The organism is Streptomyces sp. NPDC047841 (assembly GCF_040704085.1).
Classification (GTDB): Bacteria; Actinomycetota; Actinomycetes; order Streptomycetales; family Streptomycetaceae; genus Streptomyces; species Streptomyces argyrophylli.
In genome coordinates, this window is the sequence record NZ_JBEYRP010000014.1 from 106,420 (window position 1) to 219,383 (window position 112,964).

Annotated in this window: 99 protein-coding genes, 1 tRNA gene and 5 pseudogenes (2 of these 105 only partly in view); 42 read left to right on the forward strand and 63 right to left on the reverse strand. The window is 72.4% G+C overall.

Annotated elements, in window-relative coordinates; genetic code table 11:
* Positions 1-411: the 3' portion of an HD domain-containing protein gene (locus AB0947_RS24255; protein WP_366752442.1), read on the forward strand. It extends 192 nt beyond the left edge of the window; 411 of the gene's 603 nt are visible here — the last part of the coding sequence; its start codon lies beyond the left edge, outside the window; the stop codon is at positions 409-411.
* Positions 412-543: 132 nt separating this feature from the next.
* Here AB0947_RS24255 and AB0947_RS24260 read toward each other — a convergent pair whose 3' ends face one another.
* The 6 genes and pseudogenes from AB0947_RS24260 to AB0947_RS24285 form a co-directional block, all read right to left on the reverse strand.
* Positions 544-960: a hypothetical protein gene (locus AB0947_RS24260; protein ID WP_366752443.1), complete on the reverse strand. Its 417-nt coding sequence runs from the start codon at positions 958-960 to the stop codon at positions 544-546.
* Positions 961-1,287: 327 nt separating this feature from the next.
* Positions 1,288-2,277 (reverse strand): hypothetical protein, encoded by a 990-nt coding sequence (locus AB0947_RS24265; protein WP_366752444.1) that lies wholly within the window; start codon positions 2,275-2,277, stop codon positions 1,288-1,290.
* Positions 2,278-2,299: 22 nt separating this feature from the next.
* Positions 2,300-3,592, reverse strand: coding sequence for a hypothetical protein (locus tag AB0947_RS24270; protein WP_366752445.1), 1,293 nt, complete (start codon positions 3,590-3,592; stop codon positions 2,300-2,302).
* Positions 3,589-3,951 carry a hypothetical protein gene (locus AB0947_RS24275; RefSeq protein ID WP_366752446.1) on the reverse strand — a complete coding sequence of 121 codons (363 nt, stop codon included), beginning with the start codon at positions 3,949-3,951 and terminating at the stop codon, positions 3,589-3,591. The genes AB0947_RS24270 and AB0947_RS24275 overlap by 4 nt, the downstream gene beginning before the upstream one ends.
* Before the next feature lie 123 nt (positions 3,952-4,074).
* Positions 4,075-4,304 (reverse strand): annotated as a pseudogene (locus tag AB0947_RS24280) (class I SAM-dependent methyltransferase); the annotation flags it as partial.
* A 27-nt stretch (positions 4,305-4,331) separates the two neighbouring features.
* Positions 4,332-5,208, reverse strand: a pseudogene (locus AB0947_RS24285) (hypothetical protein).
* A 205-nt stretch (positions 5,209-5,413) separates the two neighbouring features.
* Between AB0947_RS24285 and AB0947_RS24290 the strand changes: the two are divergent.
* The 3 genes from AB0947_RS24290 to AB0947_RS24300 are packed head-to-tail and all read left to right on the forward strand — an operon-like array spanning position 5,414 to position 7,829.
* Positions 5,414-5,824, forward strand: coding sequence for a hypothetical protein (locus tag AB0947_RS24290; RefSeq protein ID WP_366752447.1), 411 nt, complete (start codon positions 5,414-5,416; stop codon positions 5,822-5,824).
* A gap of 41 nt (positions 5,825-5,865) precedes the next feature.
* A complete protein-coding gene (locus tag AB0947_RS24295) occupies positions 5,866-7,323 on the forward strand; it encodes a hypothetical protein (protein ID WP_366752448.1) in 1,458 nt (485 codons plus the stop codon).
* Positions 7,320-7,829, forward strand: a complete 510-nt coding sequence (locus AB0947_RS24300) for a hypothetical protein (RefSeq protein WP_366752449.1) — start codon at positions 7,320-7,322, stop codon at positions 7,827-7,829. Before AB0947_RS24295 ends, AB0947_RS24300 begins: the two co-directional genes overlap by 4 nt.
* Positions 7,830-8,007: 178 nt before the next feature.
* On the opposite strand, the pseudogene AB0947_RS24305 reads toward AB0947_RS24300, so the two are convergent.
* From AB0947_RS24305 to AB0947_RS24335, 7 genes and pseudogenes are all read right to left on the reverse strand, one after another.
* A pseudogene (locus AB0947_RS24305) lies at positions 8,008-8,121 on the reverse strand (DUF397 domain-containing protein); the annotation flags it as partial.
* Between the two features lie 7 nt (positions 8,122-8,128).
* A pseudogene (locus AB0947_RS24310) lies at positions 8,129-9,720 on the reverse strand (DNA/RNA helicase domain-containing protein); the annotation flags it as partial.
* A gap of 345 nt (positions 9,721-10,065) precedes the next feature.
* A complete protein-coding gene (locus AB0947_RS24315; protein ID WP_366752450.1) occupies positions 10,066-11,940 on the reverse strand; it encodes a discoidin domain-containing protein in 1,875 nt (624 codons plus the stop codon).
* Positions 11,941-12,066: 126 nt separating this feature from the next.
* The gene (locus AB0947_RS24320; RefSeq protein WP_366752451.1) at positions 12,067-13,431 is read right to left on the reverse strand and encodes a GH1 family beta-glucosidase; all 1,365 of its coding nucleotides are present in this window, start codon (positions 13,429-13,431) and stop codon (positions 12,067-12,069) included.
* A 29-nt stretch (positions 13,432-13,460) separates the two neighbouring features.
* A complete protein-coding gene (locus AB0947_RS24325; RefSeq protein ID WP_366752608.1) occupies positions 13,461-14,300 on the reverse strand; it encodes a carbohydrate ABC transporter permease in 840 nt (279 codons plus the stop codon).
* 31 nt (positions 14,301-14,331) lie between these two features.
* The gene (locus AB0947_RS24330; RefSeq protein WP_366752609.1) at positions 14,332-15,318 is read right to left on the reverse strand and encodes a sugar ABC transporter permease; all 987 of its coding nucleotides are present in this window, start codon (positions 15,316-15,318) and stop codon (positions 14,332-14,334) included.
* Positions 15,319-15,323: 5 nt separating this feature from the next.
* Positions 15,324-16,640, reverse strand: a complete 1,317-nt coding sequence (locus AB0947_RS24335) for a sugar ABC transporter substrate-binding protein (RefSeq protein WP_366752452.1) — start codon at positions 16,638-16,640, stop codon at positions 15,324-15,326.
* Between the two features lie 345 nt (positions 16,641-16,985).
* On the opposite strand from AB0947_RS24335, the gene AB0947_RS24340 reads away from it, so the two are divergent.
* Complete coding sequence (locus AB0947_RS24340; RefSeq protein WP_366752453.1) at positions 16,986-18,197, forward strand: phospholipase D-like domain-containing protein; 1,212 nt, start codon at positions 16,986-16,988, stop codon at positions 18,195-18,197.
* A gap of 127 nt (positions 18,198-18,324) precedes the next feature.
* Here the strand turns inward: AB0947_RS24340 and AB0947_RS24345 are convergent.
* From AB0947_RS24345 to sucC, 4 genes are all read right to left on the reverse strand, one after another.
* Positions 18,325-18,409, reverse strand: a tRNA-Leu gene (locus AB0947_RS24345).
* A 166-nt stretch (positions 18,410-18,575) separates the two neighbouring features.
* A complete protein-coding gene (locus AB0947_RS24350) occupies positions 18,576-20,162 on the reverse strand; it encodes an aldehyde dehydrogenase family protein (protein WP_366752454.1) in 1,587 nt (528 codons plus the stop codon).
* Between the two features lie 179 nt (positions 20,163-20,341).
* Positions 20,342-21,223, reverse strand: coding sequence for a succinate--CoA ligase subunit alpha (sucD, locus tag AB0947_RS24355; RefSeq protein ID WP_366752455.1), 882 nt, complete (start codon positions 21,221-21,223; stop codon positions 20,342-20,344).
* A gap of 11 nt (positions 21,224-21,234) precedes the next feature.
* Complete coding sequence (gene sucC / locus AB0947_RS24360) at positions 21,235-22,365, reverse strand: ADP-forming succinate--CoA ligase subunit beta (RefSeq protein ID WP_366752456.1); 1,131 nt, start codon at positions 22,363-22,365, stop codon at positions 21,235-21,237.
* A 276-nt stretch (positions 22,366-22,641) separates the two neighbouring features.
* On the opposite strand from sucC, the gene AB0947_RS24365 reads away from it, so the two are divergent.
* The 4 genes from AB0947_RS24365 (at position 22,642) to AB0947_RS24380 (ending at position 29,455) form a co-directional block, all read left to right on the forward strand.
* Positions 22,642-24,324, forward strand: coding sequence for a thiamine pyrophosphate-binding protein (locus tag AB0947_RS24365; protein WP_366752457.1), 1,683 nt, complete (start codon positions 22,642-22,644; stop codon positions 24,322-24,324).
* 10 nt (positions 24,325-24,334) lie between these two features.
* Positions 24,335-25,576, forward strand: coding sequence for a formyl-CoA transferase (gene frc, locus AB0947_RS24370; protein ID WP_366752458.1), 1,242 nt, complete (start codon positions 24,335-24,337; stop codon positions 25,574-25,576).
* A gap of 4 nt (positions 25,577-25,580) precedes the next feature.
* Positions 25,581-27,725, forward strand: coding sequence for an acetate--CoA ligase family protein (locus AB0947_RS24375; protein ID WP_366752459.1), 2,145 nt, complete (start codon positions 25,581-25,583; stop codon positions 27,723-27,725).
* A gap of 332 nt (positions 27,726-28,057) precedes the next feature.
* Complete coding sequence (locus AB0947_RS24380; protein WP_366752460.1) at positions 28,058-29,455, forward strand: OFA family MFS transporter; 1,398 nt, start codon at positions 28,058-28,060, stop codon at positions 29,453-29,455.
* Positions 29,456-30,127: 672 nt separating this feature from the next.
* Here the strand turns inward: AB0947_RS24380 and AB0947_RS24385 are convergent.
* The 4 genes from AB0947_RS24385 to AB0947_RS24400 all read right to left on the reverse strand — a co-directional run bounded on the left by AB0947_RS24385 (position 30,128) and on the right by AB0947_RS24400 (position 33,453).
* Complete coding sequence (locus AB0947_RS24385; protein ID WP_366752461.1) at positions 30,128-30,805, reverse strand: GntR family transcriptional regulator; 678 nt, start codon at positions 30,803-30,805, stop codon at positions 30,128-30,130.
* A 132-nt stretch (positions 30,806-30,937) separates the two neighbouring features.
* Positions 30,938-31,885: a beta-ketoacyl-ACP synthase III gene (locus AB0947_RS24390; RefSeq protein ID WP_366752462.1), complete on the reverse strand. Its 948-nt coding sequence runs from the start codon at positions 31,883-31,885 to the stop codon at positions 30,938-30,940.
* Between the two features lie 136 nt (positions 31,886-32,021).
* Positions 32,022-32,150 carry a hypothetical protein gene (locus AB0947_RS24395; protein ID WP_268744341.1) on the reverse strand — a complete coding sequence of 43 codons (129 nt, stop codon included), beginning with the start codon at positions 32,148-32,150 and terminating at the stop codon, positions 32,022-32,024.
* Entirely contained in the window at positions 32,125-33,453 is a 1,329-nt protein-coding gene (locus AB0947_RS24400; RefSeq protein WP_366752463.1) for an OFA family MFS transporter, read from the reverse strand. Before AB0947_RS24400 ends, AB0947_RS24395 begins: the two co-directional genes overlap by 26 nt.
* A gap of 247 nt (positions 33,454-33,700) precedes the next feature.
* On the opposite strand from AB0947_RS24400, the gene AB0947_RS24405 reads away from it, so the two are divergent.
* The 5 genes from AB0947_RS24405 to fdhD are packed head-to-tail and all read left to right on the forward strand — an operon-like array spanning position 33,701 to position 40,142.
* The gene (locus AB0947_RS24405) at positions 33,701-34,672 is read left to right on the forward strand and encodes a 2-dehydropantoate 2-reductase (protein ID WP_366752464.1); all 972 of its coding nucleotides are present in this window, start codon (positions 33,701-33,703) and stop codon (positions 34,670-34,672) included.
* Entirely contained in the window at positions 34,669-36,588 is a 1,920-nt protein-coding gene (locus AB0947_RS24410) for a molybdopterin-dependent oxidoreductase (RefSeq protein WP_366752465.1), read from the forward strand. Before AB0947_RS24405 ends, AB0947_RS24410 begins: the two co-directional genes overlap by 4 nt.
* Before the next feature lie 5 nt (positions 36,589-36,593).
* A complete protein-coding gene (locus AB0947_RS24415) occupies positions 36,594-38,417 on the forward strand; it encodes an NADH-ubiquinone oxidoreductase-F iron-sulfur binding region domain-containing protein (protein ID WP_366752610.1) in 1,824 nt (607 codons plus the stop codon).
* Positions 38,414-39,274, forward strand: a complete 861-nt coding sequence (locus AB0947_RS24420) for a 2Fe-2S iron-sulfur cluster-binding protein (RefSeq protein WP_366752466.1) — start codon at positions 38,414-38,416, stop codon at positions 39,272-39,274. The genes AB0947_RS24415 and AB0947_RS24420 overlap by 4 nt, the downstream gene beginning before the upstream one ends.
* A 7-nt stretch (positions 39,275-39,281) precedes the next feature.
* Entirely contained in the window at positions 39,282-40,142 is an 861-nt protein-coding gene (gene fdhD, locus AB0947_RS24425; protein WP_366752467.1) for a formate dehydrogenase accessory sulfurtransferase FdhD, read from the forward strand.
* Between the two features lie 129 nt (positions 40,143-40,271).
* Here the strand turns inward: fdhD and AB0947_RS24430 are convergent, their stop codons facing one another.
* Together AB0947_RS24430 and AB0947_RS24435 are read right to left on the reverse strand one after the other, a co-directional pair.
* Positions 40,272-40,793, reverse strand: coding sequence for an isochorismatase family protein (locus AB0947_RS24430; protein ID WP_366752468.1), 522 nt, complete (start codon positions 40,791-40,793; stop codon positions 40,272-40,274).
* Between the two features lie 19 nt (positions 40,794-40,812).
* Positions 40,813-41,250 (reverse strand): MarR family winged helix-turn-helix transcriptional regulator, encoded by a 438-nt coding sequence (locus AB0947_RS24435; RefSeq protein ID WP_366752469.1) that lies wholly within the window; start codon positions 41,248-41,250, stop codon positions 40,813-40,815.
* A gap of 128 nt (positions 41,251-41,378) precedes the next feature.
* Between AB0947_RS24435 and AB0947_RS24440 the strand changes: the two genes are divergently transcribed.
* Both AB0947_RS24440 and AB0947_RS24445 read left to right on the forward strand, forming a co-directional pair.
* Positions 41,379-42,323, forward strand: coding sequence for a zinc-binding dehydrogenase (locus tag AB0947_RS24440; RefSeq protein ID WP_366752470.1), 945 nt, complete (start codon positions 41,379-41,381; stop codon positions 42,321-42,323).
* A 113-nt stretch (positions 42,324-42,436) separates the two neighbouring features.
* Positions 42,437-44,302, forward strand: a complete 1,866-nt coding sequence (locus AB0947_RS24445) for a sialidase family protein (protein WP_366752471.1) — start codon at positions 42,437-42,439, stop codon at positions 44,300-44,302.
* Here AB0947_RS24445 and AB0947_RS24450 read toward each other — a convergent pair.
* Positions 44,252-45,292, reverse strand: a complete 1,041-nt coding sequence (locus tag AB0947_RS24450; protein ID WP_366752472.1) for a bile acid:sodium symporter family protein — start codon at positions 45,290-45,292, stop codon at positions 44,252-44,254. The genes AB0947_RS24445 and AB0947_RS24450 overlap by 51 nt on opposite strands.
* Positions 45,293-45,435: 143 nt before the next feature.
* Between AB0947_RS24450 and AB0947_RS24455 the strand changes: the two genes are divergently transcribed.
* The 3 genes from AB0947_RS24455 to AB0947_RS24465 all read left to right on the forward strand — a co-directional run bounded on the left by AB0947_RS24455 (position 45,436) and on the right by AB0947_RS24465 (position 49,384).
* The gene (locus tag AB0947_RS24455) at positions 45,436-46,305 is read left to right on the forward strand and encodes a LysR substrate-binding domain-containing protein (RefSeq protein WP_366752473.1); all 870 of its coding nucleotides are present in this window, start codon (positions 45,436-45,438) and stop codon (positions 46,303-46,305) included.
* A gap of 284 nt (positions 46,306-46,589) precedes the next feature.
* Positions 46,590-48,416, forward strand: coding sequence for an AMP-dependent synthetase/ligase (locus AB0947_RS24460; RefSeq protein WP_366752474.1), 1,827 nt, complete (start codon positions 46,590-46,592; stop codon positions 48,414-48,416).
* 131 nt (positions 48,417-48,547) lie between these two features.
* Complete coding sequence (locus AB0947_RS24465) at positions 48,548-49,384, forward strand: aldo/keto reductase (RefSeq protein WP_366752475.1); 837 nt, start codon at positions 48,548-48,550, stop codon at positions 49,382-49,384.
* 121 nt (positions 49,385-49,505) lie between these two features.
* On the opposite strand, the gene AB0947_RS24470 is transcribed toward AB0947_RS24465, so the two are convergent.
* Positions 49,506-50,117 (reverse strand): hypothetical protein, encoded by a 612-nt coding sequence (locus tag AB0947_RS24470; RefSeq protein WP_366752476.1) that lies wholly within the window; start codon positions 50,115-50,117, stop codon positions 49,506-49,508.
* Positions 50,118-50,324: 207 nt separating this feature from the next.
* On the opposite strand from AB0947_RS24470, the gene AB0947_RS24475 reads away from it, so the two are divergent.
* Positions 50,325-51,020, forward strand: coding sequence for a glycoside hydrolase family 75 protein (locus tag AB0947_RS24475; protein WP_366752477.1), 696 nt, complete (start codon positions 50,325-50,327; stop codon positions 51,018-51,020).
* Between the two features lie 13 nt (positions 51,021-51,033).
* Here the strand turns inward: AB0947_RS24475 and AB0947_RS24480 are convergent, their stop codons facing one another.
* Both AB0947_RS24480 and AB0947_RS24485 read right to left on the reverse strand, forming a co-directional pair.
* Entirely contained in the window at positions 51,034-51,735 is a 702-nt protein-coding gene (locus AB0947_RS24480) for an SDR family oxidoreductase (RefSeq protein ID WP_366752478.1), read from the reverse strand.
* Positions 51,736-51,830: 95 nt separating this feature from the next.
* A complete protein-coding gene (locus AB0947_RS24485) occupies positions 51,831-52,736 on the reverse strand; it encodes a class I SAM-dependent methyltransferase (RefSeq protein ID WP_366752479.1) in 906 nt (301 codons plus the stop codon).
* Between the two features lie 123 nt (positions 52,737-52,859).
* Here AB0947_RS24485 and AB0947_RS24490 point away from each other — a divergent pair, with 123 nt between their 5' ends.
* On the forward strand, positions 52,860-53,630 hold the full coding sequence (locus AB0947_RS24490) for a phytanoyl-CoA dioxygenase family protein (RefSeq protein WP_366752480.1): 771 nt from the start codon (positions 52,860-52,862) through the stop codon (positions 53,628-53,630).
* Positions 53,631-53,666: 36 nt separating this feature from the next.
* Here the strand turns inward: AB0947_RS24490 and AB0947_RS24495 are convergent, their stop codons facing one another.
* Positions 53,667-55,475, reverse strand: coding sequence for a glycoside hydrolase family 6 protein (locus tag AB0947_RS24495; RefSeq protein ID WP_366752481.1), 1,809 nt, complete (start codon positions 55,473-55,475; stop codon positions 53,667-53,669).
* A gap of 44 nt (positions 55,476-55,519) precedes the next feature.
* Positions 55,520-56,995: a cellulose binding domain-containing protein gene (locus AB0947_RS24500; protein WP_366752482.1), complete on the reverse strand. Its 1,476-nt coding sequence runs from the start codon at positions 56,993-56,995 to the stop codon at positions 55,520-55,522.
* 260 nt (positions 56,996-57,255) lie between these two features.
* On the opposite strand from AB0947_RS24500, the gene AB0947_RS24505 reads away from it, so the two are divergent.
* The 3 genes and pseudogenes from AB0947_RS24505 to AB0947_RS24515 all read left to right on the forward strand — a co-directional run bounded on the left by AB0947_RS24505 (position 57,256) and on the right by AB0947_RS24515 (position 63,524).
* Positions 57,256-60,168 (forward strand): glycoside hydrolase family 48 protein, encoded by a 2,913-nt coding sequence (locus AB0947_RS24505; protein WP_366752483.1) that lies wholly within the window; start codon positions 57,256-57,258, stop codon positions 60,166-60,168.
* Between the two features lie 68 nt (positions 60,169-60,236).
* Positions 60,237-62,876 (forward strand): cellulose binding domain-containing protein, encoded by a 2,640-nt coding sequence (locus tag AB0947_RS24510; protein ID WP_366752484.1) that lies wholly within the window; start codon positions 60,237-60,239, stop codon positions 62,874-62,876.
* A gap of 263 nt (positions 62,877-63,139) precedes the next feature.
* Positions 63,140-63,524, forward strand: a pseudogene (locus AB0947_RS24515) (regulator).
* 53 nt (positions 63,525-63,577) lie between these two features.
* Here the strand turns inward: AB0947_RS24515 and AB0947_RS24520 are convergent.
* Together AB0947_RS24520 and AB0947_RS24525 are read right to left on the reverse strand one after the other, a co-directional pair.
* Complete coding sequence (locus AB0947_RS24520) at positions 63,578-64,342, reverse strand: class I SAM-dependent methyltransferase (protein ID WP_366752485.1); 765 nt, start codon at positions 64,340-64,342, stop codon at positions 63,578-63,580.
* A gap of 5 nt (positions 64,343-64,347) precedes the next feature.
* Positions 64,348-64,653 (reverse strand): 4a-hydroxytetrahydrobiopterin dehydratase, encoded by a 306-nt coding sequence (locus tag AB0947_RS24525; protein WP_366752486.1) that lies wholly within the window; start codon positions 64,651-64,653, stop codon positions 64,348-64,350.
* Positions 64,654-64,801: 148 nt separating this feature from the next.
* Between AB0947_RS24525 and AB0947_RS24530 the strand changes: the two genes are divergently transcribed.
* The 3 genes from AB0947_RS24530 (at position 64,802) to narJ (ending at position 67,266) form a co-directional block, all read left to right on the forward strand.
* Entirely contained in the window at positions 64,802-65,647 is an 846-nt protein-coding gene (locus tag AB0947_RS24530) for a helix-turn-helix transcriptional regulator (RefSeq protein ID WP_366752487.1), read from the forward strand.
* Between the two features lie 88 nt (positions 65,648-65,735).
* Positions 65,736-66,599 carry a helix-turn-helix transcriptional regulator gene (locus AB0947_RS24535; protein WP_366752488.1) on the forward strand — a complete coding sequence of 288 codons (864 nt, stop codon included), beginning with the start codon at positions 65,736-65,738 and terminating at the stop codon, positions 66,597-66,599.
* Between the two features lie 172 nt (positions 66,600-66,771).
* Positions 66,772-67,266, forward strand: a complete 495-nt coding sequence (gene narJ, locus AB0947_RS24540; RefSeq protein WP_366752489.1) for a nitrate reductase molybdenum cofactor assembly chaperone — start codon at positions 66,772-66,774, stop codon at positions 67,264-67,266.
* Between the two features lie 50 nt (positions 67,267-67,316).
* On the opposite strand, the gene AB0947_RS24545 is transcribed toward narJ, so the two are convergent.
* From AB0947_RS24545 to AB0947_RS24555, 3 genes are all read right to left on the reverse strand, one after another.
* Positions 67,317-67,742 (reverse strand): OsmC family protein, encoded by a 426-nt coding sequence (locus AB0947_RS24545; RefSeq protein WP_014676038.1) that lies wholly within the window; start codon positions 67,740-67,742, stop codon positions 67,317-67,319.
* A gap of 137 nt (positions 67,743-67,879) precedes the next feature.
* Positions 67,880-70,027 (reverse strand): phage holin family protein, encoded by a 2,148-nt coding sequence (locus AB0947_RS24550; protein ID WP_366752490.1) that lies wholly within the window; start codon positions 70,025-70,027, stop codon positions 67,880-67,882.
* Between the two features lie 148 nt (positions 70,028-70,175).
* Positions 70,176-70,607 carry a hypothetical protein gene (locus tag AB0947_RS24555; protein ID WP_171151089.1) on the reverse strand — a complete coding sequence of 144 codons (432 nt, stop codon included), beginning with the start codon at positions 70,605-70,607 and terminating at the stop codon, positions 70,176-70,178.
* Between the two features lie 84 nt (positions 70,608-70,691).
* Between AB0947_RS24555 and AB0947_RS24560 the strand changes: the two genes are divergently transcribed.
* Together AB0947_RS24560 and AB0947_RS24565 are read left to right on the forward strand one after the other, a co-directional pair.
* Positions 70,692-71,465: an MBL fold metallo-hydrolase gene (locus AB0947_RS24560; protein ID WP_366752611.1), complete on the forward strand. Its 774-nt coding sequence runs from the start codon at positions 70,692-70,694 to the stop codon at positions 71,463-71,465.
* A gap of 53 nt (positions 71,466-71,518) precedes the next feature.
* On the forward strand, positions 71,519-72,082 hold the full coding sequence (locus AB0947_RS24565; protein ID WP_366752612.1) for a VTT domain-containing protein: 564 nt from the start codon (positions 71,519-71,521) through the stop codon (positions 72,080-72,082).
* A 20-nt stretch (positions 72,083-72,102) separates the two neighbouring features.
* Here AB0947_RS24565 and AB0947_RS24570 read toward each other — a convergent pair whose 3' ends face one another.
* From AB0947_RS24570 to AB0947_RS24580, 3 genes are all read right to left on the reverse strand, one after another.
* The gene (locus AB0947_RS24570) at positions 72,103-73,173 is read right to left on the reverse strand and encodes an MBL fold metallo-hydrolase (protein WP_366752491.1); all 1,071 of its coding nucleotides are present in this window, start codon (positions 73,171-73,173) and stop codon (positions 72,103-72,105) included.
* Entirely contained in the window at positions 73,170-74,429 is a 1,260-nt protein-coding gene (locus tag AB0947_RS24575) for an aminotransferase class I/II-fold pyridoxal phosphate-dependent enzyme (protein WP_366752492.1), read from the reverse strand. The genes AB0947_RS24570 and AB0947_RS24575 overlap by 4 nt, the downstream gene beginning before the upstream one ends.
* Positions 74,430-74,697: 268 nt before the next feature.
* Positions 74,698-75,690, reverse strand: a complete 993-nt coding sequence (locus tag AB0947_RS24580) for a hypothetical protein (protein ID WP_366752493.1) — start codon at positions 75,688-75,690, stop codon at positions 74,698-74,700.
* A 401-nt stretch (positions 75,691-76,091) separates the two neighbouring features.
* Here AB0947_RS24580 and AB0947_RS24585 point away from each other — a divergent pair, with 401 nt between their 5' ends.
* The 4 genes from AB0947_RS24585 (at position 76,092) to AB0947_RS24600 (ending at position 79,579) form a co-directional block, all read left to right on the forward strand.
* On the forward strand, positions 76,092-77,888 hold the full coding sequence (locus AB0947_RS24585; RefSeq protein ID WP_366752494.1) for a thiamine pyrophosphate-requiring protein: 1,797 nt from the start codon (positions 76,092-76,094) through the stop codon (positions 77,886-77,888).
* 115 nt (positions 77,889-78,003) lie between these two features.
* On the forward strand, positions 78,004-78,381 hold the full coding sequence (locus AB0947_RS24590) for a DUF2795 domain-containing protein (RefSeq protein WP_366752495.1): 378 nt from the start codon (positions 78,004-78,006) through the stop codon (positions 78,379-78,381).
* Positions 78,378-79,031 carry a diguanylate cyclase gene (locus tag AB0947_RS24595; protein WP_366752496.1) on the forward strand — a complete coding sequence of 218 codons (654 nt, stop codon included), beginning with the start codon at positions 78,378-78,380 and terminating at the stop codon, positions 79,029-79,031. Before AB0947_RS24590 ends, AB0947_RS24595 begins: the two co-directional genes overlap by 4 nt.
* A gap of 5 nt (positions 79,032-79,036) precedes the next feature.
* Positions 79,037-79,579, forward strand: a complete 543-nt coding sequence (locus tag AB0947_RS24600; protein WP_366752497.1) for a type 1 glutamine amidotransferase domain-containing protein — start codon at positions 79,037-79,039, stop codon at positions 79,577-79,579.
* Positions 79,580-79,653: 74 nt separating this feature from the next.
* Here AB0947_RS24600 and AB0947_RS24605 read toward each other — a convergent pair whose 3' ends face one another.
* Positions 79,654-79,941: a DUF6158 family protein gene (locus AB0947_RS24605; RefSeq protein ID WP_366752498.1), complete on the reverse strand. Its 288-nt coding sequence runs from the start codon at positions 79,939-79,941 to the stop codon at positions 79,654-79,656.
* Positions 79,942-79,998: 57 nt separating this feature from the next.
* On the opposite strand from AB0947_RS24605, the gene AB0947_RS24610 reads away from it, so the two are divergent.
* Complete coding sequence (locus AB0947_RS24610) at positions 79,999-81,117, forward strand: Vms1/Ankzf1 family peptidyl-tRNA hydrolase (RefSeq protein ID WP_366752499.1); 1,119 nt, start codon at positions 79,999-80,001, stop codon at positions 81,115-81,117.
* Between the two features lie 49 nt (positions 81,118-81,166).
* On the opposite strand, the gene AB0947_RS24615 is transcribed toward AB0947_RS24610, so the two are convergent.
* Positions 81,167-82,786, reverse strand: coding sequence for an ATP-binding cassette domain-containing protein (locus AB0947_RS24615; protein WP_366752500.1), 1,620 nt, complete (start codon positions 82,784-82,786; stop codon positions 81,167-81,169).
* 597 nt (positions 82,787-83,383) lie between these two features.
* On the opposite strand from AB0947_RS24615, the gene AB0947_RS24620 reads away from it, so the two are divergent.
* The 3 genes from AB0947_RS24620 (at position 83,384) to AB0947_RS24630 (ending at position 86,063) form a co-directional block, all read left to right on the forward strand.
* The gene (locus AB0947_RS24620) at positions 83,384-84,880 is read left to right on the forward strand and encodes a phosphatase PAP2 family protein (protein WP_366752501.1); all 1,497 of its coding nucleotides are present in this window, start codon (positions 83,384-83,386) and stop codon (positions 84,878-84,880) included.
* Positions 84,881-85,028: 148 nt separating this feature from the next.
* Positions 85,029-85,850 carry a class I SAM-dependent methyltransferase gene (locus tag AB0947_RS24625; protein WP_366752502.1) on the forward strand — a complete coding sequence of 274 codons (822 nt, stop codon included), beginning with the start codon at positions 85,029-85,031 and terminating at the stop codon, positions 85,848-85,850.
* Between the two features lie 42 nt (positions 85,851-85,892).
* Positions 85,893-86,063 carry a hydrophobic protein gene (locus AB0947_RS24630; RefSeq protein WP_366752503.1) on the forward strand — a complete coding sequence of 57 codons (171 nt, stop codon included), beginning with the start codon at positions 85,893-85,895 and terminating at the stop codon, positions 86,061-86,063.
* 38 nt (positions 86,064-86,101) lie between these two features.
* Here AB0947_RS24630 and AB0947_RS24635 read toward each other — a convergent pair whose 3' ends face one another.
* The 13 genes from AB0947_RS24635 to AB0947_RS24695 form a co-directional block, all read right to left on the reverse strand.
* On the reverse strand, positions 86,102-86,398 hold the full coding sequence (locus AB0947_RS24635) for a gas vesicle protein K (RefSeq protein WP_366752504.1): 297 nt from the start codon (positions 86,396-86,398) through the stop codon (positions 86,102-86,104).
* Complete coding sequence (locus AB0947_RS24640; RefSeq protein WP_030643599.1) at positions 86,395-86,583, reverse strand: gas vesicle protein; 189 nt, start codon at positions 86,581-86,583, stop codon at positions 86,395-86,397. Before AB0947_RS24640 ends, AB0947_RS24635 begins: the two co-directional genes overlap by 4 nt.
* Positions 86,580-87,377 carry a GvpL/GvpF family gas vesicle protein gene (locus AB0947_RS24645; RefSeq protein ID WP_366752505.1) on the reverse strand — a complete coding sequence of 266 codons (798 nt, stop codon included), beginning with the start codon at positions 87,375-87,377 and terminating at the stop codon, positions 86,580-86,582. The genes AB0947_RS24640 and AB0947_RS24645 overlap by 4 nt, the downstream gene beginning before the upstream one ends.
* Positions 87,374-87,709 carry a gas vesicle protein gene (locus tag AB0947_RS24650; RefSeq protein ID WP_366752506.1) on the reverse strand — a complete coding sequence of 112 codons (336 nt, stop codon included), beginning with the start codon at positions 87,707-87,709 and terminating at the stop codon, positions 87,374-87,376. The genes AB0947_RS24645 and AB0947_RS24650 overlap by 4 nt, the downstream gene beginning before the upstream one ends.
* Positions 87,706-88,920: an SRPBCC family protein gene (locus AB0947_RS24655; protein ID WP_366752507.1), complete on the reverse strand. Its 1,215-nt coding sequence runs from the start codon at positions 88,918-88,920 to the stop codon at positions 87,706-87,708. Before AB0947_RS24655 ends, AB0947_RS24650 begins: the two co-directional genes overlap by 4 nt.
* Positions 88,917-89,609, reverse strand: a complete 693-nt coding sequence (locus AB0947_RS24660) for a DNA primase (protein WP_366752508.1) — start codon at positions 89,607-89,609, stop codon at positions 88,917-88,919. The genes AB0947_RS24655 and AB0947_RS24660 overlap by 4 nt, the downstream gene beginning before the upstream one ends.
* A 2-nt stretch (positions 89,610-89,611) precedes the next feature.
* Entirely contained in the window at positions 89,612-89,869 is a 258-nt protein-coding gene (locus AB0947_RS24665) for a gas vesicle protein GvpG (RefSeq protein ID WP_366752509.1), read from the reverse strand.
* A gap of 30 nt (positions 89,870-89,899) precedes the next feature.
* Entirely contained in the window at positions 89,900-90,670 is a 771-nt protein-coding gene (locus tag AB0947_RS24670) for a GvpL/GvpF family gas vesicle protein (protein ID WP_366752510.1), read from the reverse strand.
* Complete coding sequence (locus AB0947_RS24675; protein ID WP_366752511.1) at positions 90,667-91,086, reverse strand: gas vesicle structural protein GvpA; 420 nt, start codon at positions 91,084-91,086, stop codon at positions 90,667-90,669. Before AB0947_RS24675 ends, AB0947_RS24670 begins: the two co-directional genes overlap by 4 nt.
* Before the next feature lie 79 nt (positions 91,087-91,165).
* Positions 91,166-91,549 (reverse strand): gas vesicle protein, encoded by a 384-nt coding sequence (locus AB0947_RS24680; RefSeq protein ID WP_366752512.1) that lies wholly within the window; start codon positions 91,547-91,549, stop codon positions 91,166-91,168.
* 44 nt (positions 91,550-91,593) lie between these two features.
* Positions 91,594-92,529, reverse strand: a complete 936-nt coding sequence (gene ligD / locus AB0947_RS24685; protein ID WP_366752513.1) for a non-homologous end-joining DNA ligase — start codon at positions 92,527-92,529, stop codon at positions 91,594-91,596.
* On the reverse strand, positions 92,526-94,373 hold the full coding sequence (locus tag AB0947_RS24690) for a transketolase (protein ID WP_366752514.1): 1,848 nt from the start codon (positions 94,371-94,373) through the stop codon (positions 92,526-92,528). The genes ligD and AB0947_RS24690 overlap by 4 nt, the downstream gene beginning before the upstream one ends.
* Before the next feature lie 62 nt (positions 94,374-94,435).
* The gene (locus AB0947_RS24695) at positions 94,436-96,007 is read right to left on the reverse strand and encodes an NAD(P)/FAD-dependent oxidoreductase (protein WP_366752515.1); all 1,572 of its coding nucleotides are present in this window, start codon (positions 96,005-96,007) and stop codon (positions 94,436-94,438) included.
* 220 nt (positions 96,008-96,227) lie between these two features.
* Between AB0947_RS24695 and AB0947_RS24700 the strand changes: the two genes are divergently transcribed.
* The gene (locus AB0947_RS24700; RefSeq protein ID WP_366752516.1) at positions 96,228-97,181 is read left to right on the forward strand and encodes an LLM class F420-dependent oxidoreductase; all 954 of its coding nucleotides are present in this window, start codon (positions 96,228-96,230) and stop codon (positions 97,179-97,181) included.
* Between the two features lie 49 nt (positions 97,182-97,230).
* Here AB0947_RS24700 and AB0947_RS24705 read toward each other — a convergent pair whose 3' ends face one another.
* On the reverse strand, positions 97,231-97,665 hold the full coding sequence (locus AB0947_RS24705) for a phage holin family protein (RefSeq protein ID WP_366752517.1): 435 nt from the start codon (positions 97,663-97,665) through the stop codon (positions 97,231-97,233).
* Between the two features lie 80 nt (positions 97,666-97,745).
* Here AB0947_RS24705 and AB0947_RS24710 point away from each other — a divergent pair, with 80 nt between their 5' ends.
* Positions 97,746-98,093, forward strand: coding sequence for a VOC family protein (locus AB0947_RS24710; RefSeq protein WP_366752518.1), 348 nt, complete (start codon positions 97,746-97,748; stop codon positions 98,091-98,093).
* A gap of 6 nt (positions 98,094-98,099) precedes the next feature.
* Here AB0947_RS24710 and AB0947_RS24715 read toward each other — a convergent pair whose 3' ends face one another.
* The 9 genes from AB0947_RS24715 to AB0947_RS24755 all read right to left on the reverse strand — a co-directional run bounded on the left by AB0947_RS24715 (position 98,100) and on the right by AB0947_RS24755 (position 110,318).
* Positions 98,100-98,645 carry a GNAT family protein gene (locus AB0947_RS24715; RefSeq protein ID WP_366752519.1) on the reverse strand — a complete coding sequence of 182 codons (546 nt, stop codon included), beginning with the start codon at positions 98,643-98,645 and terminating at the stop codon, positions 98,100-98,102.
* Positions 98,646-98,765: 120 nt separating this feature from the next.
* Complete coding sequence (locus tag AB0947_RS24720; RefSeq protein WP_366752520.1) at positions 98,766-99,689, reverse strand: LD-carboxypeptidase; 924 nt, start codon at positions 99,687-99,689, stop codon at positions 98,766-98,768.
* Complete coding sequence (locus AB0947_RS24725; RefSeq protein WP_366752521.1) at positions 99,686-101,644, reverse strand: LpqB family beta-propeller domain-containing protein; 1,959 nt, start codon at positions 101,642-101,644, stop codon at positions 99,686-99,688. Before AB0947_RS24725 ends, AB0947_RS24720 begins: the two co-directional genes overlap by 4 nt.
* 3 nt (positions 101,645-101,647) lie before the next feature.
* Entirely contained in the window at positions 101,648-102,964 is a 1,317-nt protein-coding gene (locus AB0947_RS24730) for a M20/M25/M40 family metallo-hydrolase (RefSeq protein ID WP_366752522.1), read from the reverse strand.
* The gene (locus AB0947_RS24735; protein WP_366752523.1) at positions 102,957-103,790 is read right to left on the reverse strand and encodes a M55 family metallopeptidase; all 834 of its coding nucleotides are present in this window, start codon (positions 103,788-103,790) and stop codon (positions 102,957-102,959) included. The genes AB0947_RS24730 and AB0947_RS24735 overlap by 8 nt, the downstream gene beginning before the upstream one ends.
* Before the next feature lie 70 nt (positions 103,791-103,860).
* Complete coding sequence (locus AB0947_RS24740; protein ID WP_366752524.1) at positions 103,861-104,580, reverse strand: class I SAM-dependent methyltransferase; 720 nt, start codon at positions 104,578-104,580, stop codon at positions 103,861-103,863.
* A gap of 132 nt (positions 104,581-104,712) precedes the next feature.
* Positions 104,713-107,169, reverse strand: coding sequence for a SpoIIE family protein phosphatase (locus AB0947_RS24745; protein ID WP_366752525.1), 2,457 nt, complete (start codon positions 107,167-107,169; stop codon positions 104,713-104,715).
* Between the two features lie 143 nt (positions 107,170-107,312).
* Positions 107,313-109,712: an MFS transporter gene (locus tag AB0947_RS24750; RefSeq protein ID WP_366752526.1), complete on the reverse strand. Its 2,400-nt coding sequence runs from the start codon at positions 109,710-109,712 to the stop codon at positions 107,313-107,315.
* Between the two features lie 162 nt (positions 109,713-109,874).
* Positions 109,875-110,318: an SRPBCC family protein gene (locus AB0947_RS24755; protein WP_171151158.1), complete on the reverse strand. Its 444-nt coding sequence runs from the start codon at positions 110,316-110,318 to the stop codon at positions 109,875-109,877.
* A gap of 134 nt (positions 110,319-110,452) precedes the next feature.
* On the opposite strand from AB0947_RS24755, the gene AB0947_RS24760 reads away from it, so the two are divergent.
* The 3 genes from AB0947_RS24760 (at position 110,453) to AB0947_RS24770 (ending at position 112,442) form a co-directional block, all read left to right on the forward strand.
* Positions 110,453-111,496: an Rv2578c family radical SAM protein gene (locus tag AB0947_RS24760; RefSeq protein ID WP_366752527.1), complete on the forward strand. Its 1,044-nt coding sequence runs from the start codon at positions 110,453-110,455 to the stop codon at positions 111,494-111,496.
* Positions 111,497-111,771: 275 nt separating this feature from the next.
* Positions 111,772-111,927 carry a hypothetical protein gene (locus tag AB0947_RS24765; protein ID WP_366752528.1) on the forward strand — a complete coding sequence of 52 codons (156 nt, stop codon included), beginning with the start codon at positions 111,772-111,774 and terminating at the stop codon, positions 111,925-111,927.
* 20 nt (positions 111,928-111,947) lie between these two features.
* Positions 111,948-112,442: a GNAT family N-acetyltransferase gene (locus AB0947_RS24770; RefSeq protein WP_366752613.1), complete on the forward strand. Its 495-nt coding sequence runs from the start codon at positions 111,948-111,950 to the stop codon at positions 112,440-112,442.
* Between the two features lie 7 nt (positions 112,443-112,449).
* Here the strand turns inward: AB0947_RS24770 and AB0947_RS24775 are convergent, their stop codons facing one another.
* On the reverse strand, positions 112,450-112,964 hold the 3' portion of the coding sequence (locus tag AB0947_RS24775) for an adenylosuccinate lyase (RefSeq protein ID WP_366752529.1). 67 nt of this gene lie beyond the right edge of the window; only the last 515 of its 582 coding nucleotides appear in the window; its start codon lies beyond the right edge, outside the window; its stop codon occupies positions 112,450-112,452.

Consider the following 112,964-nt stretch of genomic DNA (forward strand, 5'->3'; position numbering starts at 1 on the left):
GTCTACCGTCTCTACGACGCCGACGGACGGCTGGACCACACGCGGTACATCCGGCACGGACTGCTCGGCCACGAGATCCTGGAGCAGGAGGGCTTCCCCGAGCCGCTGCGCCGGTTCTGCTCCCACCACACCGGAGTCGGCCTCACCCGCCACGACATCCTCAGCCAGGGCCTCCCGCTGCCTCCCGCCGACTACCTGGCGGTGACGGAGGAGGAGCGGCTGGTGATGTACGCGGACAAGTTCCACACCAAGTCCCGCCCGTCGGCGTTCCTCACCGCCGACGAGTACGCCACCCACGTCCGCCGCTTCGGCGAGGACAAGGTCACCGCGTTCCAAGCCCTGCGGGCGGAGTTCGGCGACCCGGACCTCTCGGGACCGGTGCCGTGCGGGGGCACGTCCGTCGGCAGGTGACCAGGGGCCGCCCGAACCGCGCCGGTCAGCTCGTCCAGGTGCCGCTGGAGTAACCGGCTGGAAGTCACCACGGATCGCCGGCCGCCTGGGCGTCCCCTTCCCATGACGGCGACAGGCAACTGCTGGGCAGCATCACGTGCCGCGCATCAGCTCCGCGTTGACGGCGTCGACACGCGCGTACAGGGGACCTCCGGTGACGATGCCCTCCCCGATGCCCCGGCGATGCGGATCGACGTCGATCACGGTGACGAGCGCGTTGCCCAGTCCGATCACCACCCACCAGGTCCGCTCGTCCGCCCGCACCCGCCAGGTCGACTTCACCCACTTTCCGGTGTCCGTGCGCACCTCTGCCGAGACCAACTCCCAGCTTGCCGGATCGAAGCGGGTCAACGTCTCCGGGGGCGCATTCCGTTGCTGGAGCCGTTCGGTCACGTGCGTGCCATGTGCTCGCAGCTGTACCGGTTCGCTCAGGATGTGCCGGACTCGCGTGAAGAGGGAGTCGGGGCCTGAGTCGACGTGGAAGCGGGCGGTCTGAAAGCGGGGCGGCACCTGAACTCCTTGAGTGGGAAAGCCTGACGGCATGAACGGGACGGGCACGGATGCGGGAGTAGAGGCCATGCAGTGAGAAGTCGGCACCGGCGAGCAGCGTGGACAGCGGTGGCTCGTTCTCACTGTCTGCCCTGGTCACCGCCTCCAGCGACGACAGGCCGACTTCCCTGCCCGGGGCGGCCTGCAACCGGACGGGCGCCCGCTGTCCCTTGCGCTGTATACCTCCTCGGTAATGATCGATCTACCGACAGCGTCCACACCCTGAACGGACGGACCCCCGATCAGGACCGTCGGACCAGTCCTGGGACCTGTAGGGCAGTCGAAGGTTCACACGCGGTGGAAGACGTCGAGAGGGCCGTAGGCAGTCGGCTTGCTGTTGGCCAGCTCAGGGTGGTTGCCCACGCGGTCCCGGAGGATGCCGACGGTGTCGGGCCACACGGTGAAGTGCCCTCCGTTGCCGACGAGGATGCGGTCCCAGTCCTGGGAAGCCGAAACGCCGGCTCGGTCGATGACGAACCCGCGGCAGTCGGCCGCATCCTGATCGAGCGTGCGCACCAGTGCCGCGACCGCCTCCTCGCGGTCGGACGCGGGGACGTCGGTGAGGCGCAGCGTGATGCTCTGCGTCGTCTCGTCCGTGCGTCGCACAATGCCGGTCAGGGACTGGTCGTAGCCCTTCCAGCAGGTGAACTCAGCCTTCGCGTATCGATCGTCGGCCAAGGCGGCGGCCAGGGCTGCGCCACCCCCCATCAGCGGCTCACGGTTTCCGACCGGCGTCTCACGGAACCCGAAGAGAGCATTGGTCAGCGGGTGCACGGCGGAGAGCCCGGCGTCCTCCATATGCGTGAGGAGCTGCTGGGCACGCGCGCTGTCCAGTTTCGGCACGTACCAGGTGAAGAAGCCCGCAGCCTTGGACGGGGCCGCGGCGGGAGCATGGTCCGGGAACTCCTCCTGGAAAATGTGCCTGGCCCGTTCGTCGGGCACCACAGGGACCGTGTAGTTGTTGGCCCGGATGTGGTCCAGGAATTCCTGCGGCAGAGCAGCGTGGTGGCGACGTACGTAGTGCGTGAGATCGACGGGCCAGAGCCAGGTGCCATCCGTCATCAAAGATCCGGAGCCGACGATCCACTCTTCGCCGGTGAGGACGTCGCGCACGGCGCCCATCGTGGAGTAGATCTCCAGGCCCGATTCCAGGTAGGCGACGATACGGTCCTCGTCCCAGGGCCCACTGTCCTGTACGGCATCTCGCAGCGACGGCGCATCGTCTGCCGCGGTGGCCTGGCCGCCGATCTCCCGGTAGAAGCCCGCTCGCTTGATCATTTCCACTCCTGTGAGCCTGCCGCTAGTGGGCCATGGGCAGGTATGTGCGCCAGTAGCCATTGTTGCCGATGGTGGGGGTCTGGTTGAGGCCGAGCTGGGGGGACGTTCCCACCTTGCTCGTGGGCGCCGTGACGGGCACGCCGAGCTCGTTGGCGACGGACTGCGCGAGGGGCAGCTCGGGCGGTCTCGCGTCCGCGCCCGAGTAGCAGGAGATGAGGCGGACCGGTTCACCGTGGTAGTTGGGATTGCTGCGGATGGCGTCCGCGATGTGGTTGGGGTGCACTTCGAAGTCTGTGAGGGTCTTTCCCGCGCCGTTGACGCGGCCGGGTACGAACACCCCCTCGTCCGTGCCGTGGACGACCACGTCGTGTACGCCGGGGACACGGGCGACCCGTTGCAGGTTGTTCAGGGTGCGTTCGTCGTAACCCACCGTGGTGGTGTTCTTGCCGAAGTAGACCGGGTCGCCCGAAACCAACTCGTAATCGCCGGCCCTCGCCGGTGCGGCGGGGATCTTCGAGTCGGGGGACTGGATCAGCTTCCACGTACGGGACTTGCCCATCTCGTCGAGGGCCGCGCTGTTCAGCCGGAAGCCGTTGAACAGGCCCTCCATTCCGCCGTTCTCGGCGACGATTCGGGCTGTACTCCCACCTGCCCCGAAGGCGCCGCCGAACTCCATGCCATAGAGGGCGGAGTCGCTCACCTCGTCGAGGCTGAGGCCCTTGCTCTCGCCGGTGGCCATGGCGACGGGCTGAGTCACGGCGAGGTCGACCGTAATCGATTCGAGTCCCCCGATGGCGGCCGTGGCGAGGGTGGTGCCGGCGATGGTGGCGATCTCGGTGGACACCGTCACGCCGAGCGTGGCGGACAGCTCCAGGATCGAGGCGGTGGCGGCTGCCGCGGCGCCTTCGGAGATGCCCAGCGTGAAGACCGCGAGGGCGGTGCCGGCGACGATAGTGGCGCCGACGATCTCCAGCTCGTGTTCCAGGTGCTTGACAGCCTTGTGGACGACGTCGGCGTACTGGTCGAGGGCCTTGGCCATGTCCCGGGCGCCATCGATCATGTCCTGGAGCCAGTCGTGCCCGTCGTAGTAATAACGGCGCCAGAACGGGTCATCGAAGGCGGATATCGCCTCGCCCTTGTTCTGCTCGATGATGGCGCGCGCCGACTTGTTCGCCGCGACCGTCACGTCTTCCAGGTCGTTGGCGAAGTCCCGCCAGGCTTTGGCCGCGTCGCACAGACCCCCTTCGTCGGCATCCGGCCACCACATGCCGGTCAAGTCCTGGACGATCTTTTTGGCCTTGTCGGTTGCGCTCACCGCGCGCTTCCGTTGCCGTCGTGCGGGGCGGGCCGGATTCTGCTGAACATCGAGCGGACAAGCAGTTCGTTGTCGATGTGACCGTCGGCCATGTCGGTCATGGCCGCTTCGATACTGGCCAGGCCGAGCGCGAGAATCCCGGCAGCGGCCTCCATCCTCTTGACGTGCGGGCCGTAGTGCTCGTGGAACTTCTTCCCCTGCTCGTCGTCACCCCACGGCGAACCGGCCGCCGCCAGACTGGCCTTGAGCTTGGTCAGCGCCTTGGCGAGGTCGGAGCTGTGCGTATGGAAATGCGGGGCCGTCGCCTTCAGGTCGGCGATCTTGATGTCGAGGACCTTGCCGTCACTGTGGTCACCCATGGCGTCTTCTGCTCCCCCTGAGTCGGCTGACCGGCCCGAAGACGGTAGATCACCGAGCCGGTTTGCTCTCGCGATCCGAGCCAAGGGGCAGCAAAGTTCCGATCAAGGTGGGCAAAGGATGAGGGCAGTGATACCTCGCCGAGCAAGGTGGACGAGAGCACGGGCCGGTGCCGCAGCCGATCTCCAGCACGGAGCGCGGGGTCACCCGGCAACTCCGGGCCGGGCCCGTGACCGGTGTACTGGGTCCAGCAGAAGCCCGGCTCCGCGTCTTCCTTGAACGCGGAAGCGGCGAAGGTGTCCCACAGCTGAGAACTCGGGCCCGCGCCTGCGTCGAAGACGGAAGGCCGGAACACTGCGCAGTCGGGAGGGCTCTCGCGCCGTCAGGACCTGGGTTCCTCCAGCTTGACGGCAGCGGAGTCCGCGCCGTGCGGTTCAGCCTGTGCCGGGACGAAGGATTCGTGCTCTTCTACGACTTCGACGTCCACGACTTCCCCCTCCATCACTCGGTGCGACGGGTCCGCCAGCGGCAGGCCGGCGAGGTGCTTCTTTAGCCTCTTGGCCATCGGAAGGTAGGTCGCGAAGGTGAGCCCGCCGGACACAGCAGCCCCTACGAGAGGGATGGCCTTCGAGACGGCCTTCGCGAACGACTCCTTCGTCATCTTGACGCCGATGTAGGCCGCGACCTTCTTCACTATGGGATAGACGACGCCCTTGGTGAGCGCCTTCTGAGGCAGCTTCTTGGCGACCTGTTCCGACATCATCCCCGCGACCCTCCCCACAGCGGCGTTCGCCGACTGGGTGCCGAACATCACGCCGAAGAACAGCGTGAGCATCCCCACGGTCGCGTCATCGACGTCATCGCCCTCGTCGGAGAACAGCTCGGGCCAGCTGTAGAGATAGGCAAGCTTCTGCCGCGATGCGCAGCATGTGGCCGACGTACTGGGCCACGTCGGCGGGTACCGTGGCGGGAAGGGCGAGGATGCCGGGTATCCCGGCCGCGGCAGAGAGGGCGCTGACCTTGGCGGTTTCGTAGCGGATGGAGTCGTTGGCGACCTTGTCGAGAAATTCGACGGTGATGCCCGCCGCGGCGGGAGTCCCTTCTGTCGCTCGTCGGATCTCCTCCTCGGAGCAGTGGCGAGCCAGCGCGCTTCGGAGATACGCCTCCCTGTGGATACGCACACCCGGAAGCTTCGCTGCCGCCAGCAGCACCGCGAAGAAACGCGACTCGGGGTTCTCAACCTCTTTACCCTGCTTCATGGCAGGAATTTACAGTTGCTCCGCGCTCCAAGGGGCCAGCATGCACAACCCTCAGGATTCCCGTGCCGTCCAGGGTCAGGTACGCCTTCGCCGACGCGGTCCGTACCGCGTCAACGAGGCCGGTTTTCGGCTCACCAGCACTTTGCAGCCCTAACTGTGCCTCACGTAAAGTTGCGGGCATCTGATCACACTCGGGGGAGAGATCATGACTGAAGACTCACCAGTCGGTGCGGCGCCGGCCCGGATGCGTCTGAACCAGGTGGCCCCGCTGGATGGCGGTGGAGGCTCGCCGTCCGGCGGCAAGGATCTCGCTTCGAGTCCCGCGGAGAAGAAGAAGGCAGCCGAGGCGATCGAGAGGCACCTGGAGCCTGACACCCACAGGGACGGCACCCAGGCGCGTGAGAGCACGGGGGCAGCCGCACGGGAGTTTGAGGGGTGGCTCACCGGAACTGCTCTGAAGACCGCGCGTAAGACGTGGAGCGAACAGCTCACGACGCTGATGAACCGCCTCGGCTCAGAAAAGGCCGCGTTGCGCGCCACCAACACGCTGCTGCAGAACACGGACACCGGCGTGGGGCTGGGCATCCGCAAGTCCTCCGCGCTCGACTCGTTCTGATCGCACAGGTCCGAACCGCAGGCGCACACAGGAGTTCAGTCGTGGTGACGTACTACGAGATCATGGGCACCGACCTGTCGAAGCTCACCACGGCTGCCGACGACTGGGCCGCCATGGCCAAGGACTTCGACAAGCTCGCGCGGACCTACGAACAGGAAGTACGTGGCATTTCCCTCGGTGACACATGGGTGGGCCTGAGTGCCATCGTCGGCTCCGCACGCTTCGACGTGACGTGGAAGGAGTACCAGGGAGCGCAGAGCGAGGCGAAGGCCGTCGCCGGACTGCTCCGAGACGCACACGCTGAATTCAGCCGTCTCCGCAAGAAGATCGAGTACGTCCGAGAGGACGCGGTGAAGGCCGGCATGAAGGTGTCCGAGCAAGGCGCCGTCGCCTTCGACACGTCCAAGCTGGATCACAACGAGTACATGGCCTACGTGCACGATCCCGACTACCAGGAGAGCGCCCGTAAGGCTGCTGCCGGATGGGCCGCGCAACTGGACTCGGCGGTGGCGGCCCTGAATGACGCGGACGAGGGGTTCAAACTCGCTCTCGCCTCCGTGATGCAGGACAGAGACCCCTTGGACGGCACGATCGGCGGTTTCAACCAGGAAGCGGGACTCGACCCGTACCCGTCGCTTGCGGAGAGGGCGAAGGCGCAGCACGTCCCCAAGGGCAAGAAGGCGGTCGCCGAGTGGTGGCGCGGCCTCGATCCGGTCACGCGCGGCATCCTGCTTCAGGAAAAGGGCGACGAGTTGCGGAAGGCGGGGATCATGAGCCCGCTGTACCACTGGCATGCTGCTGACGCGGGGTCCGGAGCGTTCAACACCGAGAAGCCCACGGCCAAGGATCTGTGGTACCTGGCCCGCGCGCAGGGCATCGCGGCCGGCGGCGACTTCAGCGGCGAGAACGCCGCGTCGCGCAACATGGAGCATTACCTGAGTGCAACGGGTGAACCGCTGGACCTGGACATCGACCGCATCCTCAAGGATGATCCCGGATTTCGCGATGATGTCTCGGTCCACATCGCCCAGAACCAGGACGCGTGGCGACAGCAGGGGCTCGACGCCTTCGAGAAGGCCGGTGGTGACAAGACGGTCGTCGTGCCGGTGGAGAGCAAGGCGGTCGGTCGCACCTTCCGAAGCGACGAGTGGTTCCACGCGGTCGGCTCCCACCAGCAGAACGTGTCGGGGATGGTCACCGTCACCCCCGCGGCGGACGGCAAGCCCAAGGTTTCGCTCGAATACCAGGCCAACGTGTGGGACCGCTACAACTGGGACGCCGGCAAGTCGACCACCTTCCCCGGAGGCGTAGTGATCCCGGACTCCGAGATGGGACGGTTGCACAAGACCGGACTTGCTCAGGAGTTCGACATGCGAGGCAGTAGCTCCACGTACACCTACGACCTGAACAGCGATGCGAAACCGACAGTGAACCCGCCGGACCAAGGACGAGAAGGAACCCGCGGCGACGTCTCGCGCGGCGACGAGGAGAACCGGTGACGACCAAACAAGGTGCCCTCCTCATCGCGGCAGTGGCAGCCACTCTTCTGCTTTCCGCCTGCTCCAGCCCGGACACGGACGATCGCCGTGTGACCGACGGGCGCACCTCGCGGTGGGACGAGAACGCCGGCGCGCCCGAGGCGTCGGCGTTCATGCACGTGACGGCGCCCAAGGGTGCGACCGAGGTCAAGGGAGCTGTGCAGATCAACCCTCAGGAGGACATCTACCTCCTCTCGTTCGTCACCAGCGAGAAGAACGCCGAGGGCATCGCGGCGGACCTTCGGCCCGAAGAACCGCTGAAGCTGAAGAAGGCCGACTTCGCCCCGGATGGCGAGCTGTTCCGGCACATTGGGCTAGCCGAGCCGCAGACGCTGAAGGGAGCCCGTTCGGCCGGTGTCTGCCCTCCGTGCGTGAAGGACGATCGCCGCAAGAAGGTGCAGTGGATCGACATCTACGTCCAGGCGCTCAAGGACGATCAGGCAAGGGTCTATCTGAAGGCGTTCTGACCTCAGTCTCAGCCGAGCCCGGCACCGGGCCCGAGGCGGACGTCGACGGCCGCACCGGTCTGCGCCGGCGCGGGCATCCGGCGAGCAGGGCGCCTGGGCTACTGAAGGTGTTGCGCGAGCGGGCGTGCGCGGGGCCCTCGGCGAGCGGAGCGTTTGCCGAGCGCCCCGCGTCTGTTCGAAGTGCCGCGAAGCCGACGAACTCGGCCCAGGCCGTGGGGTCCACGGCCAACGAGGCGCGAGTCGTGTCCTTCGAGTCGCGGACGTGGATCCTGGTGGGGGTGGCGGCTACTTCCGCAATCGACCTGGCCGAAGCCGGCCGGGTCGGTGGCCCACAGGGCGGCCGGGAGCGCGCCGGAGACCGAGCGGTCACCCCGCAGTTTCCAGGGGCGGGCCCAGTCACCGATGACGACGTCGGGCGGGAGCGGCTCGCCTGGCTTGGGCTCGGGGGACCAGCGCCAGCAGTAGCCGGCGGACATGCGTGCGGGTAGCCCTGCGCGCGGCGAGCTTGGAGGAACGCCTCCATCTCCTGGGGACTGTCGGCGACCAGCAACTGCATGCGGTCGTCGGGTTCCCAGACCACAGGCCCGCCGGGTTCCAGGCCGAGGGGCCGGACGACCCAGCGCAGGTAGGAGTCACTGCCACCACAGCGGGACTGGCTGTCCAGCGGAACGACGTGACAGGGGATGTCACGTTTCGCCGCCGCCTTGATGTCTGCCGCGGTGCCCATCTCGCCCGGCCGCACGACCTGGTGCTCGTCGAGGAAGAAGACGGGCACGTGAGCGACGTCGATGAGTTCATCGACCTGGGCTGTGCCGGTACGGTGCTCGGCACGGGTGTAGCGGTTGGCGGAGGTCTCCCGGATGCGGTGCGCCTCGTCGCAGATGAGGGCGCCCAAGCTGTTCTTCTCGGCGGTCATGAAGCTGTTGAAGTACTTGAACAGGTCCTGGACCTCCCGCTTCCGGGATCCCGCGACCTTCCTCATCGTCTTGGTGAACGACTGCGAGCCGGTGGCGTGCAGAGCCGGAACCCCACGCCGGTACAGCTCCCCGAGCAACTGCAGGGCGATGACGCTCTTGCCGGTGCCCGGACCGCCGGTGACGATCACGACCTCCTTGCGATCGGCGTGCTTCGCCTTCTCCACCGCGTTGAGCACCATGCGGTAGGCGACCTGTTGCTCGTCCAGCAGCACGAACTGCTGACGTTCCCGCACTTCTTCGGCGGCCACCGACATCAGTTGCCTCGACGGCACGGTGGCACCCGCGAGCAACTCGTCCGCGGCCGAGGCACCGGGATGCTTGTCGCTCAGCCTGGACCGGAGGTGGTCGAGGAAGGCGCCACGGCGTTCTCCGGTGAAGAGCAGCCCGTGACCGTCGTTCTCGATCTCGCGAAGGCCGGTCACGCCGAACTCCGTGGCGTTGTGCAGGAACGCCACACCGCTTATCCGGTGACCGTGTTCAGCCACTGCCCCGTTGAAATTGACCAGGTAGTCACAGTAGCGGCGTACCTGCCTGATGGGGTTGAGGACCGGCTGTGCGTAGGCGTCGACGTGGCACAGGGTGGGGTCGTCCTCGTATGGCAGCGCCTGGCTCCACTGCTTCAGCTCCACCACTACGTATGACGGCTCCCCGGTGACGGGGTGCACGCCGGCGAGCACGGCGTCGGCGCGCTTGCTGTTCAGAGGTAGCGCGTACTCCAGCATGATCTCCACATCGCCCAGGCCCACGTCGTTGAGCGCGGCGGCCAGGACCGGGATGCTGCGCTCCCAGGAGCGCACCTCCGAGGTGCCGGGACGGTAACCGTGCATGTGGACGAACTGGTCGGTGAGGTGCAGGAACAGCGAACCGTCGAGCGCCATGACGGCGACCGTTGTCGCGGACGCGCGGAACAGCAAGGACTCCCCCCAGGCAGCACGAAGCAACTCGTGCGGGTGGGGGCGTGTCCTTCAAGACTCCACCGGGGCGGAGCGGAAGCCCGTCGGGCCGCGATGACGATGAAACAGAGATTACCTGTCGGGACTGACACCGACGCGGGTGGCTACCCGGGGGGCGCAGGGCCGCCGCTGTCCCGCCTCTCTCGGTCGACGGCTCCACCTGCAGGCGCGTGCCGTCGCGACACCGGCACGACGGTGGAAGCTCCATACGGTGGACGGGGCGAGGAGCAGGCCCCGGGGCCCCACCGTGTCTTGTGTGACTGAGGGACCGTGGATTACGAGACAACGGCGGCACGCGTGGCCGACTCACCCCTTCTGCTCCACCCGCACCCAGTCCACCTCCGCCTGCACTCCCCCGCCCGCGATCCGGTCCACGCTGGACTGGGGCAGGCCCCAGTAGGGGGTGGTGGCCTTGTTCCAGCCGGCCGGGTAGGCGCCGCCGAGGGCGAGGTTCAGGATGACGTACTGGTTGTGGTCGTAGACCCACTGGCCCCGGGTGGACTCCACCTTGTTGCGGGTCGTCTCCTGGACCAGGCGGTCGTCGACGGTGAACCGCATCGCCGTCGGGGTCCACTCCACCGCGTAGGTGTGCCACTGGTCGGCCGTGCCGCCGCCCGGGTAGGTCTGGCGGGCGCCGATGTTGCCGTCGGCCGAGTAGCCGGGGCCGTGCAGGGCGGTGCTGGTCCAGTCGGGGTAGCCGATGTTCTCCATGATGTCGGTCTCGCCGGAGGCCGGCCAGGAGACGGACGGGTCGTCCACGTTGCTGCCGAGCAGCCAGAACGCCGGCCAGAACCCGTCGCCGACGGGCAGTTTCATCCGGGCGCTGACCCTGCCGTAGGTGAAGTCGACGTGGGTGTGGGTGTCGATGCGGCCGGAGGTGAAGTCGTAGGTGCCGCCGCCCGCCCGGGTGCAGCCCTTGCAGTACTTCGCCCGGAGGATCAGCTCGCCGTTCTCGGTGCGGATGGTGTCCGGGGAGTCGACGTACGCCTGGGACTCGCCGTTGACCGGGCCCATCTCGGTGCCGGTGCGCACCACGCGCCACTTCGAGCGGTCGAGCGAGGCGCCCGTGAAGTCGTCGAAGAAGGTGGTGCGGTAGGTGCCCGGCTGGTCGGCGGGCAGGGCCGGGTACGCGGCTGAGGCGCTGCCGCCGGTGCCCCAGACCTGGAACTCGTACAGCGAGTAGCCGAACTGGGCCGTGGCGGGGGCCGGGTTGTAGAAGGAGCGGCGCTCCTTGCCGAGCATGCGCACGTAGCGGCCGGTGACCGGTGCGGGCAGGGTGACGGTGTCGTGCAGGCCCACGGCCTCGGCCGGGGACTTCACGTTGGCGCGGCGGGCGGCCACGTCGGCGGCCGACGGCTGGTACACCGTGCGCCAGGTGCGGTTGTCGTCGGAGATCTGGAGCTGGTAGTCGACGGCGTAGGCCGCCTCCCAGTAGAGGTCGACGGAGGAGATGACCGAGGGGGCGCCCAGGTCGACCGAGACCCAGCGGTCCGCGTTCCAGTCGCTGGACCAGCGGGTCGCGTCGTCCTTGAGGTTGGCGGGCCAGCCGCCGTCGGTGACGAACGCGGGCGAGTTGCCGGCGTGCTGGTAGAAATTGGAGTACGCCGGGTGGTTCAGGGCGAGGTTGGTGCGGGTGGCCGACGCGGGTGCGGGTTCGCCGCCGTAGACCTTGAAGTCCCACAGCGAGTAGCCGTACGGCGTGGCGCGTTCGAGGCCGCGCAGGCGGATGTAGCGGCCGGTGACCTCCTGGGGGTAGGTGTGCGCGGTGACCGAGCCGCCGGTGCCCGCGGTCTCGGTGTAGAAGGGCGTCCAGGTGGTGCCGTCGCGGGACGCCTCCAGCACGTAGCGCTTGCCGTAGGCGGCTTCCCAGTCGAGGACGACGCGGTCGACCCGGATCACCGAGCCGAGGTCGACGCGGATCCAGGCGTCGTCGGCGAAGTCGCTGGACCAGCGGGTGGCGCCGTTGCCGTCGAAGGCGAGGCCGGGCGTGGTGCCGGCGTTCTCGCTGCCGGAGGCGGTGACGGCCGCGGGGTTCACCGCGTAGGCGGCGGCCGCGCGGTCGGTGTCCCAGCCGGCGGCGGCGGGGGCCGCGGCGGCGGGCTCGGCCAGGAGCGGGCCGGAGCAGAGCAGGGCCGTGGTGGCCAGGGCGGCGAGCAGGGTGCGGGGGATGCGGCTGGGCATGCGGCTCTCCTTGTGGGGTGGAGGTGCGCTTCCTGATCTATGTCACGTACATGACAGCCCTTGGGGGGAGGTGGGCCGGTGGACACGAACTCCCCAGTCGTGTCCACCGGCCGTCCGGGCCGTGGCTCAGGCGGCCCGGCGTGTCTGGCCGCGGTGGACGCGGACGATGTCCGCGTACCGGCGGCCGCTGCCCTTGATCGTGCGGACCTGGGTGCGGTAGTCGACGTGGACCAGGCCGAACCGCTTGTCGTAGCCGTACGCCCACTCGAAGTTGTCCAGCAGCGACCAGGCGAAGTAGCCGGCCAGCGGGGCGCCCTTGCGGGCGGCGGAGGCGCAGGCGGCGAGGTGGCGCTCCAGGTAGTCCTGGCGCTCCGGGTCGTCGACGCTGCCGTCGGGGCGGACCACGTCCGGGAAGGCGGAGCCGTTCTCGGTGACGTAGATCTTCCGGGCGCCGTACTCCTCGGTGAGCCTCAGCAGCAGCGTCTCGATGCCGGAGGCGTCGATCTCCCAGTCCATACCGGTGCGCGGGACGCCCTCGCGGCGGACGGAACGGACGTACGGAGCGGGCCCCTCGGGGTCGTCGGTGACGTACGCGGGGAAGTAGTAGTTCAGGCCGAGCCAGTCGAGCGGGGCCGCGATGGTGGCCAGGTCGGCTTCATTGACGGGGAGTTCGACGCCGTAGGTCTCCACCATGTCGGCGGGGAAGCCTCGGCCGTGCACGGGGTCGAGCCACCAGCGGTTGACATGGCCGTCGTGCCGGCGGGCCGCCGCCAGGTCCTCGGGGCGGTCGCTGACCGGGTGCACGGTGGAGAGGTTGTTGACGATGCCGACCTGCGCGCCGGGGGCGGCGGCCCGGATCGCCTGGGTGGCGAGGCCATGGCCGAGGAGCAGGTGGCAGGAGGCGCGGACGGCGGCGGTGAGGTCGGTCCAGCCCGGCGCCATCGTGCCTTCGAGATGGCCGATCCAGGCCGAGCAGGACGGCTCGTTGAGGGTGGCCCAGAGCTTGACGCGGTCGCCGAGGCGTTCGGCGACCACCGAGGCGTACTCCGCGAACGCCAGGGCGGTGTCCCGCTCCGGCCAGCCGCCGCGGTCCTGGAGCGCCTGCGGCAGGTCCCAGTGGTAGAGCGTGACGGACGGGGTGATGCCCGCCTCCAGCAGCGCGTCCACCAGTTCGTCGTAGAACGCGAGTCCCTTGGGGTTCACCGCACCGGTGCCGCCGGGGACCACCCGGGGCCAGGCCACGGACAACCGGTAGGCGTTGACGCCGAGTTGCCGCATCAGGCCGATGTCCCCGCGCCAGCGGTGGTAGTGGTCGCAGGCGACGTCGCCGTTGTCACCGTTCGCGATCTTCCCCGGGGTGTGCGAGAAGGTGTCCCAGATCGAGGGCGAACGGCCGTCCTCGGCGACGGCCCCCTCGATCTGGTACGCCGCTGTGGCCGTTCCCCACAGGAAGTCGGGCGGGAGGGCAGCGAGGTCGATGGCTTCGGACACGGAAGTCCCTTCGGGATCAGGGGTGGGGGTCACTTGACGGCGCCCGCCGTCAGACCCGCGACGAGATAGCGCTGGAGCAGCAGGAAGCCGGCCACCACGGGCACGCTGACGACCAGCGAGGCGGCCATGATCTGGTTCCAGTAGACGTCGTACAGGGTGGAGTAGCCCTGGAGGCCGACGGCGAGGGTGCGGGTGGTGTCGTTGGTCATGACCGAGGCGAAGAGCACCTCGCCCCAGGCGGTCATGAAGGCGTAGACGGCGACCGCGACGATGCCCGGGATCGCCGCCGGTACGACGATCCGGAACAGCGCGCCGAACGGGCCGCAGCCGTCCACGAGCGCCGCCTCGTCCAGGTCGCGCGGCACCGAGTCGAAGTAGCCGATCAGCATCCAGATGGAGAACGGCAGCGAGAAGGTGAGGTAGGTCAGGATCAGCCCGCCGCGGGAGCCGAACAGGGCGATGCCGGTGGCGTTGCCGATGTTGACGTAGATCAGGAAGAGCGGCAGCAGGAAGAGGATGCCCGGGAGCATCTGCGTGGACAGCACGGTGACCGTGAACACGCGCTTGCCGCGGAATTCGTAGCGGCTGACGGCGTAGGCCGCGAACACGGCGATGACCACCGAGCAGACCGTGGCCGCGCCGGCCACGATCAGCGAGTTCATGAAGTACCTCGCGAGCGGCACGGTCGACCAGATGTCGATGTACGGCCGGATGGTCAGCTCGCTGGGCAGCCAGCGGAACTTGCCGGTGACGTCGGCGAGCGGCTTCAGCGAGCTGGAGATCATCACGTACACCGGGAGCAGTACGAACCCGGCGAGCAGCGTGAGGAACACCCGGCGCGACCACACGAAGGAACGCGGGGGCGCCATCGGCGAGGTGCGCGGGGGCGACAGCGACAGGTCAGGCATGGGAGGCCCTCCGTCCACGCGAGGTCAGCAGCAGGTATCCGCCCGTCACGACGAGCAGGAACAGCAGCAGCAGGACGGACATGGCCGAGCCGGTGCCGAAGTTCCAGGCAACGAAGGAGGACTGGTAGATGTGCACCGAGATCAGGTCGGCCGCCTCGGGAGCGGCCTTGCCGAACAGCACGTAGGGCGTGTTGAAGTCGTTGAACGTCCACAGGAACAGCACCAGGACCAGCACCTGGTTGACCGGGCGCAGCGACGGCAGGGTGATGCGGCGGATCTGCTGCCACATCCCCGCGCCGTCCAGCGCGGCGGCCTCGTACAGCTCCCGGGGGATGTTCTGCAGCCCGGCCGTCACGATCAGGAACGCGAACGGCCAGCCCTTCCACACGGACACGGTGAGCAGCGCGTAGAAGCTGTTGTCGCCGATCAGCCAGAACGACGGCTTGTCGGTGAGGTGCAGCTGGTCGTGCAGCACGTGGTTCACCAGGCCGTTGTCGTGCTGGAACATGAACACCCAGGTGATGACGGCCGCGTAGACGGGCAGTGCGTACGGCACCAGGAACAGGGCGCGCAGCAGGCCGCGGCCCCGGAAGGTGCCCTGCATGTAGACGGCGGCGGCCGTGCCGATCAGCCAGCACAGGCCGACCGACAGCAGGGTGAAGCCGACGGTGATGCCGAAGGACTGGAGCAGCGCCTTGCCGACGGGGGCGTCGAAGTCGACCGACACCTTGTAGTTGTCGAAGCCGCTCCAGGGGGCGGTGCCCCAGTCGCGGATGTAGAACTGGGTGAGCTGCTTGAAGCTCATCACGATGCCGATCGCCATCGGCACCAGGTGGACGAGGAGTTCGAGGAGCAGGGCGGGCAGCAGGAGCAGGTACGGCAGGGAGACGCGTCTGATCCGCCCGGCGCGGCGGCGGGGTTCGCGCGCCGCACCGGGGGAGGTCTCGCGCACCGGTTCCTTCAGTGCGGTGGTCGTCATCGTGGTCACGCCGCCGGCATCTGCTGCTGGGCCTTCTCCAGCTTCGCCTTGACCGAGTCGGTGGTCACGGCGCGTCCGGCGGCGGCGTCGGCGAACAGCTCCTTGACGGCCGTGCCGACGGCCGTCTCGAACTGCGACTCGGACGGCACCTGCGGCAGCGCGGCGGCGCTCTTGGCGAGGGTGTCCTTCAGCACGGCGGTGCCCGGCGCGTTGAACGCCGCGTCGCCCTGGGCGGCCTTGACCGGCGGGATGGAGCTGTACGCGGTGTTCAGGATCTTCTGCTCGGCGTCGGAGGTCATGAACTTCACGAACTTCGTGGCGCCGTCGAGGTTGTGCGTGTTCTTGAAGACGGCGATGTTGATGCCCATGACCGCCGAGTTGACCTGGGTGCCGGCGCCGGGCGCCCCGGAGACCACCGGTACCGGCGCGACGCCGTAGGTGTCCTCGCTCATGCCCTGGGACTTGAGGTTGGCGGTGGCGGACTGCCACAGCAGCATCGCCTGCTTGCCCTTGGCGAAGTCGCTGACGGACTGGTTCTGCGCGTACTCGGCGTCGCCGGCCGGGATGACCTTGTCCTTGGCCATCAGGTCGACGTAGCTCTTCACCGCCTCGACGATCTTGGGGTTGGTGAAGTCGGGCTTGCCGTCGGCGGTGAAGAAGTCGGCGCCGTGCTGCTTGGCGAAGACGAAGACGTGGTGGATGTTCTCCGACAGGTTGGCGCCCTCGGCGCCGAGCACGGACTTGCCCTTGGCGTTGATCTTCTTGCCGTCGGCGATCAGCTCGTCCCAGGTGGCCGGGGGCTTGCTGATCCCGGCGTCGGCGAAGATCTTCTTGTTGTAGTAGAGGGCGTACGCCATCGAGTACAGGGGGACGGCGGCCGGGTCCTTGCCCTGGGCGCCGGTCGAGCCGAGAGCCGTGTCGGAGAAGCGTTCCTTGCCGCCTATCTTGGCGAAGTTCTTCTGGTCCCACGACAGCAGTCCGCCGGTCGCCTGGAGGGAGGCGCTCCAGGTGTTGCCGATGTTCAGCACGTCCGGGCCCTGGCCGGAGGTGGTCGCGGTCAGGATCCGGTTGAGCAGATCCGACCAGGGCACGACCTCCAGCTTCACCTTGACGCCGGTCTGCTTCTCGAACTTGTCGAGTTCCGGCTGGAGGACCTTCTTGTCCACGGCGACGCTGGCGCCCTGGTTGGAGGCCCAGTACGTCAGCGTCTTGGGTGAGTCGTTCGACCCGCCGTTGGTGGACGATCCGCCTCCGCAGGCCGTGGCCGCGAGGGCGAGAGACAGGGTGACGGCGCCTACGGCCGCGGCTCGGATGCTGCGCATGGCTCCCGGGTCCCTTCGGGGATTGCACTCATGACTTAATTTAGGACGTGAGTTAACCGGGCCGGAGGGGCGATCGTCAAGGGATTCGACAGAACAGCCGGGCCGTGCGGAAGGCGACAGCGGGGCCGTGCGGAAGGCCGTGTGCGGAGTCCTCCACCGTGGCGGACGCGCCCGGCGCGCGGTGGCGGACGCACCAGGCGCGCGGCGGCGCACGCACCGGGCGTGCGGCAGGCGCGCAGGGCCGAGTTCACGTGCGCACTGTTGCCACGGGCGGGAGTGAACGGGCAACCTGTCGCAGGCTCCTGACATACGCTCAGTTCCGGCTCGTCACCCGAAGGGATCGTTGTGCGTCGACTGACGAAGATGTGGAGGGCGGTCCTGACAGCCGTCCTGCTCCCCGCGACCGTCCTGATCTGCTCCAGCCCGGCCCACGCCGCCGTCACGGTCACCACCTCGGCCGTCTTCAACGACCCGTCAGGCACCACCGCCGACCAGAACCGGATCCGCGACTACATCGTCAGCCTGATCAACGCCACCCCCGCCGGGGAGTCGATCACGGCCGCGGCCTACACGTTCACCGACGGCACGGCCGCCCAGGCGCTGGTCAACGCGAAGGCGCGAGGCGTCAAGGTCCGCATCATCGTGGACAACACCACCACCACCATGAGCGGGGGCGAGTACACCACCCTGAAAGACGGCCTGGGCACCGACCGCACCCAGTCGTCGTGGGTGATGGCCTGCCCCAGCGCGCGCGGCTGCATCGGGACCCGGGAGCTCACCTCCGGCGATCCGGCGATCAACCACAACAAGTTCTGGCTGTTCTCCAACGTGGGCGGCGCCAGCAACGTGGTGGTGCAGACCTCGCACAACATGACCACCTCGCAGCGCACCACCTACTTCAACAACGCCGTGACGATCCCGGACTCCGGCCTGTACGGCATCTACCAGTCGTACTTCTCGGACCTGCTGTCCTACGGCTCGTCCTCGTCGGGCAACACCGACTACTACCAGACGCCGACCAGCTCCACCGGCCCGTACAAGGCGTACTTCTTCCCCCGCCACGAGGCGTCCGGCACGTCGTGGAACAACGACGCGAGCACCGACACCGTCAAGCTGATCCTGGACAACGTCAGCTGCTCCGGAGGCACCCAGATCCGCGTCGGCATGAACCTCTTCAGCCGTGACGAGGTCGCCAAGAAGCTGGTCAGCCTGGTGAACTCGGGGTGCTCGGTCTACCTGGCTGCCGACGGCGCGCCGGGTTCCATGAGCCAGGCCGTGACGGACACCCTCTACGGCAAGCTGACCAAGCGGGTGGAGTGCTACGAGAACAGCCCCGACGGCACCTACAAGATCGGGGTGCACTCCAAGTACCTGCTGATCCAGGGAACGTACGACGGGGTCGCCAACCGCAAGCTGGTGTGGACCGGCAGCCACAACTACACCTACTCCGCGCTGCGGGCCAACGACGAGACGCTGCTGAAGATCGACAACGCGGCGATCTACGACCAGTTCAAGGCCAACCACGACACGCTGATGGCCTACTGCGCGGGGAGCTGAACCCGTCCCGCCGGCCGGCCCCCACCGGGATCCGGCCGGCGGCGCCGGACCCCGGGTGCCGGGTACGGAAAAAGCGAGGACCGCGACCGTCAGGTCGGGGCCCTCGCCACCATGTCGTTACTGCGAGTGTCCGAGGGGGGACTTGAACCCCCACGCCCGATAAAGGGCACTAGCACCTCAAGCTAGCGCGTCTGCCATTCCGCCACCCGGACCAGGTGTCTGCCGCCTTGCGGGGTGTGTTCCGCGCGGCGACATGGACAACAATACCAAGGTTTCGGAGTGCGTTTCACCTGCGTATCCGTCCGCGGGGGGGGCGAGGCAGGACGCCGGATCGCGACGGTGCACGGTCCGCGAGGCCGTGTGCGCCGAGCGTGAGAGTCAGGGCATGAGCTGGTACTCCGGGAAGTTCCCGGGCAGCCGCTCCCCCGCCGGGCCCCGCGTCACCGCCCGGACCAGGAGCTCACCGCCGACGAAGGCGCCGCGCCAGGACGCGCCGAAGCCGCCGAACAGCTCGTCCCGGTCGCCGCGGGAGCGCGGGACGCCGTGCCCGGTCTTGAAGGCGCGGACCTGCGGGGCGAGCCGGTCGTAGGCGGCGCGGTCGTCCGTGGCGAGCGTGGCCACCAGCGCGCCGTTGGACGCGTTCATCGCGGCCAGCAGCTCGGCCTCGGTGTCGACGAGGACGATCGTGTCGACCGGCCCGAAGGGCTCGGTGTGGTGCAGCGGGGAGGACGGCGGCGGGCCGAGCAGGGTGACCGGGTGGACGTAGGCGGAGGTGTCCTGGCCCGGCAGGAAGCGCCCCTCCTCCGGCCGGCCCCGGTACAGCGGTACGGCGCCCCGGTCGACGGCCTCGGCCACCTGGGCGGTCAGCTCCTCGGCCTTGGCCGCGTTGATCAGCGGTCCGAAGTCCAGCTCGGGGAGCGGATCGGCCGGGTCCGCCACCGCCAGCGGGTGGCCCACGCGGACGGCCCGTACCGCCGGCAGGTAGGCGGCGAGGAACGCGTCGAAGAGGGAGCGCTGGACGACGAAGCGCGGGTAGGCGGTGCAGCGCTGTTTGCCGTAGTCGAAGAGACGGGGGACGACGGCGGTGAGCGCCGCCCAGTCGGAGAACTCCCAGATGCCCCAGGTGTTCAGACCCTCCTGCTCCAGGATGTGCCGCTTGCCCAGGCCGGCGACGGCGGTGGCGACGGCCGCGCCGGTGTCGCGGCCCCCGACGAAGGACACGCAGCCGATCTCCGGCGCCCGCACCAGCGCCTGGTTCAGCTCGCGCCCGCCGCCGCCGACCAGGGTCAGGGGCACCCCCTCCCGGGCGGCCAGCGCGGCGGCCAGGGTGAGGCACGCCACGCCGCCGTCGGTCGGGGTCTTGGCGATGACCGCGTTGCCGGCGAGCGCCTGCACGAGGGCGGCGTGCACGAGCACGCTCATCGGGTAGTTCCAGCCGGCGATGTTCGACACGGGCCCGTCCAGCGGGGCCCGGCCCGCGAGCATCGGTTCGATCCGGTCGGCGTACCAGCGCACGCCGTCGATCGCCCGGTCCACGTCCGCGAGGGCGAGTCGCCAGGGCTTGCCGATCTCCCAGACGAGCAGCAGGGCGAGCAGTTCACGGTGCCCGGCGAGCGCGTCCAGGGTGGCGGCGACGCGGGCCCGCCGTTCGGGCAGCGGGAGGTGCCGCCAGGCGCGGTGCTGGTCGAGGGCGGCCCGTACAGCCTGGTGGGCGGTGTCGCCGTCCAGGCGGGGAGCACCGGCGACGGGGGTGCCGTCGACCGGGGTGGTCGCGGGCAGGGTCCGGCCGTCGGGGCGCCAGGCACCGGCCCACAGGTTGCCGGTGCCCTGCTCCCGGAAGGCCTCGGGGGCGACCGCGAGACAGCGCTGCCAGGCGTCGGCGTAGGAGGTGCCGTGTTTGAGGAGTGCGACGGGAGGAGGGGGCGGTGGCTGCGGGGCGGGGGTGGGGGCGGGGGCTGGTGTCATACGTGGTCTCCGCTCTCGATCGGCGGGGATGGAAGGTGCGGGGGGTACAGGGCGTGCGGCCTCCGCTCTCGCTGAGGGGATGGAGGGTGCGGGGCGTGCGGGGAGGTGCCTGCCTTCCCCCGCGGGTCGGCGGTACGGGTGGCGCGTCCCGGCTCGGAATCTGCCGCCAGGTCTCCGGTTCAGCCCCGCCGCAAGGTCTCCAGCACGGCCCGGGCCGTCTCCGTCGGGGTGCGGCCCACCCGTACCCCGGCGGCCTCCAGGGCCTCCTGCTTGGCGCGGGCGGTGCCGGTGGATCCGGAGACGATGGCGCCGGCGTGGCCCATGGTGCGTCCCTCGGGCGCGGTGAACCCGGCGACGTAGCCGACGACGGGCTTGGTGACGTGGTCGCGGATGTAGGCGGCGGCCCGCTCCTCCGCGTCGCCCCCGATCTCCCCGATCAGGACGATCAGTTCGGTGTCGGGGTCGTCCTGGAACGCGGCCAGGCAGTCGATGTGGCTGGTGCCGACGACGGGGTCGCCGCCGATGCCGACACAGGTGGAGAAGCCGGTGTCGCGCAGTTCGTGCATGAGCTGGTAGGTGAGGGTGCCCGATTTGGAGACCAGGCCGATGGGGCCGGGCTTGGCGATGTCGGCGGGGATGATGCCCGCGTTCGACTGGCCCGGGGAGATCAGGCCGGGGCAGTTGGGTCCGATGATCCGCGTGCCCCGCTGCCGTGCGTACGCGGTGAAGGCGACGGTGTCGTGGACCGGGACGCCCTCGGTGATGACGACGGCCAGCGGGATCCGGGCGTCGGCGGCCTCGGTGACGGCCGCCTTGGCGAAGGCGGGCGGCACGAAGACGACGCTGACGTCGGCGCCGGTCGCGCGCATGCCGTCGGCGACCGAGCCGAAGACCGGCAGCGGGTGCCCGTCGACGTCGACGGTACGGCCGGCCTTGCGCGGGTTGACCCCGCCGACGACGTCCGTGCCGGCCGCGAGCATCCGCCGGGTGTGCTTCATGCCCTCGGCGCCGGTCATGCCCTGGACGAGGATCTTGCTCTGCGTGGTCAGGTGGATGGCCATGTCCCGGCTCCTCAGACGATGTGGGCGAGTTCGGCGGCACGGCGCGCGGCGCCGTCCATGGTGGTGACCTGCTCGACCAGCGGATGCGCACGCGCGTCGAGAACCGCCCGGCCCCGGGCCGCGTTGTTGCCGTCGAGACGCACGACGACCGGCCTGGACAGCCGGATCCGGTCGACCGCCGCCAGGATGCCCTCGGCGACGGTGTCGCACGCGGTGATCCCGCCGAAGACGTTGACGAGGACGCTGCGCACGGCGGGGTCGGCGAGCACCACCGAGAGCGCGTCGGCCATGACCTCCGCCGAGGCGCCGCCGCCGATGTCGAGGAAGTCGGCGGGGCGGGCGCCGCAGCCGGCGACCACGTCCAGGGTCGACATGACGAGGCCGGCGCCGTTGCCGATGATGCCGACCTCGCCGTCGAGCTTGACGTAGTTGAGCCCGCGGTCGGCGGCCCCGGCCTCCAGCGGATCTCGGTGCTCGGTGTCCTCCGCGCCCCAACGCGTTTGCCGGAAGCGGGCGTTGTCGTCCAAGGTGACCTTGCCGTCGAGGGCGAGGACGTGTCCCTGTGCGGTGCGCACCAGCGGGTTGACCTCGACCAGCAGGGCGTCCTCGGCGACCAGCACCTGCCACAGCCGGATCAGGACGTCGGCGGTCCGCGGCGGCAGTCCGGCGGCGCTCGCGATCTCGCCGGCCTTGGCGGAGGTGACGCCCTCGGCCCGGTCGACCGGGACGCGCGCCACGGCCTCCGGATGGTGGGCGGCCACCTCCTCGATGTCGACGCCGCCCCGGGCGGAGGCGATGGCGAGGAAGCCGCCGGCCGCGCGGTCCAGGACGTAGGAGACGTAGAACTCCTCGGCGATGTCGACCGGTTCGGCCAGCATCAGGGTGCGGACCCGGTGGCCGTTGACGTCCGAGCCGAGCATCTGCCGGGCCGTCAGTTCGGCGGCGGCCGGGTCGGTGACGAGCCGGACTCCGCCCGCCTTGCCGCGCCCTCCCGTCCGCACCTGTGCCTTGACCACGGCCCGGCCGCCGAGCCGCCGGGCGATCTCCCGCGCCTCCTCGGGCGACCGGGTGACCTCGGCCCGTGGCACCGGGATTCCGTGGTCCTGGAAGAGCTGTCGTGCCTGGTGTTCGTACAGGTCCATGCCGGCTCCTGTCTGCGGGGATCATCGCGCGTGCTCCGGTGACTCGAATCGACCGGACACCGATGACCGAAAACTGAGTACGCCCCCTGGACACCGCCCACTGGATGCGGGATAACAAGCTTCATACAGTATTCGTCGACTGTATGCAATCTACTGCATACAGTCGCCTACCTGTACGTTCCGCCGCAAGCATCTCCGCACGCATCTCCGTACGCACCCCCCGCGCACACCCCTCGCGAGCCGCCCGAACTCCTACGAAAGGGACGGTACTTCGCCATGCCCGACGACACCCAGGACGTGATCTCCGGTGGCCATCTCGTGGCCAAGGCACTGAAGGCCGAAGGCGTCGACCGCATCTACACCCTGTGCGGCGGCCACATCATCGACATCTACGACGGCTGCGTGGACGAGGGAATAGAAGTCGTCGACGTCCGCCACGAGCAGGTCGCCGCGCACGCCGCCGACGGCTACGCCCGGATCACCGGCAAACCGGGCTGCGCGGTGGTCACCGCGGGGCCCGGGACGACCGACGCCGTCACCGGGGTCGCCAACGCCTTCCGCGCCGAGTCCCCGATGCTGCTGATCGGCGGCCAGGGCGCCCTCACCCAGCACAAGATGGGGTCCCTCCAGGACCTGCCGCACGTCGACATGATGACGCCGATCACCAAGTTCGCGGCGACCGTCCCGGACACGGCCCGCGCGGCGGACATGGTGTCGATGGCCTTCCGCGAGTGCTACCACGGCGCACCCGGCCCCTCCTTCCTGGAGATCCCCCGGGACGTCCTCGACGCGAAGGTGCCGGTCGCCGGGGCCCGTGTCCCGCGGCCCGGTGCCTACCGGGCCTCGACCCGCTCGGCCGGCGACCCGGAGGCCGTCGAGAAGCTCGCCGACCTGCTCGTCCACGCCGAGAGGCCGGCGATCCTGCTGGGCAGCCAGGTGTGGACGACCCGGGGCACCGAGGCCGCCGTCGAGCTGGTGCGCACCCTGAACGTCCCGGCGTACATGAACGGCGCCGGACGCGGCACGCTCCCGCCGGGCGACCCCCACCACTTCCAGCTCTCCCGCCGGTACGCCTTCTCCCATGCCGACGTCATCGTCATCGTCGGCACCCCGTTCGACTTCCGCATGGGGTACGGCAGGCGCCTCTCCCCCGGCGCCACGGTCGTGCAGATCGACCTCGACTACCGCACCGTCGGCAAGAACCGCGACATCGGGCTCGGCATCGTCGGTGACGCGGGCCTGGTCCTGAAGTCGGTGACGGAGGCCGCCGCGGGCCGGCTCAACGGTGGTGCGGCCAGGCGCAAGGAGTGGCTGGACGAACTGCGCGCGGCCGAGCAGACGGCGATCGGCAAGCGGCTGCCGCAGCTGCGGTCCGACGCCTCCCCGATCCACCCGTACCGGCTGGTCAGCGAGATCAACGACTTCCTGACCGAGGACTCAGTCTACATCGGCGACGGCGGCGACATCGTCACCTTCTCCGGACAGGTCGTCCAGCCCAAGTCGCCCGGCCACTGGATGGACCCGGGCCCGCTCGGCACCCTCGGTGTCGGCATCCCCTTCGTGCTCGCCGCCAAGCAGGCCCGCCCCGACAAGGAGGTGGTCGCCCTCTTCGGGGACGGCGCCTTCTCCCTCACCGGCTGGGACTTCGAGACCCTGGTCCGCTACGACCTGCCGTTCGTCGGGATCGTCGGCAACAACTCCTCGATGAACCAGATCCGTTACGGCCAGGCCGCCAAGTACGGCAAGGACCGCGAGCGGGTCGGCAACACCCTCGGCGACGTCCCGTACGACAAGTTCGCGCGGATGCTCGGCGGTTACGGCGAGGAAGTCCGCGACCCCACCGACATCGCCCCCGCGCTGCGCCGGGCGCGTGAGTCCGGCAAGCCGTCGCTGATCAACGTCTGGGTCGACCCGGACGCGTACGCCCCCGGAACCATGAACCAGACCATGTACAAGTGAGGTGGCCCGCATGACTGGAACGCCCACCAAGGCCCTGGCCGGCATCCGCGTCCTGGACATGACCCACGTCCAGTCCGGGCCGTCCGCCACCCAGCTGCTCGCCTGGCTCGGCGCCGACGTCGTCAAGCTGGAGGCGCCGGCCGGCGACATCACCCGCAAGCAGCTGCGGGACCTGCCGGACGTCGACTCCCTGTACTTCACGATGCTCAACTGCAACAAGCGGAGCATCACGCTGAACACCAAGACCGAGCGCGGCAAGGAGATCCTCACCGAGCTGATCCGGCGCTCCGACGTCATGGTGGAGAACTTCGGGCCGGGCGCGGTCGACCGGATGGGGTTCACCTGGGACCGCATCAAGGAGATCAACCCCCGGATCGTCTACGCCTCCATCAAGGGGTTCGGGGACGGCCCGTACACCAACTTCAAGGCGTACGAGGTCGTGGCGCAGGCCATGGGCGGATCGATGTCGACCACCGGCTTCGAGGACGGGCCGCCGCTGGCGACGGGGGCCCAGATCGGGGACTCCGGGACGGGGGTGCACGCCGTGGCGGGCATTCTCGCGGCGCTCTTCCAGCGCGAGCGGACCGGGCGCGGGCAGCGGGTCAACGTGGCCATGCAGCACGCGGTGCTCAACCTGTGCCGGGTGAAGCTGCGCGACCAGCAGCGCCTGGCCCACGGACCGCTCGCCGAGTACCCCAACGAGGACTTCGGCGAGGAGGTCCCCCGCTCGGGCAACGCGTCCGGCGGCGGCCAGCCGGGCTGGGCGGTCCGGTGCGCGCCGGGCGGCCCGAACGACTACGTGTACGTCATCGTCCAGCCCGTCGGCTGGAAGCCGATCACCGAACTCATCGGCCGGCCCGAACTCGCCGGGGACCCCGAGTGGGCGACCCCGGAGGCCCGGCTGCCGAAGCTGGACAAGATGTTCCAGCTGATCGAGGAGTGGTCGGCGACGCTCCCCAAGTGGGAGGTGCTGGAACGGCTGAACGCGCACAACATCCCGTGCGGCCCGATCCTGTCCACCAAGGAGATCATCGAGGACGCCTCGCTCGCCGCCAACGAGATGGTGGTCCGCGTCCCGCACCCCGAGCGCGGCGAGTTCGTGACCGTCGGCAGCCCGCTCAAGCTCTCCGACTCCCCCGTGGAGGTGACCGGCTCGCCCCTGCTGGGCGAGCACAACGAAGAGGTCTACGTCGGCGAACTGGGCCTCGGTGACGAGGAACTGCGCCTGCTGAAGTCGAACGGGGTGATCTGAGGTGATGGCCGAGGACCGGGTACTGCGGGTGCGGTCCCTGCTGGAGTCGGTGCGGGCCGAGGGCCGTACAGCGCTCACCGCGCCCGAGGGCCGCGTGGTCGCCGACGCGTACGGGATCGCCGTACCGGGCGAGGAGCTGGCGACCGACGTGGACGAGGCGGTGGCCGCGGCGGCACGCCTCGGCGGGCCGGTGGTGATGAAGATCGTCTCGCCGGACATCCTGCACAAGACCGAGGCCGGCGGGGTCGTCGTCGGGGTGGAGGGCGCGGCCGGCGTCCGTGCCGCGTTCCACCGGATCGTGGAGAACGCGCGCGCCTACGACGCCGGCGCCCGTATCGAGGGCGTGCTGGTGCAGGAGCTGCTGCCGGCGGGCGAGGAGGTCATCGTCGGCGCGGTCACCGATCCGGCCTTCGGGAAGGTGGTGGCGTTCGGGCTCGGCGGGGTGCTGGTCGAGGTGCTGAAGGACGTCACGTTCCGCCTCGCGCCGGTCTCCGCCGACGAGGCGCTGTCGATGCTGGACTCCATCCGGTCGGCGGAGATCCTGCGCGGGGTCCGCGGCCGGGCCGGTGTGGACCGGTGGGCGGTGGCCGAGCAGATCCGGCGGGTGTCCCAACTCGTCGCGGACTTCCCGGAGATCGCCGAGGTGGACCTCAATCCGGTGATCGCGACGGCGACGGGAGCGGTCGCCGCCGACATCCGGATCCTCCTCGCCGAGCGGCAGCCGGCAGCGCGCAGGACGTACTCGCGCGAGGAGATCCTCGCCTCCATGCGGCGGCTGATGCGGCCCTCCTCCGTCGCCGTGATCGGCGCCTCCAACGAGCCCGGGAAGATCGGGAACTCGGTGATGCGCAACCTGGTCGACGGCGGTTTCGCCGGGGACATCCACCCGGTGAACCCGAAGGCCGACGACATCCTGGGCCGCAAGGCCTACAAGAGCGTCACGGACGTGCCCGGCGAGGTGGACGTGGCCGTCTTCGCCATCCCCGCCCGGTTCGTCGCCGCGGCACTGGAGGAGGTGGGGCGCAAGGGCGTCCCCAACGCCGTCCTGATCCCCTCCGGTTTCGCGGAGACCGGCGAACACGCGCTCCAGGCGGAGATCGTGGAGATCGCCGAGCGGCACGGCGTCCGCCTGCTCGGGCCGAACATCTACGGCTACTACTCCACCTGGCAGGACCTGTGCGCCACGTTCTGCACGCCGTACGACGTCAAGGGCAAGGTGGCGCTGACCTCGCAGTCCGGTGGCATCGGCATGGCCATCCTCGGTTTCGCCCGCACCACCAAGACGGGTGTGTCGGCGATCGTCGGCCTCGGCAACAAGTCGGACCTGGACGAGGACGACCTGCTGACCTGGTTCGGCGAGGACCCGCACACCGAGTGCATCGCGATGCACCTCGAAGACCTCAAGGACGGGCGGGCGTTCGTGGAGGCGGCCCGCGCGACCGTGCCGAAGAAGCCGGTCGTCGTGCTGAAGGCGGGCCGTACGGCGGCGGGCGCGAGGGCGGCCGGTTCGCACACCGGCGCGCTCGCGGGCGACGACGCGGTGTACGACGACATCCTCCGGCAGGCCGGGGTCATCCGGGCGCCGGGCCTGAACGACATGCTGGAGTACGCGCGCGCGTTGCCGGTGCTGCCCGCCCCGCGGGGCGACAACATCGTGATCATCACCGGCGCGGGCGGCAGCGGTGTGCTGCTGTCGGACGCGGTGACGGACAACGGACTGTCCCTGATGGAGATCCCGCCCGACCTGGACGAGGCGTTCCGCCGGTTCATCCCGCCGTTCGGCTCGGCCGGCAACCCGGTCGACATCACCGGGGGCGAGCCGCCGTCGACGTACGAGGCGACGATCCGGCTAGGCCTTGCGGACCCGCGCGTCCACGCCCTGGTGCTCGGCTACTGGCACACGATCGTCACCCCGCCGATGGTGTTCGCCGAACTCACCGCACGCGTGGTCGCCGAGTTCCGCGAGCGGGGCGTCGAGAAGCCGGTCGTGGCGTCGCTGGCCGGTGACGTCGAGGTCGAGGAGGCCTGCCGGTACCTGTTCGAGCGGGGGGTCGTGGCATACCCGTACACGACCGAGAAGCCGGTGGCGGTGCTCGGCGCGAAGTACCGGTGGGCGCGGGCGGCCGGACTCCTGGGGGGCGGTTCATGAGCTGAGCGGAGCGGGCCCGGCCGGCGGTGCGCGCCGGCCGGCCCCGGGACCCGTCCGCGCACTTGAGGAAGGGCAGTCGGCGGCGAGGCGGTCCTCCCGCTCCTCGCGGGCCTGCCGGCGGACTGCTCCGGCGTGAACGACGACGCCTTCGACCACCGGATGGCCCCCAGCTCGAAGCCCGTCTGCGGGCTCGTCGGTTCGGCCCGGGCTCGGTCGCCGTCGACGCGTGGGACCGCCACGGCGCCGGCGCTCTTCCTGAAGGCCCCGGGCAGGGCGGAGGCCCGGCGCATCGTCCCCAACCCGCACCCCCTCGGTGAGGAGATGGCACAAGCATGACGGCAGATCCACTCTCGGCCGACCTGCACGCCGCACCACGTCCCTATCGCGAGGTGACAGACTCGCACGGCCGCGTCTACCGCGTGGGCGAGACCGACCGGGACATCCTCGGCCATTCCCGCAAGCTCATGGTCTACCTGCCGTGGATCGCCATGATGGCGATCAGCGTCTTCGAGTACGCGTACGGCTCCGCGGAGGACACCCTCTCGCACGCGCACGGCTGGAGTCGGTCCGACACCTTCTGGATCCTCAGCGTCTGGGTGTTCTTCCAGGCCGGCATCGCCTTCCCGGCGGGCTGGCTGCGCGAGCGGGGCGCCCTGACCGCCCGCCGCGCGATGTACGCGGGGTCCGGACTGTGCCTGGCCGGGTTCCTGGCCCTGTCGCACCTGGACGACGTGTGGCTGGCGATCCTCGGCTTCGGCGTGGTCGGCGGCATCGGCGCCGGACTGGTGTACGCGACGTGCATCAACATGGTCGGCAAATGGTTCCCCGAACGGCGCGGGGCCCGCACGGGCTTCGTCAACGGCGGCTTCGCGTACGGTTCGCTGCCGTTCATCTTCATCTTCAACTACGCCTTCGACACCGGGAACTACCACCGGGTCCTGGACCTCATCGGCGTCTACGTGATGATCGTCGTGTTCGCCTCGGCGTTCTTCTTCAAGGACCCGCCGAAGAACTGGTGGCCGGCGGACATCGACCCGCTCACCTTCTCCGGCGACAGCAAGAACGCCCGGTCGCTGGCGAAGAACCCGCCCGCGGTACGGCAGTTCACGCCCAAGGAGGCCGTCCGCACCGGGATGCTGCCCCTGATGTGGATCTCCATCGTGATGACCGCCGGCGTGTCGATCTTCGGGATCTCCTTCCAGGTCGACTTCGCCAAGGAGGTGGGCTTCGGCCCGCTGGTGGCGGCGTCCTCGATGGGTGTGATGGCGGTCATCAACGGCATCGGCCGCGGTGTCGTGGGCTGGCTGTCGGACCGCTGGGGGCGCAAGACGACGCTCGTCTTCGTCATCGTCGTCCTCGGACTCGCCCAGTTCGGGGTCATCTGGGCCGGTGACGTCCGCAGCGAGTGGCTGTTCCTGTTCTTCGCCTTCCTCTCCGGCTTCGGCGGCGGGGCCTTCTACCCGATGTTCGCCGCGCTGACCCCGGACTACTTCGGCGAGAACTACAACGCCACCAACTACGGCCTGGTGTACAGCGGCAAGCTGGTCAGCGGCCTGTTCGGCGGCGGCCTCGGCTCGATGGTGGTCGGCGCCTGGGGCTACAACGGCGCCTACGCGCTGGCCGGGGGTGTGTCGATGGTGGCGGCGGCCCTCACGCTCCTGCTGCGCCAGCCGGGCCGCACCGGCGGCGGCGAACCGGTACCGACCGCGAAGCCGCACCCGGCCACCTGACCGCGCGGCCCCCTCTCCGTACGGCGCAACCGGTGTTCCCCCTCCCCCCGGCCCGCTCGTCGGCCGCCGGAGGGGGAACTGCGCGTGCGGCTGCCCGCCGTGCCGACGGACCCTGGGCGTCCACCCGTCACCCGGCTCGGGTTCCGGCCCGACTCGCGCCCTGCTCGTGCTCCAAGCGCGGCCACCCCTCGGCGAGGACGTCACCCGACTCGCGTTCCGCCACCACCGCGGGCGGCTCGCCGCGGAAACGCACGGTCAGTCGCATGACCCTCGCGCCACAAGCGCGCCCACCCCCGGCGAGGACACCGCCCAAGTCGCGACCCGCCCCCGTACCACCACGGCCGGCCTACCACGGAGACGCTCAGTCAGGTCGCATGACCCTCGCGCCACAAGCACGCCCACCCCCGGCGAGGACACCACCCAGCTCGCGACCCACCCTCGTACCACCACGGCCGGCCCACCGCGGAGACGCTCAGTCAGGTCGCATGACCCTCGCACTACAAGCACGCCCCCCACCCAGCTCGCGACCCGCCCCAGTACCGCCGCGGGCGCCCTTCACGGAAACGCACGGTCAGCGCGCATGCCGCTCGTAATACCAAGCGCGCCCACCTCCCCGGCGAGGACACCACCCAGCTCGCGACCCGCCGGGCGGCCCGCCGCGGAGGCGCACGGTCAGGTCGCGTTCCGCTCGTGGTACGAGCGTCGGGTGTGCTCGGTGTGCGCGCGCATCAGCTGGGTGGCGCGCTGCTCGTCACGGGCGGCGATCGCGGTGATCAGTTCGCGGTGCTCGCGCCAGGACTGCCGGCCGCGCTGCCGGGCCACCGGCGTGTAGTACCAGCGGACCCGCCGGTCCACCTGGGCGGCGAGCCCGGCGAGGACGGTGTTGCCGGCCAGTTCCATCACCTTGGCGTGGAAGGCCGCGTTGAGGGCGACCGCGCGGTCCACGTCCTCGGCCGCCACCGCCGTCTCGCCCTCCGCGCACAGCTCCTCCAGCACGCTGATGCCGGCGCTGTCCGCGTGCGCGGCGGCCAGCCGGGCGGCCTCCGCCTCCAGCAGGGTGCGGACCGTGAGGAGCTGATCGGCCTCCTCCTCGGTCGGCTCGTGCACAAACGCGCCCTGGGCGGGCCGCAGATCGACCCACCCCTCGGTGTTGAGCCGCTGCAGGGCCTCGCGCACGGGCTGCCGCGAGACGCCGAGGTGTCCGGCGAGTTCGCTCTCCACGAGGTGCTGGCCGGGCTGGAGAGCGCGGGTGGTGATGAGTTCCAGCAGCGCCTCGTACACGCGCTCACGCAGCGGGCCGGGCCGCTCCAGCCTGGGTACCGCCCCCTGCGGCAGTCCGGTCGACAACATCGCGGTCCCCTCCTGGGCAGGTATGACGCGTGGGCCCTGAACGCTCGCTTCGGCTCAGTATCGATTGTCTTTCGTCTACAGTCTACGGCGCACAGTATTCAGCACGGCGTGCGGAAGCACGGGGCGCCGCCGTCAGGGGCACCGCACGACCTGGCCGGCGTACGACAGGTTGCCGCCGAAGCCGAACAGCAGCACCGGATCGCCCGTGCTGAGCGCTCCCCGTTCAACCAGCTTGGAGAAGGCGAGCGGGATGCTGGCGGCCGAGGTGTTGCCGGACTCGGTGACGTCGCGGGCGACCACCGCGCCCACGGCGCCGAGCTTCTCGGCCAGCGGCTCGATGATCCGCAGGTTGGCCTGGTGCAGCACGACCCCGGCGAGGTCCTCGGGGGCCAGCCCGGCCTTCTCGCAGGCCTGGCGGGCGATGGCCGGCAGCTGGGTGGTGGCCCAGCGGTAGACGCTCTGCCCCTCCTGCGCGAACCGGGGCGGCGTGCCCTCGATCCGCACGGCGTGCCCCATCTCGGGCACCGACCCCCACAGCACCGGCCCGATCCCGGGCTCGCGGTCCGGCCCGCACGCCTCCACCACGGCCGCCCCGGCGCCGTCGCCGACGAGGACGCAGGTGCTGCGGTCGGTCCAGTCGGTGACGTCGGACATCTTGTCGGCGCCGATGACGAGCGCCCGGGTCGCGGCGCCCGCGCGGACGGTGTGGTCGGCGGTGGCGAGGGCGTGGGTGAAGCCGGCGCAGACGACGTTGACGTCCATCGCGGCCGGCCGCGGGATGCCGAGGCGGGCGGCCACCCGGGCGGCGGTGTTCGGGGAGCGGTCGACCGCGGTGGACGTGGCCACCAGCACCAGGTCGATGTCGGCGGGCGCGAGTCCGGCCGCGGCGAGGGCCTTGGCGGCGGCGTGCGCGGCCAGTTCGTCGACCGGTTCGTCGGGTCCGGCGATGTGCCGGGTCCGGATGCCGACCCGGCTGCGGATCCACGCGTCGCTGGTGTCGACCATGCCCGCCAGGTCGTCGTTGGTGAGCACCTTGGCGGGCTGGTAGTGACCGATGGCGGCGATGCGCGAGCCGTTCATGCCGGGTATCCCCTCGTGCCGTGGGTAGCGGGATCCACAGTCTGATCAGTGACTCGCGAGTACGACGGCAGGTGAAGCCACAGGAATCGGGCGCCCGGGTTGTCGGCTTCACCCAGGCACCCGGACGCCCGGCACCTCACCCGGTGAACAGCTGTGTCGCCTTTCGCACCAGCTCGTACAGGCCGTAGGCGAGGGGTGTGCCCACCCACAGCCAGGCGAGGGCGATCAGGCCGCCGCGGCTAGGCGGGCTGCTGTCGCTGGGCATCTGCGGCCTCCCTCGGGGCGGGGACGTGGTGGCGGGGGTGGACGGGGCGGACGAGTTCGCCGGCGACGAAGCCGACGACGAGCAGGCCGATCATGATGCCGAACGACAGCCCGTACAGCGACGGCCCGTGCTTGCCGGCCGCCTCCTGCCGGTCGGCGATCCAGTTGACGATCAGCGGCCCGAACACGCCGGCCGTGGACCAGGCGGTCAGCAGCCGGCCGTGGATGGCGCCGACCTGGTAGGTGCCGAAGAGGTCCTTCAGATAGGCGGGGATCGTCGCGAAGCCGCCGCCGTAGAAGGAGAGGATCACCAGCGCGCACAGCACGAACAGCGGTTTCGAGGTGTCCCCGAACAACGCGATCAGCAGGTACATCAGGGCGCCGGCGCCGAGGTAGACGCGGTAGACGTTCTTGCGGCCGACCCTGTCGGAGGTGGAGGACCAGCCGATGCGGCCGGCCATGTTCGCGGCCGACAGCAGCGCGACGAAGCCGGCCGCCGCCGAGGCCGACACGGGGGTGGAGCTGTCCGCGAAGAAGTCCGTGATCATCGGCGCGGCCTTCTCCAGGATGCCGATGCCGGCGGTCACGTTCGTGCACAGCACGACCCACAGGCACCAGAACTGCGGGGTGCGCACGGCCTCACGGGCGGAGACCCGCACGCCCTCGACGGCGCTCGGCCCGCTCTCGACCGGCTTCTCGGCGCGCGGCACACGGACCAGCAGGACGCCGAGGCTCATGAAGGCGGCGTACGCCAGGCCGTGCACCAGGAAGGCGAGGGCGATGCCGTCGTTGTCGGAGCCGAAGGACTCGAGCATCTGGGCCGACCACGGCGAGGCGATCAGGGCGCCGCCGCCGAAGCCCATGATGGCGATGCCGGTGGCCATGCCCGGCCGGTCCGGGAACCACTTGATCAGGGTGGAGACGGGCGAGATGTAGCCGATGCCGAGGCCGATCCCGCCGACGAAGCCGTAGCCGAGGACGATCAGCCAGTACTGCTTCGTCCCCGCGCCGAGGGCGGAGATCAGGAAGCCGGAGGAGAAGCAGACGAGGGCCACGGTCATCGCCCAGCGCGGGCCGTTGCGCTCGACGAGGGTGCCGCCGAACGCGGCCGACAGGCCGAGCATCACGATCGCCACCTGGAAGGGCAGCGCGCTCTGGGTGCCGTCGAGACCGAGCGCGGATTCGAGCGGCGGTTTGAAGACGCTCCAGGCGTAGGCCTGGCCGATGGAGAGGTGGACGGAGAGGGCGGCGGGCGGGACGAGCCAGCGGCTCCAGCCCGGGGGTGCGACAGGGGGGCTGCTCATGACGCCGGACGGTAGGGCGGGGCGCGGGAGCTGAGAAGGCGGCCGTCGACCGTATGCGGTGAACGGTATGCAGGCTGCGCTCAACGGTCGGCCGACCGCGCGGTCCCCCTCGACGGCCGTTGCGGGAACCCTTGCTGACACCGACTCCATACTGTAGACAATATTTCGTCGACAGCATTCAGTGGACGTGTCCGCCGGGTCCCGTCGTCACCTCCGCGGTATCCCTCGAACCGAACGGAGCGTTGCTGTGAAAGTCGCAGTCCTCGGCGCCGGGGCCATCGGCGCCTACGTCGGTGCCGCGCTCCACCGCGCCGGCGCCGACGTGCACCTCATCGCCCGTGGACCGCACCTCGCGGCCATGAGGCGGTCCGGCGTCCAGGTGATCAGCCCGCGCGGCGATTTCACCGCGCGCCCCCACGCCACCGACGACCCGGCCGAGGTCGGCCCGGTCGACCACGTCTTCCTGGGCCTCAAGGCCACCGCGTACGCGGCGTGCGGGCCGCTGATCGCACCCCTGCTGCACGAGCGCACCACGGTGGTGGCCGCGCAGAACGGCATCCCCTGGTGGTACTTCCACCGGCACGGCGGCCCCTACGACGGCCGCCGCCTGGAGAGCGTCGACCCGGGCGGCGCCGTCAGCGCGGTCCTCGCCCCCGAACGGGCCGTCGGCTGTGTCGTCTACGCGGCGACGGAACTGCAGGCCCCCGGCGTGGTGCGGCACGTGGAGGGCACCCGGTTCTCCCTCGGCGAGCCCGGCCGCGGTGTCTCGGCGCGCTGCCTGGAGCTGAGCGGGGCGATGCGGGCCGGCGGACTGAAGTGCCCCGTGGAGCCGGACCTGCGCAACGACATCTGGCTGAAGCTGCTCGGGAACATCTCCTTCAACCCGATCAGCGCCCTGGCCCGGGCCACCATGCGGCAGATGTGCCGGCACGGCGGCACCCGCCGGGTCATCGAGACGATGATGCGCGAGACGCTCCGTGTCGCCGAGGCCCTCGGCTGCGAGGTGGGCGTCTCCATCGAACGCCGGCTCGCCGGCGCCGAACGCGTCGGCGACCACCGCACCTCCACCCTCCAGGACCTGGAGCGCGGCAAACCGCTGGAACTGGACGTGCTGCTCGCCGCCGTGGTCGAACTCGCGGAGATCACCGGCGTGGAGGTGCCCACCCTGCGCACCGTGCACGCCCTCTCGGACCTGCTCGCCCTGAGGAGCGCCGCATGAGGAACCGGCAACCGAAGACCTACACCCGGCTGACGCGTCCCCTGGTGCGCGACTCCCGTGACGAACCGTTCCGGGAGGCGACCTGGCAGGAGGCGCTGGACCGCGCCGCCCGGGGCCTCCAGCGCAACCGGGGCGCGTTCGGGATGTTCTCCTGCGCCCGCGCCACCAACGAGATGAACTACGTGGCGCAGAAGTTCGCGCGGGTGGTGATGGGCACCCACAACGTCGACTCCTGCAACCGCACGTGCCACGCGCCCAGTGTCGCGGGGCTGTCGGCCGCGTTCGGCTCCGGCGGCGGCACGTCGTCGTACGAGGAGATCGAGCACACCGACGTCATCGTGATGTGGGGCTCCAACGCCCGCTTCGCGCACCCCGTCTTCTTCCAGCACGTGCTCAAGGGCATCCGGGGCGGTGCCCGGATGTACGCCGTCGACCCGCGCCGGACCTCCACCGCCGAGTGGGCGGAGAGCTGGCTCGGGCTGAACGTCGGCACCGACATCCCGATGGCGCACGCGATCGGCCGGGAGATCATCCACGCCGGGCTGGTGAACGAGGCGTTCGTCGCGCGGGCGACCACCGGCTTCGAGGAGTACCGCAAGCTGGTCGAGCCGTGGACCCCGTCCCTGGCGGAGAAGGTGACCGGTGTACCGGCCCGCGCGATCCGGGAGCTGGCCCACGCCTACGCCCGCGCCGAACGCGCCCAGCTGTGCTGGACCCTCGGCATCACCGAGCACCACAACGGCACCGACAACGTCCGCGCGCTGATCAACCTCTCCCTGCTCACCGGACACGTCGGCCGCTACGGCTCCGGGCTCCAGCCGCTGCGCGGGCAGAACAACGTGCAGGGCGGCGGCGACATGGGCGCCATCCCCAACCGGCTGCCCGGCTTCCAGGACATCCTCGACCCGGACGTCCGGCTGAAGTTCGAGTCGGCCTGGGACACCGTCATCCAGCCGCACTACGGGCTGAACCTGACGGAGATGTTCGAGGCGATGGAGGACGGCAGGCTGCGCGCGGTGTACTGCGTCGGGGAGAACCCGGCCCAGTCGGAGGCCGACGGCGAACAGGCCGTACGCCGTCTGAAGGCCCTGGACTTCCTCGTCGTCCAGGACATCTTCCTCACGAAGACCGCCGAACTGGCGGACGTGGTCCTGCCCGCGACCGCCGGCTGGGCGGAGACCGAGGGCACCACCACCAACAGCGAACGGCGCGTGCAGCGGGTGCGGCGGGCCGTCACCCCGCCCGGTGAGGCCCGCGAGGACATCGACATCATCTGCGCACTGGCCGCGCGGCTGGGTCACGACTGGAAGTACGCCGACGCGGAGGCCGTGTGGAACGAGCTGCGGTCGGTGTCCCCGGACCACTACGGGATGACGTACCGCCGGCTGGAGGAGCACCAGGGCATCCAGTGGCCCTGCCCGAGCACCGGGGAACTCGAACCCCCCTTCCTGCACGGCCGGTTGTGGGAGCAGGACCCCGGCCGGCGGGGCAGGCCGGCGCCGTTCGGGCTGGTCCGGCACGATCCGCCGGTGGACCTCACCGACGAGGAGTACCCGCTCCGGCTCACCACCGGCCGGCGGCTGGACTCCTACAACACCGGTGTGCAGAGCGGCGGTTTCGCCTCCCCGCTGCGGCGCGGCGAGTACGTCGAGCTGTGCCCGGAGGACGCCGAGCGGTACGGGGTCGTCGTCGGCGAGGAGGTGCGGGTGTCCTCACGGCGGGGCTCGGTCGTGGCCCCCGTGTGGATCGACACGGCCCTGCGTCCCGGCCTCGCCTTCATGACCATGCACTTCCCCGACGAGGTCGACACCAACCGGCTGACCATCGAGGTGAACTGCCCGATCGCGGGGACGGCGGAGTTCAAGGCGTCGGCGATCCGGATCGAGAAGCTGCCCGCAGTGACCTATGTGAGGTGACCTTCGTGGACCTGCACTTCGGCGACGGCGAACCGACGGACGAGGAACGTGCCGCCGTGGACGCGCTGCTGGGCCCCCCGCGGTCCGCCTGGGAGGGCGCCGCACGCACCGACGCCGACCTGCGGTGGGCGCGCGGCGGCCGGGCGGCCCGCGACCGGCGCGACCTGCTGCTGCCGGGGCTGCACGCCCTCAACGACCGCGTCGGCTGGATCAGCGAGGGCGGCCTCGGCTACCTGTGCCGCAGGCTGACCGTGCCACCGGCCGAGGCGTACGGGGTGGCCACCTTCTACGCCCTGTTCTCCGTCCGGCCGCGCCCCGCGACGGTCCTGCGCGTCTGCACCGACCTGGCCTGCCTGGCCGCCGGCGCCGAGGAGGTGTGCGCCGGGATCGAGACGAGGCTCGGCCCCGGCAGCGGGGTGGGCGTCGAGCGCGGCCCGTGCCTGGGCCTGTGCGAACGCGCCCCGGCCGCGCTGGCGGTCCGGGCGGGCGACCCGGTGCGTACGGCGGTGTCGGCGCCCGCGTCCGCGGCGGAGGCCGTCGAGGCGGCGGGCGCACCGGACGCGGCGCCCGGGGAGCCGCCGGCCGTGGCGGCGGTGCCGCAGGCGGGCGATCCCGCGCTGACGCTGCTGCGCCGGATCGGCGTGGTGGACCCGTCCTCGCTGGACGACTACCGGGCGCACGGCGGCTACACGGCCCTGCGCCGCGCCTTCGCGCTCGGCCCGGCCGGGGTGATCCGGGAGGTGACGGACGCGGGCCTGGCCGGGCGCGGCGGCGCGGCCTTCCCCACCGGCCGCAAGTGGCAGGCCACGGCGTCCCAACCGGACCACCCGCACTATCTGGTGTGCAACGCCGACGAGTCCGAGCCCGGCACCTTCAAGGACCGGGTGCTGATGGAGGGCGATCCGTTCGCGCTCGTGGAGGCGATCACCATCGCCTCCTACGCGGTCTCGGCGCACCGGGCCTTCGTCTACATCCGCGGTGAGTACTCCCGCGCGGTCCACCGGGTGCAGCACGCGATCGACCAGGCCCGGGCCCGCGGGCTGCTCGGCGACGACATCCTCGGCCAGGGCTACCACCTGGACATCGAGATCCGGCGCGGCGCCGGCGCCTACATCTGCGGCGAGGAGACGGCCCTGTTCAACTCCATCGAGGGCCACCGCGGCGAGCCCCGCAGCAAACCGCCCTTCCCCGTGGAGAAGGGCCTGTTCGGCAAGCCGACCGCCGAGAACAACGTGGAGACGCTGGTCAACGTCCTGCCGATCCTGACCATGGGCGCCCCGGCGTACGCGGCGACGGGCACGGCGCGCTCCACCGGACCGAAGCTGTTCTGCGTCTCCGGCAGCGTGGACCGGCCCGGGGTGTACGAGCTGCCGTTCGGTGCCACGCTCGGCGAACTGCTGGGTCTGGCCGGGGTGCGCCCGGGGCTGCGGGCGGTGCTGCTCGGCGGGGCGGCCGGCGGGTTCGTACGGCCCGACGGGCTGGGCCTCCCGCTCACCTTCGAAGGCACCCGGGAGGCGGGCACCACGCTGGGCTCCGGGGTGGTGATGGCCTTCGACGACACCGTGCCGCTGCCCCGGCTGCTGCTGCGCATCGCCGCGTTCTTCCGGGAGGAGTCCTGCGGGCAGTGCGTGCCCTGCCGGGTCGGCACCGTGCGCCAGGAGGAGGCGCTGCGCCGGATCGCGGACCGCGGCGGCGCCGGCGCCGCGGACGACATCGCCCTGCTGCGGGAGGTCGGCCGGGCGATGCGGGACGCCTCGATCTGCGGTCTGGGACAGACCGCGTGGAACGCCGTGGAATCCGCCATCGACCGTCTGGGGGCCTGCACATGACCGCGATACCGATCGGGGTGCCGCGCCGGCTGGTCGAGTTCACGCTCGACGGGCACGAGGCCCGGGTCCCCGAGGGCGCCACCGTCCTCGACGCCTGCCGGGCCGCGGGCAAGGACATCCCGACGCTGTGCCAGGGCGACACCCTGCGCCCCAGGAACGCCTGCCGGGTGTGCGTGGTGGAGGTCGAGGGGTCGCGGACCCTGGTGCCGGCCTGCTCGCGCCGGGCCGAGCCCGGCATGGAGGTGCGCACGGACACCGAGCGCGTCCGGCACAGCCGCAAGATCGTCCTGGAGCTGCTGGCCTCCTCGGCCGACCTGTCGACCACACCACGGGCCGCCGAGTGGATCAAGGAGTACGAGGCGAAGCCGGACCGTTTCGGCCCCGCAGCGGCCCGCCTGAACGACGAACCGAAGATCGACAACGAGCTGTACGTGCGCGAATACGCCAAGTGCATCCTCTGCTACAAGTGCGTCGACGCCTGCGGCGACCAGTGGCAGAACTCCTTCGCCATCTCGGTCGCCGGGCGCGGTTTCGACGCGCGGATCGCCGTGGAGCACGACGCGCCGCTGACCGGCTCGGCCTGCGTGTTCTGCGGCAACTGCGTCGAGGTGTGCCCGACCGGGGCGCTGTCCGCCAGACGCGAGTTCGACCTGCGGGCGGCCGGCGACTGGGACGAGTCCCGGCAGACGGAGACGACCACCGTCTGCGCGTACTGCGGGGTCGGCTGCGCACTCACCCTCCATGTGCAGGACAATGAGATCGTGAAGGTCACCTCGCCGCACGACAACCCGGTGACCCACGGCAACCTCTGCATCAAGGGCCGATTCGGCTACCAGCACGTACAGAACCGGGGCTGATCACACCATGGGACGAGTCACGGAACGACGCAAGGTCCTCCGCATCCGCGACGGGGCGGTCTCCACCCGGCCGGACACACTCGTCGCCGAGGAACCCCTGGAAATCCGGCTCAACGGCAAGCCGCTCGCGATCACCATGCGCACCCCGGGCGACGACTTCCCGCTGGCGGCGGGCTTCCTGGTGAGCGAAGGAGTCCTCGCCACGGCGTCCGACCTGCAGAACATCGTCTACTGCGCCGGGGCGACCGCGGACGGTTCGAACACGTACAACGTGGTCGACGTGAAGACCGCGCCGGGCGTGACGCTTCCCGACTTCACGCTGGAACGCAACGTCTACACCTCCTCCTCGTGCGGACTGTGCGGCAAGGCCAGCCTGGACGCCGTCCGCACGACCGCTCGCTGGCCCATCGCCGACACTCCCCCGCTCCGGGTCACCCCCGAACTGCTGGCGAGCCTGCCCGACCGGCTGCGGGCGGCCCAGCGGGTGTTCGACCGGACCGGGGGTCTGCACGCGGCGGCCCTGTTCAGCGAGGACGGGGAACTGCTGGACACCCGGGAGGACGTGGGCCGGCACAACGCGGTCGACAAGCTGGTCGGCCGGGCCCTGCAGAACGACGCCCTGCCGCTGTCCCGGACGATCCTCATGGTCTCCGGCCGGGCCTCCTTCGAACTGGCGCAGAAGGCCGTGATGGCGGGCATCCCGGTGCTCGCGGCCGTGTCGGCGCCGTCGTCGCTGGCGGTGGACCTGGCCGCGGAGACGGGGCTGACCCTGGTGGGCTTCCTCCGGGGCAGCTCGATGAACGTGTACGCGGGCCAGGACCGGATCGCCCTGCGGGAGACGGCCGCCCAGGGCCGACCTGGCGCGTGACATCTGCTGCGTTCGCCTCCGGGGCGCCTCAGCCGGTGTCGAGACCGGCGCACCCCCTGCGGCTCTCTTCGCGGCCGGCGTGTGGGGACAGCCGGACTTGGTGGGCCCTTGCCCCTTGTGGGGGCTGTTTCAGGCGAAGCCGATGTCCGTCGACCTCGTCACCGTGCCCAGTCTCGGGAAGTCGAGGCGTACCGATGCCTCGTGTTCGGCCGCGGTGAACGCTGCCATGGTGTCCTCGGCGAAGACCAGGTCGTAGCCGAGGTCGGCGGCGGCGCGGGCGGTGGACTCGACACCCAGGTTGGTGGCGATGCCGCCGAGCACCAGGGTGGTGACGCCGCGTTCGCGCAGCCGCTCGTCCAGGCCGGTGCCCTGGAAGGCGCCGAGGGTCCGCTTGACGACCTCCAGGTCGCCGTCCCGGCGCAGGCCGGCCACCAGCCCGCTGCCGGGCGGCTGTTCGGCGACCGCGGGCCGCTCGACCCGCACGAGGACGACGAGGGCACCGGCGCGGCGGAAGGCGGTCGCCAACTCCTGCGCGGCGGCGAGCGCCTCGGTGCCGTCGCGGGGTTCCAGGGGCAGCGCGACGACGCGGTCCATCAGGTCGACGAGGAGGAGGGCGGTGCGCTGCGGATCCAGTACGGGAGCTGCGGTCATGACGGAACGTTAACCGTCGTCAGCCGTCCGTGCCGGAAATCCGGATCAACAGGCCCATGAACTGATCGCGTTCGGCGGCCGACAGCGGGGCGAGCAGTTCGTCGTTGGCCTCGCGGGCGGCCTTCTCGCAGCGCACGAGGAGACGGGCGCCCTCCTCGGTGAGGGACACGGCGTTCTTGCGCCGGTCGCGGGGGTCCGGGGCGCGCTCGACCAGACCGGCGGACTGGAGGTCGTTCAGGATCACGACCACGTCCTTCGGGTCGAGGCGCACCCCGCGGCCGAGGTCCGCCTGGGCGACCGGCGCGAGGTCGCGGACGGCGGAGAGGACGACGTGGTGCCACATCTTCAGCCCTTCCGCCGCGAGCGCCTCGGCGACCAGGGCACGGCCCCGCGCGGCGGCCCGGCCGAGGAGCCAGCTGGGCAGGGAGCGGATCGCGGGCAGGGGTGCTTCGGCCATGACGGCAGCCTAGCCGAAGAATCGTTGGACTTCCCAATGAACTGTGCCCTACCGTTGGAGCTCCCAACGATTTCATGGGCGTTCCCAACGATCGCTGCGCCGGGTGCTCCCGGCCTCTGGAGGTTGCGATGCGTCGCGTCCGGTACGAGTCCGCCGGTGGCCCCCTGTTCGTCGAGGAGGTACCCGTCCCCGTACCCGGCCCCGGTGAGCTGCTGGTGCGCTGCGCGGCCGTCGGCGTCACGCTGCCGGTGGTCCGCAAGGTGACCGGGGCCGCCGAGCCGGTGCCGCTGGGCGGTGAGATCGCGGGCGAGGTCGTGGCGGCCGGCGCGGGCGTGACCCGCTTCCGCCCCGGCGACCCGGTGACCGGGCTGTGCTTCGGGCACGGGTACGCCGAATACGCCCTGCTGCACGAGGGCATGGCCTCACCGGTGCCGGACGGCGCCGACGCCGTGACCGCGGTGGCGCTGGTGCGCAGCGGTCTGGTGGCACGGGGGGCGCTGGAGGCGGCCCGCCTCACGCCGGGAGAGTCGGTCCTCGTCACGGCGGCGGCGAGCGGCGTGGGGCATCTCGCGGTGCAGCTGGCACGGGCGCTGGGCGCGGGGCGGGTGCTGGGGGCCGTGTCCGGCCCGGGGAACCCCGAGGCCGCGGCCGGCCGGACCAAGGCGGACTTCGTGCGCTCGCTCGGCGCGGACGGCTGTGTGCGGTACGGCGACGGGAGCTGGGGCGATCCCGTGGACTGCGTCCTGGACGCCGTCGGCGGCGACCTGCTCACCCCGGCCCTCGCCGCGCTCGCCCCGCACGGCCGCCTGGTCGCCTACAGCTCCGGCGGCGGCACCGTCCAGGCGTACGACCTGCTGGTGGGGGCCAAGTCGGTGATCGGCTTCCAGATGGCGCTGATCGCCCGTGGCCGGCCGGAGCTGTACGAGCGGTGGCGGCAGGAGCTGTGGCGGCTGCTCGCCGAGGGCGCCCTCAAGCCCGCCGTGCACGGGGAGTTCGCCCTGGAGGACGCGACGGCCGCGCACGAGGTGGTCACGGGCCGGGCCAACCTCGGCAAGGTGGTCCTGCGTCCCTGACCGTCGCACGCTTCTTGTGACCCGCGCCACCGCCCACTACCGTTCAGGGGACGCACGTTGGACGTGGGATGTCCGGATGTCCAGATGTCCGGCTGAGGAAGGGCAGGTCGTCCGTGCTGTCAGGTCTTCGCGCCCGTCTCGGCCCCGCACTCGTCACCGCCGCCGGCCTGGTCCTGCCGTTCCTCCCGGCTCATCCGGCGCACGCCCAGCCGGCGGGCGGTTCCCCGGCGTTCGAGCAGCAGGTGCTGTTCAAGGCCGCCCAGGACCCCGGGTACGCGTGCTTCCGCATCCCGGCGGTCGTCCGGACGGCCGACGGCACCCTGCTGGCGTTCGCCGAGGGCCGGGTCCTCAACTGCGGGGACGCGGCCGACATCGACATCGTGCTGAAGCGTTCCACCGACGACGGGCGCACCTGGGGTCCGTTGCAGGTGGTCGACGAGGGCGCCGGCGACACCCACGGCAACCCGGCCCCGGTCGTGGACCGCGCCACCGGCCGGGTCTGGCTGGCGGAGACGTACAACACGGGCCGTACGGACAGCGCCAGTTGCACGGTCCCCTGCGACCGCACCCCGCACCTGCAGTACAGCGACGACGACGGCCGGACCTGGTCGCCGCCGCGCGACCTGAGCCCCGAGATCCTGCCCGCCGACTGGAACTCCTGGTACGCCACCGGTCCCGTGCACGGCATCCAGCTCACCCGCGGCCGGTACGCCGGACGCCTTCTGTTCGGGGTGAACACCGAGACCTGGGACGGCAGCCGGGTCACCGCCAACCACGCGGCCCTGATCGTCAGCGACGACCACGGCGGTCACTGGCGGATCGGCGCCACCGACACCTGGCCCATCGCCGCCGACGGCACCTTCCGGCAGAAGCCCTCCGAGCTCACGCTCGCCGAGCGCGGCGACGGTTCGGTCCTGGTCAGCGGCCGGGAGCAGGACGGCACCGATCTCGGCCACCGCACCCAGGCCGTCAGCCGCGACGGCGGGAGCAGCTTCACCGCGCCCTTCCGCGGCCTGCCGGATCTGTACGCCCCGCAGGTGCAGGGATCGCTGCTGCGGCTGGGCGACCGCCTCCTGCTCGCCTGCCCCGGCGATCCCGACCGGCGGCGCACCATGATGATCCGCTCCTCCTACGACGGCGGCCGGACCTGGGACGGCGTCGACCGCGGCACGGTGGTCACCACGGACTGGTCCGGCTACTCCGACCTGGTGCGCGTCGGCTCCGGCACGGTCGGCCTGCTGTACGAGGGCGGCGCGGTGGACGCCCGCGACGAGATCCGCTTCGCCCGCTTCACCGAGGACTGGCTGACCCCGCGCCGCGGACCCGGCCCGGTCACCGCCGACCTCGCCCCGCACGCCCGGCCGGCGGCGGTGCTGGGCGGGCCGGCGGGGACGGACGGGGTGTCCGGGGGCGCGCTGGAGTTCGACGGCACCGACGACGCCGTCCGGCTGCCGTACCGCACGGGGCTCCCGCTGGGCACGAAGGACTTCACGGTGTCGCTGTGGTTCCGGTACGCGGCGACGGCCGGGGAGCAGCCGCTGCTGTGGATGGGCGGGATCGGCACCAGCCAGCCGCAGGTGTGGCTGCGCGGGGAGCCGGCGGACCACCGGGTGCGGGGGCTGATCACCGTGCGGGACGGGGCCGCCCCGCCGCAGACCGCGGCCGTGCGCACGGACACCGCGTACAACGACGGCCGGTGGCACCACGCCGTGCTCCGCCGTGGCGGGGGCCGGCTGTCGCTGTCCGTCGACGGTGCGCTGTCCTCCGCCGCCGACGTGCCGGGCTCCGTCAGCCGCAACTCCCCCTTCGGCGTGCACCTCGGTCAGCGCATGGACAGCCGTGCGTTCCTCACCGGCGCGCTGGACGAGGTGCGCGTCTGGGACCGGGCGCTCACCGACGCCGAACTCGCCGACCCGAAGGTGCTGCGGTCACCGCAGGACACGGTCCTGTGGCTGCCCCTGGACCGTGTGCGCGGCTGACGCGCCGGCCGCGTCCGCGGCCTCCGGGTCGCGGGCGCGCCGCTTGGCGATGACCGCGCACACCATCAGCTGCATCTGGTGGAAGAGCATCAGCGGCAGGACGGCCAGCGAGGCGTGGCTGCCGAACAGGACGCTCGCCATCGGCAGCCCGGAGGCGAGGGACTTCTTCGACCCGGCGAACTGGATGGCGATCCGGTCCTCCCGGCCGAAGCCGAGCGCCTTGGCGCCGTACCAGGTCAGCACCAGCATCAGGGCCAGCAGGACGGCCTCGACGCCGAGCAGTCCGGCCAGCCGGACGGGGCTGACCTGGTGCCAGATGCCCTGGTTCATGCCCTCGCTGAACGCGGTGTAGACGACCAGCAGGATCGAACCGCGGTCGACGAGCCCGAGGACCTTCTTGTGCCGGGTGACGAACCCGCCGATCCAGCGCCGCAGCAGTTGCCCGGCGAGGAACGGCACCAGCAGCTGGAGCACGATCTTCACCACCGAGTCGGCGGAGAACCCGACCGCCTCACCGCCGAGCAGCCCCGCCGCGAGCAGCGGTGTGAGGACGATGCCGGCGAGGGAGGAGAAGGAGCCGGCGCAGATCGCGGCGGGCACGTTGCCCCGGGCGATCGAGGTGAACGCGATGGACGACTGGATGGTGGACGGCACCAGCGTCAGGAACAGCAGGCCCTGGTAGAGGGGCTGGGTCAGCAGGACCGGCACCAGTCCGCGCGCGGCGAGCCCGAACACCGGGAAGACGACGAAGGTGCAGGCCAGCACGGTGACGTGCAGCCTCCAGTGCTTGAGCCCGTCCAGCGCCTCGCGGGTGGACAGCCGGGCGCCGTAGAGGAAGAAGAGGAACCCGATCGCGGCCGTGGAGGCGCCCGAGGTCACGTCGGCCGCGGTGCCCCGGGCCGGCAGGAGCGCGGCGAGACCGACCGTGCCGAGCAGCAGCACGATGTACGGGTCGATCGGCATCCAGGTCGGCCAGCGCAGGCGTTTCACGGTGCTCCGATTGCTGTGGGTGACGTGCGGTCGCGGGCCCGCGGGGCCCCCGTCGATTGTCCTCCTCGGGCAGTTGATCGGGAATCCCGGATACCGCTCTGACTGTCATCGTGTTCGGTGATGACCCCGCTAGGCTCGGCGTCGTGTACGAACCGACCCACCTGCGCACCTTCCTGGCGGTAGCCCAGACGCTGAGCTTCACGCAGGCCGCCCGGCGGCTGGGGCTGCGCCAGTCCACGGTCAGCCAGCACGTGCGGCGGCTGGAGGACGCGGCCGGCCGGCAGCTGTTCTCCCGGGACACCCACTCGGTGGAGCTGACCGAGGACGGCGAGGCGATGCTGGGGTTCGCCCGCCGCATCCTGGAGGTGCACGAGCAGGCGACGGCGTTCTTCACCGGCACGCGCGTGCGTGGCCGGCTGCGCTTCGGCGCCTCGGAGGACTTCGTCCTGACCCGGCTGCCGGAGATCCTGGAGGCGTTCCGCTACGACCATCCGGAGGTCGACCTGGAGCTCACGGTCGAGCTGTCCGGCACCCTGCACGAGCGGCTGGCCGCCGGGAAGCTCGACCTGGTGCTGGCCAAGCGGCTCCCACGGGATCCGCGCGGGGAGCTGGTCTGGCAGGACGACCTGGTGTGGATCGGCGCCGAGCGGCTGCGGCTGGAACCCGGCCGGCCCGTTCCCCTGATCGTGTACCCGCCGCCGGGCATCACCCGCGCCCGCGCGCTGGAGGTGCTGGAGCGGCAGGGCCGTGAGTGGCGGATCGTGTGCACGAGCGGCAGCCTCAGCGGGCTGATCGCGGCGGCCCGCGCCGGTCTCGGGGTGATGGCCCACTCCCGGCGGCTGATCCCGCCGGGCCTGTTCCGGCTGCCCGACCGGGCCGGCCTGCCCGAACTGGGCAAGGTCGACTTCGTCCTCGTCCACGGCCACCGCCGGGGCCCGGCCGAGGCCGCCGCGCACGCCCTGGCGGCGGCGGTCCTGGCGGGCGGCGAGCGACTGCGCCGCAGGAGCGACTGACCCACGGCGCGGCACCGGCCGGCACGCCGGCCGCGCAGCGCGCGCCGGCCCGTAATCGGCGCGTACAGATTCGGTGGAGATTACGGCACCGAAACTTACTGACTGGTCAGTAGTTGTGTCCGGCCCTTCCCCATGTGCGGGCATTTCAGGGCCGTCGTCCAGGCGGAACGTGAGGTTTGCTCGGTTTCCGCACCCCTCCCGCACACCGACCGGGTGGGGTAGCTTTCACGGCGCTGTGCGGTGCGTGGACCAACGTCACTGAGGCGCGAACACGGGGAGCGAGGTTGCGCGAGTTCACCAACCCTCCGTTGGCGTCGCCGCCGCCGGTGGGCGGTCTGGCAGACGTCGTCTTCGACCATGCCCGGACCGACCCGCTGCACATCGCGCTCGGCCGCAAGGACGCCTCCGGGCAGTGGCGGGACGTCACCGCCGCCGAGTTCCGCGACGAGGTCGTGGCCCTCGCCAAGGGCCTGCTGGCGTCCGGCATCCGCTTCGGCGACCGGGTCGCGATCATGTCCCGCACCCGCTACGAGTGGACCCTGTTCGACTTCGCCCTGTGGACCATCGGCGCCCAGGTGGTGCCCGTCTACCCCACGTCCTCGGCCGAGCAGTGCTTCTGGATGCTCTACGACGCCGAGGTGGCCGCGGCGATCGTGGAGCACGAGGACCACGCGATGACCATCGCCACCGTCATCGACCGGCTGCCGCGGCTGCGCCGGCTGTGGCAGCTGGACGCGGGCTGTGTGCAGGAGCTGTACGACGCCGGGGCGCACCTGGACGACGAGGTGGTGCACCGGCACCGCGAGGCGGTCACCCCGGACTCGGTGGCCACCGTCATCTACACCTCCGGCACCACCGGCCGCCCCAAGGGCTGCGTGATCTCCCACGGCAACTTCATGTTCGAGGCGGACACGGTGATCCAGCGCTGGGAGCCGGTGTTCCACTCGAAGAAGGGCGACGAGGCGTCGACGCTGCTGTTCCTGCCGCTGGCGCACGTCTTCGGCCGGATGGTGGAGGTCGCCGCGATCCGCGGCCGGGTCCGCTTCGGGCACCAGCCGCAGCTGCACGCCGCCGCCCTCCTGCCCGACCTGGCCGCCTTCCAGCCGACGTTCGTCCTCGCGGTGCCGTACATCTTCGAGAAGGTGTTCAACGCGGCCCGCCGCAAGGCCGAGAAGGAGGGCAAGGCGGGGCCGTTCGAGAAGGCCGTCGACATCGCCGTCAGGTACGCGGAGGCCGTCGAGGCGAAGGCGTGGGGCACCGGGCCCGGCCCGTCGGCGGGGCTGCGGATGCAGCACCAGCTCTTCGACAAGCTGGTGTACGCCAAGGTCCGGGCGGCGATGGGCGGCCGGATCCGGAACGCGATGTCGGGCGGCTCGGCGATGGACCGCCGGCTGGGGCTGTTCTTCGCGGGCGCCGGCGTGCAGATCTACGAGGGGTACGGCCTGACCGAGTCCACGGCCGCGGCGACCGCCAACCCGCCCGAGCGCACCCGCTACGGCACCGTGGGCCAGGCCATCCCGGGCATGACCGTGCACATCGCCGACGACGGGGAGATCTGGCTGCGCGGCCAGAACGTGTTCCAGGGGTACCTGAACAACCCGAAGGCCACCGACCAGACCCTGCACGACGGCTGGCTCGCCACCGGCGACCTCGGCTCCCTGGACGAGGACGGCTACCTGACCATCACCGGCCGCAAGAAGGAGATCCTGGTGACCTCCGGCGGCAAGAGCGTCTCCCCGGGCGTGCTGGAGGAGCGGGTCCGCGAACACCCGCTGGTCAACCAGTGCATCGTCGTCGGCAACGACCGCCCGTACATCGCGGCCCTGATCACCCTCGACCAGGAGGCCGTCGAGCACTGGCTCCAGATGCGCGGCAAGCCGCGGATGACCCCGGCCGAGCTGGTGCACGACCCGGACCTGGAGACGGAGGTGCGCCGGGCGGTGGTCGCCGCCAACACCCTCGTCTCCCAGGCCGAGTCGATCCGCACCTTCCGCATCCTGGCCCAGCCGTTCACCGAGGAGCACGGCCTGCTGACCCCGTCGCTGAAGCTGAAGCGGAAGGCCATCGAGAAGGCGTACGCGAACGAGGTCGAGGCGCTCTACCGCGGCTGAGGGGTGGTGCCGGCGGCGGCCCGGGCTCCCCGGTCGGTCGCAGCGGATTCCGTGGTGAGGAATGCGGAGCGGGCCGTGATCGTTGAGGATGGAGGTACCACCTTGTCGACAACCGAAGGATCAAGAGGCTCGTGAGCAGCAAGGTCCCCCCGATCATCCTCAACAACGGCGTCGAGATGCCCCAGCTGGGCTTCGGCGTCTGGCAGGTGCCGGACGACGAGGCCGAGCGGGCCGTCGCCACGGCGCTGGAGGCCGGGTACCGCAGCATCGACACCGCTGCGATCTACGGCAACGAAGAGGGCACCGGCAAGGCCATCGCCGCCTCCGGCGTGCCCCGCGAGGACATCTTCGTCACCACCAAGCTCTGGAACAGCGACCACGGTTACGACTCCACCCTGCGCGCGTTCGACACGTCGCTGGAGAAGCTGGGGCTCGACTACGTCGACCTCTACCTGATCCACTGGCCGCTGCCGTCCCGGGGCACGTACGTCGACACCTACAAGGCGTTCGAGAAGCTGCACGCCGACGGCCGCGTCCGCGCCATCGGCGTCTCCAACTTCCTTCCCGAGCACCTGCGGCGGCTCCTCCAGGAGACCTCGGTCATCCCCGCCGTGAACCAGATCGAGCTGCACCCGCACCTTCAGCAGCGCGAGGCGCGCGAGTTCCACGCGGAGCAGGGCATCGCCACCGAGGCGTGGTCGCCGCTCGGTCAGGGCCAGGGCCTGCTGGAGGTGCCGGCGATCGTCGCCATCGCGCAGAAGCACAACCGCACCCCGGCCCAGGTCGTGCTGCGCTGGCACATCCAGCTCGGCAACATCGTGATCCCGAAGTCCGTGACGCCGTCCCGGATCAAGGAGAACATCGAGGTCTTCGACTTCAGCCTGGACGACGAGGACCTCGCCGCGATCAGCGCGCTCAACGAGGACCGGCGCCTGGGGCCCGACCCGGCCGTCTTCGACGCGGGCTGACCCCCGGGCCCGAACGGACGCCCCGCACCACCCGGCACGGCCGTGCGCCCCGCACCGCGGCGGGGCGCACGCCCGTGTTCCGCCCGGCACCCGGCGTCGGCACCGGGCGACGACCCGCCGCTCAGCCGAAGCGCACGTCCGCGTGCACGACCTCGAACTCCTCCAGGCCGACCACGTCCGCGTGGGCCTTGGCCGCCGCCGCGTGCCGCAGGCCGGCGACGGCCGCGCGCGAGGCGGCCAGGGAGGCGCGGTCGACGAACAGGGAGCAGGTCAGGCCCCGTCCCCGTTCCCGGTCGATCAGCAGGGCCGTCTCGGCGAGTCCGGGCAGTGACTCGGACCTCGGCACCACCGTGGCCCGGAAGGTGTCGACGACCAGATCGGCGTCGCGCGGATCGAACTCCATGGTGGTGACGCGCAGTCCGCCGCCGTGCCGCGGGTGCCTGACCTCGTGGAGCACGGCTGCCTCGTAGCCGGCGACCGTCAGCGTGCCGGCGAAGGGCTCCAGGAGCCCCCTGCGCCGCTCGCGCATCACCTCGTCGCTGTTCCGCCGCGCCTCCTCGGTCTCCCACCAGCTCACCGTGAGGAGCTTGCCGAGTTCCCGGTCCGCGAACACGCCCGCGCCCCGGTACCCGGGGCGTTCCTCCAGCAGGTCCCGCCCCTCGCTGTTCACCGACCGGATGGCCGCGTCCAGCAGTGCCGGATCACCGGTCGCGTACACCGCACGGACGAACATGAGCCTCACCTCCGGGGGAAGGGGACCTCCGACAGGACCGGACAGAACAGGACACATCCGTCTCGTCCAGTCTCACCTCCCAGGGAACTCACCGCAATACGCACAGATTTCGGCCGTTCGCAACACCAGGGTTGACGGGAGCATGGCGAACAGGCCACCGTGTACGGCACCCGGTAAGGAAACTTTCCTAACAGAAGGGTCCCCCACATGCGTGTCCGTACCCTCAGCCTCGCCGTGGCCTCCGGCACCGCCCTGCTCGCCGCCGGCCTGCTGCCCGCGCACGCCTCCGCCGCCGCCTCCCCCAAGTCCGCGCAGGAGGGCACGGTCAGCGCCGCCGACCTGCTCGCCAAGGTGACGTCCTGTTCGCAGATCTCCAACGGCAAGTACCGGACGGACGAGGAGACGTCGGCCACGGTCCCGGTGTGCGGCAAGAACGGCGCGGTGTTCTGGAAGGCCGACATGGACATCGACTGCGACGGCCAGCGCACCACCAACTGCAACGAGAACCGCGACCCCTGGTACCAGGACGACACCGCCTTCCACCAGTCCGACGGCGCGCCGCTGAAGGCGGAGACCCTGCCGTACGTCGTCGTGCCCAGCATCAGCAGCATCTGGAACTACTCGAACGCCGGCATCAAGGGCGGCGGTGTGGTCGCCGTCATCTACAACAACAAGGTCGAGTACGCCGTCGTCGGCGACACCGGTCCCACGCAGATCATCGGCGAGGCGTCGTACGCCACCGCCAAGGCGCTCGGCATCGACCCGGACCCGGCCACCGGCGGCGCCGACTCGGGCGTGACCTACATCCTGTTCAAGAACTCCAAGGTCTCCCCCATCGAGAGCCACAGCGCGGCGGTCTCCCTCGGCGACCAGCTGGCCAAGCAGTTCATCGCCAATAACTGAGGCGGGGCGTCCGTCAGTTGGGCTGGCCCAGCGGACGGACGACGACGGTGTTGACGTCGACCCCGGCCGGCTGCCGGATCGCCCACACCACCGAGTCGGCGATCTGGCCGGCGGTGAGGAGGTGCCCCGGGGGCAGGCTGCCGTAGCCGTCCCAGAAGGGGGTCTCCACCCGGCCGGGGGCGACCAGCGTGACACCGATGCCGAACTCCGTGACCTGGCGCCGGGTGTTCTCGGCGAGACCGGTCACCGCCCACTTCGTGGCACCGTAGAGGTTGCCCGGAGTGTTCACGAACCCGGCGACGCTGCCGACGAGGACGATCCGGCCGCGGGTCTCCTTCAGCGCGTCGACGGAGGCGCGGACGAGGAGCGCGGGACCGAGGACGTTGGTGAGGACCATCTCGGTCCAGCCGGACGGGTCGCCCTCCGCCACGGAGTCGTGGGTGGCGACGCCGGCGTTGGCGACGACGGTGTCGAGCCGGCCGAACGCCTTGAGCGTGCGGTCGACCGCGTGCCGCACGTCGTCGTACGCCGACGCGTCACCGGCGACCGTCAGCAGCCCCTCGGGATCCCCCAGGCTCCCGGCGAACTCCCGCAGCCGCCGCTCTCCGCGCCCGGTGACGGTGACCCGGTGCCCGGCGTCCAGCAACTGCCGCGCCACGGCGGCGCCGATGCCGCTGCCCCCGCCCGTGATGAGCGCGACCGGAGCGTCGTTCATGAGGTCCCCCCTGCGTCGTGTGTGTCCCGTGGTGTCGAAGACGCCCGGAGTCCATCACTTGAAGAGCACTCGAAGTCAAGCCCCGCCGTAAGGCCCTATCCCCGGCGGACCGCCGTGTGCACGGTGTGCGCGGCCAGGACGAACACGTCCGGCCGTACGTGCACGCTCGCCGGGTCGGACGGGTCGAGCAGCCGGTCCAGGGTGGCGCGGTCCTCGGCGTCCAGCGCGTCACCGATGCCCTCGCGCAGCCGGGACAGGTGCGCGACGACGTAGGCGCGGCCCCGGTCGGTGACGGGGGCCGGCAGGTCGAGCAGGAAGGTGCGGGTCCCGGCGTGCCCGAGGCCGGCGGCGGTCAGCAGGGCGGGCCAGTCCTCGGTTTCGGCGACGGAGCCCGGCAGGTCGGCGCGCATCCGGCCGAACCACTCCTCCTCCAGGGCGTCCAGCCGCGCCTGGAGTCCGGGGCGGCCGATGCCGATGTCCCGGGGCAGGAAGCGGGAGGGCAGACCGCCCTCCTGGAGCGCCAGGGTGCCGCCGGGGGCGAGCCGCTCGGCGAACGCGGCGAGCGCCGCCCGCTGGTCACCGAGGTGGTGCAGACTGCGGCTGGCCCACAGCAGGTCGGCCGGGTACTCCAACTTGTCCAGCACGCCGGGCAGTTCACCGGCGAGTGTGTCGAAACGGTCGGCGACGCCCCGCCGGACGGCCCGGGCGCGGGCGCGCTCCAGCAGGGGCGCGGTGGCGTCGACGGCGACGACCCGGGCCCCGGGGAACACCTCGGCGATCAGGCAGGAGACCACTCCGGGCCCGCTGCCCGCGTCCACGATCAGCCCCGGCTCGGTCACCTCCCGCGCGAGCCACGCCATGGCCCGCTCGTACACCGGGGCGAACAGCTCCGCCTGCGCCTCCAGCAGGGGACCCATCTCGTTCCAGTCGATGTCCGTGCCGTGGTGCCCGTGCCCGTGGCCGTGCCGGTGCCCGGTGTCGTGGTGGTGGTCGTGTGCCATGGTGGTCAGCCTCTCTTCCGGATGCGGTCAGGGTGCGACGGCACGCGGGACGGAGGCCAGCGGTGTTGCCGGTGCGGCAAAAACCGGGTGCGTCCCGGCAAGGTCACCGACGACCATGGGCCCATGGACGACAACCTCATAGAGCGCTTCGTCGAGGACGGGTTCGTGAAAATCGGGGCAGCCGTCCCGCCACGGGTCGCCGACGACTGCGCGCGGCTGCTGTGGCGGGAGACGGGCTACGACCCGCAGGACCGCGCCACCTGGAAGGACCCGGTGGTGTGGGTGGGCGGCATGGCCCAGGGCCCGTTCGCGGCGGCGGCCAACTCCCCGGTGCTGCACGACGCGTTCGACGCGCTGGTGGGCGCCGGGCGCTGGGAGCCGCGCTACTCGCTGGGCACCTTCCCGCTGCGCTTCCCGCACCCCGCGGAACCGGACGACGCCGGGTGGCACATCGAGGGCAGCTACCTCCCCGAGGGCCAGGAGCACTACCACGCGAACCTGCGCTCCCGGGACCGCGCGCTGCTGATGCTGTTCCTGTTCAGCGAGGTCACGCAGGACGACGCCCCGACCCGGATCCGGGTGGGGTCGCATCTGGACGTGCCCGCCGTGCTCCGGCCGTACGGCGAGGCGGGGGCGTCCTTCCTCGAACTGGGCCCCCGGGTGGCGGCGGCCTCGGCCCACCGCCCCCTCGCCCACGCCACGGGCCGCCCCGGTGACGTCTACCTCTGTCACCCGTTCCTGGTGCACGCGGCCCAGCCGCACCACGGCACCCGGCCCCGCTTCCTGGCGCAGCCCCCGCTGCTCCCGGCCGTGCCCTGCGAGCTGGACCGGCCGGACGGGGCGTACTCGCCGGTGGAGCGTACGATCCGCCGGGGCCTGTCCGGTGCGGTCTGAACCGCTGCGGTCCGGCCCCGGCGGACGCTCACGCCGCTACGGCAGCGGCGGGTAGGCGTTCTGCATCAGCTGCTGGAACTGGGCGGAGAACCAGTGCCCGGCCAGCGGCGAGTTCGGCAGCGCGCCCGTGGGGTTGTTGCCGTTGCGGGCGTTGCCGCCGTAGGTCGGGTCGCACATCCGGTCGAAGCCCTTGCCCTCGTCGTTGGAGACGGCGGAGCTGGCTCCGTCCGACTCCCCCGGGGGCTTGACCCACACGTAGGCGTCGATCCCGGCCGCCGGGGCGGCGGTCGGCCGTTCGCCGAGGCCGGCACCGTTCTGGTTGCACCAGTTGCCGGCGTGGATGCGCCGGTCGATGCGGCCGCCGTTGACGTAGTCGTCGACGGAGGTCAGCGGGCCGGACTTGGTGGGCCGTGCGGAGCCGCCCCAGCCGTTGCGGGAGGTGTCGATCAGCATGCCGAGGTTGCTGTTGAACCCGGACGCGACGAGCTTGTCGCGCAGTGCCTGGGCGAAGGACTGCTCGTCCACGTACTGGTTCCAGTCGACCCACTTCGACTGGCGCACGGTCTGCCCGTTGACGCTGTCGGTGACCTTGAAGTACGGCTCCTTGGTGGCGCTGTAGTTGGCGGTGTTGACGATGAAGCCCGTCACGTCGTTGACGCTCGCGCCGTTGGTGGTGGCGACCTTGTAGAACTCCTGGACGGTGGGCCCGAAGTTGGAGTCCCAGCCGAGCCAGGCGTGGTGGCCGGCGTCGATGTAGTTGTAGACGTTCGGGATGGCGCCCAGCTTGTCGAGGGCGTAGCTGACGCCCTTCTCGTAGTTGCCGTTGGCCTTCATGGTCGCGCAGGCGTCGGTGCTGCCCGCGGTGCCGCCCGCGTTGGTGACCAGGTTGGGCAGGGAGTCCGGCTCGATGACGGTGGCGATGCGCAGGCCCGCGTACTTGGCGTCGGACAGGATCGACGCGATCGGGTCGATGTACTGGCTCTTGTACTTGTCGATGTCGTTCGGGCCCAGTTCGCCGTTGGAGGCGAGGGCGGAGCAGTCGCGGCCCGGGAGGTCGTAGATGACGAGCTGGACGACGAGTTCGCCCGAGCCCTTCTGTTTCAGCGCCTCGTCCAGGTGGGCGCGCAGGCCCATCCCGCCGTTCACGCCGTTGATGGTGGCGATCCGGTCCAGCCACACGGCGGTGGGCTGGTTGGCGATGCGGCTGCCGCCCGGTTCGGCGGCGGCGTGCGCGGACCACTCCGGGTTCACGTAGCCCTTGGCCCCGGCGTAGGGGTTGTCGACGCGGTTGCCGGTGCCTCCGTCACCGCCCCCGCCGCCCGTGCTCCCACCGGTGTCTCCGCCGGTTCCGCCACCGGTCCCGCCGCCGGTGTCCCCACCGGTGCCGCCGCCGGTTCCGCCGCCACTGCCGCCGCTGCCGCCGTCGACGTTGCAGGTGACGCCGTCGAGCGTGAAGGTGGCGGGGACGGAGTTGGTGCCGCTGAACGTGCCGTTGAAGCCGAAGCTGACCGTGCCGCCGGTCGCGAGCGAGCCGTTGTAGCTCTCGTTGGCCGCGGTGACCGCGGTGCCGCTCTGGCTGATCTTCGCGTTCCAGCCGTTCGTGACCTTCTGGGTGCCGCCGTACGACCACTTCAGCGACCACGCCGACTTGGCGGCGCCGTTGTTGGTGAGGGTGACGGCGGCCGTGAAGCCGGTGTCCCACTGGCTCTGGATCTTGTAGTCGACGGCGCAGGGCACGGCGGCGACGGCGGCGCCCGAGCCGCCGGGCAGGGCCGCGAACGCCGTTCCGGAGGCGCCGGCGAGGAGGCCCAGGGCCACCAGGAGTGTTGTCTTGGTACGACTCATGAGTGCGGGTTCCTTCGGGGTTCCGTGGGATCTACGGGATGGGTCTACGGGTTGAGGGCGCGCAGGTGGTCACGCAGCCCGGCGCCGTACGCGGTGGGAGTGCCGTCGTAGGCGGAGATCAGGGACGGCCCGGAGGAGCAGTCCCAGGTGTTCCAGGTCCAGCCGAGGTAGGACAGGTCGTGGTCGTCGAACCACTTCATGACCCGGTCGGTGAACCCGTGCGAGCAGGTGTTCTCGCCGATCTCCCCGGCCACCAGGGGCACCTGGGAGGCCACCGGGGCGAGGGTGGAGTTCCAGCAGCTCTCGCTCGCGCAGGAGTTGAAGTTGTACACGTGGTACGCGGCGGCGAGATTGCCCGCCGGGTCGGTCGGTTTGTACGCGTTCCACTGGCTGAGGTCGTTCGAGTACGCCAGGCCGCCGGCCATGACGACGTTCCTGGCGCCGGTGGCCCGGACGCTGTCCACGAGGTCCTGCATGCCGGCGACCTCGTAGGAGATCCCGGGGCACGTGCCCCCGTCCCGCCAGCACGTCCAGGCGTCCGCGGCGCTGGAGGCCGCCCGGTCCGGATACGGCTCGTTGAACAGGTCGAACACGGCCGCCTGGTCGTCCTTGAAGGTGCTCGCCACCGACGACCAGAACGACGGGGAGTACCGCATGTCGGGCATCGGCTTCTGGCAGGTGGCGTGCACGTCGGTGCAGCCGGCCGAGTTCCCGGTGTACTGGCCGTAGGACCAGTGCAGTTCGAGGATCGGGGTCATGCCGTGCGCCTCGACGCGGGCCACCAGTTCCTTGACGGCGGAGACGTAGTTGGCACCGCCGTACTCGGGCTTGACGTCGGACAGGCCCAGCCAGCACTCCTCGTTCAGCGGGATGCGGACCGCGTTGGCCTTCCAGTCGGCGATCGCCTTGACCGCCGCGTCGTCCACCGGTCCGTCCCAGATGCCGTAGCCCTGCACGCACATGAACTCGCCACCGGAGCGGTTGACGCCGAGCAGGCGGCGGGTGGTGCCGCCGGCGTCCACGAGCTTGTTGCCGGAGACCCGCAGCGCGGGCGGGGTACCGCCGGACGGCGGCGGGGTCGTCGGCGGCGGGGTGGTCGGCTCCGAGTCGACGTTGCAGGTCGTGCCGTTGAGCTTGAACACGGCCGGCGCGGGGTTGCTCCCCGACCAGGAGGCGAGGAAGCCGGCGCTGACGCTCGCACCGGTGCCGAGCGTGCCGTTCCAGTCCTCGCCGGCCGCGGTGACGGTGCCGCCGGACTGGGACCACTTGGCGTTCCAGCCCTGGCTGACCTTCTGTCCGCCGGCGAAGTCGAAGGTGAGCTTCCAGCCGCTCAGCGCGGTCCGGTTGTTGGTGACCTTCACCGAGCCCTGGAAGCCGCTGTCCCACTGGCTGGTGACGGTGTACTCCACCGTGCAGGCGGGCGTGGCTCCCTGGGCCGCCACCACCGGCACGACCACGCTCCCGACGAGCGCGACCGCACCGGTGACGGCTAAAAGTGCTGAACGCGGGGGGTGTCGCATGAGCGACTCCTTGCAGCTTGGCGCGTCGTGACGGACGCGTCGACTGAACGGAACCGCTCCCACTGGTGCGAGTGAAGGTAGCGCCAAGTGGCGGCTCTGCCCAGGGGAGCCGCCTGACTTTTCCTCAGCCGGCCCGTCGAATCTTTTCGACTCTTCAAGCACCTTGACCGCTCCGGGCCCCATCCCCACTATGGGAGCGCTCCCACTGGTTCAAGCCTTGACCTCCCCCGAGCCGCCCGCCCGCAAGGAGGAACCAGCACATGGATCCCGGACGTAAGCGCAGAGCCGTGCGCCGGCTGTGGACCGCGGTGGCCGCCGCGTTCGCCCTGCCGTTGACGATGCTCGCCACCGGCACTCCGGCCGCGCACGCCGCGTCGGTGCAGTGCAGTGTCGACTACAAGACCAACGACTGGGGTTCCGGCTTCACCGCCGACCTCACGATCACCAACCGCGGTACCGACGCCATCAACGGCTGGACGCTGACGTACGCCTACAGCGGCAACCAGAAGCTGTCCAACGGCTGGAACGGCACCTGGTCCCAGTCGGGCCAGACGGTCACCGTGAAGAACGCCTCGTACAACGGCACGATCGCGACGGGTGCCGCCGTCTCCACCGGCGCCCAGTTCACCTACAGCGGCTCCAACGCCGCCCCCACGTCCTTCGCCGTCAACGGCACCACCTGCGCCGGCGCGCACCAGCCGCCGGTGACCGTGCTGACCAGCCCGAGCGCGGGCGCGGTGTACTCGCAGGGCGAGGCGGTGCCGCTGGCCGCGACCGCGGCGGCGGCCGACAACGCGACCATCGGCAAGGTGGAGTTCTACGACGACACCACGCTGCTGGGCACGGACACCAGCGCGCCGTACTCGCTCTCGGTCTCCAGTTTGACCGTGGGCAGTCATTCCCTGGTGGCGAAGGCGTACGACAGCCTGGGCGCGTCCGCCGCCTCCACCCCGGTCGGCATCACGGTCGCCTCCGGGCCCGCCGTGGTCGCCTCGCCCTCCCAACTCGGCGTCCAGCAAGGGAAGTCGGGCACGTTCTCGGTGAAGCTGTCGACACAGCCGAGCGCGAACGTGACGGTGAGCACGAGCCGCACGAGCGGCAACACCGGCCTGTCCGTGACGGGTGGTTCCTCGCTGACCTTCACCCCGTCGGACTGGAACACCGCGCAGACGGTGACCGTGACGGCGGACTCCTCCGGCACCGGCAGCGCGACCTTCACCGCGTCGGCCACCGGCCACACCAAGGCGACGGTGACGGTGACGGAGCTGCCCGCGTCGAAGGCGTACGACGCCCGTTTCCTCGACCTGTACGGGAAGATCACCAACCCGGCGAACGGCTACTTCTCCCCCGAGGGCATCCCGTACCACGCGGTGGAGACGCTGATCGTCGAGGCCCCGGACCAGGGTCACGAGACCACCTCGGAGGCGTACAGCTACCTGCTGTGGCTCCAGGCGATGTACGGCAAGGTGACCGGCGACTGGTCGAAGTTCAACGGCGCGTGGGACCTCATGGAGAAGTACATGATCCCCACCCACGCCGACCAGCCGACGAACTCCTTCTACAACGCCTCCAAGCCGGCCACGTACGCGCCCGAGCTGGACACCCCGAACGAGTACCCGGCGAAGCTCGACTCGTCGGTGTCGGTCGGCCCGGACCCGATCGCCGGTGAGCTGAAGTCGGCGTACGGCACGGACGACGTCTACGGCATGCACTGGATCGAGGACGTGGACAACGTCTACGGCTACGGCAACGAGCCCGGCAAGTGCGAGGCCGGTCCGACGGCCACCGGGCCGTCGTACATCAACACCTTCCAGCGCGGCTCGCAGGAGTCCGTCTGGGAGACGGTCCCGCAGCCGACCTGCGACGCCTTCAAGTACGGCGGCAAGAACGGCTACCTGGACCTGTTCACCGGCGACTCCTCCTACGCCAAGCAGTGGAAGTACACCGACGCCCCGGACGCGGACTCCCGCGCCGTGCAGGCCGCGTACTGGGCGGACGTGTGGGCGAAGGCGCAGGGCAAGAGCTCCGACGTGTCCGCGACGGTCGCCAAGGCCGCCAAGATGGGCGACTACCTGCGGTACGCGATGTACGACAAGTACTTCAAGAAGATCGGCAACTGCACGAGCCCGTCCTGCCCGGCCGGCACCGGCAAGGACGCCTCGCACTACCTGCTGTCCTGGTACTACGCCTGGGGCGGCGCCACCGACACCTCCGCCGGCTGGGCCTGGCGGATCGGCTCCAGCCATGTCCACGGCGGCTACCAGAACCCCCTCGCCGCGTACGCGCTCAGCTCGGTCGCCGACCTGAAGCCCAAGTCGGCCACGGGCGCGGCGGACTGGGGCAAGTCGCTCCAGCGGCAGCTGGAGTTCTACCAGTGGCTCCAGTCGTCCGAGGGCGCCATCGCGGGCGGCGCGACCAACAGCTGGCAGGGCCGGTACGCCGCCCCGCCGGCCGGCGCGTCCACCTTCTACGGCATGTACTACGACTGGCAGCCCGTCTACCACGACCCGCCGTCCAACCAGTGGTTCGGGTTCCAGGCGTGGTCGATGGAGCGGGTCGCCGAGTACTACCAGCAGACCGGGAACGCCTCGGCGAAGGCGATCCTCGACAAGTGGGTCAAGTGGGCGCTGTCCAAGACCACGATCAACCCGGACGGCACCTACCGCATCCCCTCCACCCTCCAGTGGTCGGGCCAGCCCGACACCTGGAACGCGTCGAGTCCCGGCAGCAACAGCTCACTCCACGTCACCGTCGCGGACTACACCGACGACGTCGGCGTGGCCGCCTCCTACGCCAAGACGCTGACGTACTACGCCGCCAAGTCCGGTGACAGCGCCGCCAAGTCCACGGCGAAGGCGCTGCTGGACGGCATGTGGAACAACTACCAGGACAGCCTCGGCATCGCCGTCCCGGAGACCCGTACCGACTACAGCCGGTTCGGCGACAGCGTGTACGTGCCGAGCGGCTGGACCGGCACGATGCCGAACGGCGACGCGATCAACGCGTCGTCCACGTTCGCCTCGCTCCGCTCCTTCTACAAGAGCGACCCGAACTGGTCGAAGGTCGAGGCCTACCTCAAGGGCGGCGCCGCGCCCGTCTTCACGTACCACCGCTTCTGGGCCCAGGCGGACATCGCCCTGGCCATGGGCTCCTACGCCGAGCTCCTGGAATAGACCGGCACCTTTGCACGGGCGGCCCCCTTCCCACCGGGGGCCGCCCCCCGTCATGGGAGGACCCCGCCATGCGGAGAACCCGCATCCTCACCGCCGTGCTGGCCCTCGCCGCCGGCCTGCTGTCCGGCACCCCGCCCGCACTCGCCGGCCCCGCCCCGCGCACGGCCCTCGCGGCGGACACCTACACCTGGAAGAACGCCCGGATCGACGGCGGCGGCTTCGTCCCCGGGATCGTCTTCAACCGCTCCGAGAAGGACCTGGTCTACGCCCGCACCGACATCGGCGGCGCCTACCGCTGGCAGCAGCGGACGAAGACGTGGACGCCGCTGCTGGACTCGGTCGGCTGGAACGAATGGGGCCACACCGGCGTGGTGAGCCTGGCCTCCGACCCGGTCGACCCCGACAAGGTGTACGCGGCCGTCGGGACGTACACCAACGGCTGGGACCCGACGAACGGCGCGGTGCTGCGCTCCGCCGACCGGGGCGCCAGCTGGCGCACGGCCGACCTGCCCTTCAAGCTGGGCGGCAACATGCCCGGCCGGGGCATGGGCGAACGGCTGGCGGTCGACCCGAACCGCGACAGCGTGCTGTACCTGGGCGCGCCCAGCGGCAGGGGCCTGTGGCGCTCGACGGACTCGGGGGCGACCTGGTCGCAGGTGACGAGCTTCCCCAACCCCGGCACCTACCGGCAGGACCCGGGCGACACGAGCGGGTACGCGAGCGACAACCAGGGCATCGTCTGGGTCACCTTCGACGAGTCCACGGGGACCTCCGGGAGCGCGACGAAGACCCTCTACGTCGGGGTCGCCGACCAGGACAACGCGGTCTACCGCTCGACGGACGCGGGCGCCACCTGGACCCGGCTGGCCGGCCAGCCGACCGGGTACCTCGCGCACAAGGGCGTGCTGGACGCGGAGAACGGGTTCCTGTACCTCGCCTACAGCGACAAGGGCGGTCCCTACGACGGCGGCAAGGGCCGGCTGTGGCGGTACGCGACGGCCACCGGCACCTGGACGGACATCAGCCCGGTCGCGGAGGCGGACACCTCCTACGGCTTCAGCGGGCTGACGGTCGACCGCCGGCACCCGTCCACCGTGATGGCGACCGCGTACAGCTCCTGGTGGCCGGACACCCAGCTCTTCCGCTCCACCGACAGCGGCGCCACCTGGACGAGGGCCTGGGACTACACGTCGTACCCGGACCGCTCGAACCGGTACACCATCGACGTGTCCTCCTCCCCCTGGCTGACCTTCGGCGCGAACCCCTCCCCGCCCGAACAGACGCCGAAACTGGGGTGGATGACGGAGGCCCTGGAGATCGACCCGTTCGACTCCTCCCGGATGATGTACGGGACGGGCGCCACGCTCTACGGCACCGAGAACCTCACCGCGTGGGACAGCGGCGGCCGGTTCACGGTGAAGCCGATGGTGCGGGGCCTGGAGGAGACGGCGGTCAACGACCTCGCGGCGCCGCCCTCCGGTGACGCCCGGCTGTTCAGCGCGCTCGGCGACATCGGCGGCTTCCGGCACACGGACCTGACCGAGGTGCCGTCGATGATGTACACCTCCCCCACCTTCACGACGACCACCAGCGTGGACTTCGCGGAGGCGGACCCCGCCACGGTGGTCCGGGCCGGTGACCTGGACCCGGGCCCGCACATCGCGTTCTCCACGGACAACGGCGCCCACTGGTTCGCCGGGACCGATCCCCCGGGCGTCTCGGGCGGCGGCACGGTGGCCGCGGCGGCCGACGGCAGCCGGTTCGTGTGGAGCCCGGCCGGCACCGGCGTGCGGTACGCGACGGGCTTCGGCACGTCCTGGTCGGCGTCGAGCGGCATCCCGGCCGGCGCGCTCGTCGAGTCGGACCGCGTCGACCCGAAGACCTTCTACGGCTTCAAGTCCGGGACCTTCTACGTCAGCACGGACGGCGGCGCGACCTTCACGGCCTCCCTCGCGGCGGGTCTGCCGAGCGGGGACAGCGTGCGCTTCAAGGCGCTGCCCGGCACGAAGGGCGACATCTGGCTGGCCGGCGGGGCGACGGACGGCGCGTACGGCCTGTGGCACTCCACGGACGGCGGCGCGCACTTCGCCCGGCTGCCGAACGTCGAGCAGGCCGACACGATCGGCTTCGGCAAGGCCGCGCCGGGAGCGTCGTACCAGACCCTCTACACCAGCGCGAAGATCGGGTCGGTGCGGGGTATCTTCCGCTCCACGGACGAGGGGGCGAGCTGGACCCGCATCAACGACGACGCCCACCAGTGGGGCCGGACGGGCGCGGCGATCACCGGCGACCCGCGGGTGTACGGCCGGGTGTACGTCGCGACCAACGGCCGGGGCGTCGTGTACGGCGACACCTCCGGCCCCGGCGGTACGGATCCGCCTCCGTCCGGCGCCTGCGCGGTCACCTACAAGGTCACCAACCAGTGGGCCGACGGCTTCCAGGCGGACGTACGGCTGACCAACACCGGCACGACGGCCTGGAACGGCTGGTCCCTCGGCTGGACGTTCCCGGACGGCCAGCGGATCACGAACCTGTGGAACGCCGACCACACGCAGTCGGGTCCGGCGGTGACGGCGAAGAACGCGAGCTGGAACGGCACCGTGACGGCCGGCTCCTCGGTCGCCTTCGGCTTCACGGGCAGCTGGTCGGGCGCGAACACCAGGCCGGCGGCGTTCACCCTGGACGGCCGGGCCTGCGTGACCGGCTGACCCCGCGGCACTGGTGCGACGTCGGTTCCCGTGGTGTCCTGGTGGTGGCGGGAAGGACGCGTTTGCAGACGCGGGGAAGCGGCCGGCAGCCGCGCACCGCGCAATCATGATCCGCGAGAAGCGGGTGACGCCCTTCCCGTCCTGTCGTGCCGGGGCCGAAGCGCCCCCGTCCGGGTCCGTGCGGCCCCTGGTGACGGGCGGCGGGCGCGGCCGGCCTGGAGGCGGCGAGCGAGGAAGGGAGCCTCCGCGACGCCTCCGCCGCCATGACCGCGGCGCTGCCGGCCGGGCAGCGCCCCCCGCCGATGCGCCTCGCCCGCGAGGTCGCCTTCGACGCCGGCACCCGCCTGACCGAGGAGGGCCGGCGCGTCGACCGCCTCTGGATCGTGCCCACCGGCACCGCCGCCCTGGACCCGCGTGTGCCCGGCCGCCGGCCCGCCGTCATCGAGACCCTCGGGCACGGCGCACTGGCCGGCCGGGCGGGCCGGGGAGTTCGACGCCGGCGGCGTGCGCGCGACGTGCGCGGCGGGCCCCGCGTTCGGCCGGGCGATCGCGGCCTGGGTGGGGCAGGTGGCCGCCCAGCGGCTGCACGCCTCCCGGGTCCGGCCGCTCGATCTCTACGCCCCGTACGGCAGCGGTGGCCCGGCCTGACCGCCGTGGCCCCGCCGGTCGTCGCGCTGAGGCGGGCAGGACGCGCGCCCGGTTCACGGTGTCCCGGGAGGAGCCGGCGCCGGCTTGCGGAAGGCCCTCAGGCTGAAGCGCGGGTCGGGGCGCGGGCGGTCCTGGCCGGGGAGTGCGGCCAGGCGGGAGGCGAACTCCTCGGTGCGCGGTTCCCCGGGCGGCAGCAGGGTGAACCAGCCGCGGCGCAGGTCGGCGATGGTGGTGCGGGGGCTGCGGCCCTGCCCGGCGCCGCGGAAGGAGCCGTGTCCGGCGGGTGCGAGTCCGTGCCGGGCGGCGTGGGCGGTGACGGTTCGCGGGGCGTCGGCGGCGGGACGGCGCGGGCGGGCGGCGAGGACGGCGTCGATGTCGCTGCCGACGTCGTGCGCGGCGGCCTTGTCGACCGTGGTGACGTACACCCCGCCGGGCCGCAGCACGCGGGCGCACTCGCCGACGACCGCGCTCACGTCCTCGGGATCGTGCAGCAGGTGCAGCAGCCAGATGGTGGTGACCGCGTCGAACGCGCCGCTGGGGAACGGCAGTCGGCGGCTGTCCGCCCGTACGACCGCGCCGGGCAGCCGGGCCGACGCCCTGCGGACCATGGCGGGGCTGAGGTCCGCGCCGGTCACCCGCAGCCCCGGGCGCGCGGCGGCGAGCCGCCGGGTGACGATCCCGGTGCCGCAGGCGACGTCGAGGAGACGGCCCGGAGCTTCGGGTATCAGGCCGAGGACGGCCTGGGCGGCCTCGTGGGCGCGGGCCTCGCCGCCGCGCGAGGCGTCGTAGGCGCCGGCTTCCTTGTCGTAGTCGAGCACATCGCTCAGTGTGCTCCGTGACCTGGGGCGATGTCCTCCACCTTGCGGGCGAGGGCGAAGTCCTTCGCGGTGACGGCGCCGCCCGCGCTGTGGGTGTGCACGCTGAGGGAGACGGTGTCGTAGCCGAGGGTCAGGTCGGAGTGGTGGTCCAGCTCGTCCTGGATGCCGGCGATGTGCACGACGAGGGCCGCCGCCGCGAAGTGGGAGCCCAGCCGGTAGGACCGGGTGAGGCGGTCGCCGTCCACCGACCAGCCGGGCAGTTCGGCCAGCCGGTCCTCGATCTCCTTCTGCGACAGCGGTTCGACGGCCATGGCCGGGGCTCCCTTCGCTGCGTGCCCCCTGCGGGGGCGTGGCGGGTACGGGTTCAGCGTGCCACGCCGGCGAGGGGCCCGGCACACCGGCGCGGTCCGGGCGCGATCGGCTCGTTGCCCCGCCCCGCGCTCGACTAGGGTCGGCGGCATGCCTCTCCCCGTGCCCGCTCCCACCGCTCCCACGGCATCCACCGCCCCCACCGGCGTCACCGGCAAGGGCGTCGGCCCGCTGTTGCGCGCCTGGCGGGAGCGGCGGCGGATCTCGCAGCTGGACCTGGCGCTGCGCGCCGACTCCTCCGCGCGGCACATCAGCTTCGTCGAGACCGGCCGGTCCCGGCCCAGCGAGGAGATGGTGCTGCGGCTCGCCGAGCAGCTCGACGTGCCGGTGCGGGAGCGCAACGCCCTGCTGCTGGCGGCCGGTTACGCGCCGCGCTATCCGGAGACCCCGCTGGACGACCCGGCGCTGGACGCGCTGCGCGACGGCATGGAGCGGCTCATCCGGGGCTACGAGCCGTACCCGGCGCTGGTGGTCGACGCCGGGTACACGGTGGTCGCCGCGAACCGGGGCATCGCCCTGCTGCTGGAGGGCGTGCCGGAGGAGCTGATGGTCCCGGCGCCGAACGCGATGCGGCTGACCCTGCACCCGCGGGGGCTGGCGCCGCGCATCCGGAACCTGCGGGAGTGGCGCGGGCATCTGCTGGCCCAGATGGAGCGGGAGATCGCCCTGCACCGCTCGGAGCGGCTGCGCGCCCTGTACGAGGAGGTGGCGGCCTATCCGGTGCCCGAGGAGCCGGCCGGCGGCGAACCGGCCGAGCCGGTGCCGTACTTCGCGCTGCCGCTGCGCATCGAGCACGCCGGGCGGACCCTGTCGTTCGTGTCCTCGATCTCCACGTTCAACACGCCGATGGACGTCACGGTCGCCGAACTCGCCATCGAGACGTTCCTGCCGGCGGACCCGGCGACCGCGAAGTACCTGCACACCCAGGCGGGTTGAAGACTCTTGCCTCGGGCACGTGTGCGAGACGGCGACACGTGACAGACTGCTCCCCGCGTGAAATCGGTGCGCAGGGGAGGGCGTGGCGGTGAGTGAGCGGCGGGCTGCGCCCACCGTGGGCCAGGTGGTGCTGGGCAAACGGTTGCAGGAACTGCGGGAGGCGGCGGGCCTCAGTCGTGAGGAGGCCGCCCGGGTCCTGCGGGTGGCGTCGGCGACGGTACGGCGGATGGAGATGGCCGAGGTCGCGTTGAAGATCCCCTACGTGCAGGTGCTGGTGACCACCTACGGGGTGCCCGAGGAGGAGGCCGACGCGTTCGTGCGGCTGGCCGAGGAGGCGAACCAGCCGGGCTGGTGGCAGCGGTTCCACGACGTGCTGCCGGACTGGTTCAGCCTGTACGTCAGCCTGGAGGGCGCCGCCCGGGTCATCCGCTCCTACGAACCGCACTTCGTGCCCGGTCTGCTGCAGACCGAGGAGTACGCGCGCGCGGTGCTGGAGGCGGGGACGATCGGGCAGAGTGCGCCGGGGACGGTCGAACGGCACGTGTCGCTGCGCATGGAGCGGCAGCGGCTGCTGGAGCGGGAGGACCCGCCCCACCTGTGGGTCATCATGGACGAGACGGTGCTCAGGCGCCCGGTGAGCGTACGGCCCGAGGTGCTGCGCGACCAGCTGGACCGGCTGCTGGAGTACGCCGGGCGGGACCGGGTCACGCTCCAGATCGCCGAGTTCGCGGCGGGCCCGCACCCGGGGACGTACGCGCCGTTCACACTGTTCCGGTTCGCCGAGCCGGAGCTGCCGGACATGGTGTTCACCGAGTACCTGACGGGCGCCCTGTATCTGGACTCGCGCCAGGAGGTGGCCGCGCACCTGGAGGTGCTGGACCACATGACGGCCCGGGCCGCGTCCGCCCAGCGCACGCTGAAGCTGCTGCGGGAGCACCGCGAGAGCCTGTGAGTCCCGGGCGGCCCGTAGGGGGCCCGCTGGTGCCGCCCCCGGTCCGGCGTGACCCGTACGGGTCTGCGGACGGGTGCGTTCCCGGGCCCGCCCCTAGGTTCTGAGTAGTGCCCCGGGGGGTGCGGCCCCGGCGGGGCCGGCGGGCCCGTGCCGACGACGCGAAGGAGGCCCGATGCCCTCGGACGCGGTGCTCTACCAGGCGGCGGCCCTGTGCCTGACCTACCCGGACGACGACCTGATCGACCGGCTGCCGCTGCTGCGCGAGGCCGCCCCGCAGCTGCGGGCGTTCACCGACCACGCGGCCGTCACCCCGCGGCGGGAGCTGGCCGCGCACTACGTACGGGTCTTCGACCTGGGGAACCGGCACAGCCTGTACCTGAGCCGGTGGCACGAGGGCGGCACCGGGCGGCGCGGGACGTCCCTGGTCCGTTTCCAGGACGTCTACCGCCGGCACGGCCTGGAGTGCAGCGGCGAGGAGCTGCCGGACTTCCTGCCGGCGGTGCTGGAGTTCACCGCGCGGACCGGCGACACCGGCCTGCTGACCGAGTACCGCGACGGCCTGGAGCGGCTGCGTGCGCGGTTGACCGACTACGGCACGCCGTACGCGGGCGTGCTGGGCGCGGTCTGCGCCACCCTGCCGGCCGCACCCACCGGAACGCCCCCGTGACCGGCTGCCGCGCCCCGGGGAGGGGCGCGGCGGCCGGGGCCGGGCGGGCGTCAGGCCAGTTCGGCCGTCAGGGTGATCGTCGTACCGGTCAGGGCCTGGCTGACCGGGCAGTTCTTCTTGGCGTCCTCGGCGGCGGACCGGAAGCCGTCCGCGTCCAGGCCGGGCACCTCGCCGCGCACGGTGAGGTGGATGCCGGTGATGCCCTCGCCGGGCTGGAAGGTGACGTCGGCGTTGGTCTCCAGCCGGGTGGGCGGGGTGCCGGCGCCGGCCAGGGCGTGCGAGAGGGCCATGGAGAAGCAGCTGGAGTGGGCGGCGGCGATCAGCTCCTCGGGGCTGGTCTTGCCGTTCGCGTCCTGGGCGCGCGAGGCCCACGTGACCGGCTGCTGGCCGATGCCGGAGGAGTCGAAGGTGACGATGCCGTTGCCTTCGAGCAGGTTGCCTTCCCAGACGGTGTGCGCGGTGCGCGTGGTTGCCACGATGCTTCCTTTCGCGAGTGTCGCGGTTCCGGGGTTCCCGGATGCCCCTATCCGATCACATCCGGGCCCGTCGCACTCCGAAGACCGGTCCACGGGGCGTGAACGGCAGGTGACGTCCCCGCGGGCTCGGCCGGATGTCAGGCGGCCCGCTCCTCCTCCACCGCCTCGGTGAGCGGCACCTGGGGTCCGTCCAGCTCGCTCAGCCAGCGGCGCAGCACATGGTGGACGTGCTCGGCGCCGGTCAGTTCCGCACCGTCCGCGGCCGGTGCGGACAGCTCGTGCGGGGAGAGCAGGAACGGGTGGGACTGGGCGCCGCCGAGCCCGCCGTGCGAGCCGATCTGTTCCTCGAAGGCGAGGACTTCGCCGTCGGCGGGGTCGTAGGCGGAGTTCACCATGATGTCGGCGGTGTGCGGGAAGGAGTGGGTGCGGCGGACGGCGTCGGCGGCACCGGGGCCGAAGCGGGCCAGCGGGCCGGCGTCGTCGTCCAGTTCGGCCAGGGGGATCTCGGCACCGTAGGCACCGAGGACGACGCCGTCGTGCTCCTCGCTGCGCACGAGGAGGAAGCCGATGCCGGGATGGTTGGCGAGGGTGGTGAGCAGGGCGGGGTGGCGGGCGTCGATCTCCTCCTTGGTCATGCGGTGCGGGACGTCCGGGAAGGAGATGAGCCCGAGGTTGCCGGAGGCCAGCACGATCGGCTCGGAGCGGCGGGAGGGGCGGTGGTGCTCGCCCTTCTCCTCGACCGGCCGGCCCAGGGCGGCGCGGACGGCGGCGCGGGCCTCGGCGCCGCTGCGGGTGCGCTGGGCCCGGCGCGGGACGGGCAGTCCGCAGCCGGCCCGGACCAGGTCGCCGAGGGTGAGGCCGTAGCGGGCGCGGAACGTTTCGCCGGGGCTCTGCCCGTGGTCGGAGAGGACGACGATCCGGTAGGGGCGCGGGGCGTGTTCGGCGACCCGTTCGAGGAGGGCGAGGGAGCGGTCGAGGCGTTGCAGGACCTTCTGGGCGTCGCGGCTGTGCGGGCCGGAGTGGTGGGCGACCTCGTCGTAGGCGACGAGGTCGGCGTAGACGGCGGTGCGGCCGGCGAGCATGTCGCCCATGACCGCGGTCACGACGACGTCCCGTTCGACGACGGTGGCGAAGGCGCGGACGAACGGGTAGAGGCCGCCCCGGCCGACGCGCGGGCGCTCTGCGCGCAGACGGGCGCGGGTGGACTGGCCGATCTCGCGGCCCACCTCGGCGACGAACGACAGCGCGGTGCGGACGGCGCCCGCCGGGTCGCGGAAGTAGGCGAAGTACCCGGCGCGGGAACGGTTCGCCGGTCCGCGGCGGCGGGTGGCGATGGACAGGACGAGGGCCTGCTCGCCTGCGCCGCCGCTGAACAGGTTGCCCCGGCTGGCGCCGTCGACGGTGAGCAGTCCGCCGTCGCCGGTGTGCCGGATGGCCCGGCGTTGCAGTTCGGCGGCGCTCGTCGGCCGGTTGCAGACCATCACCTCGCCCCGGTCCTTCTCGTACCAGCGGAAGGCCGGCACGTCGAAGGTGCTGCCGTGCAGGATGCCGAGCTGGCTGGCGCCGGTCTGGCTGGACCAGTCGGTGCGCCAGGGCGTGAGGCGGTGGGTGGGCCGGACCCGGCCGGCCGCCGGTCGCGGGGCGCCCTCCGCCGGCGGTGTGCGCCCGCCCCCGCTCACCGGCCGTACGCCCTCGCCGCCGGACAGCCAGCGGCCCACCGTCGGCATCAGCCCCTTGCGGACCGCGTCGACCAGGACGTCGTGGCCGACGCCGTCGAGCTGCACGCACAGCAGTCCGGGCGCGGTGGGGCAGGGCGGGTGGTCCCGTCTGCCACGGGTGGCGAGGCGGTGCAGGCGGCGCCGGTAGGTCTCGTCGTCGCGCACCGCGAGGGCCGCGCCGGTGGCGGAGGCGACGGCGGACATCACGGCGGCCACGATGACGGCGGTCTCGGGCGCGGCCTCGCCGCGCCCGGAGGGATTGATGCGCAGGGCGAGCAGCAGCAGGGAGCCGTTCAGGAAGAAGACCAGCAGGCCGAGGACGAGGGCGGGGACGAGCAGCAGCAGGCGGACCAGGAGCGGCCAGACCACGGCCGAGAGGATGCCGAAGGCGCCGGCACCGCACGCGGCGGCCACGGCGATGCGGGTGGCGCTGTCACCGTCGGCGGACTGGAGCCGGAAGTCGGGCAGGATCGCGGCGAGGACCAGCATGGTGACCGTGGAGACCGCCCATACGGCGATGCTGCGCCCGACCTGACTGGCGATCCGTCGCCACCGCACCCCGCCCACGCCCCGCACACCTCACGTCCCGGCCCTCCCCCGCCCTGTGGCCGGGGGGCCTCCTCTCGCTTCACCGGCCCGATCGAGCCCGGCTCCACCTTGTCACACGCGCGGCCGTCCGCCCCGGCGGGTCGTCGGGAGCGGGGCCGGGGCGGGGTCACCGTCCGTCGTAGCCGGCCGTCGGCATGGACAGCCGGCGGTGCACCCGCGCCTTCATCTGCGCGTCGTACGCGGGCTCGGCCCGCCCCACCGTCTCCACGCGCACGCCCCGGCGCGCGCACTCGGCGGTGAACTCCTCCACCGACGACAGGGCCCTGCGCAGCACCCGGAGGCTGGGCGCGACGAACACGTCCACCCCGGGCCGCACCCCGTCCCAGAGCGCGCAGTGGTCGAAACGCAGTCCGCCGACGAGGAGTTCCCGGGCGACCACCAGGCCGCGCTCGGCGGCCCAGCGGGCGCACATCGCGTGCTGGCTGCGCGAGTCCACCAGGAAGGGGTCGGCCTCCAGCTCCTCCAGGGGCGTGAGGCTGGCGATGGCGGTGACCCGCACGGTCGTGAGCGCCCCGAAGGCACCCCGCGGCTGTCCCATGGCGTCCCCCTCACCTCCGGGTTTCGCCGCCGACCCTACTCCTGCCCGTAGGCTTCGGGGAGTCGCGTGAAGGAGGCGAAGAAGGTGCCGGTGGAGATCACGTGGTGGGGGCACGCCACCTGTGCGCTGGAGGATGCGAACGTACGCCTGCTGACCGACCCCCTGTTCGCCCGGCGGCTGGCGCACCTGCGCCGCCGCCGGGGTGCGGTGCCGCCCCCCGGGGCCCGCCGTGCGGACGCGGCGCTCGTCTCCCACCTGCACGCCGACCATCTGCACCTGCCGTCGCTGGCCTGCCTCGAACCGGGCACGCGCCTGCTCGTGCCCCGGGGCGCACCACGGGCGGTGCCCGGTCTGCGCCGGCTGCGACAGCTGCGCATCACCGAGGTCGTTCCCGGGGACGAGGTGCGCATCGGCGAGCTGCTGGTGCGGGTGGTGCCGGCGCTGCACGACGGGCGGCGGCTGCCGGTGGGTCCGCACCGCTCGCCCGCGCTGGGCTACGTCGTCGAGGGCGAGGCCCGGACGTACTTCGCCGGGGACACCGGGCTGTTCGACGACATGGCCGAGCAAGTGGGGCCGGTGGACGTGGCGCTGCTGCCGGTGGGCGGCTGGGGGCCGTACCTCGGGGAGGGCCATCTGGACGCGGGCCGCGCGGCCGGCGCGCTGGCCCGGCTGGGGCCGCGGCTGGCGGTGCCGGTGCACTACGGGACGTACTGGCCGATCGGCATGGACGCGGTGCGCCCGCACGAGTTCCACGCGCCGGGTGACGAGTTCGTGCGGCTGGCGGCGGTGGCCGCGCCGGGGGTGGCGGTGCACAAGCTGGGGCACGGGGAGAGCGTGCGGCTGGAGGTCGCGCGGTGACGTGGCTCGCCGACGTGTCGCGGGCGGTGACGCCCGGGCCGGCGCAGCAGCTGATGGGCTATCCGTCGTTGTTCCTGCTGGTGCTGATCGGGGCGCTGGTGCCGGTCGTGCCGACGGGCGCGCTGGTGAGTTCGGCGGCGGTGGTGGCGTTCCATCAGACGGCGCCGCTCTCGCTGGCGTTGGTGTTCCTGACGGCGTCGCTGGCCGCGTTCCTGGGGGACGCGGCGCTGTACTGGCTGGGGCGGCGCGGGATGCGGTCGAAGAACGGCTCGCGGTGGCTGGAGGCGATACGGTCGCGGGCGCCGGAGGAACGGCTCGCGCAGGCGCGGGGGAAGCTGGCCGAGCACGGGATCGCGGTGCTGGTGCTGTCCCGGCTGCTGCCGGCCGGGCGGATACCGGTGATGCTGGCCTGTCTGATGGCGGAGTGGCCGCTGAGGCGGTTCGCGCGCGGGAACCTGCCCGCCTGTCTCGCCTGGGCGGCCACCTACCAGGTGATCGGGATACTGGGGGGTTCGCTGTTCGCCGAGCCGTGGGAGGGCGTGCTGGTCGCGGTGGTGCTGACGGTTCTGGTCAGCGCGGCGCCCGGTGTGTGGCGGCGGGTCCGGGCCGCCGGGTGAGGGCGCGCCGGGACGCGGTGTCAGTCGAGCACTCTTGAGGCGCCGATCGGCAGGTCCCACAGGTCCTCGCGCTCCAGCCCCGCCTTCTCCCAGGCCGTCCGCACCCTGGTGAGCGGCTCCAGGACCGGTTCCGCGGCGAGGACGAACGTGGCCCAGTGCATGGGGGCCATGCGGCGGGCGCCGAGGTCGAGGGTGGCCTGCACCGCTTCCTCGGGGTCGCAGTGGACGTCGCTGAGCCACCAGCGGGGGTCGTAGGCGCCGATGGGCATCAGGGCGAGGTCGATGCCGGGGTAGCGGCGGCCGATGCGGGAGAACCAGTGGCCGTAGCCGGTGTCGCCGGCGAAGTAGAGGCGCTGCCCGTCGGGGCCGGTGAGGACCCAGCCGCCCCACAGGCTGTGGCAGGTGTCGGTGAGGGTGCGCTTGGACCAGTGGTGGGCGGGGACGAAGTCGAAGCGGACGCCGGACAGTTCGGCGCCCTCCCACCAGTCGAGTTCGGTGACGCGGGTGAACCGGCGGCGGCGGAACCAGCGGCCGAGGCCGGCGGGCGCGAACACCGGGGTGTCGCGCGGGAGCCGGCGCAGGGTGGGGGCGTCCAGGTGGTCGTAGTGGTTGTGGCTGATGACGACGGCGTCGACGCGGGGCAGGCTCTCCCAGGGCACGCCGACGGGGGTGATGCGGGCCGGGGTGCCGAGGATGCGGCGGGACCAGACGGGGTCGGTGAGGACGGTCAGGCCGCCGATGCGGACGATCCAGCTGGCGTGCCCCGCCCAGGTGACGGCGAGGGTGCGGGTGTCGACGCGGGGCAGCGGGGCCGGGGCGTAGGGCAGCCGCGGGATGTCGGCGAGGCCCTCGGGCCCGGGGCGCACGGCGCCTTCGCGGGCGAAGCGGGCGAGGGCCTTCAGGCCGGGCAGCGGTGCGGTGAGCCGGTCGTGGAACGTGCGCGGCCAGACCCGTTGTTCGCCGAGCGGGCGGGGCTCGGCCAGGGGCGGGAAAGGGGGCGCGAGGGGGGCCGGCGCGGCGGGTTCGCCGGCTGCCACGGCCGTCGTCGTGGCCGCGCCCGGCTCCTGCGTCTGCTGCGTCTGCTGCGTCATCGAGGAGGCTCCCATCGCTGAGCGTCGTCGCGGAGATGGCCGAAGGCCGACCTCAAGGAGATCAACGCACGGTGCACGTGTGGCAGTTCCAACGGTTCGGGTGAGCTGAGGCATTCCGTGCGTTCCTCGTCCGTGGCGCCCAGCAGCGGCCCGGTGGCGAGCCGGACGCGCAGCGCCGCGAGGTCGTCGCCGAAGCGGTGGCCGCCGGGCGCGGGCATCCCGAGCCGTGCGCCGAGGAGGTCCTCCAGTTCCTGTGCGTCGGTGACGCCCTGGGCGGCGAGCGGTTCGCGCAGCGGGCCGAGGTCGACGTACAGGTGCCGGCCGGCCTGCGGGGGCCGGGCGAGCGCGCCGGCGGCCACGACGGCGGCGTGCGCGGCGGCGGCCACGCGCGCGTGCAGCCGTACGGTGGCCTCGCGGCGTTCGACGACGGGCGGGGGCTCGTCCAGGGCGTAGCCGGCGGCCGCCGCGACCGGTGCGGGGAGGCGGGCGGCGAGGGCGGTGAGGATGTCGAGCACGCGCGCGTGGAGGCGCCGTCCGCCGTCGGTGGCCGGGAAGCGGGCGACGGCGGCGGGCCAGCCGGGCGGCAGCAGGGAGCCGGCCAGGTCGGTGACGACGGTGACGTGCTCGGGCCACATCTCGGCGGGGCTGAGCAGGACGGTGTCGTGCGGGGCGTGCAGGGTGTCCCGCCAGGTCTCGTCGCTGACCAGGTGCAGGCCCTCGGCGGTGGCGGCCTCGACGGTCTCGTGCAGCAGTTCGGGCGGGGTGACGGTGGCGGTGGGGTCGTCGGCGACGGACAGCACCAGCAGCCGCGGGTCGCCTCCCTCGGCGCGGACCCGGCGGACGGTCTCCAGCAGGGCGTACGGGTCGGGGACCCCGCCGCCCTCGGCCGGGGTCGGCACGTGGTAGGCGGGCCGGCCGAGGACGCGGGCGTACGGGGCCCACCAGGCGGGGCAGGGCCGGGGTACGAGGACGTCGGCGCCGTCGCCGGCGAGCGCGGCGGTCAGGGCGAGCAGCAGGGCGGGGGCGCCGGGTCCGGCGGCCACCTGGTCGGGGACGCAGGGCAGGCCGCGGCGGGTCCAGTAGCCGCAGGCCGCCTCCAGCAGGGCGGGGGCGCCGCCGACGGGGTGGGCGTCGGCGCGTCCCGCGGCGGCGGAGAGCACGGCGGAGAGTTCGGGGAGCACGGGCAGGCCGTCGCCGGGGAGCGGCGGGCCGTACCGGACGGGACCGTGGCCTTCTCCGGGGTCCGTCCGCCGCATGTCCGCCTCCGCGCAGTCCGTGGTGCCGTCGTGCCGCCCGCTCCGGGCCGTGCCGTCGCCGGGGGCCGCCGGGCCGTCCGCGTGTGCCGTGTGGATCTCCGACCTGCCTGGGCGGGTGTCCGTGTCGTCGTCCGTGTCGTGCCGCGTCGTGAGGTGTCCGGGACCGGCTCGTGCGGCGGGCGGTTCCGGTGAGGTCCCCCGTCGGTGCCCTCGGGAGGTGTGTACCCGCCGGACGGACCTCCATGGGCGGCGCCGGAAGTCGCCCGGATCACATCCCCGCGTGCGCGCCTCCCCGCAACCGCCGGTGACCGGACAGCCGGTAGCCGGCACCCGCGCAGGCGGCGGCGATGAGGGCGGCGCCGGCGGCCAGTGCGGGGACCGAGCCGCCGAAGGTGCCGCCCTGTCCCGCCTCCACGCCGTGCTGGACGCCGGCGGGCGCGCAGGTGTCGGATGTTTCGGACGCGCGGCAGGTACGGCCGTCCGGGCAGCCCCCGTCCCCGGACTCCGCGCACCAGGCGCCGTCATGACCGCAGGAGCCCGCCCCCGCACCGGCTCCCGCGCCCGCGCACTCCCGCCCGGAACCGTCCTGCCCGGCGGAGTCCTCGCCCGTCCCGGCGGGGTCCTTGCCGGCGCTCTCCCGCCCGGCGGAGTCCTTGCCGGTGCCGTCCCGCCCGGCGGAGTCCTTGCCGGTGTCCTGCCGTCCACCGCTGCCCTGCCCGGTGCCGTCCCGCCCGGCTCCCGCCCCGCCCCCGTCCTGTCCCCCGCCGTCCGGTCCGGGCACCTGTCCGGGCCCCACCTCACCCGCGCCGACCCGGCCGGCACCGTCCTGGCCGAGGCCCCCTTGGCCGAGGCCCTCCGGCCCGATGCCCTCCGGCCCGAGGCCCTCCCACCCTTCGCCCGGCCCGGCCTCCGCGCCCTCCCGCCCGGCGGTCCGCGGGCTGTCCGGGCCGCACGGTGTGCCGTCCCCGCAGGCCGTGGCCGCAGCCGTGGGGGCCTTGCCGCTCCGGGTGACGGGGTGGCCGCCGGCCGAGGACCCGCCCGGCGTCCCGGGGGCGAAGGCGCAGGGGCCGTCGGCGGTCCGGGCGGCGGCGGGGCCGGTGGCGGCGGACAGCGCGACCGGCACCGGTGCGCCGGCGGGGTCGCAGGACGCGGGGGCCGTGCGGGTGCCGGGGGCGGCGCCGGCGACGGCGGCCGGGCCGGTGAGGGCGAGCACGGCACCGGCGGCGAGGGCGGCGGACAGGGCGCGGACGGTGCGGCGCATGGGCGGGGCTCCTCGGCGAACGACAGGCGGCGGGCGGCGGACAACGGGCGGCGGCGGGACGGCCGGGCACCGGTACGCGGTACGGCGTCCACCGGCGTACCGGCCGCGCGCGGTGCGACCGCCGTACACCGGCGTCGGCGGCACCGTGCGGTGCCCGGGTGACGGAGGGACACGGGGCGTGCCCTCGCTGCCATGACAGCCCGCGCACCGCCGCACCGCGCGCGGCCGGAGCCCATTCGCGGGACACACGGGGCCGGCCGGGTGACGGTCCGGCCGACGGCGCGTACCGGGCGTCCGGAACCCGCTCCCGTACCCGCCCCGAGGTTTTCCGCCCCCCGCGCAGGTCACTCGGTAGTCACTGACCGGATCGTCCGCTTCCCACTGCACCGGGAGGTCTCTCCATGAGCACCAAGGTCTCGGACCACATCCTCGAGCGCCTGCGCGCCTGGGGGGTGGAGCAGGTTTTCGGCTACCCGGGTGACGGCATCAACGGGCTGCTCGCCGCCTGGGGCCGTGCCGAGGACCAGCCGCGGTTCATCCAGTCGCGGCACGAGGAGATGTCCGCGTTCGAGGCGGTCGGGTACGCGAAGTTCAGCGGCCGGATCGGGGTGTGCGCGGCGACGTCCGGACCGGGGGCCATCCATCTGCTCAACGGCCTGTACGACGCGAAGCTGGACCATGTGCCGGTGCTGGCCATCGTCGGGCAGACCAACCGGACGGCGATGGGCGGTTCGTACCAGCAGGAGGTGGACCTGCACACCCTGTACAAGGACGTCGCCTCGGAGTTCGTCGAGACGGTGACCGTGCCGGAGCAGCTGCCGAACGTGCTGGACCGGGCGATCCGGACGGCGTACGCCCGGCGCTGCCCGACCGCGCTGATCATCCCCGGCGACGTGCAGGAGCTGGACTACTCCCCGCCGACGCACGAGTTCAAGATGGTGCCCTCCAGCCTGGGGATGAGCGACTCCACGGCGACCCCGACGGACGAGGCGCTGCGCCGGGCGGCGGACGTGCTGAACGCGGGCGACAAGGTGGCCATCCTGATCGGCCAGGGCGCCGCGGGCGCGGTCGCCGAGGTCCGCGAGATCGCCGAGATGCTCGGCGCGGGGGTGGCGAAGGCGCTGCTCGGCAAGGACGTGCTGAGCGACGAACTGCCGTACGTGACCGGGCCGATCGGGCTGCTGGGCAGCCGGCCGTCGTACGAGATGATGCGGGACTGCGACACACTGCTGACGATCGGCTCGTCCTTCCCGTACACACAGTTCATGCCGGACTTCGGCAAGGCGCGGGCGGTGCAGATCGACATCGACCCGCACATGATCGGCATGCGCTACCCGTACGAGGTGAACCTGGTCGGCGACGCCCGGGAAACGCTGCGGCGGCTGATCCCGCTGCTGCAGGCGGACGGGCGCGGGCGCGAGTGGCACGACACGATCTGCGCGAACGTGAAGCGCTGGCACGAGACGATGGAACGGCGGGCCGGGCTGTCGGCCGACCCGATCAACCCGGAGTACGTGGCCCGGGCACTGGACCCGCTGCTGCCGGACAACGCGATCCTCACCTCCGACTCCGGTTCGGTCGCCAACTGGTACGCGCGGCACATCACGATGCGGCCGGGCATGCGCGGTTCGCTGTCGGGGACGCTGGCGACGATGGGCCCCGGTGTGCCGTACGCGATCGGGGCGAAGTTCGCCCACCCGGACCGGCCGGTGGTCGCCCTGGTCGGGGACGGGGCGATGCAGATGAACGGCCTGGCGGAGATGATCACGGCGGCGAAGTACCAGGACCGCTGGTCGGATCCGCGGCTCGTGGTGGCCGTGTGGAACAACCAGGACCTCAACCAGGTGACCTGGGAGATGCGGGCCATGGAGGGCGCCCCGTCGTTCCTGCCGTCGCAGTCGATCCCGGACGTGCAGTACGCGGCGTTCGCCCGGTCGCTCGGTCTGACCGGGGTCCGGGTGGAGAAGCCGGAGGACGTGGAGGCGGGCTGGCGGGCCGCCCTGGACGCGGACGGACCCGCGGTGATCGAGTTCCTCACCGACCCCGCCGTCCCGCCGATCCCGCCGCACGCCGGCTGGGAGCAGATGGAGGCCACGGCCGCGTCGATCCTCAAGGGCGACGCCGACCGGGGCTCGATGGTCAAGCAGGGGCTGAAGGCGAAGGTGCAGGAGTTCCTGCCGGGCCGGCAGAAGCACTAGTAGTGCTTCGTCACGCCGGGTGATCCCGCCCGGCGGTGGCCGGACGGCGCCGACCCCGTGTCGGACGTGCGGTACCGGGTACGCGGTGCGGACCTTCGACCCTCTGGAGGGAGACATGCAGCGAGGCAGTGACCGGCTGAGCGTCCACCGGGACGACGAGATGAAGCACGAACTGAAGGGGCTGCTCCGGTCCGGCCATCCCACGCGCGCCGAGGAGTGGCACGACCCGGAGCCCGCCGCGGACGACGATCCGGAGGTGTGGAGCGGACCCGTGGGCGGTCTGGGGTCTCCGGCGTCGCTGGAGCGGACCCGGCTGGAGCTGGCCCGGCACCTGAGCCGGCACGCCTTCCCCGCGAAGCCGGGCGAGCTGGCCCGGGCGCTGCGCCGGGGCAACGCGCCCGGCGGGCTGATCGACGCGGTGGCCGCGCTGCCGCACGGCGGCCGGTACGAGAACGTGCAGCAGCTGGCCGAGGCGGTGGTGGGCGGCACATGAGCCAGGACCAGGCGGCCGGCGTCGCGCGCGGTGCCACGGTCGACGTGGGGGACGCGACCACCCGGTTCCTGCTGTACGGGCTGCTGCCCGGCTGGTTCGTGCCGGGGCTCGCCGACTGGGCGATGCACCGGCGGACCCGGATCGAGGAGACGGCGGGGACGAAGGAGTCCCTGATCCATTCGCTGATGATGGCCGAGGTGGGCCTGCCCATCGCGCTCACCCTGCGCTACGAGGTCAATCCGCTGCTGCTGTCCGTGCAGCTGGGCGCGGCGGCGGTGCACGAGGCGACGGCCCTGTGGGACGTGCGGACCGCCGTCCACAGCGACCGTGAGGTCAAGCCCGTCGAGCAGCACATCCACAGCTTTCTGGAGTCGCTGCCGTTCGGCGGGCTCGCCTCGCTGATGTGCCTGCACGCCGACCAGGTGCGGTCGCTGCTGCGCGGCGGGCGCGGGGACCCGGACGTGTGGCGTCTGGTACCGCGCCGGCGCCCGCTGTCGCCCGGCTACCTGGCGGGCATCGGCCTCATGATCGGCGCCTGTGTGCTGCTGCCGTACGGGGAGGAACTGATGCGCTGCCGGCGGGCGGCCCGGGCGCGCAAGGGCCGGGCCCGGGCCCACCGGGCAGCACTGCGGAGAGTGAAAGGAAGCTGAGGATCATGCGTATCGCGTTTCTGGTGGCACCCGAGGGAGTCGAGCAGGTCGAGCTGACCGAGCCGTGGGAGGCGGCCTCCGGTGCCGGGCACCAGCCGGTGCTGGTGTCGACCCAGTCCGGGAAGATCCAGGCGTTCAACCACCTGGACAAGGCGGACACGTTCCCCGTGGACGAGGTGGTGGGTGAGGCGTCGGCCGGGTCGTTCGGCGGTCTCGTCCTGCCGGGCGGGGTGGCCAACCCGGACTTCCTGCGGATGGACGAGAAGGCCGTCGCGTTCGTGAAGGACTTCTTCGAGCGGGGCCGTCCGGTCGCCGCGATCTGCCACGCGCCGTGGACGCTGGTGGAGGCGGACGTCGTACGCGGCCGGGTGCTCACCTCCTGGCCGAGTCTGCGCACGGACATCCGGAACGCCGGCGGCACCTGGGTGGACGAGCAGGTCAAGATCTGCGACCACGGCTCCAACCAGCTGGTGACCAGTCGCAAGCCGGACGACCTGAAGGCGTTCTGCGACGCGTTCCTGCACGTGTTCGCCGGTGAGGCCGGCTGACCGGCCGCGGGACGTGAGGGGGCCGGCCCGTCAGGGCCGGCCCTTTCGTGTGGGTGCCGCGTCCCGTGGGGGCGTCAGGTGCCGGGGGTGCCCGGAGCCGCCGCCTCGCCACAGCCGCGCTCACGGGCGCCCTCGCGGGTGCGGGCGGCGCTCACCAGGCGGCGGGGGTTGCGGCGCAGGTACTCGCCCTCCAGCTGCGCCATGCGCTCGTTGTGGGCCCGCAGTGCGTCGTTCGAGCCGTACAGGAGAGTGTCGTGGCGCGTGCGGTGGATCGTCTCCAGCTCCTTCATGAGCTGCTGGTCGTCCAGCCGGCTGGGGTCGACTCCGGTCATGGTGGTGCCCCGCTCGTCGTGTTCGTTCATGGGCTACGGGTACCCGCCCGGCACGCACTGCCCCCGAGCGATTTCCGGGAGGAATCCATGGAGCTCGCGTTCCTGAGTCCACTGTACGAACATCCGGGGTCCTGGGCCTCCGCTTACGTCGACCTGTCGCAGCACGACGAGGACATGGCGCACCGGCGGCACCTGACGGCGGAGGCGGTGGCCCGGCGACTGCGCGAGCAGGGCGCCGACGAGGCCACCTGCCGGGCGGTGTACGACACCGTGGACGCGCTGCGGCACAGCCCGGAGCCGTACGGGCGGGCCGTCTTCGCCCGCAACGGCGAGATCGTGCTCCAGGTGCCGCTGACCCGGGCCCCGCCGCAGGGCCTGGTGCACTGGGGCACGCTGCCGCACGTCACGCCGCTGCTGGACCTGGCCGGGGAGGACCCGGTGTCGCTGGTGGCGTACGTCGACCGCACCGGTGCCGACTTCGAGCTGCGCAGCGCGGTGCTCCAGGAGGAGACCGGGCACGTGCTGGGCAGCCGGCAGTGGCCGATGCACCGGGCGAAGGCCTCCGACTGGTCGGAGCGGCACTTCCAGCTGAAGGTGGAGAACACCTGGGAGCACAACGCCCGGGAGATCGCCGAGGCCCTCGCGGCCTGTCAGGCCGAGACCGGGGCCGATCTGCTGATCCTGTGCGGGGAGGAGCGCGAGTGCCGGTCGGTGCACGAGCAGCTGCCCCAGCCGCTGCGGGACCGGGCCGTCCGGGCCGCGCACGGCATCGGCAGCAGGCTGCTGCCGCGGGAGGTGGAGGACATCCGGGCCCGGCACGTCCGCGAGCGGGTGCTGGCCGACGTGGACCGGTACCGGGCCGCCCGGACGCCGGACGAGGAGCGGCGGGCCGCGGCGGTCGAGGGTGTGCCGCAGCTGATCGAGGCGGCGCGCGAGCACCGGCTGGCCGAGCTGCTGATCCGTCCGGACGCGCCGGACACCCACCGCGAGGTCTGGATCGGCGAGGACCCGGACCAGCTGGCGGCCCGCCGTACGGAGCTGAGGAGCATCGGCGAGGAGCACGCCTGGCCGGCCCGCGCCGATGACGCGCTGGTGCGGGCGGCCGTGGTGACGGACGCGCCGGTCGTCTCGCTGACGCCGGTGCTGGAGGAGGCCGGCGACGAGGTCGCGGCGGGCGGCATGGGCGCGCTGCTGCGCTGGAGGTGACGGCCCCGGCGCCGCGGACCGGCCGGGCGGCGCGGCGGGCGGGCCCGGGTCAGCGGGCCCGGTCCACCCGCCGCTCGTCCCAGACCGGTTCCGCCGTCTCGCGGACCCGGCCGTCGGAGCCGAAGACCAGGAAGCGGTCGAAGGAGCGGGCGAACCAGCGGTCGTGGGTGACCGCGAGGACCGTGCCCTGGAACGCCTCCAGACCCTCCTGGAGGGCCTCGGCGGACTCCAGGTCGAGGTTGTCGGTGGGCTCGTCCAGGAGCAGCGCGGTGGCGCCGGCCAGCTCCAGCAGCAGGATCTGGAAGCGGGCCTGCTGTCCGCCGGAGAGCCGGTCGAAGGTCTGTTCGGCCTGCTGGGTGAGTTCGTAGCGGCGCAGCCGGGACATGGCGGCGCCCCGGTCCTGGGCGTGCTCCTTCCAGAGGATGTCCAGGAGGGTGCGGCCCTGGAGCTCGGGGTGGGCGTGGGTCTGGGCGAAGTGGCCGGGTACGACCCGGGCGCCCAGCTTCCACTGCCCCGTGTGGGCGACGTCCTCGCCGGCGAGGAGTCGCAGGAAGTGCGACTTTCCGGAGCCGTTGGAGCCGAGGACGGCGACTCGTTCGCCGTAGAAGACCTCCAGGTCGAACGGCTTCATCAGCCCGGTCAGTTCGAGTCCCTGGCAGGTGACGGCCCGTACGCCGGTCCGGCCGCCCTTCAGCCGCATGGTGATGTCCTGCTCGCGGGGCGGCTCCGGCGGCGGGCCGGCCTCCTCGAACTTGCGCAGGCGGGTCTGGGCGGCCTGGTAGCGGGAGGCCATCTCGTGGCTGACGGCGGCTGCCTGACGGAGCGTCAGCACCAGCTTCTTCAGCTGGGCGTGCTTCTCGTCCCAGCGGCGGCGCAGCTCCTCGAAGCGGGCGAAGCGTTCGCGGCGGGCGTCGTGGTAGGTGGCGAAGCCGCCGCCGTGCACCCAGGCGTCGGCGCCGGCCGGGCCCGGTTCGACGGAGACGATCTTCTCGGCGGCGCGGGCGAGGAGTTCGCGGTCGTGGGAGACGAACAGGACCGTCTTCCGGGTCTCCTTGAGCTGCTCCTCCAGCCACCGCTTGCCGGGCACGTCGAGGTAGTTGTCCGGCTCGTCCAGCAGCAGCACCTCGTCGGTGCCGCGCAGCAGCGCCTCCAGCACGAGCCGCTTCTGCTCGCCGCCGGAGAGGGTGCGCACCTGCCGCCACTGGGCGCGCTCGTACGGCACGCCGAGCGCGGCGGTGGTGCACATGTCCCACAGGGTCTCGGCCTCGTAGCCGCGGACCTCGGCCCAGTCGGCGAGGGCCTGCGCGTACCGGAGCTGGGCCGCCTCGTCGTCGACGGTCATGATGGCGTGCTCGGCCTCGTCGACCGTCTTCGCCGCCTCGCGGATGCGGGGCGGGGCGACGGAGACGAGCAGGTCGCGCACGGTCGTCTCGTCCCGCACGGAGCCGACGAACTGGCGCATGACGCCGAGGCCGCCGCTGACGGTCACACTGCCGCCGTGCGGTTTCAGCTCTCCGGAGATCAGCCGCAGCAAGGTGGTCTTGCCCGCGCCGTTCGGGCCGACCAGGGCGACGGCGGCCCCTTCGCCCACCCGGAAGGACACGTCGCCGAGCAGCGCCCTCCCGTCGGGGAGGTAGTACTCCAGGTGCGCGGCTTCCAGATGTCCCATGGCCAGGCATTCTCCGAGCCACCCCCCGTCCGGGGCAAACCCTTATCCACCCCCCCGGCCCGCCGCCCGATGGGCCGTGAGCGGAACCGCCGCGGGGGCGGGGGTCCGCCGAGCCCGCCCGGCCACGCGGCGGACCGGAACACCGGCCGGCACGGGGGGCCTGCGGGGCCGCTCCGGTGGCGTGCGGTTGTCGAGGTGCCGGACAGGTCTTGGTGGCAGGCTCCTGCGGACCATCGCCGTCTCGGGCCCCGCTTCCGGGCCCTCGGGGGACAGCGGCACGAGGACCCCGTACCCCACCCTCCGTCGCGGGCCGGACGTCACGGAGACCGCGCGCCACCGCTCCCGCACCGGCCCGCGCGTACGCCGGCCGGCTCTCCCCGGCCCCCGAAAGCCTCCTCGCGGTGACGGACCCGTCGGCTGTCCCGTCGTCCCCGGCGTCTCGCCCGCCGGGCGGTGCCGGCCCGGGCCGGGCGCGGGGGTGTCCGGCAGACGGTTCGGGCCGGACGGGGAGCAGGGGCGGCCGGGGTCTTCCTGTCTCACCCGGTCGGCGGGCGGGGACGAGGACAAGAAGCGGGCGCTTCCGGGTAAGCGGACCCCATGAGCCCAGACGTGGACCTGACTGCCCCCGCGGCCGCCGCCCGCACCCCGCTGCGCACGCTGCTCAACCTCGACGGCCGTGTGTTCAACGCCGCCGCCGCCTGGCACTGGCCCGGCGCCGAACACGTCCTGCCCCGCCTGAGCCGCAGCGCGAACCACGGGGTGCTGTGGTTCGCGACGGCCGCCGCGATGGCCGCGAGCCGCACGCCCCGGGCTCGCCGGGCGGCGGCCCGCGGACTGGTCTCGCTGGGCCTGGCCTCGTTGACGATCAACACGCTCGGCAAGCGCTCGGTGCGCCGGGCCCGGCCGGTGCTGGACCCGGTGCCGCTGGTGCGGCAGCTGAAGCGGCAGCCCATCACCACCTCCTTCCCGTCCGGCCACGCGGCGTCCGCCGCCGCCTTCGCCACCGGCGTCGCCCTGGAGTCCCCGGCGTGGGGCGCCGCGGTGGCACCGGTGGCGTTCTCGGTGGCGATGTCCCGGGTGTACACGGGGGTGCACTTCCCGAGCGACGTACTGGCCGGGGCCGCACTGGGCGCGGGCGCCGCCTTCCTGGTGCGGCGCCTGGTGCCGACCCGCTCCCAGATCCGGCGCCCCGACCGGCCGCGCGCCGCGGCCCCCGCGCTGCCCGAGGGCGACGGCCTGGTGGTGGTCGCCAACCGGGCGTCGGGGACGGCGGACCGGGTGCGGGCGCTGCACGACGCGCTGCCGAGGGCGGAGATCGTCGAGTGCGCGCCGGAGGAGGTCGGCGAGGAGCTGGAGAAGGCGGCGGCCCGCGCCCGGGTGCTCGGGGTGTGCGGGGGCGACGGCACGGTGAACGCGGCGGCCGGGATCGCGCTGCGGCACGATCTGCCGCTCGCGGTGCTGCCGGGCGGCACCCTCAACCACTTCGCCTACGACCTGGGCGTGGAGGACGAACGCCAGCTGGCCCAGGCCGTCCGGTACGGCGAGGCGGTCCGGGTGGACGCGGCCCGGTTCACCACCCCGGAGACACGGGGGCTGTTCCTCAACACGCTGAGCCTGGGCGTGTACCCGGAACTGGTGCGCGCGCGGGACGGCTGGTCGAGCCGGATCGGCGGCTGGCCGGCCGGGGTGCTCGGCGCGCTGCGCGTGCTGCGCGCCGGCCGGCATCCGCTGGAGGTGGAGCTGCGCGGTGAGCGGCGGCCCCTGTGGCTGCTGTTCGTCGGCAACGGCGTCTACCACCGCATGGGCCTCACACCGGGCCGCCGTACCGATCTGGCGGACGGCCTGCTGGACGTGCGGGTGGTGCACGGCAACGGCAGGCCCGCGCTGCGGCTGCTCACGGCGGCGGTCGCGGGCCCGCTGACCCGCTCGCCCGGGCACGCGGCGGTCCAGGTGGACCGGCTGCGGCTGACCGGCATCGCGCCGGACACCCCGCTGGCGTACGACGGTGAGGTGACGACGGTGTCGGGCGAGATGACCCTGGAGAAGCTCCCGGAGGCCCTGACGGTCTACCGCCCCCTGCCGGCCACCCGCTGAGGGCGTGCGGGACAACCCCCTCCGCCCACACCGTCGTTGTCCACATGGTGAAATCCGGGTCTCATCATTCGGTATGCCCGCGTACGGTTGGGCCGTACCGGCGGATGGGTCCGGCCGGTGACGCCGACGAGGGTGAAGGGGTTCAGCCATGCCGAAAGCGCAGGAGACCGCCGTCTACACGCACGGGCACCACGAGTCGGTGCTGCGGTCGCACACCTGGCGGACCGCCGCCAACTCCGCGGCCTACCTGCTCGGCGTGCTGAAGCCCCACATGCGGATCCTGGACATCGGCTGCGGGCCCGGGACCATCACCGCCGACCTGGCGGAACTGGTCCCCGACGGCCGGGTCACCGGCGTCGACCGGGCCCCCGGCGTCCTGGAACAGGCCCGGGCCACCGCGGCCGGCCGCGGTCTGACGAACGTCGACTTCGCGGTGGCCGACGTCCACGCCCTGGACTACCCGGACGACACCTTCTGCGTGGTCCACGCGCACCAGGTGCTCCAGCACGTCGGCGACCCCGTGCGGGCGCTGCGCGAGATGCGCCGGGTGACGAGGCCGGGCGGGTTCATCGCCGTACGGGACGCGGACTACGCGGCGATGACCTGGTATCCGGAGGCGCCCGGCCTGGAGGACTGGCTGGACCTGTACGAGCGGGTGGCCCGGGCCAACGGCGGCGAACCCGACGCCGGGCGCCGGCTGGCGGCGTGGGCGCGGGCCGCGGGCCTGCGGGACGTCACGGCTGGCTCCAGCACCTGGACGTTCGCCACGCCCGAGGAGCGGGCCTGGTGGAGCGGGCTGTGGGCGGACCGCACCCTCGCCTCCGACTACGCCGACCGGGCCACGCGGGGAGGTCACGCGACGGTGGAGCGGTTGCGGGCCGTGTCGGAGGCCTGGCGGGACTGGGGCCGGCGGGAGGACGGCTGGTTCGCGGTCCTGCACGGGGAAATTCTGTGCCGTAAAGATGCCTGATGCGCGAATTTCGGGGAACCTGGACACCAGGAGGTTCACACTATGGTTCCCATCCTGCTGGTCCTGCTTCTGGCACTGATTCTGTTCGGTGCCGGATTCGCGTTGAAGGTGCTGTGGTGGATCGCCCTCGTCGTACTCGTCGTCTGGCTGCTGGGATTCCTTGTGCGCGGCACGACCGCGGGCGGCGGCAGGGGCCGCTGGTACCGGTGGTGAGCGGTCCGCCGCGCTAGTGCCCGGCGCGGCCCACCACGCTAGTGCCCATCGCGCGGAAGCAGCGGTCCGAGCGGCCCGAGGTCCAGGTTGAGGTCCTCGGGCCGCAGTCCGTAGCGGTCCCGCAGCTCGCCCATCCGGTCCTCCAGGAGCATCAGGGTGAGCCCGATCCGCTCCTCCTGCTCCTCGGTCAGCTCACCGGTGTCGAAGCGGCGCACGGCCTGCCGCTCCATCAGCTGGCGCAGCAACTCCACCACCGTGAGCACGAGTTTCACCAGGTCGCGCTCGACCGTGTCGGGCTCGAGGTCGAGCTGCTTGCGGCGCTGCCGCGCGGTCATAGGAGCTCCTCGAAGGGCGACGGGACCTGCTCGTTCACGGAACTGATGAGCGCGTTGAGGTCGATGCGGACGAGATCGACGTCCGCGATGCGCAGGGTGATGTCGCCGGTGATGACGACTCCGCCGGCCAGCAGCCGGTCCAGGAGGTCGACCAGCGCGATCTCGCGGCGTTCGACTACGGTCACCGCCCCTCCCCCGATCCCACAGCCGGTTCCGCTCCCGAGGCCTCACCGGAGAAGGAGTAGGCGGCCCACGGACCGGTGAGTTCCACCCGCATTCCGGGCGCCTCGTCCTTGGTCCGGTCGACCAGTTCCACGAATTCCTCGGAATGCGCCCGGGACACCAGATAGGCAGCGTTGAGCACGTTTCGCCCCGGCGCTTGGGAGAGCGCGGAATTCTGCGGGGGATGCATCCGGAAATCCTCGGCCCGCTCGGCGAGACGCTCGTGCAGGGAGTGGGCGAACCGCTCGGCCCGCTGCCAGTTCTCCTCCTGCGCGTGGCTCTGCAGGCGCCGCCGGCGCAGGTAGTCCCGGCCGCTGGCCGGCCGCGCCGCCTCGGCGGACTCGGGTTCGGCGGGCTCGGGTTCGAGATACACCTTCACGCCCCACTCCACACGGCCGTGCAGCCGGTCGAGCAGGCGGCGGAAGTCCTCCTCGCGGTCCTCGATCATCATGCGCACGGCGCTGTCGTCACGGAAGACGGTCGCGAGCCGCAAAGGCAGCGGGGTGGTGACCGTGGTGAGCGCGTCCACCACGCCCTGGTGGGCGCGGGCGGTCGCGGCGAGCCAGTCGAGATCCTCCAGGTGGGCCTTCAGGGCCCCCTCGCAGAAGTCTGCCTCCGGGACCGTGCTGACCACCGCGACCAGCCCGTGGTGGTGCAGCAGCGCAGGCGGGGCGCCGCCGACGCCCCGCAGCTGTGCTTGCAGAGGCGTCCCGAAGGGACGGCAGACGGCGTACACGTACCGCAGTCCGGTCGTCATGGTGCCTCCTTCGGGGCGCGGCCCGACTCCAGTTCCTCCAGCCGTGCGAGCCGTTCTCGCAGCTCGGCGTTCTCCCGGGTCAGCTCGTCACGGCGGGCCCGGGAGGACAGGGCCGGGTCGCTCTCCCACCAGTCGATGCCCATCTCCTTGGCCTTGTCGACCGAGGCGACGATGAGGCGCAGCTTGATGGTGAGCAGTTCGATGTCGAGCAGGTTGATCCTGATGTCCCCCGCGATGACGACACCCTTGTCGAGTACACGTTCAAGGATGTCGGCGAGGTTCGCCCCCGAGCCCTGGCCATAGGGCTCGGGAAAGCGGCTGGGTGTCGTCATCGACGGCTCCCGCGCTCAGCGTGCTCAGGCTCCTCTTCCTCGTACTCGTCCTCCTCTTCCTCAGCGCCTTCCTCGTCCTCGGCGGGCTCCTCGGCCTCGTCCTCGTACGAGTCCTCGTCGCCCTCCTCGTCGCCCTCCCCGGCTTCTTCCTCGGTCTCGCCCTCGTACTCGTCCTCGTAGGGCTCCTCTTCCTCCTCCTCTTCCTCCTCTTCGCCCTCTTCGCCTTCCTCGGGGCGCTCCCGGCCCTCGGGCTCCTCTTCGCCCTGGGCCTCCTCTTCGCCCTCTTCCTGCTCCTCGCCCTCTTCTTCCTCTCCCCGGGCCTCCTCTTCCTCCTCCGCGAGGGCGTCCTCGTGGCTTTGCACGACCTCGCCGTCGCGGATCTCACCGCGCCAGCTGTCCTCCGCCTCCCCCTTGAGGGTGATGAAGCGGGCGAAGTTCTTCAGGTCCAGCCTGGCCCGGCGGCCCTGGGCGCGCCAGATGTTGCCGGTCTTCTCGAACAGGCCGGTCGGGTAGTACTCCATGACCAGCAGCACCCGGGTGAGGTTGTCCTCCAGCCGGTGGAAGGAGACCACGCCCTTGGTGGTGCCCTTGGCGCCCTCCGAGGTCCACTGGATGCGGTAGTCGGGTATCTGCTCGGTCGTCTTCGCCTTCCAGCTGCGGGTGGACCAGAAGACCTTGGCCCGCCAGTCGGAGGTGGTGTCGTCGGCGCGGTTCGCGCTCTTGACGCCCTTGGCGAAGGAGGAGAAGGACTGGTACTGGGTCCACTGGTCGTAGGCCGTACGCAGCGGTACGCCCACGTCGACGGACTCCATGATGACGGTCGGCTTCTTGCCGGCGCCGCCCTTCTTGCCCTTGCTGCCGCCGAGGCTGCGCACGGTTTCCATTACCTTGTCCTTGGCGTGGGAGGCGCCCAGCTCCACCGCAGAGCGCAGCGGTCCCTTGCCCTCGGCGAGCTTGCGCCCGCCCTCCAGCGCCAGTTTGGCGAAGCCGGGGCTCTTGCCCTCGGCGATGTCGTTCAGCTTGCCGGTGGTCTCGCCGAGCTTCCGGCCGATCCCGGTCAGCAGCCGCTGGGCCTGGGCGTTCAGGTACTCCTGGGCCTCTTCCTTCAGCCGGTCGGCGGCCTCGCTGCGGGCCAGGCCGGCCAGCGGGGCGGTCAGGCCGCCGGTGGCCTCACCGGCCTTGGAGGTCACTCTTCCGAGGGTCTCGGTCATCGGTCATCGCCGCCCTTCGACTGCCGGGAGACGGCGCTCCGGGCGGCACCGCCGACCGCCGCCGTCTTCTTCGCGGCCGTCTTGCGGGCCGCGTCCGTCTTCTTGGCCGCCGTCTTCTTGGCCGCCACCTTCTTGGCCGGGGCCTTCCTGGCGGGGGCCTGGCCGGCCGCCGTCCCGCCGGAGGCCTTCTTGGCCGGGGCCTGCTTCGCCGTCTTCTTGCCCGTCTTCTTCCGGGGCGCCTCGCCCTCGCCGCCCCGGGTCTCGCCCCTGGGCTGTTCTCGCTCACCCCGCTTCCCCTCGTGCTCCTCCTGCTCCTCGTCCTCGCCCTCGCCCTCGTCCTCGTCCCGCTCCTCGTCGGAGCCGGCCGGCGCGGCTCCGGACAGCTGGTCGCGCACCTGCGCCGTACGGCCGTGCAGCCGGTCGGCGAGCGAGTTCATCTGCCGCTCCACCATCGCGCCCGTGGCGGCCTTGCCGACGCCCCGCAGCTCTTGGCGGAGCTGGTCGCCGACCTCCTTGAACTGCGGGTTGTCCAGCAGCTGCCGGTTCAGCTGTTCCGCGAGCATCCGCGGGCTGAGGTTCATCTTCTTCCCGGCGGCCAGGGAGCCGACGGCGAGGGCCATCTTCAGCTTCTTGGTACGTCCGAGCAGGTATCCGGCCCCTACGGCGAGGCCCAGTGCGGTTCGGTTCATGGTCACGTCCCATTGCCTGTCGTGTCGCCGTGATGCAGGGCGATCTCCAGCCGGTCCAGCAGTTCGTCCTCGCGCCGGTCGAACTCCTCCTCGGTGATCTCACCCGCCTGAAGCTGCTCCTCGAGGCGGGCCAGCTCGGCCCGGACGGTGGCCGGGTCGTAGTAGATCCGCTCCGCCTCCCGGAGCACATGCCCAATCGCCCACGCGCTGCCGCGCACCGGTGCGAAGGGCAGCAGCAGCACCTCCGAGATCAGTCCCACGGATCTCCTCCTTCCGTCCGGGCCCCGCCGCTACGACGCTCCGGTGCCGGCGCCGGCCGTGGCGCCCGCGGGCGCGGTCGGGCCGGGTTCGACGAAGCTGTACGGCGGCAACGGGCCGTTGACCCGCAATTCGATATGGGCGTGGCTCTTGCGCACACGCTCGGCCGCGGCCAGGAAGTCCTCGGCCGTGTCCCGGGAGACCAGGAACGAGACGTTGAGCAGCCACCCGGTGGACTCGGGGCCCACGCTGACCGCCGCGGCGCCCGGCTGGAGCAGGCGCTGCACCTCGGCGGCGTCCTCGCCCTCCTTGGCCTTGACGGCGGCGGCGACCATCTCGCCGAGGCGGACCCGGTCGTCGTAGCTGCCGCCGCCCGCCTGCCGGTTGGCCTCGGCGAGGGCGCGGACCTGCGCGTTCTCGGCCATCACGCGGTGCAGGACGGCTTCCTCGATGTGCGTGGCCTTGACGTTGTACTCGACCTTGCCGTCCAGCTCGCGCAGCCGCTCCAGGTAGTGCTCGGCCCGCTCGGTCAGCACCGACATGACGGTGTCGTCGTCCGGGGAGACGCTGCCGAAGCGCATGGGCAGCACACATCCGGCCGCGCCCGCCTCGGCGAGTACGTTCTGGTGGGCGAGGAGGTCCCTGCGCTTGGGGCGCAGGCCCTCCGGGGCGTCGCTGACGACAGCGGCGAGCTCTCCCGCCGTGAGGACCCGGACGGGCCGGGGCGGCTCGCCCACTCCGGTCATCCCCTCGGGGAGCGCCGGGTGCGAGCGTGCGGTGATGCCGTAGACGTAGGTGCTCACTCGTCTCCCTCCTTCCGGCGGGCCGCGGTCTTGCGGGGGCGCCGGGTCTCGGTCTCGCCTTCCTCGCGGGCCTGCTTGAACGCGTCGGATATGGTCTGCGCGGCGCCGGACAGTGCGCCCTTGGACTTGCCGCGGGCTCCGCTCTCGGTGATCTCGCCGACGAGATCGGGCAGCCCGGGGGACTTGCGGGGCCCTGCCTCCAGGTCGAGGCGGTTACACGCCTCGGCGAAGCGCAGATAGGTGTCGACGCTGGCTACGACGACCCGGACGTCGATCTTCAGGATCTCGATGCCGACCAGGGAGACCCGTACGAACGCGTCGATGACGAGACCTCGGTCGAGAACCAGTTCCAGGACGTCGTAGAGGCCGCTGCTTCCGCCTCCGCCGCCGGACTGCTGTGCCGGGACAACGGTCATGCCGGCCGCTCCTCCTCGTGAGTGTGGTGGATGATCGGGGCCACGCCGGGTGCGTGGCCCCGAGGACGCGGGTGGGGGCCTAGCCGCCGCGGCGTGCGTCGGCCCGCCCGCGCTCGTACCTGCGAACGCGCCGGTAGCCGGTGAGCTGCCCCTGGGGGTCCAGTTCGACCTGGTAGCTCGCCATCAGGCTCATGGTGTCCGGGACCCGTGCGAGTTCCATCACCTCGACCTCCAGCGACCAGCCGTCCTCGGTCTGCTCGAAGGAGGACACGGTCTCCGGGTCGAGTCCCGTCAGTTCGGCGAGCTGGCTGCGCGCCTCGCGCAGCACCTCCATCAGGGGCGGACGCCGGGCTGCCGGCTCGTTCTGTGTGGTGTCGTGCGTCTGCTCGGTGTTCTCGGTGTTGTCCGACTTCCGGGATTTCTGTGAATCCTGTGACTGTGATGTGTTGTGTGTGTTCGACATGGCCACCTCTTCCTGCGGGTGGCCCCTCATTCCTTGGCCAAACCTCAGGAGCGCATGTCGGCGAGACGGCGCCGGGCGGGGCCCAGGGAGCGCCCGCGGGCCGGCAGGCCGGCCCACGGGTCGGTGCGGGCCTGGTCGACGGCGTCGGCGATGGTCCAGCGGCGGGCGTCGAGCCCGGGGTCGTCGAGCTGCTCCCAGGTGAGGGGCACGGCAACGGGGGCGCCGGGGCGGGCGCGGACGGTGAAGGGCGCGACGGCGGTCTGGGCGTACCCGTTGCGCTGCACGTCGAGGTACAGGCGGTCACCGCGCTCCTGTTTGCGGGCGGCGGTGGTGAGCCGGTCCGGGTGCCGTGCCGCGGCGAGTTCGGCGACGCCGTGGGCGAACTCCCGCACGGCGTCGAAGCCCTGGCGGCCGTCGAGCGGGACGACGAGGTGCAGTCCGCGCGAGCCCGTGGTCATCGGGAAGGCGGGCAGGCCGAGTTCGTCCAGCAGCTCGTGCAGCCGGACGGCGGCCTCGCGGACGGCGCCGAAGTCGTCCCCGGGCGGATCGAGGTCGAAGACCAGCCGGTCGGGGTGGTCGAGGCCGCCGGCCCGGTCGGTGCGCGAGAGCCAGCGGTGCAGGGTGAGGCAGGCCTGGTCGGCGAGGTACAGCAGGGTCGCGGTGTCGTCGCAGACGACGTGGGTGACCGTGCCGCCCTCCTTGGCGACCTCGGCCCGGTCGATCCACTCCGGATAGTGCTCCGGGGTGTTCTTCTGCATGAACCGCTGGCCGTCCAGGCCGTCCGGATACCGTTCCAGCATCAGCGGACGGCCCCGCAGGTGCGGCAGCAGGTACGGCGCGACGGACCGGTAGTAGTCGGCGAGGTCGCCCTTGGTGTATTCCTTCGCGCCCCCGCCGCCGGGGAAGAGCACCTTCCCCGGCCGCTTGATCTCCACCGTGCGGCGGCCCGCGCGGATGGCCCGCGCGTCGTCGCCGCTCATCGCACGACCGCCTCCTCGACCAGCATCCTGGCCGCCGCCGTGATGCCCAGGGCGTCGATGCCGGCCGCGTACAGCTGCTCGTCGGGCGCGGCCGAGCCCGGCATGGTGCGCACCGCGAGCCGGACCAGGCGGGGCACCGGCCTGCCGTCGCCGAACGCCTCCGCGACGGCGTCGCCGATGCCGCCCTCCGGGCGGTGGTCCTCCACCGTGAGCAGGCAGCCGGTCTCCTCGGCGGCCCGGTGCAGGGTCTCGGCGTCGACGGGCTTGACCGAGTACAGGTCGATCACCCGGACCCGGATGCCGTCGGCGGCCAGCCGGTCGGCGGCGGCCAGCGCCTCGGGCACGGTCACCCCGGCCGCCACGACGGTCAGCCGGTCCTCCTCGCTGGAGCGCAGCGTCTTGCTGCCGCCGACCGGGAACTCCTCGTCGGGGCCGTAGATCACCGGTGTCTTGCCGCGGGAGGTGCGCAGGTAGCGGATGCCGTCCAGGCCGGCCATGGCCGCGACGAGCTGGGCGGTCTGGTTGGCGTCGCACGGGTACAGCACGGTCGAGCCGTGGACGGACCGGAACATCGCCAGGTCCTCCAGCCCCATCTGGCTCGGCCCGTCCTGCCCGATCGCCACGCCCGCGTGCGAGCCGACCAGGTTGATGCCGGAGCCGCTGATGGACGCCATGCGCACGAAGTCGTGGGCGCGGGTCAGGAACGCGGCGAACGTGGAGGCGTACGGCACCCAGCCGCGCGTGGCCATGCCGACGGCCGTGGCGACGAGCTGCTGCTCGGCGATGTAGCACTCGAAGAACCGGTCGGGGTGCGCCTTGCCGAACTCCTCCGTGCGGGTGGAGTCGCCGACCTCTCCGTCCAGGGCGACGACGTCCCCGCGGGCGGTGCCGAGCGCGGCGAGCGCCTTGCCGAAGGCGTCCCGCGTCGCGGCCTCCTCGCCCTGCTCGAAGCGCGGCAACCGGACCGGCTCGGTGGTCGGCGAGCGCAGCGCGGCGGCGGCCTGCGGCTCGGCGACGCGGACGTGCAGCGAGCGCGGCCCGCCGAGTTCGGCGATGGCGTCCTCGGCCTCGGGCAGCGGCTTGCCGTGCAGGCCCTCGCGGTCCTGGACGGCGGCCACGCCCTTGCCCTTCAGGGTGCGGGCGAGGATGACGGTGGGCTGGCCGGTGGTGGACAGCGCCTCACCGTACGCCCGGTCGATCGCGTCGACGTCATGGCCGTCGATCTCGATGGTGTGCCAGTCGAAGGCCTGGAAGCGGCGGGCGTAGGCGTCCAGGTCGTGGCCGTGCCGGGTGGGGCCGCGCTGGCCGAGCCGGTTGACGTCCACGACGGCGACGAGGTTGTCCAGGTTCTCGTGGCCGGCGTGCTCGGCGGCCTCCCAGATCGAGCCCTCCGCCAGCTCGCTGTCGCCGCACAGCACCCACACCCGGTAGTCGGAGCGGTCCAGGCGCTTCCCGGCGAGCGCGATGCCGACCCCGGCCGGCAGGCCCTGGCCGAGCGAGCCGGTGGCCGTCTCCACCCAGGGCAGCCGCCGAGGCGTCGGATGGCCCTCCAGCCGGCTGCCGAGCTTGCGGAAGGTGACCAGCTCGCCGTCCTCGATGGCGCCGGCCGCCTTGTACGCGGCGTACAGCAGCGGTGAGGCGTGCCCCTTGGACAGCACGAAACGGTCGTTCGCCGGGTGCTCGGGGCGCTCGAAGTCGTAGCGCAGGTGGTTCGCGAGCAGGACGGCCAGCAGATCGGCGGCGGACATGGAGGACGTGGGGTGCCCGGATCCCGCGGCGGCGGACGCCCGCACGCTGTCCACACGCAACTGCTGTCCCAGTTCGACGAGTTCGTCGGTGTTCATGAGTCTCCTCGGTCTCCTTGCGCTCGGCCGCGGCGGAGGTCGCTCGGTGGCGCTCGTCGCGGTCAGTCGGTTTCGTCGGCGCGGGCCGCGGGATCGGCGGGGTCCGCGCGCTCGACGGGTCCGGGTGCCGGATGGCCCGGCCCGCCGCCGGCGGGCTCACCGCCGGGCTGGTTCCTCGCGGGCTCGCCACCCGGCTGGTTCCTGGCCGGCTCGCCACCCGGCTGGTTCCTGGCCGGCTCGCCGCCCGGCTGTGGCTTCACCGGCTCCTCCGGCCTCGGCTTGTGCGTCATGAGTTCCTCTCCTGTCTGTGCGGCCGGCCGCTCCGGGCCGCCCGGTACCCGCGCCACTTCCGGCGAGGCCGTGTCCAGCGGGACCGACCACGCTCGTACCAGGCCCAACTGGACGCCCTGGCGCGGGAGTACGGCGTCCAGCAGCCAGTCGGCGGCGACCCGGAGACGGTTGCCGGGCAGCGCCGCCAGGTGGTAGCCGCGGGTGACCGCACCGGCCGCCGGACCGGACAGCGGGACGCCGAACGGGTTGGCGGCGGCGCGGACCCCGCCGAGGTCGACGGCGAAGCCCAGGTCCCGGTGGCGGTACGGGCGCCGGCGCCGGCCGAGGCCGAGCGAGCCGGCCACGTTCTCCCCGGCCACCCGGCCCTGCCGCCAGGCGTGCTGGGCCGTCATGGGCGTGAACTCCCCCGGACGCTCCAGGTCGGGCACGGCCGCCGCGTCCCCGCAGGCGAACACGTCGGTGCGGCCCGGCAGGCGCAGGTACGGGTCGACGATCAGCCGGCCGCGCTCCAGCGGCTGCCGGACGGCCTCGACCAGCGGGTCCGGCCGCACGCCCACGCACCACACCAGCGTCCGGGACGCGACGGACTCCCCGTCGGTGAGCACCACCCCGTCGCGGGTGGCCTCCCGCACCGACGTGCCCATCCGCACGTCGACGCCCCGCGCCCGCAGCACCCGGTCGGCCGTGCGGGACAGCCGCTCGTCCAGCTCCGGCAGCACGCGCGGCGCCACGTCCAGCAGGATCCAGCGGGGGCGCAGCCCGCCGGGCAGCGGGCGCCGGCGGACCAGGCGGTCGGTGAGCAGCTGCAGGTGGGCCGCCACCTCGGTGCCCGTGTAGCCGGCGCCGACCACCACGAAGGTGCACCGGGCGGCGCGGCTGCCCGGGTCCTCCCCGGAGGCGGCGAGTTCCACCTGCCGGGTCACGTGGTCGCGCAGGTACAGCGCCTCGGGCAGCCCGCGGAAGCCGTGCGCGTGCTCGGCGGCACCCGGGACCGGCAGCAGCTTGTTGACGCTGCCGACGGCCAGCACCAGACGGTCGTAGCCGAGGGTGCCCGCACGGCCCTCGGGGTCGGTGTAGCGCACGGTCCGCGCGTCCAGGTCGGCGCTCTCCGCCTCGCCGAGCACCAGGCGCACCCCGCGCAGGGTGCCGGGCAGCGACACGGTGACCCGGCGGGCCTCCAGGACCCCGGCGGCCACCTGCGGCAGCAGCGGCAGGTACAGGAAGTAGTCGGTCGGGTTCAGCACGGTGATGTCGGCGCGGTCCCGAGTCAGCCGGGCCAGGGTGCGCGCAGCCCGGTACCCGGCGAAACCGGCGCCGACGATCAGGACGCGAGGTCGGCTCACGGTGCGCCTCCGGCGGTGTGGCTCGTCCGAGGTCTTCCGCGTAACCGGGGCCGGGGCACCCAAACGCCGTGCCGGTCACCCGGACGCCGGTCGGAGCACCCCGGACGCCGCCGCGCAGCGCCACGCACCGCCGCTCACCGGCGTTTCGCCGACCCGCGCCCCGGTTACCCGGTCCGGGTCCGGATCACCCCACCACCAGCGCCCGCGCGGAGGTTCCCCCATGCCCGAGTACGGCTATTTCCTGGCGAGCGAGGAACACGACCCCGCAGCCCTCGTCGAACAGGCCCGGATGGCCGAGCAGGCCGGTTTCCAGGCGCTGTGGATCTCCGACCACTACCACCCGTGGAACGACGCGCAGGGGCAGAGCCCGTTCGTGTGGTCGGTGATCGGAGCGCTGTCGGAAGCGGTGTCGCTGCCCATCGAGACCGCGGTGACCTGCCCGACCGTGCGGATGCACCCGGCGGTGGTGGCACAGGCCGCGGCGACCAGCGCCGTGATGACGCAGGGCCGCTTCCGGCTCGGTCTCGGTACCGGCGAGGCGCTGAACGAGCACATCCTCGGCGACCCGTGGCCGCCGCTGCACGTGCGCCTGGAGATGCTGGAGGAGGCGATCCAGGTGATGCGCCGGCTGTTCACCGGCGAGGAGGTCAACCACCACGGGACGCACTACACCGTGGAGAACGCCCGTCTCTACACCGTCCCCGAGGAGCCCGTCCCGATCGACATCTCCGGCTTCGGGCCGAAGGCGACCTCGCTGGCCGCCCGCGTGGGCGACGGGTACATCACGATGATGCCGGAGGAGGAGATGGTCACCCAGTTCCGCAAGGGCGGCGGCGGGGCCAAGCTGGTCAGCGGCGGCACGAAGGTCTGCTACGGCACCGACCGCGACGAGTGCGTCCGTACGGTGCACCGGCTCTGGTACAACGAGCTGCTGCCCGGCGAGATGGGGCAGGTGCTGCCCTCACCGCGGCACTTCGAGCAGCTGCACGAGCTGGTCACCGAGGACATGGTGCGGGAGAAGTCGGTGTGCGGCGACGACGTGGACGAGCACGTCTCGGCGCTGAAGGCGTTCGCCGACGCCGGGTTCGACCGGGTGTACGTGAACCAGATCGGGCCGGACCAGCGGGGGTTCTTCGACTTCTACCGCACGAAGGTGCTGCCGCAGCTCGGCTGACGCGGGGGCGTTGTCGGGGGGTGGGGCCGGCGGCCCCACCCCCTCGCCGTCAGGCCCCGCCGCGGGGGGTGTCCGGCGGAGTCCGCGGCATCGGAGGGGTCCCCGGCACCGGCGGATACGGCATGCCCAGGCCGCTCGGCGGGGAGGCCGCCGGGGTGCCGCCGGGCACGCGGTGCGGGGCGTGGGGCCCCTGCCCGGAGCGGGCGGCGCCGCGCAGGAAGTAGGCCACCGCGCCGAGGAGCGCGGCGGTGATCAGTGCCGCGGCCCAGCCGGGCAGGCCGATCGCCAGGGCCAGGCCCGCGGCGAGGGCCACCGCACCGCCCGCGTACAGGGCGGCGGCACCCGACGCGGCGTACAGCACGGCGGTGCGGCGCCGCTTGCGGGACTGCTCGCGCAGTTCCTCGCGTACCGTCTCGCGTGCCACCTGTGCCAGCTCTTCGACGAGGTGCCTGTCCAGATGTTCCAGGTGATCCAAACGGTCCATACCCTGCGGGTACCCGACGGGCACAGTGGGTAACGCCGGGGGCCTGCGCGTGCCCGGCGGCCCCAACTAGGCTCGGACGCATGGAGATTCTGGGCGCCTCGCTGCGCATCTGCGTCGACGACCTCGAAGCCGCGATCCCCTTCTACGAGAGCCTGTCCGGCGGCACGGCCCTGCGCTTCCAGCGTGGTGGCGTCCAGGTCGCCGCGGTCGGTTCCTTCCTGCTCATGAGCGGTCCCGAAGCGGAGCTGGAGATCCTGCGCAAGGTGACGGCGACGATCGCGGTGAAGGACGTGGACGAGGCCCACCGGCTGCTGACCGGGCTGGGCGCCACGGTCGTCGCGGGGCCGGTGCCGACGCCGGTGGGCCGGAACCTGCTGGCGGTGCACCCGGACGGCTCCGTCTTCGAGTACGTGGACCAGCGGGGCTGAACCGGCTCAGTCGCGCATCTCGGTGGTGAGCGCCCAGCGTTCGTGATCGCGCCAGGCCCCGTCCACGTAGATCATGTCGGGTGAGAAGCCCTCCAGGCGGAACCCGGCGCCCCGGGCGAGGGCGATGGACGCCGCGTTGCCCGGCTGGACGTTGATCTCCAGCCGGTGCAGGCCGAGCGGCCCGAACGCGTACCCGATCACCAGCTCCAGCCCTTCGCGCATCAGGCCCCGCCCGGCCGCGTGCGCGAAGGCGCCGTAGCCGAGGGCGCCGGACTGGAAGCCGCCGCGCACGATGTTGTTGACGTTGATGAAGCCCGCGATGGCACCGCCGTCCTTCTCGCACACCAGGAAGCCGGCCCGCGCCGGGTCCTCGATGAGCCGGCCGGCGTAGTCGGCGTACGCCTCGTCGGTGTCGGGCGGGAACAGCCAGGGCCGGTGCAGGTCCTTGCTCTCCCGGGCCCGTGCGGTGAACTCCGGGCCGTCGGCGAGGGTGAAGGGACGGATGGCGGCGCGCGGGCCCTCGGCGAGGGCGCGGGACGGCGGGTACGGCATCCGTCCACCCTACGGCGTCCACCCGGCCCCGACACGCCCGGCCGGCCCCACGCCGGCGCGGGCCGACCCGGCGTCGGCCCGCCCGCCCCACGTCACCACAACGTTCCGCCCGGCCCCGTCTCAGCGCAGCGCCGGCTCGTCCAGTGTCAGCGTGCCCGTCTCCGCGTCCAGCGTGGCCGCGACCCCGAGCGGAATCGTCAATGCCCCTTCGCCGTGGCCGAATCCGACGTTCTCCGCGACCGGGACCCCGAGCCCGCCGAGCCGGTCGGCCAGCAGGGGCCGCAGCCGGGCGTAGTCCGCGCAGCCCTCCCAGGAGCCGAGCAGCACCCCGCGCACCCCCTCCAGCCAGCCGGAACGCAGCAACTGGGTGAGGTAGCGGTCCAGCCGGTACGCCTCCTCGCCCACGTCCTCCAGGCAGAGCAGTCCGCCGCGCGCGGAGGGCCGGGCGTGCGGGGTGCCGAGTTCGGCGGCGAGCAGGGACAGGCAGCCGCCGAGGGTGACGCCCCGGGCCCGGCCGGGGACGAGGGCCGTACCGCCGGAGGCGATCGTGCGGACGGTCTCGGGGGCGAACAGCGTGGCCCGCAGGTGCTCCTGGGCCCGCGCGTTCTTGATGAAGTCGACGCCGGCCGCCACCGGCCCGTGCAGTGTGGCCAGGCCCAGGCGGGTCGCGAAGGCCTCGTGCAGGACGGTGATGTCGCTGAACCCGACGAAGACCTTGGGCCCGGCCGCCCGCAGCGCGTCCCAGTCGAGGAGGTCGACCATGCGCTGCGCGCCGTAGCCGCCGCGGGCGCACAGCACGGCGTCGACGGAGGGGTCGCACCAGGCGTTCTGGAGGTCGGCGGCGCGGTCGGCGTCCGTGCCGGCCAGGTAGCCGAACTCCGGGTGCCGGTCCAGGACATGGGGTCCGACCACCGGTTCTAGGTCCCAGCCGCGCAGCACGTCGACGCCCGCCTCGATCCGCTCCTCGGGCACCGGCCCGCTGGTGGCGACGACGGCGACCCGGGCGCCTGGCGCCAGCCGGCGCGGCCGCAGGAGTTCCTTCACTGGTTCAGCTCCACCTTCGGTACCGGCGGTGTCGGGTCCAGCCCGAACACCTGCGCGTACAGGGACAGTTCGGCCTCCAGGGCACGGACCATGGTGTCGGCCCGGCGGAACCCGTGCCCCTCGCCCTCGAACGTGAGGTAGGCGTGCGGCACGCCCCGGCCGGCGATCCGGGCGAGGAGGCGTTCGCACTGGGCGGGCGGGCAGATGACGTCGTCCAGGCCCTGGAGCAGCAGGAACGGCGCGGTGATCCGGTCGGCCTGCGCGGTCGGGGAGCGCTCGGCGTACCGGGCGGGCACCTCGTCGCGCGGGCCGATCAGCGACTCCAGGTAGCGGGACTCGAAGTCGTGGGTCTCGCCGGGGCCCCAGGTGGCGAGGTCGAGCACCGGGTAGATGACGGTGCCGCAGGCGTAGACGTCGGTCGTGGCCAGGGAGGCGGCGGTGGTCCAGCCGCCCGCGCTGCCGCCCCGGATCGCCAGCCGGGCGGGGTCGGCGGTGCCCTCGTCGGCGAGGGCGCGGGCGACGGCCGCGCAGTCCTCGACGTCGACCACGCCCCACTGCTCGCGCAGCCGCTCCCGGTAGGCCCGGCCGTACCCGGTGGAGCCGCCGTAGTTCACCTCGGCAACCCCGATGCCCCGCGAGGTGAAGTAGGCGATCTCCAGGTCCAGTACGAGCGGCACCCGGCTGGTGGGGCCGCCGTGCGCCCAGATGACGTACGGCGGCAGCTCGCCGTCGGGCCCGGTGCGGGCGGGGTGGCGCGGCGGGTAGAGGTGGGCGTGCACCTCGCGGCCGCCGGGGCCGGTGAAGGTGCGGGTCCGCGGCTCGGGGTAGTAGGCGGGGTCGACGGGGTCCCGGTGCGGGGAGCCGATCACCCGGGCGCGGCCGGTGGCGGTGTCCAGTTCGACCACTTCGTAGGAGGAGCGGGGTCCGGCGGCGACGGCGACGACGCGGGGACCGTGGGTGGCGAGGCCGGCGGCGCACTCCGTCCACGGTCCGACGGCGTCCACGATCTCGCCGGACTCCGGGTCGAGTATCCCGAGCGCGGCCGGCCCCCGGCCGTGGACGACCGCCAGCAGACCGCTGTCCAGCGGCGCGAACCAGCGCAGTCCGAGCTGCCACAGCGGCCCGCCGAACTCCTCCTCGCGCGGGCACAGGGGGGTGCCGTCGCGGTAGAGGTTCCACCAGCCGCTGCGGTCGCTCGCGTAGAGCAGGCGGCCGTCCGCCGACCACTCGACCTGGGCGACGGCCTCCTCCGGACCGCCGGCGACGGTCCGCGCGTGCGTCAGCCGGCCGTCCTCCCCGACGTCGGCGACCAGCAGCTCCGTTCCGTCCCACGGCATCCGCGGGTGGTCCCAGGCCAGCCAGGCGGCCCGCCGGCCGTCCGGGGAGAGCCGTGCTCCGGTGACGAACCGGTGCCGGGACCCGGCCAGCTCGCGGACGGCGGCGCGGTCACCGGCGGCCGAACCGTCCAGCGGTACGGCGGCCTGCACCCGCCGTATGTCGTCGGGGCCGTCCCCGGTGGACTCCTCCAGCACGCACCACACCTCGCCGCGGGCGAGGTCGATCCGGGGCTCGGCCCAGCGCAGGCCGCCGCCGGCCGGGGAGAGCGGGGCGGGCTCGCCGCCGGGCTCGTACCGGTACAGCCGCTGGTCGGCGAAGTGCACGAAGACGATCAGCGGCCGGCCGTCGTGGACCACCCCGGTCCAGGGCCGGCCGCCGTACTCGATGACCCGGCTACGCACGTTCCACGGCGCGGGCAGCACCGTCTCCTCGCCCCCCTCGGCCCGCCGCCGCACCAGGGTCCGCCGGCCGCCCTCGGCCGGCCGGGGCTCGGTCCACCAGACCTCGTCCCCGACGAACCCCACCCAGTCCGGCCGCCCGTCGTGCGCGGCGGCGAGGTCCGCGCCGATCGGCGAGGGCCACGATCCGTACGGCGCGCTCCGCATCCGCTCCCCCATCGTCTAGGCCGTCCGCAGGAACCGGTCGAGGACGCGGACCCCGAAGTGCAGCGCCTCCACGGGCACCCGCTCGTCCACACCGTGGAACAGCGCCTGGTAGTCGAGGCCCGCCGGCAGCTTCAGCGGGGCGAAGCCGTACCCGGTGATGCCGAGCCGGGAGAACTGCTTGGCGTCCGTGCCGCCCGACATGCAGTACGGCACCACGTGCGCGCCCGGCGCGAACTCCTGCACCGCGGCCCGCATCCGCGCGAACACCGGCGCGTCCACCGGCGCCTGGAGGGCCACCTCGCGGTGCGCGAACTCCCAGTCGACGTCCGGTCCCGTCAGCTCGTCCAGCGTGGCGGTGAACTCCTGCTCGCCGCCCGCGAGATAGCGCCCGTCCACGTGGGCGACCGCCTCGCCCGGGATGACGTTGAGCTTGTAACCGGCGTCCAGCATGGTCGGGTTGGCGCTGTTGCGGACGGTCGACTCGACCAGCTTGGCGGCCGGCCCCAGCTTCTCCAGCAGCCGGTCCACGTCGGTGAAGTCGGGATCGATGCCGTACAGCGCGGCGAGTTCGGTGAGGGCGGCCCGTACGGTGGGCGTCAGCCGCAGCGGCCACTCGTGCTCGCCGATGCGGGTGACGGCGGCGGCGAGCCGGGTCACCGCGTTCTCCCGGTTCACCTTGGAGCCGTGCCCGGCCCGGCCCCGCGCGGTGAGCTTCAGCCAGGCGGTGCCCCGCTCCCCCGCGGCGACCGGGTAGATCTCCCGCCCGGTCCCGTCGTGGAAGGTGAAGGCGCCCGACTCGCTGACGCCCTCCGTGCAGCCCTCGAAGAGTTCGGGGTGCCGGTCGGCGAGGAACCCGGAGCCGTCCTCGGCGCTGGCCTCCTCGTCGGCGGTGAACGCGAGGACGATGTCGCGGCGGGGCCGTACGCCCTGCCGGGCCCAGCAGCGGACCACGGCGAGGATCATCGCGTCCATGTTCTTCATGTCGACGGCGCCCCGCCCCCACACCACGCCGTCGCGGACCTCGCCGGAGAACGGGTGCACGGTCCAGTCGGCGGCCTCGGCCGGCACCACGTCGAGGTGCCCGTGCACCAGCAGCGCGTCGGCGGACGGGTCGGTGCCCTCGATCCGGGCCACTACGTTGGTGCGGCCCGGGGTGCGCTCCAGCAGCAGGGGGTCCAGGCCCGCGCCGGCCAGCCGCTCGGCCGCGTACTCGGCGGCGGGCCGCTCCCGGCAGTCCCCGCCGCCCCGGTTGGCGGTGTCGATCCGGATCAGTCCGGAGGTGAACTCCACGACCTCGGCCAGGGCCAGTTCGTCGGCCTGCTGGTCAGCCATACTGCTCCTCCACGGCGGCAGAGACGATCGTGGTGACCGCCTTGAACGTCCTGATCCCCTCGTACATCGTGGCGCTGGTGTACGCCACCTTCCGCTCCCCGGTCCGCGCCACGCCGGGCACGACGGTCGCGGCCATCGCCAGATGCTCGGCGTCGAACTCGACGGCGACCGTGAACGGGCCGGCCTCGGCCGGTTGGTGACGGACCGCCAGGTGCGCGGCTTCCTTGGCCGCCGCGCGGATGTCGGCCGCGGTCCGGGCCGGGGTCCGGCACACGGCCGCGTACCGCGACACATGGTCCTTGACGGCGACCTTCAGCGCCTCGGGCGCGTAGCCGAGGGCGTCCTCGCAGGCCACGTCGTCGCCGGTGACGAGGACGACGGGGACGCCGTACTCGGCGACGACGCACGCGTTGAGCAGACCCTCGCTGGCGCGGACGTCGTTCAGCCACACCCCGGTGATCTGGTTGGCCAGGTAGGTGTGGGCGAGGACGCCCTCCATGCCGGCGCCCGCGTGGTAGCCGACGAACGCCACGCCGTCGACGTCGCCGTGCTGGACGCCCTCCACCATGGACAGCGCCTTGTGCCGGCCGGTGAGCATCTCGACGCGTTCGTCGAGATGCTCCAGGAGGAGGTTGCGCATGGTCCAGTGGGCCTCGTTGACGAGCACCTGGTCGGCGCCGCCGTCGAAGAAGCCCTCCGCGGCGGCGTTCACGTCCGAGGTGAACATCGACCGGCACCGCTCCCACTGCGGCGTCCCCGGCAGCACGTCGGCGGGCCAGGTGACGCCCGTGGCACCCTCCATGTCGGCACTGATGAGGATCTTCATGGACCGTCACGTTACGCGTCGAGCGGCGGACAGGCTACGACCTCGCCCGAGGACGCGGTCCCGGGTCCGGTCAGGCCCTGGCGAGGACGAACCAGCGGGCCGGCAGGTCGATGCGGGTGCCGTCCCGGAGGTGCTCGGTCTGCGGCAGCGTCGTCTCGCCGTCGTCCAGGACGGCGAGACCGGCCTTGGCGAGCAGCTGCGGGATCTCCTCGTCGGGGGCGTCGGCGGGCTTGAGGCCGTGGTGGAAGACGCGCTGGAGCTTGGGTCCCGGGCCGCCCGGCTCGGCCGCCGCCCGCCGCAGCACCTCGCGCGAGCCGGAGGTCAGCTCGACCACGAAGGCGCGGCCCTCGGTGCCGATGAGTTCGGCGACGGCGGCGGCCACCGCGGGGCGCGCGGCCGGTTCGCTCTGGTGGATGACGGCCCGCATGTAGACGTGGCTGTCGCCGAGCCGCTGGTGCAGGGCGCGCACGGCGTCGGTGTCGGTGAGGTCGAGCTGCCGGAACTCGACGGGGTCGCCGTTCGCGGCGCGCCGGGCGTGCTCGACGGCGGCGTGCGAGAGGTCGACGCCGACGGCGCGGGCGAAGCGGGTGGCCAGGTAGCGGGTCTGGGTGCCGTTGCCGCAGCCGAGGTCGACGATCGTCCGGCCGGTGTCGGCGTGGGGCAGGAGCAGTTCGCTGTGCGGTGCGGCGGTCAGGGAGGGGTCGGCGTCCCATATCGCCTCGCCCCGGCCGTCGGCGGTCTGGCTCCAGTAACTTTCCCACGCGTTGCGGTAGTTCTCCGAGACGTTCATGCGATCTCCCCACGGGTCGGTTCCGTGATCGGGATATCGCGGGGACGGGGAGCGGGGCAAGGGTCTGGTGGTCACCTTCACGAGATGTACGGTCCCTGGTCGACCCGGGCGGCGCGCGTGCCGCGCCGGCCGTCAGTGGCCGGTGGTGACGGCCTGCTCGAACCAGACGGTCTTGCGGTGTCCGCTGGCGCTGGCGCCCCACTCCCGGGCCAGCCGGCTGACCACGCGCAGGCCCCGGCCCGACTCGTCGTGGGGCCCGGCGCTCAGCATGGCGGGCAGGGCGGGTTCGTCGTCGGTGACCTCGAACAGCAGCGCGTCCGTGCGGACCACCCGCAGCCCGATCCCGTCGCTCTCCGCGTGCCGGACGGCATTGGTGACGACCTCGCTGACCAGCAGCTCGGCCGTCTCCACGGCCTGCGGCAGGCCCCACTGGAGGAGTCGTTCACGGACCAGGCGGCGGGCGCGGGCCACCTCGCGCGGGTCGGCGTCGAGCCACCACTCGGCGACGTGCTCGTCGGGGATGCCGTTGAGGCGGGCCATGAGCAGGGCGACGTCGTCCTTGCGTCCGCCGCGGGTGTTCAGGGCGCGGATGATGGTGTCGCAGGCGTCGTCCATGGAGGCCGCGGGGTGGGCGGCGGACTCGCAGAGCGCGGCGAGGCCCTCGCCGATGTCGGAGCCGCGCACCTCGACCAGGCCGTCGGTGCACAGCACCAGCCGGTCGCCGGGCGCGACCGTGACCCGCCTGACCTCGAAGGGGACGCCGCCGACGCCGATCGGGGCCCCGGTGGGCAGTTCGAGGAGTTCGCTGCTGCCGTCCTCGGCGCGGACCAGCACGGGCGGGATGTGGCCGGCGTTGGCGAGGGTCAGCTCGCCGCGGATCGGGTCGTACACGGCGTACAGGCAGGTCGCGAGGTAGGTGTCGCCGAGCCTGCGGGCGAGGTCGTCCAGGTTGCGCAGCAGCTGCGCGGGCGGGGTCTCCATCGCGGCCATGGTCTGCACGGCGGTGCGCAGCTGGCCCATCATCGCGGCGGAGTTGAGGCCGTGGCCCATGACGTCGCCGACCACGAGGGCGGTGCGGGAGCCGGGCAGTTTGATGGTGTCGAACCAGTCGCCGCCGATCCGGCCGAGCCGGGTGCCGGGCAGGTAGCGGGTGGCGATGTCGCAGCCGGGCATCCGCGGGGTGACCTGCGGCAGCATGCTGTCCTGGAGGGTGTCGGCGACGTTCTCCTGGTAGGTGTACATGCGGGCGTTGTCGAGCACCAGGCCCGCGCGGGCGGCGAGTTCGGCGCCGGTGGTGCGGTCCATGTCGTCGAACTGCGGCCGGTCGGGGCGGCGCATCAGCACCATGAAGCCGAGGACGACGTTGCGCGCCTTGAGCGGGACGATGAGCAGCGACCGGCCGCCGATGAGGGGCCGCAGGTCGCGCTTCTCGAACTCGCCGGAGATGCGCTCGGACAGTTCCTCGGTGACCCTCGGGACGAGCACCGGCTCGCCGGTGACCATGCACTTGTAGAAGGGCGTGTGCTCGGGGAAGGCGAAGGCCTCGCCGACGGGCACGGTGTCGTCCCAGCGGCCCGGTTCGTCGTTGTGCTCCACCCAGACGCGGAACATCACGGTGCTGGCGTCCGGCGGGCCGTCCGGGAAGCCTTCGCCGGCCAGTACCGCGGCGCGCAGGTGGGTGCCGGCGAAGTCCGCGAAGCGGGGCACGGCGGCGCTGGTGACCTCGCGGATGGTCTCGCCGAGGTCGAGGGAGGAGCCGATGCCGGAGCTGACCTCGTTGAGGAACTCCAGCCGCTCGCGGACGGCGGCGTACTCCAGGTCCTGTTCGGCGCCGGCCGGGACCACGGCCATGGCCCGCTGCCGCGGTACGGCGGTCTCCTCGGCGCGGGTGCGGCCGGGGCGGCGGGGCACGCCCCAGTACGGGGTCACGGGCACCCGGTCGTACTGGCTGAACTCCAGGACCGGGTAGCCGAGTTCGAGGACCTGCGCGACGATGCGGGCGCTGAGTCCCGGACCCATGTTGGGCAGGATCTCGGGCAGCCGCCGTTCGAGTTCGTCGGGGGCGGGCAGTTCGGTGTGGCGGGCCAGGCCGGGCGAGATGCGTTCGGCGGTCTCGTCGTCGTAGCCGCGTTCTTCGCGCAGCCGGGTGGCGTCGGCGGCGAGCACGAGCAGCCGGGCGGGTCCCGGGCCGACCAGCGGGTAGGCCCACCACAGCACGTCCAGCCGCTCGCCGCCGGGCGTGTGCGGGGGTGGACGCAGGCGGGCGCGGCCGGTCGTGGCGTAGCCGGTGTGTCCGCCGAGCGACGTCTCCAGGTCGCGGCCGGGTCCCGCGTCCCACGCGTCGTACGCCTCTGGCGCCGGACCGTCCTGGAGGTCCTCCGGCAGGGTGCCGGAGACGGGCAGCAGGTCGGCCGCGGGCTGTCCGACGGCGTCCTCGCGGCTCACGCCGAACAGGCGCCGCGCGCCGGTGCTCCAGTGGGACACCAGTCCGGCGCGGTCGACGACGACCACGGCCAGCGGAATCCGGCCCGCGGCGGTGTCGCCGATGCCGCGCCCGGGAGCTGTGTCCCGCTCGCTGCCACGGTCCATGGCCCAGGCCCTCTCTCCCCACGGCTGTCCGCAAACGATCTGTGCCGCCCGCCACTACGGTAAGACGACCGCCGGTCGCGATGTGTGCCAATCCTGGAATTGGTTCCGGCGGATCGCTCTGGCGCGGCGGGCGGGCGCCCCGCTCAGTCCTCGTGGCCCAGCTGGAGGTCCCGTTCGGTCCGGCCACCCCCCGCGACCTGCAACACCGTGGCGACCGGCGGGTAACCCGCGGCGATGACGGTGTACTCGCCGGAGGAGAGATCGACGAACCGGAACGTTCCGTCGGCTCCGGTGGTGAGGGTGTCGACGACGTTGCCGGCGGCGTCGAGCAGGGTGACGCGCGCGTCCTCCACGGGCCGTCCGCCGCTCGCCCGGACGGTGCCCCTCAGTACGGCGCCGCCCGCGAGCTCGACGTCCTGCCGGGTCTCCCGGGATGCCTGCACGGTGACGGGGAGCGCGGCGGGCCGGAAGGCGGGGGCGCTGGCGGCGAGGGTGTACTCGCCCGCGACCAGTTCCGTGATGACGTAGCCGCCCTCGCGCCCGCTGCGGGTGCTCGCGACGACCTCGCCGTGCACGTTGGTGAGGGTGACGGTGGCGTCGCGCACGGGGCTGCCGTCGGCGGTGAGCACGCTGCCGGCGAGGCGGCCGGCGCCGCCGAGGACGACGTCGAGTTCGACGGGGCGTTCGCCGACGGTGACGGAGACGGCCTGCGGCTGGTGGCCGCCGGCCGCGGCGATCAGCACGTACGACCCGGAGCCGGGCGTGCTGAGCGCGTACCGCCCGTCGTCGCCGCTGGCGCCCCGCCCGATCTGCTGTCCGGCGACGTCGATGAGGGTGAGGGCCGCGCGGGGCACCACGGTGCCGTCGGGGTGCTGCACGGTGCCGCAGACGGGGACCCCGGCGGTGTAGGGCGCCCGGGCACCGGGGATCGAGGCGGTCACGGTCTGCGGCTCCGTTTCGGCGGTGTTGTGGGACACCAGTGGTTTCTCCTTGAGGAAGAAGGCGATGAGCAGGCCGAGGGCGAGCACCGGGACCAGGTAGAGGAAGATCCGGGGCATCGCGTCGGCGTACGCGCGGATGTAGGCGTCGCGCAGGGCCGGGGGCAGCGCGTGGACGAGCTGCGGGGTGATCGAGTCGGCGGCGGGCAGTCCGCCGCCCGCGCGCGGGGGCAGTTCCGCGCGCAGCGAGGAGGTGAGCCGGTCGGCGAAGAGGGTGCCGAAGACGGCGGCGCCGACGCTGCCGCCGATCTGCCGGAAGTAGTTGTTGGCGCTGGTGGCGGTGCCGAGGTCGGCGGGGCGGACGGAGTTCTGCACGGCGAGCACGAGGACGGGCATGACCAGGCCGATCCCGGCGCCTAGGACGGCCATCCAGACGCTGTAGTGCAGCCGGGGCGTGCCGGTCTCCAGCCGGGACAGCAGCCACATGCCGACGGTGGCGACGGCGCAGCCGAGCACGGGGTAGATCTTGTAGCGGCCGGTGCGGCTGATGAGCTGTCCGGCGATGATGGAGGCGCCGACGATCCCGGCCATCATCGGCAGCATCAGCAGCCCGGACCCGGTGGCGCTGGCGCCGTCGACCATCTGCAGGAAGGTCGGCAGATAGCTGGCGGCGCCGAACAGGGCGACGCCGATCACCAGGCCGACCAGGCTGCTGAGGGTGAACACGGGGTCTCGGTAGAGCCTGAGCGGGATGAGGGGTTCGGCGGCGAAGCGCTCGGCGACCAGGAAGAGGACGGTGGCGAGGAGGGCACCGGCGCCGAGGCCGAGGATCTGCCGGGAGCCCCAGGCGTACTCGGTGCCGCCCCAGCTGGTGAGCAGCACCAGGCAGGTCGAGGCGGCGGCGAGCAGCAGGGTGCCGAGGACGTCGAGCCGGGCGCGCGTGCGCGGCCTCGGGAGTTTGAGGACGACGGCGATGACGGCCAGGGTGACCAGGCCGAAGGGGACGTTGACGTAGAAGCACCAGCGCCAGGACAGATGGTCGGTGAAGTAGCCGCCGAGCAGCGGTCCGGCGACGGAGGCGAGACCGAAGACGGCGCCGATCAGGCCCATGTACCGGCCGCGTTCCCGGGGCGGCACGATGTCGGCGATGATCGCCTGGACGCCGATCATGAGGCCGCCGGCGCCGACGCCCTGAACGGCGCGGAAGGCGATCAGCTGGTCCATGGTCCCGGCCCGGCCGGCGAGGGCGGAGCCGAGCACGAAGACGGCGATGGCGAACTGGAAGACGCCCTTGCGGCCGACCAGGTCGCCGAGTTTGCCGTAGACCGGCAGGCCGATGGTGGAGGTGAGCAGGTAGGAGGTGATCGCCCAGGACATCTTGTCCAGGCCGTGCAGCTCGCCGACGATCTTCGGCAGGGCGGTGGCGACGATCATCTGGTCGAGGGCGGCCAGCAGCAGGGCCAGCATCAGCCCGAGGAACACCAGCCGCACCCGGCGGGGCCCGATGCCCGCGGGCGGTGCGGGAGGCGGCGGTGCGGCCGCGGTCTCCTCGCCGGCGGCCGGTGCCGCGACCGGCTCGGGCTTCACCAGTGTCGTCCCGCCCACGTACCGCTCCCCTCGTCACACTCGTTCACATTTCCCGCGTAAGGCGTCAACTGCGAACAAGTGCGGCGAGTTACGGCATGATCCGGTATGGGCCGGAGATGCACTCGAACCGGTGAAGGGGCCGACCGGCGGTCAACCCCCGTTCACCGGTGGGTGCTTGGGCTACTTCTCGACCTCGGCGGCGAGCCTGGCGAGCAGGGCGTCGTAGATCCGGCCGAGGCCCTTGGGCGCGAACGTCTTCTCGAAGAAGCCGCCGATGCCGCCGGCGCCCTGCCAGGTGGTGGTGACGACCACGCGCGAGGAGCCCTCGCCGGCGGGGGTGACGCGCCAGGTGGTGACCATGGAGGAGTTGCGGTCCTTCTCGACGAGCTCGCCGTCGGTGGGCTCGCTGACCTCCAGCAGGCAGTCTCGCACCCGCTTGCTGGTGGCCTGGAGCTTCCAGTGGACGAGGGTGCCCTCGCCGTCGCCGCCCTCGCGCACCTCGTACTCGCTGAACTGCTCGGGCAGCAGCCTCTGCCGCGTGCCGCGGTAGTCGGCGAGGGCGTCGAACACCTTCTCCGCGTCCGCCGCGACGACCCGCTCCGTAGTGGCCTCGACCTGCGCCATTGCGTTCCTCCACGACCTGGTTCCTCGGGGTTGGGGCAAGCCAACCACCCCGGCGCCCGGCCGCCCAAATCGGGGTCCGCACGATCATGGGAACGTTTGTTCTATTGTGTGGGCAGTGCGAGCGAGGAGGCGTCATGCGCTGGGAGAACCTCACAGACGAGAACGAACACGGCCGGGCCGCCGACACGGCGCTGTTCGGCGCGGACGCCGTCACCACCCGGACGTTCGACACGCCCGAGTTCCAGGGCATCACCTTCCACGAGGTCCGGGCGCGCTCGGTGCTGAACCGGGTGCCGGGCGCCTCCCGCATGCCGTTCGAGTGGACGGTCAACCCCTACCGGGGCTGCACGCACGCGTGCGTCTACTGTTTCGCCCGCAAGACGCACAGCTACCTGGACCTGGACACGGGCGTCGGCTTCGACTCACAGATCGTGGTCAAGATCAACGCGCCCGAGGTGCTGCGCCGCCAGCTCGGCTCCCGCCGCTGGCAGGGCGACCACGTGGCGATGGGCACCAACGTCGACTGCTACCAGCGCGCCGAGGGCCGCTACCGACTGATGCCCGGCATCATCTCCGCGCTCACCGACCACGCGAACCCGTTCTCGATCCTCACCAAGGGCACCCTGATCCTGCGCGACCTGGACCTGCTGGTCCGGGCGGCGCAGGTGACGGACGTGGGCGTCTCGGTCTCCGTGGGCTTCCTGGACGCCGGGCTGTGGCGCACGGTGGAGCCGGGTACGCCCGCGCCCGAGCGCCGGCTGGACGTCGTGCGCGCCTTCGGGGAGCACGGGATCGGCTGCGGGGTGCTGATGGCGCCGGTGATCCCTTTCCTGAGCGACCACCCGGCCCAGCTGCGGGCCACGGTGCGGGCCATCGCGGCGGCCGGGGCCACCTCGGTCACACCGCTGGTGCTGCACCTGCGCCCCGGCGCCCGCGAGTGGTTCATGCACTGGCTCGGGCAGCACCATCCGCATCTGGTGCGGCGGTACGAACGGCTGTACGCGGAGGGCGCCTACGCGCCCAAGTGGTACCAGCGCCGGATCACGCGCCAGGTGCACGAGCTGGCGCAGGAGTACGGCATCGGGCCCGCGCGCGCGGGACTGGCCCGCCGGATCCGCCCGGCCGAGCCGGCGCCGGCCCCCACCGGGGAGGAGCCGGTCCAGCTCAGCCTCATGTGAGGACGCCCGGGCGCGTCGTCCGCCCGGCGTCCCCCGACCCGGCACCGCAGCAGGGCAAGGCGGCGTCGCCGGCCTCCGCGGCTCGGCCCCGCACGGCCTGCTGGGCTTGTGCGGGTAGCCGACGCGTCCGGCGCCGGGCGCCTCGGACGACCCGTCGGAGCCTGGGCCTTCGCCCGTGGACGGCGGTCGGGCGCCTGGCGCCTCACCCGACCGCGCCGGGCGACGTGCCCCCACCGCCCGGGGCGGTGTCAGTGGGGTGGGCCATCATGGGGGCCATGAGCGAGACGACCCGGGACGGTCGTGGACCGGTCCGCATCCCCGCCCCGGCCGGGGTGTTCCCCGCCGCCCGGTGCACGCGCGTGCTGACGGCGGCCGGCCGCCTCGTCGCGGTGCCCGGCCGGCCCGCCCTCGACGCGGCGGTGGCCGGGTGAGCGCCCTGACGGTCCGGGAGATGACCCTCGCCAACTGCGACCGCGTCTCGGAGATACGGATCCGCGGCTGGCGGCACGCCTACCGGGGGCTCATGCCGCAGCCGTACCTGGACCGGCTCAGTGTCACGGCGGACGCCGAGCGGCGCCGGGCCCGGTTCGCCGAGGGGAACGGCTCCGTGGTGAACCTGGTCGCCGAGCGGGACGGCGCGGTGGTCGGGTGGGCGGCGCACGGGCCGTACCGGGACGGCGGGACACATACCGGCGACGCCGAGCTGTACGCGCTCTACGTGGACCCGGCCCGGATCGGCGGCGGGATCGGGCGGGCCCTGCTGGCCGAGGCGGCCGAGCGGTGCCAGGCGCATCCCCGCATGCTCCTGTGGGTCCTCAAGGACAACGCCCCCGCCCGCCGCTTCTACGAGCGCGCGGGGTTCCGGCCCGACGGGGCCGAGGAGCCCTTCGAGGTGGACGGCGTGCCAGTGCCCGAGGTGCGGTACGTGCGGACGCCGGGCGGCTGACCGCACGTCAGCTCGGCTGCTGCTCCGGTATCCGCGCCAGCGCGCGCACCGCGGCCTCGGCGAGCGCGGGGTGCGCGAGGGCCTCGGTGAGGACCCGCCGGGCGCGGGCGTCACCGAGCGTGCCCAGACCCTCCACGCAGGCGAGGGCCACCCGGCGGTAGGGGTCGTGCGGGCGCAGCCGCCGCTCCAGCGTGGTGATCAGGGCGGGCACGGACTCCGGGGCGCGCAGGGCGACCAGGAGCCGTACCGGGTGCAGGGCGTAGGCGACGCGGAGCTCGTTGGTGGCGAGGGCCGCGGCGGCCCGGGCCGTGCGGGGGTCGCCGAGCCGGGCGAGGGCGTGCGCGGCGGAGGCGCAGCGCGGCGGGTCGCGGTGGTTGAGCAGCAGCACCAGGGACTCGAAGGCGCGCCGGTCGCCGGCCCGGCCGAGGCGGAACGCGGCCAGCTCCCTGGCCCACAGGGGCTGTCCGGGCGCGGTGAGCACCTCCGCCAGTTCGCCGTGGTCCCCGGTGGCCAGCAGGTGCT

Excerpts from the sequence above, each read along its gene's own strand:
- AB0947_RS24265 (WP_366752444.1), bottom strand. The coding sequence starts at position 2,277 with ATGATCAAGCGAGCGGGCTTCTACCGGGAGATCGGCGGCCAGGCCACC.
- AB0947_RS24275 (WP_366752446.1), bottom strand. The coding sequence starts at position 3,951 with ATGGGTGACCACAGTGACGGCAAGGTCCTCGACATCAAGATCGCCGAC.
- AB0947_RS24290 (WP_366752447.1), top strand. The coding sequence starts at position 5,414 with ATGACTGAAGACTCACCAGTCGGTGCGGCGCCGGCCCGGATGCGTCTG.
- AB0947_RS24315 (WP_366752450.1), bottom strand. The coding sequence starts at position 11,940 with ATGCCCAGCCGCATCCCCCGCACCCTGCTCGCCGCCCTGGCCACCACG.
- AB0947_RS24325 (WP_366752608.1), bottom strand. The coding sequence starts at position 14,300 with ATGGCGCCCCCGCGTTCCTTCGTGTGGTCGCGCCGGGTGTTCCTCACG.
- AB0947_RS24330 (WP_366752609.1), bottom strand. The coding sequence starts at position 15,318 with ATGACGACCACCGCACTGAAGGAACCGGTGCGCGAGACCTCCCCCGGT.
- AB0947_RS24335 (WP_366752452.1), bottom strand. The coding sequence starts at position 16,640 with ATGCGCAGCATCCGAGCCGCGGCCGTAGGCGCCGTCACCCTGTCTCTC.
- AB0947_RS24350 (WP_366752454.1), bottom strand. The coding sequence starts at position 20,162 with ATGACACCAGCCCCCGCCCCCACCCCCGCCCCGCAGCCACCGCCCCCT.
- sucD (WP_366752455.1), bottom strand. The coding sequence starts at position 21,223 with ATGGCCATCCACCTGACCACGCAGAGCAAGATCCTCGTCCAGGGCATG.
- sucC (WP_366752456.1), bottom strand. The coding sequence starts at position 22,365 with ATGGACCTGTACGAACACCAGGCACGACAGCTCTTCCAGGACCACGGA.
- AB0947_RS24365 (WP_366752457.1), top strand. The coding sequence starts at position 22,642 with ATGCCCGACGACACCCAGGACGTGATCTCCGGTGGCCATCTCGTGGCC.
- frc (WP_366752458.1), top strand. The coding sequence starts at position 24,335 with ATGACTGGAACGCCCACCAAGGCCCTGGCCGGCATCCGCGTCCTGGAC.
- AB0947_RS24375 (WP_366752459.1), top strand. The coding sequence starts at position 25,581 with ATGGCCGAGGACCGGGTACTGCGGGTGCGGTCCCTGCTGGAGTCGGTG.
- AB0947_RS24380 (WP_366752460.1), top strand. The coding sequence starts at position 28,058 with ATGACGGCAGATCCACTCTCGGCCGACCTGCACGCCGCACCACGTCCC.
- AB0947_RS24385 (WP_366752461.1), bottom strand. The coding sequence starts at position 30,805 with ATGTTGTCGACCGGACTGCCGCAGGGGGCGGTACCCAGGCTGGAGCGG.
- AB0947_RS24390 (WP_366752462.1), bottom strand. The coding sequence starts at position 31,885 with ATGAACGGCTCGCGCATCGCCGCCATCGGTCACTACCAGCCCGCCAAG.
- AB0947_RS24395 (WP_268744341.1), bottom strand. The coding sequence starts at position 32,150 with ATGCCCAGCGACAGCAGCCCGCCTAGCCGCGGCGGCCTGATCGCCCTC.
- AB0947_RS24400 (WP_366752463.1), bottom strand. The coding sequence starts at position 33,453 with ATGAGCAGCCCCCCTGTCGCACCCCCGGGCTGGAGCCGCTGGCTCGTC.
- AB0947_RS24410 (WP_366752465.1), top strand. The coding sequence starts at position 34,669 with ATGAGGAACCGGCAACCGAAGACCTACACCCGGCTGACGCGTCCCCTG.
- AB0947_RS24420 (WP_366752466.1), top strand. The coding sequence starts at position 38,414 with ATGACCGCGATACCGATCGGGGTGCCGCGCCGGCTGGTCGAGTTCACG.
- fdhD (WP_366752467.1), top strand. The coding sequence starts at position 39,282 with ATGGGACGAGTCACGGAACGACGCAAGGTCCTCCGCATCCGCGACGGG.
- AB0947_RS24430 (WP_366752468.1), bottom strand. The coding sequence starts at position 40,793 with ATGACCGCAGCTCCCGTACTGGATCCGCAGCGCACCGCCCTCCTCCTC.
- AB0947_RS24435 (WP_366752469.1), bottom strand. The coding sequence starts at position 41,250 with ATGGCCGAAGCACCCCTGCCCGCGATCCGCTCCCTGCCCAGCTGGCTC.
- AB0947_RS24440 (WP_366752470.1), top strand. The coding sequence starts at position 41,379 with ATGCGTCGCGTCCGGTACGAGTCCGCCGGTGGCCCCCTGTTCGTCGAG.
- AB0947_RS24470 (WP_366752476.1), bottom strand. The coding sequence starts at position 50,117 with ATGTTCGTCCGTGCGGTGTACGCGACCGGTGATCCGGCACTGCTGGAC.
- AB0947_RS24475 (WP_366752477.1), top strand. The coding sequence starts at position 50,325 with ATGCGTGTCCGTACCCTCAGCCTCGCCGTGGCCTCCGGCACCGCCCTG.
- AB0947_RS24480 (WP_366752478.1), bottom strand. The coding sequence starts at position 51,735 with ATGAACGACGCTCCGGTCGCGCTCATCACGGGCGGGGGCAGCGGCATC.
- AB0947_RS24485 (WP_366752479.1), bottom strand. The coding sequence starts at position 52,736 with ATGGCACACGACCACCACCACGACACCGGGCACCGGCACGGCCACGGG.
- AB0947_RS24490 (WP_366752480.1), top strand. The coding sequence starts at position 52,860 with ATGGACGACAACCTCATAGAGCGCTTCGTCGAGGACGGGTTCGTGAAA.
- AB0947_RS24495 (WP_366752481.1), bottom strand. The coding sequence starts at position 55,475 with ATGAGTCGTACCAAGACAACACTCCTGGTGGCCCTGGGCCTCCTCGCC.
- AB0947_RS24500 (WP_366752482.1), bottom strand. The coding sequence starts at position 56,995 with ATGCGACACCCCCCGCGTTCAGCACTTTTAGCCGTCACCGGTGCGGTC.
- AB0947_RS24505 (WP_366752483.1), top strand. The coding sequence starts at position 57,256 with ATGGATCCCGGACGTAAGCGCAGAGCCGTGCGCCGGCTGTGGACCGCG.
- AB0947_RS24510 (WP_366752484.1), top strand. The coding sequence starts at position 60,237 with ATGCGGAGAACCCGCATCCTCACCGCCGTGCTGGCCCTCGCCGCCGGC.
- AB0947_RS24525 (WP_366752486.1), bottom strand. The coding sequence starts at position 64,653 with ATGGCCGTCGAACCGCTGTCGCAGAAGGAGATCGAGGACCGGCTGGCC.
- AB0947_RS24530 (WP_366752487.1), top strand. The coding sequence starts at position 64,802 with ATGCCTCTCCCCGTGCCCGCTCCCACCGCTCCCACGGCATCCACCGCC.
- narJ (WP_366752489.1), top strand. The coding sequence starts at position 66,772 with ATGCCCTCGGACGCGGTGCTCTACCAGGCGGCGGCCCTGTGCCTGACC.
- AB0947_RS24555 (WP_171151089.1), bottom strand. The coding sequence starts at position 70,607 with ATGGGACAGCCGCGGGGTGCCTTCGGGGCGCTCACGACCGTGCGGGTC.
- AB0947_RS24565 (WP_366752612.1), top strand. The coding sequence starts at position 71,519 with ATGGGCTATCCGTCGTTGTTCCTGCTGGTGCTGATCGGGGCGCTGGTG.
- AB0947_RS24570 (WP_366752491.1), bottom strand. The coding sequence starts at position 73,173 with ATGACGCAGCAGACGCAGCAGACGCAGGAGCCGGGCGCGGCCACGACG.
- AB0947_RS24575 (WP_366752492.1), bottom strand. The coding sequence starts at position 74,429 with ATGCGGCGGACGGACCCCGGAGAAGGCCACGGTCCCGTCCGGTACGGC.
- AB0947_RS24580 (WP_366752493.1), bottom strand. The coding sequence starts at position 75,690 with ATGCGCCGCACCGTCCGCGCCCTGTCCGCCGCCCTCGCCGCCGGTGCC.
- AB0947_RS24585 (WP_366752494.1), top strand. The coding sequence starts at position 76,092 with ATGAGCACCAAGGTCTCGGACCACATCCTCGAGCGCCTGCGCGCCTGG.
- AB0947_RS24590 (WP_366752495.1), top strand. The coding sequence starts at position 78,004 with ATGCAGCGAGGCAGTGACCGGCTGAGCGTCCACCGGGACGACGAGATG.
- AB0947_RS24595 (WP_366752496.1), top strand. The coding sequence starts at position 78,378 with ATGAGCCAGGACCAGGCGGCCGGCGTCGCGCGCGGTGCCACGGTCGAC.
- AB0947_RS24600 (WP_366752497.1), top strand. The coding sequence starts at position 79,037 with ATGCGTATCGCGTTTCTGGTGGCACCCGAGGGAGTCGAGCAGGTCGAG.
- AB0947_RS24605 (WP_366752498.1), bottom strand. The coding sequence starts at position 79,941 with ATGAACGAACACGACGAGCGGGGCACCACCATGACCGGAGTCGACCCC.
- AB0947_RS24610 (WP_366752499.1), top strand. The coding sequence starts at position 79,999 with ATGGAGCTCGCGTTCCTGAGTCCACTGTACGAACATCCGGGGTCCTGG.
- AB0947_RS24615 (WP_366752500.1), bottom strand. The coding sequence starts at position 82,786 with ATGGGACATCTGGAAGCCGCGCACCTGGAGTACTACCTCCCCGACGGG.
- AB0947_RS24620 (WP_366752501.1), top strand. The coding sequence starts at position 83,384 with ATGAGCCCAGACGTGGACCTGACTGCCCCCGCGGCCGCCGCCCGCACC.
- AB0947_RS24625 (WP_366752502.1), top strand. The coding sequence starts at position 85,029 with ATGCCGAAAGCGCAGGAGACCGCCGTCTACACGCACGGGCACCACGAG.
- AB0947_RS24630 (WP_366752503.1), top strand. The coding sequence starts at position 85,893 with ATGGTTCCCATCCTGCTGGTCCTGCTTCTGGCACTGATTCTGTTCGGT.
- AB0947_RS24635 (WP_366752504.1), bottom strand. The coding sequence starts at position 86,398 with ATGACCGCGCGGCAGCGCCGCAAGCAGCTCGACCTCGAGCCCGACACG.
- AB0947_RS24645 (WP_366752505.1), bottom strand. The coding sequence starts at position 87,377 with ATGACGACCGGACTGCGGTACGTGTACGCCGTCTGCCGTCCCTTCGGG.
- AB0947_RS24650 (WP_366752506.1), bottom strand. The coding sequence starts at position 87,709 with ATGACGACACCCAGCCGCTTTCCCGAGCCCTATGGCCAGGGCTCGGGG.
- AB0947_RS24655 (WP_366752507.1), bottom strand. The coding sequence starts at position 88,920 with ATGACCGAGACCCTCGGAAGAGTGACCTCCAAGGCCGGTGAGGCCACC.
- AB0947_RS24660 (WP_366752508.1), bottom strand. The coding sequence starts at position 89,609 with ATGAACCGAACCGCACTGGGCCTCGCCGTAGGGGCCGGATACCTGCTC.
- AB0947_RS24675 (WP_366752511.1), bottom strand. The coding sequence starts at position 91,086 with ATGACCGTTGTCCCGGCACAGCAGTCCGGCGGCGGAGGCGGAAGCAGC.
- AB0947_RS24680 (WP_366752512.1), bottom strand. The coding sequence starts at position 91,549 with ATGTCGAACACACACAACACATCACAGTCACAGGATTCACAGAAATCC.
- ligD (WP_366752513.1), bottom strand. The coding sequence starts at position 92,529 with ATGAGCGGCGACGACGCGCGGGCCATCCGCGCGGGCCGCCGCACGGTG.
- AB0947_RS24690 (WP_366752514.1), bottom strand. The coding sequence starts at position 94,373 with ATGAACACCGACGAACTCGTCGAACTGGGACAGCAGTTGCGTGTGGAC.
- AB0947_RS24700 (WP_366752516.1), top strand. The coding sequence starts at position 96,228 with ATGCCCGAGTACGGCTATTTCCTGGCGAGCGAGGAACACGACCCCGCA.
- AB0947_RS24705 (WP_366752517.1), bottom strand. The coding sequence starts at position 97,665 with ATGGACCGTTTGGATCACCTGGAACATCTGGACAGGCACCTCGTCGAA.
- AB0947_RS24710 (WP_366752518.1), top strand. The coding sequence starts at position 97,746 with ATGGAGATTCTGGGCGCCTCGCTGCGCATCTGCGTCGACGACCTCGAA.
- AB0947_RS24715 (WP_366752519.1), bottom strand. The coding sequence starts at position 98,645 with ATGCCGTACCCGCCGTCCCGCGCCCTCGCCGAGGGCCCGCGCGCCGCC.
- AB0947_RS24725 (WP_366752521.1), bottom strand. The coding sequence starts at position 101,644 with ATGGGGGAGCGGATGCGGAGCGCGCCGTACGGATCGTGGCCCTCGCCG.
- AB0947_RS24730 (WP_366752522.1), bottom strand. The coding sequence starts at position 102,964 with ATGGCTGACCAGCAGGCCGACGAACTGGCCCTGGCCGAGGTCGTGGAG.
- AB0947_RS24735 (WP_366752523.1), bottom strand. The coding sequence starts at position 103,790 with ATGAAGATCCTCATCAGTGCCGACATGGAGGGTGCCACGGGCGTCACC.
- AB0947_RS24740 (WP_366752524.1), bottom strand. The coding sequence starts at position 104,580 with ATGAACGTCTCGGAGAACTACCGCAACGCGTGGGAAAGTTACTGGAGC.
- AB0947_RS24745 (WP_366752525.1), bottom strand. The coding sequence starts at position 107,169 with ATGGACCGTGGCAGCGAGCGGGACACAGCTCCCGGGCGCGGCATCGGC.
- AB0947_RS24755 (WP_171151158.1), bottom strand. The coding sequence starts at position 110,318 with ATGGCGCAGGTCGAGGCCACTACGGAGCGGGTCGTCGCGGCGGACGCG.
- AB0947_RS24760 (WP_366752527.1), top strand. The coding sequence starts at position 110,453 with ATGCGCTGGGAGAACCTCACAGACGAGAACGAACACGGCCGGGCCGCC.
- AB0947_RS24765 (WP_366752528.1), top strand. The coding sequence starts at position 111,772 with ATGAGCGAGACGACCCGGGACGGTCGTGGACCGGTCCGCATCCCCGCC.
- AB0947_RS24770 (WP_366752613.1), top strand. The coding sequence starts at position 111,948 with ATGACCCTCGCCAACTGCGACCGCGTCTCGGAGATACGGATCCGCGGC.